Genomic DNA, 115,343 nt, shown 5'->3' with positions numbered 1-115,343 from the left:
AGTAAAAAACTCACCGCCTCGCAAACCGTTGTCCGTGACACCGACGTCGCCCATGCCAAGAACATGCTGGCCCTCGCCACCGTCTTGGCCATGGCCTTCGGCCTGCTGGCCGCCTGGGCGATTACCCGGCAGATCATCATTCCTCTGAACCAGACCCTGCTCGTGGCCCAACGTGTGGCCGGCGGCGACTTGACCCACGACCTGAAGTCCCCGCGCCAGGATGAACTCGGCCAACTGCAACGCGCCATGCAGAGCATGACCCAAGGCCTGCGCGAACTGATCGGCGGCATCAGTGATGGCGTCACGCAAATCGCCAGCGCCGCCGAAGAGCTGTCCGCCGTCACCGAGCAGACCAGCGCCGGGGTCAACAGCCAGAAGGTCGAGACCGATCAGGTGGCGACCGCCATGAACGAAATGACCGCCACGGTGCAGGAAGTCGCGCGCAACGCCGAAGAAGCCTCCGAGGCCGCCGTCGCCGCCGATCAGCAGGCCCGTGAAGGCGACAAGGTGGTGGGCGAAGCGATCGCGCAGATCGAGCGCCTGGCCCTGGAAGTGGGTCACTCCACCGAAGCCATGGGCGAGCTCAAGCGTGAAAGCGACAAAATCGGCAGCGTCCTCGATGTAATCAAATCCGTGGCCCAGCAAACCAACCTGCTGGCGCTCAACGCAGCGATCGAAGCGGCGCGCGCGGGTGAGGCCGGACGGGGTTTTGCCGTGGTCGCCGACGAAGTCCGCAGCCTGGCGCAGCGTACCCAGAAGTCCACCGAAGAGATCGAAGAGCTGATCGTCGGCCTGCAAAACGGCACCCAGCAAGTGTCGACCATCATGGACAACAGCCGCACCCTGACCGACAGCAGCGTCGAACTGACCCGCCGCGCCGGCGGCTCACTGGAAAGCATCACCCGCACCGTGTCGGCGATCCAGGCGATGAACCAGCAGATCGCCGCCGCTGCCGAGCAGCAAAGCGCCGTGGCGGAAGAGATCAACCGTAGCGTGTTGAACGTGCGTGATGTGTCGGATCAGACCTCGGCGGCCAGCGAGGAGACGGCGGCGTCCAGTGTTGAGCTGGCGCGGTTGGGGACACATCTGCAGATGCTGGTGGGGCGGTTCAGGGTTTGAACAGGCTTGCAGTCTGGAAAACATCTGATGCTGCTTGGAACGTGAATGGTCGGCGCCCGTAGCGCCGGCCATTTTTATGGCCCGGATTACATACTTGATACTCTTGGATAACCCTTAAGCATTAATGCATTAAACCAATCACTGCAACTAACAGTTCTGATAGTTACGGCCCAATGTAAAGCAGCTCAAGATTTAGCTTCGTCTTTCCGGAGCCCCCAATCATGAACGACATTCCTCCCCGTGCACCCGCAACTCCAGAAAACACTTCATCCGAACCTGTCAGTACCACCAGCACCAATTACAGCCGCTGGATGACTGATATGTGGGATGAAATCAAGGATCGGCGACTGTCGCAACTGGCCATACCCGGAGCCCACGACTCGGGTGTGGATTTGGCCGGAACCTGGGGCATCGAGGAGCTGTATGGCGCCAACCAAGACAACTCGTTTCCCGAACAATTGGCAGCTGGTGCGCGATATCTTGATTTGCGTCTTGTGGACAGTAGCTATAGGAAAGTCATTGGAAATCATTCCCCGCAATATAAATTCGTCGAAGTGTTTGAATTCAAACATGGAACTGTTAGTGCTGGGCGCCGCCTAGAGCATCTGATCAGAGATGTTAAAAAATTTGTTACCGAGAATCCAAGAGAGATCGTAATTCTGGATTTCAATAGCTACGATCGGGGTAAAAATTTCTCCAATACCAGCCTCGAGCGCTGCATACCTTATTTTACCCCCATTGAAAAATTTTTAATTCCATCATCGTATATTGAGTCAACTCTGCGCGAAATGCGCGATGCATACCCCGACGGAAGCATCATTTTGGCTTTAAATCACAACTATTCAAAACCGCAAGGCGATAGCGGCGAACCGGATAAATGGCAACCCTACTGGATAAAAAGAACTCAAATATGGAGTACGTTTTCGCGCAAATGGAACAGCAGTGACATTAGTGAGCAAGGCACCCTAAAACTTGTGCAACAAACAATGCAATCCCCCCCAGTATATTTTCCATGGGTATTATCGGCGTGCGCCTATAGTTCTACCGGCCCGGTACACTTGCATCGTGCTCATCCGATACGCAATGAAACCTTCAAAGTGGGTTACCAAAATGCCAATATTGTCATGGTTGATTTCATTGAAAGATTCGACACCATGCTTTCCGTGGTAGATCGTTGCATAACGCTCAACAGGCAAAGGTTTTTCGATAAAACCCCCCCTCGGCCCCAAACAATTTATTGGTTAGAGTTATCAACGTACCTGACCCAGATGGGTACACCGTTCAAAACACACTGGAATTCACATGGCAAAGACCCAGCGATGACCTGGGCGTACACAAGTATGAAATTTTTCATGATGAAAAACTTGAATTTACAACCAACACAACAACTCACAGAGAAAAAAATCTCCACCTGCGAAACTACAATTTCAAAGTGCGAGCTTTAGACATCATGGACAACCAATCAAATTTCTCAGAACCCTTTCAACTGGTTCAGGATACGACTCCACCAACCATCCCTGAGAATTTCCGGTTTACTCCCCCAATCGGCTACAGAAACGTAAGAGTCCAATGGGATGAATCTTTCGATCTCGCAGGAGTTGAAGGTTATGAACTACGCCGAAATGGACAACATGAGACCTTCATACCTCAAACCGCTTACACCTTCAGCGGCTTGAGCACAAAGGAAGAACACACACTGGAACTTCGTGCCAAAGATATTAATGGACTGTACTCCGAATACACAAAGATCATACTTCAGCCTCGCCCAAACCTCATAAACCCTAGAGTCACCGTCACCGAATTCAATGAAAGCGGTATCTACAAAGCCCGCCTATCGTGGGAGTTCTCCGTCCCCCCTCAAGCCCCCGTGTATTGCGGCTATGAGTTTGGAGACTTTTACATAACATCCACTCATATTGAAGGGGAACTGCCTGGCGTCGATTTCGAAGCACGAAAAAATGAACAATTTCAATTCAAGTGCCGAATCGGCTTTCTTGGGATTGTAATAGGGGAGCCAGACCTCAGCGAAGAGTCTACTTACGCGCTGACTTTCGACCCCACGCCACCCGCCCCGGTCTCAGACTTGAAGGTTACACTGCGCATAGAATCGAATATTTCCATATCATGGACACGATCATCCAGCCAGAACACTAAGTATCATGCGATCTCGTTAGACGAAGCCCCTCCTACAATTCTGCCTGCCTCCGCGAACAGTTACAATTATTTATTTGTTGAAAATAAGGCTCACGTAATCGACGTCTGGGCAATTAGCGATATTGACGTGCCTTCTATCTCAGAACAACTAGTTATTGAACGTTTCGTCGAACCCCCTCCCGAAAAACCGGGCACGCCAGAAGTCAGCAATATTACCCACTCCTCCGCTATGTTTAGCTGGGTCAAGTCGACCGGGAAAGAAGTCAGGTACAAGATATCTTTAAATGGGTTTGTTATTGCTTATACTAACGTACCATTCTGCGATATTACCCACCTCAAAAATCATGCGGACTATTACGTAGAAATCCGCGCATTTAATTCGGCCGGAATATCCGAGCCCGCTACCACGACATTCAAGACTCTGCCCAGCCCCCCCGCCAACCTGAGGTTCAGCCATCTCAACGGTCGCTGCAGACTGGCCTGGAACCCGGTTTTCGGAAAATCACCCTCCCATGAAATCTCAATCAATGGCAGAGTTTTCAACACTGGGCCAGGACGCTGGGGCTACAACTTCAAACTAGAGGATCTATCACCGGGGCCTGCTCCACACCATTTTACGTTCAAGGTTCGCGCTCAACTTGATGGCGCCAGCTCCGAAGTAAGCCTGCTGGAGAAATCCCTCATCGATGACGCTCCACCCAGTCAACCTGGCGCCCCTATCGTCAGTAACATCACTGATACATCGGCGACAATCACGTGGGCGCCTTCCAGCGATAACGTCGGCGTAGTGGAGTACCTGGTCGTCCTCAATGGATTTTTTGTGTTCACCACGCAAGACCCACGTTACACATTTAGCAAACTCACCAGTGGCGCCCATCACTACGTATACGTACGCGCTAAAGACAAGGACGGAAATCTTTCTGCCCTTAGCAAAAGCGCTGTATTCAAAACCACAGGGCAGGCTCCTTTGCCTCCTCCCTCTGCACCACGCGTAAACATTACTGCCGAGACCGCCACATCACTGACGTTGGAATGGGGAAGTTTAGGGGGCGCATCCGGCGTGAGGATATTGCTTAACGACGAACATTGGCGCGACGTATTCCTGCTACCAAGTATGCTGATGTCTAATCTGGTTCCAAACGTCCAATACACTATTAGCGTGTCAACCTTCGACGTCCTTGGGCAGTTATCTGAACCCACTGTTATTAATCATGAACTGAAGGACACGACACCTCCGAGCCCTCCCCGTAACTTGCGCAAGACAAGAACGACCTCGGACTCAGTCACGCTAACCTGGGACGCCTCAACGGACGATATAGGCGTCTGCGACTACGTCATCTACAACAATCATGAGTACTTTGACAGGACGCCACTCACCCAATACAGCGCCATCGGGCTAATGTCTGGTACTCACAGGTTTGAAGTTCTCGCCCAAGACCTCTCGGGAAACCTCTCCGAGCCAACTTCGCTGGACGTGCAGATAGAAGGTAATGAATCAATATGACGACAACGTAGGAAGCTTGCTTAAAGAGCCAGTCACCACGCTTAAATCACGGCTACGTGAAGAAAGCGTGGTGACTCTTTTACAGAACCCGCCTCAAATCCACCTGAACCCATGGGTCGTTCGATGTATCGAACAATGCCCCCGAAAACGAGAAAAGCCCTGCAAGCGTAAACCTGCAGGGCTTCTGGGTCAGGCTGACCATCTTATTAACCCGCTTTCGCGGTTTTTTTCATCAGGCCAACTGCGGCTGAACGCTCACTGGCTTGAGCGGAAGCAACGGTGCATGAGGGTCGGCCTTCACCGACTTGCGCCATGCGCCCAGCCACTCCTGGTGACCTTCGCTCCAGACCTGCTCATGCAGGCGAGCCAATGCCACCGGATCGCTCAACAGTTGCACACGTTCATTGTTGGTCAGCCCGTCAGGCCCGACCTTCATCGCATGCCGTACCCGCTCGACGCGCAGCCACTCGATCGGTTCCGCCTGACGGTGACGGGAGGTCGCGAGCGAGCACGCCAGGGCGTTCTGCTGCGGGTCGACCACCGAACGGACAAAGCCGTCATTCAGTGCATGCCAGCGGTTTTCGTGGGTGTACTGGTCGGTGGCCAGCAACGCCTGCGGCGGATTGTATTCCTCAGGGATCAGGAACAGGCTCTCGTCACGGGACTTGAGGCCCAGGCCGACACGGCTGGAAATCACCGATACCGGGATGGACAGCATCAACGAACCGACGATCGGCACCAGCCACCAGAGGAAGCTCGGGTTCAGCCAGATCACCAGCAAAGCCCAGAAGAAGCCGAGCAAGGTTTGCGGACCATGGCGTTTTACCGCCTCGCTCCACGGCGTGGAGTCGTCGTCACGTTGCGGCGAGTTCCAGGTCGCGGCCCAGCCGAGGAACGCGGCGAGGACGAATCGGGTGTGGAAAATCATCCGCACCGGTGCCAGCAGCATGGAGAACAGCATCTCCAGCAACATGGACAGGGTCACCTTGAACTTGCCACCGAACTCTTTCGCGCCCTTGGCCCAGATCAGGATGATGCTCAACAGCTTCGGCAGGAACAGCAGCACGATGGTGGTCGAGAACAGCGCAATGGCCTTGTCCGGGTGCCATTGAGGCCACAGCGGATAAAGCTGGCGCGGTTCGAGGAAGTACTGCGGCTCCATCAGCGTGTTGACCGCCAGCAGCGCCGTCGACAGCACGAGGAAGAAGAACCACAACGGCGCCGACAGGTAAGACATCACACCCGTGAGGAACACCGCACGGTGCACCGGGTGCATGCCCTTGACCAGGAACAGTCGGAAGTTCATCAGGTTGCCGTGGCACCAGCGACGGTCACGCTTGAGTTCGTCCAGCAGGTTCGGCGGCAGCTCTTCGTAACTGCCAGGCAAGTCGTAGGCAATCCACACGCCCCATCCGGCACGGCGCATCAACGCGGCTTCGACGAAGTCGTGGGACAGAATCGCACCGGAAAACGCGCCTTTACCGGGCAACGGCGCCAGGGCGCAGTGGTCGATAAACGGCTTCATGCGGATGATTGCGTTGTGGCCCCAGTAGTGGGATTCGCCCAACTGCCAGAAGTGCAGGCCGGCAGTGAACAGCGGACCGTACACGCGGGTGGCGAACTGCTGCATGCGCGCATACAGGGTGTCCATGCCCGATGCACGCGGCGCGGTCTGGATGATCCCGGCGTCCGGCGTGGCTTCCATCAAGCGCACCAGACTGGTCAGGCACTCACCGCTCATCACCGAGTCGGCGTCGAGCACGACCATGTACTTGTAGTCACCGCCCCAACGGCGGCAGAAGTCGTCGAGGTTACCGCTCTTGCGCTTGACGCGACGGCGGCGGCGGCGATAGAAAATCTTGCCGAAGCCCCCTGCCTCGCGGCAGACGTCCAGCCAGGCCTGTTGCTCGGCGACGCAGATATCGGCGTCGTTACTGTCGCTGAGGACGAAGAAGTCGAAGCGGTCCAGATCACCCGTGGCCGCGACCGACTCGAAGGTCGCACGAAGTCCGGCGAATACCCGGGGCACGTCTTCGTTACAGATCGGCATCACCAGTGCGGTGCGCGCGTCTTTCGGAATCGGCTCGTTGCCGGCACTGGCGCCGGAAATGCGGTACTTGTCGTGACCGGTGAGCAACTCCAGGAAGCCCATCAGTGCCGTCCAGAAACCGGCCGATACCCAGCAGAACAGGATGCCGAACAGGATCAGGATGCTGGTCTGCAATGCATACGGCAGCACTTGCGTGGCGGTTTGCAGCAGCGGTTGATGCAACACTTCGTTGAGGTCGACGAACGACCAGCCCTGGTACGGCATGATGCCTTTCATGTACCAGCCGGCGACGATGGTCTGGCCGAGCATCAGCAGCAACAGAATGTAGCGACGGATCGAACCGACGGTGCGCCAGCGCGCAGCCGGCAGGACACGTTCGTCCTTCGGCGGCTTGGGCGGGTTGGTACGACCGGTCAGGCGGCGCCAGCCACGCACCAGGATATTGGTGCGCCACGGTTCCGGCACGACTTTGGTCCGACGGATCGGCGGGGTCGCCTTGAGGCAGACCCGACCGTTGGCGTCGAGCACCAGCATTTCGGCGTCTTGCAGCTCTTCGGCGGTACTCAGGGTCAGGCGCTTGCCGACCGACGCCTGGGCGGCATCAGTCGGGGCGTCGAACGCCTGGGACGACAGACGTTCGTGCAGTTCGCTGAAGGACTGGCAGCCCGCGAGTTCCGCGCGCTGCTGGTCGGTCATCGGCAGGTGCGCCAGGTACTCGGACAGAGTCTCTGGCTGTACGTGTGAATTACTCATCGGCAGGCAACTGATAGCTCCAGGTCTCGGTCAGGACTTCTTCAGTCGATGCCGATTCCGGTGTGGCTGGGGCCGCGTCGGCAGCGACAGGCTGCTTGGCGTCTTTATTGGCCTTGTCCTTGGCATCTGCAACCGGCTTGGCGTCACCCTGAGTAGCCTCGGCCTGCTTGGCTTCCTTGTCCGTTTTCTCCTGTTGCTTGGCGGCGACCTTGTCGGCCTTGGCCACGGAAGAACTGGAGGCCGGAATCGAAGTCTTGGCCAGGTCGGCAGGCGTGACGTTCTGAACCAGCGCCGCACGCATCTCGGTGGACTTGCTCGGGTCCTTGATCTTCATGCGCAGGGTCAGGCGCCAGCCCTTGGTCTCGGGGTTGTAGCGCACGCTGTTTTCCACGAGCTCGGCGTTGTCGCCCACGCTCACCTGGCTGCGAACGTCCGCATTCTCTGGCAGTGCCGCCAGGGATGGGCCTTCGAAGTCCACCAGATAGGCGACGCTACCGTCCGGCTGACGAATCAGGTTGGACTGTTTGACATCGCCGGTGGAACGCAGGGTCTGCTTGACCCAGGCGCTGTCCGGAGCGTGGATCGAGGCTTCATCCATGGTCCAGTGCATACGATAAGCGACATCGAGCGGCTGGCCAGGTTCCGGCAGTTTTTCCGGGCTCCAGAAAGCCACGATATTGTCGTTGGTTTCGTCGGCGGTCGGAATCTCTACCAGATCGACGGAGCCCTTGCCCCAATCGCCTTTCGGTTCGATCCAGGCGCTTGGACGCTTGTCGTAGCGGTCGTCGAGGTCTTCGTAGTGGCTGAAGTCACGACCACGTTGCAGCAAACCGAAACCGCGCGGATTCTCGACGGAGAAGTTGCTCACGGCCAGGTGTTTCGGGTTGTTCAGCGGACGCCAGATCCACTCGCCGTTACCGGCGCGGATCGACAGACCGCTGGAATCATGCAGTTCGCGACGGTAGTTCAGCACTTTCGATGGCTGGTTGGCACCGAACAGGTACATGCTGGTCAGCGGTGCAATGCCGAGCTTGGAAACTTTGTCACGCAGGAACATCTGCGCCTTGACGTCGACAATGGTGTCGCTGCCTGGACGAAGGATCAGGCGATAGGCGCCGGTCGCCCGTGGCGAATCCAGCAACGCGAAGATCACCAGGTGCTTGTCGCCCGGCTTGGGCTGTTGAATCCAGAACTCGCGAAAACGCGGGAATTCCTCACCGGATGGCAAGGCGGTATCGATCGCCATGCCGCGAGCGGACAAACCATAGACGTGGCCTTTGCCAACAACGCGGAAGTAACTCGCGCCGAGCATGGTCATGATTTCGTCTTGCTTGTCAGCCTTGTTGATCGGGTACAGCACCCGGAAACCGGCGTAACCCAGCTGCTCAGTGGCTTTTGGATCGAATTTCAAGTCGCCGAAGTCGAAACGACTTGGGTCGTATTTGATCTCTTCGACGTTGTTCGCCGTGATTTCGTTGATTTTCACCGGCGTATCAAAATGCATGCCCTGGTGATAGAACGACAGCTTGAACGGGGTTTTCTGGTCAGCCCATTCGGCTTTTTCCGTCAGAAAACGAATTTTCTGATAGTCCGCGAATTTCATCTCGCGGAATTCATTTGGCAGGTTACTGCGAGGCGCTTCGTATTTTTGCCCGGCCAGTTCTTTTGCCTTGGCCGATACATCATCCAGATTGAAGGCCCAAAGCTGGCCGGCGCTGAGCAGGGTGAGCAGAGCAGAGCCCGCTACCAGAGCGCTACGTAACCGTTTGGCAGACAATTTTGGTGCGTTACAGGGACTAACAATCACGAGCAACCCTCGCCGAAAACAGATCAAAAAACCAACGGCCAGTTAAAGGGTCTGTACGGTTTCCGATACGAAAAAACCGGCCATACAAACCACTCTTGCCAAGTTGGCGAGCATTGTTCCGACTCCGATGGGGCTAAATGATTCCCCAAACGGTTCAGGACAAGTCTCTACCTAAGTCAAAATGGACCAACGAACGCTGATCCCCGTAGCGCGCGATTATCTAGTAGGCCGCGTTACAACGCATCAGGGGTAACAAAGTATTTATCGGGAAACACCCCTGTTTTCAGTCGAAAACCGCGCAAAAAGGTGTTTCAAGCGCTTTTACGTCTGTAACAGGAAGGTTACCGGGCCATCATTGACCAGGTGCACCTGCATATCCGCGCCGAATCTACCTGATGCCACAGTGCCATGCACCTGTTTCGCTTTGCCTAATAGATAGTCGAAAAGCTCCTCGCCCAGCGCCGGAGGGGCCGCGGTCGAAAAACTCGGGCGCAACCCGCTCTTGGTGTCGGCGGCCAGGGTGAACTGCGAGACCAGCAGCAACCCGCCACCCACGTCCGCCAGGGACAGGTTCATCTTGCCCTCGGCGTCACTGAACACTCGATAGTTAAGCAGCTTATTGAGAAGTTTGTCGGCGCTGGCCCGAGTGTCCTCGGGCTCGACGGCGACCAGCACCAATAAACCCTGGTCGACTGCGCCAACCACCTCGCCCGCTACCTCGACCCGCGCCCCACGCACGCGCTGCAGCAGGCCCTTCATGCTTCTTCAGGTGTCAGGTCGAGCAAGCGCCGGGCCATCTGATCGGCGGCACGCACCAAGGCATCGGTAATCCCCGGCTCAGCGGCGGCATGACCGGCGTCACGGATAATTTGCAGCTCGCTGTTCGGCCAGGCCTGGTGCAGTTCCCAGGCGTTGTCCAGCGGGCAGATCACGTCATAACGACCGTGGACGATCACCCCCGGCAAGTGAGCGATTTTGCCCATGTCGCGAATCAACTGGTTCGGCTCGAGGAAGGCGTTGTTGGTGAAGTAGTGGCACTCGATACGGGCGATCGACAGCGCGCGCTGAGGCTCGGAGAAACGATCGACCACCTGCGGGTTCGGACGCAGGGTCGCGGTCCGGCCTTCCCAGGTGGACCAGGCCTTGGCCGCATGCATCTGGGCGATTTGATCGTTGCCGGTCAGCCGCTTGTGAAAAGCCGTGAGCAAGTCGTCGCGCTCGTCCAGCGGGATCGGCGCGATGTAGTCCTGCCAGTAATCCGGGAACAGACGGCTGGCACCGGCCTGGTAGAACCACTCGATTTCCTGCGGACGGCAGAGAAAAATCCCGCGCAGGATCAGACCATGCACGCGTTCCGGATGGGTTTGCGCGTAGGCCAGCGCCAGGGTCGACCCCCAGGAACCGCCAAACAGCACCCATTTTTCGATGCCCAGGTGTTTGCGGATCCGCTCAAGGTCGGCGACCAGATCCCAGGTGGTGTTGTTTTCCAGGCTGGCGTGGGGCGTGGAACGGCCGCAACCGCGCTGGTCGAAGGTAACAATGCGATACAGATTTGGATCGAAGTAGCAGCGACTCTGGGCGTCGCACCCGGCGCCGGGGCCGCCATGGATGAACACGACCGGCAATCCTTCCGGTGAACCGCTTTCGTCGACGTACAGCGTATGGGTTTCATCGACAGCCAGATCATGCCGGGCGTAGGGTTTGATCTGCGGGTACAAAGTCTGCATTGCGCGCTCCGTAAGGGGTCTGGGTCATCCCTGGGGGGACTTCTATTATTCTGCCGTTGGGCATCATAAACCCGAATTACGCCAATGAGCATGTCCTTGCAGAGTCAGAGTCTGGGCGTCAGATATCCGAACAGCGCTTCATACAGCCTATTCACCTCGGCAACCTGCCCCCGCGCCCGCAAACAACCGTGCACCAATCCTTCGCCGTAATACAACGTCGTCGCTACGCCAGCAGCCATCAGTCGTTCGGCATACCGCACGCCGTCATCGCGCAGCGGATCGAATTGCGCCACGGCGATGAAGGTTGGGGGCAATCGGTGAAAATCCGTGGCGAGCAACGGCATCGCATAAGCTCCCGGGTTTCGGGTGCCGCGCAGATACAGCGCGTGGTAGCAATCCACATCACTGCTGCTCAGCAACGGGGCATCGATGCATTCGCTGCGTGAAGCCAGCCCCTGATCACCACCGAGGCCCGGATAGATCAGCACTTGCGCGGCCGGCACGGGCTCGCCCACGTCACGCAATGCCAGACACAGTGCAGCGGCCAGATTGCCACCGGCGCTGTCGCCGGCCACCAGTGTGCGTTGGGGGTCGAGCTGAAAGGGTCCGGTTCGCAACGCGCGCCAGACGTTCAGGCAATCATCGAATGCCGCTGGAAAGGGGTGCTCCGGTGCCAGCCGGTAGTCGACGGCAATCACCAGCACGCCCAGTGTCGATGCCAACTCGGCACAGATGAAGTCGTGGGAGTCCAGGTCCCCAACGACCCAACCGCCGCCATGCAGATAGAGGATGCAGGGCGCACCGCCGGTCGGCGGCGAAACCGGCGGTTGATAGGACCGCACCGGGACACCGGACAATTCAAAGTCCACCACGTAGAGCCCGGCGGGACGGGCCGGGGTGAACGCCCGGCACATCTCGCTGTAGGCCTGGCGCAAGCCGGCGAGGCTGCTGTCGGTACTGTTGAAACTGATGGTTTTCTCGACGAAAGCCGTCATCTGTTCGGAAAGCGGATAAGGCGCCATGAGTCTGCTGCCCGTTCAGGGGGGGGGGGGGGAATGTATACCCCCTGTAGGAGCGAGCCTGCTCGCGATAATGGCCAACGATAACGCGGTAAGCCTGATACCCCGCGGTGTTCTCGGGTTTATCGCGAGCGAGCTCGTTCCTACAGGTTCTGCTGTCAGTTCTTCAGACTGGCCTGCACCGCTGCCACACCGTCCTTGCCATCAAAACTGCTGACGCCCGCCAGCCAGCGCTGAAGATCTTGCGGGTGTTCACGCAGCCATTTTCTGGCAACGTCCTGCGCCGTCTGGCGCTCCATGATCGGCACCATCAACTGACTTTCCTGGGCGGCGGTGAAGGTCAGGTTCTCCAACAGCCGATTGACGTTCGGGCAGCGCTCGGCGTAATCCGGGGCGGTCACGGTAGAAACGGTCGCCGCCCCTTCGTTCGGCCCGTAGACATCTTCGCTGCCGGTCAGGTAGGCGATCTTCATGTTGATGTTCATCGGGTGCGGGGTCCAGCCGACGAACACCACGAACTCCTTGCGGTTCACTGCCCGTTGCACGGCTGCCAGCATGCCGGCCTCGCCGGATTCGATCAGCTTGAAGTCCTTGAGGCCAAAGTGATTGGTCTCGATCATCGTTTTGATCGTGGTGTTGGCGCCGCTGCCCGGTTCGATGCCATAGATCTTGCCGCCAAGCTGATCCTTGAACCTGGCGATATCGCCAAAGGTTTTCAAACCGGCGGCCGCGACATAGTCAGGCACCGCGAGCGTTGCCTGGGCGTCGGCCAGGCTAGGTTTGTCCAGGACCTTCACTTGATTGGCGGCCAGGAACGGCGCGATGTTCTTGTCCATCGCCGGTTTCCAGTAACCGAGGAAAATGTCCAGGCGCTTGTCGCGAATGCCGGCGAAGATGATTTGCTGCACCGCGCTGGTTTGCTTGCTTTCATAGCCAAGGCCATTGAGCAATACATCGGCCATGCCGCTGGTGGCGATCACGTCGGTCCAGTTGACCACGCCCATGCGCACGGCTTTGCAGGAGGCGTCGTCAGCGGCCAGGACGCTGGTGCTCAGGAGAGCGGTACCGCAGAGGATTGAGAGACAGCGAGCGAACAAACCTTTGGTGCTTGTCATAGAGGGCGTTCTCGAGCGGCAGCGGATTGTTATGGGTTCGGTGTCTTCGTGCACCGTGCCCGGAACATTACGCAGCAGTCGAGCTGTAAAAGCGACCTGTGGCGACCGAGATTTGCACAGCGGCGACTGTTCCTGCCAGGTATCGAAAAGAACGCCAAACCAATGTGGGAGCGAGCCTGCTCGCGATGAGGCCATGACATTCAACATTTCTGTTGCCGGTCAGTCCGCTATCGCGAGCAAGCTCGCTCCCACAAGGTTTGTTTAGGGGTTTAGCGCTTGTAGTGGGTTTCACCCCACGCCAACAACCCTTGCAGCAATTCCTTCAACACCACCTGCGTCGGCTCGGCCAGATCCGCCCGATACCGGAACGGCTCGAACTCTTCCATATACGTGCACTGGCCCAACTCCAGTTGTACGGCATGGATGTTCTCGGCCGGGTTGCCGTAGTGCCGGGTGATGTGGCCGCCCTTGAAGCGACCATTCAGCACATGGCTGTAGTCCGGGTGTCCGGCGCAGATCGCTTCCAGTTGAGTCGCCAGCTGTGGATCGCAACTGGCGCCATTGAAGGTGCCGAGGTTGAAGTCCGGCAGTTTGCCGTCGAACAGGTGCGGGATGATCGAGCGGATCGAGTGCGCATCGAACAGCAGCGCATAGCCGAACTCGGCTTTGAGACGCGCCAGCTCCTGCTGCAAGGTGCTGTGGTACGGCGTCCAGATCTGCTCCAGGTACGTCGCGCGCTCTTCTTTCGAAGGCTCCAGCCCTTCGCGGAACAGCGGCACACCGTCAAACAGCGTCGCCGGGTACAGGCCGGTGGTCGCGCCCACGTACAAAGGTTTGTCGTCGGACGGCCGGTTCAGGTCGATGACGAAGCGCGAATACTCGGCGGCCAGGGTGCTGGCGCCCAGTTCGGCGGCGAAATCGTAGAGCTGCGGGATGTGCCAGTCAGTGTCCGGCAGGCTTTTCGCGGCCGGGATCAACCCGGCCTCGACCACCGGAGTCAGACGCACGCCGGCGTGGGGCATGCTGATCAGCAGCGGCACGCGGCCTTGTTTGAAGTTCAGAACCTTATCCACAACTGCTCTCCTACAGACTTGTTTCGACGCCGTGACGCACGACGCGTTTTTCCAGATCACCGCCCAGCCAGTACGACAGGTCAGCCGGACGATCGATTTGCCAGGCAACGAAATCCGCGACCTTGCCCACCTCCAGCGAACCATGGGTATCGGCCATGCCCAGGGCCGTGGCGGCGTGAATCGTGGCGCCGGCCAAGGCTTCTTCCGGGGTCATGCGGAAACAGGTGCACGCCATGTTCAGCATCAGGCGCAACGACAGTGCCGGCGAGGTGCCGGGGTTGAGATCACTGGCAATGGCGATTTTCACCCCGTGCTTGCGCAGGGCGTCCATCGGCGGCAATTGGGTTTCGCGCAGGAAGTAAAAAGCGCCGGGCAGCAGCACCGCGACCGTACCGGACTTGGCCATGGCGATGGCATCGTCTTCGGTCATGAATTCCAGATGATCGGCGGACAGTGCGTGGTAACGCGCCGCCAGGGTCGAACCGTGCAGGGACGACAATTGCTCGGCATGCAGTTTCACCGGCAACCCCAGTTCCTGGGCGGTGATGAACACCCGCTCGACCTGCGCCGGGGAAAACGCCAGGTACTCGCAGAACGCATCCACCGCATCCACCAGCCCTTCGGCGGCCAAGGCCGGGAGCATCTCGGCGCAGATGTGATCGATGTAGTCGTCGGCGCGATCCACGTACTCAGGCGGTAATGCATGGGCCGCCAGGCAAGTGCTGCGCACGCTGACCGGCAGCTCGGCGCCAAGGCGGCGGGCCACCCGCAGCATCTTGCGTTCGTTGGCCAGGTCGAGGCCGTAACCGGATTTGATTTCGATGCTGGTGACACCATCGCGCATCAGGCTTTTCAGACGCTTGGCGGCGCTGGCGAACAGCTCATCTTCGCTGGCCGCGCGGGTGGCGCGCACGGTGCTGGCGATGCCACCACCGCTGGCGGCGATTTCCGCGTAGCTGACGCCTTGCAGACGCTTCTCGAACTCACCGCTGCGGTTCCCGCCGAACACCGTGTGGGTGTGGCAGTCGATCAAGCCCGGCGTCACCCAGGCCCCGTTCAAATCATTGACCGTCGGGTATTCGCCCGCCGGCAGTTCAGCGCGCGGGCCAACCCACTCAATGTGCGCACCGGACGTCACGATGGCCGCATCCTCGATGATCGAGTAGACGCCTTGCGCCATGGTTGCGACGTGGCAGTGTTGCCAGAGCGTTTTCATCCGTGGCCTCCATTAGGTTATTGATGTGAAAAAGAAGGTTCCTGCTCGACCAGGGCAGGTCGTCCTGCCGCTGGCTTGACCCATGTCAGGTAGGCCAGCACCAGCAAAACAATCCAGACCGCGCCGACGATCAGGGCCGCCTGGGTGTCCGGGAAATAGCCCAGCACGCCAAAGACGAAGAGCATGAAGGCAATCGCCGCCATGGGCGCATAAGGCCAGAACGGTACCGGGAATTTCAGTTGTGCAACCTGATCGCTGCTCATGGAGCGACGCATGGCTACCTGGGTGACCAGGATCATCAGCCACACCCACACCGTGGCAAAGGTTGCGATGGAGGCAATCAACAAAAAGACGTTTTCCGGGATCAGGTAGTTCAGCAACACGCCCAGCAGCAGTGCGCCACTCATCACCACTACTGTCATCCATGGCACGCCATTGCGCGACAACTTCGCGAAGCCCTTGGGGGCATGCCCTTGCTGGGCCAAACCGAACATCATGCGACCCGCGCCGAAGATGTCGCTGTTGATGGCCGAAATCGCGGCCGTGATCACCACAATATTGAGAATGGTCGCCGCCGAGCCGATCCCCAGATTGTCGAAAATCTGCACGAACGGGCTGCCTTGGCTGCCGATCTGCTGCCACGGAAAGATGGACATCAATACGAGCATGGTCAGTACGTAGAACAGCAAAATGCGCAATGGCACGGCATTGATCGCCCGAGGCAGCACATGCTGCGGGTCTTTGGCTTCACCGGCCGTTACGCCGATGATTTCAATACCGCCGAACGCAAACATCACCACCGCGAATGAAGCGATCAGGCCACCCACACCGTTGGGCATGAAGCCACCCTGGCTCCAGAGGTTGCTGATGTCGGTGACTTGGCCGGGCGCCGAGCTGATGCCGAACAACATGATGCCGAAACCGCCAAGGATCATCGCAACGATGGCCGCCACCTTGAGCAGCGACAGCCAGAACTCCATTTCACCGAAGACTTTGACATTGCACAGGTTCAAGCCGCCCACGATGGAAACGACACCCAGTACCCAGATCCAGCGAGCGACTTCCGGAAACCAGAAGCCCATGTAAATGCCGAACGCCGTAACGTCGGCCATCCCGACGATGACCATTTCGAACGCGTAGGTCCAACCCAGGATGAAGCCCGCCATAGGCCCCAAATAGGTGCTGGCGTACTGACCGAAAGAGCCGGCCACCGGATTGTGCACCGCCATCTCACCGAGGGCGCGCATGACCATGAACACCGCCGCGCCACCAATCAGATAGGCGAGCAGTACCGCAGGACCGGCCATCTGGATGGCCGAGGCAGAACCATAAAACAGCCCGGTGCCGATAGCCGACCCCAGCGCCATGAAGCGAATATGTCGGGCAGAGAGCCCGCGTTTCAAACTTTTGCTTTGCGGCTGCATTGCTCGTCCTTAATTATTTTTATTCGACGTAAAAATCGAATCGCGAGCAGGCTCGCTCCCACAGGTGATACACCTTCCATGTGGGAGCGAGCCTGCTCGCGATAAGACCATTACAGGCTCGGCAGCAACTTGGCCGACACCAGCTCGTTCAGGCAACGCGACGCCAGCAATTCAGTGGCTGCATTGATGTCCGGTGCGAAGAAACGGTCTTTCTCATAGAACGGCACTTCTTTACGCAGAATCGCCCGGGCCTGTTCCAGTTTCGGCGAGGTCTTCAGACCGTTGCGCAGGTCCAGGCCCTGCACCGCCGCCAGCCATTCCACGGCGAGAATCCCGCGGGTGTTCTCGGCCATTTCCCACAGACGCTTGCCCGCCGCCGGGGCCATCGAAACGTGGTCTTCCTGGTTGGCGGAAGTCGGCAGGCTGTCCACCGAATGCGGATGGGACAGCGCCTTGTTTTCGCTGGCCAGGGCCGCCGCGGTCACCTGGGCGATCATGAAGCCGGAGTTCACGCCACCGTTGGCCACCAGGAACGGCGGCAGTTGCGACATGTGCTTGTCCATCATCAGCGAGATGCGACGCTCGCTCAAGGAACCGATTTCCGCGATGGCCAGGGCCATGTTGTCGGCAGCCATGGCCACCGGTTCGGCGTGGAAGTTACCGCCGGAGATCACATCGCCTTCAGCGGCGAACACCAGCGGATTGTCCGAGACGGCGTTGGCTTCGATGGCCAGCACTTCGGCCGCCTGGCGGAACTGGGTCAGGCACGCGCCCATGACTTGCGGCTGGCAGCGCAGGGAGTACGGGTCCTGGACCTTTTCGCAGTTCTCGTGGGAGTCGGAGACTTCGCTGCGCTGGCCCAGCAGGTCGCGATAGGCAGCGGCCGCGTCGATCTGGCCTTTCTGGCCACGGGCGGCGTGGATGCGCGCATCGAACGGCGAGCGCGAGCCCAATACCGCTTCAACGGTCAGGCCACCCAGGGCCAGGGCACCGGCGAACAGGTCTTCGCCTTCGAACAGGCCGCGCAGGGCAAACGCGGTGGACACCTGGGTGCCGTTGAGCAGCGCCAGGCCTTCTTTTGCGGCCAGGGTCAGCGGAGTCAGACCGGCGACTTTCAGCGCTTCGGTCGCTTCCATCCACTCGCCTTTGTAACGCGCCTTGCCTTCACCCAGCAGCACCAGCGACATGTGCGCCAAAGGTGCCAGGTCGCCCGATGCGCCGACCGAGCCTTTCAGCGGAATGTGCGGGTAAACCTCGGCGTTGATCAGGGCGATCAGCGCATCGATCACCACCCGGCGAATGCCGGAGAAACCACGGCTCAGGCTGTTGACCTTGAGCACCATGATCAGGCGCACCAGGTCGTCGCTGATCGGCTGGCCGACACCGGCGGCGTGGGACAGCACCAGCGAGCGCTGAAGGTTTTCCAGGTCTTCGCTGGCGATGCGGGTCGAGGCCAGCAGGCCGAAACCGGTGTTGATGCCGTACGCGGTACGGTTCTCGGCGAGGATCTGTTCCACGCAAGCGACACTGGCTTCGATCTGGGCCGAAGCGCTGTGGTCGAGGGTCAGTTTCACCGGCTGCTGATAGACATCACGCAGTTGGGCCAGGCTCAGTTGACCGGGGATCAGGTTTAGCGAAGTCATTTTGTGCTCCTTTTGAGAGTTATTTACTAACTAACCAGACGCTCCGGAGATGTCCGTTGTCCGTCGCGTCTTCCTTTTGGGAAGCCGCGCCTTGGCACGCTGGTTTTATATGGAAATCAGTTCAGGCTCGGCAAAGCCTTGTGCAGCAACCCCGGTTCTTTCAAGACAGCGGCTGCCGCAGCAATGTCCGGCGCCAGCCAGCGGTCCTGGTCATAGGCCGGGACACGTTCGCGCAGCAGGCGCCACGCAGTATCGGTGCCCGCGCCGAAGCGTTGTTCTTTCAGGAATTCGAAGGCCTGGGCCGCCAGCAAGTACTCGATGGCAAGGATCTGCGTGCAGTTCTCCAGGGCGCGGTGCAGCTTCAGCGCGGCGTTGGTGCCCAGGCTCAGGTGGTCTTCCTGCAGGCCCGAGGTGACGTAGTTGTCGAGCACTGCCGGTTGCGCCAATTGGCGGTTTTCCGCGCACAAGGACGCGGCGACGTATTGCACGATCATCATCCCGGAGTTGACGCCCGGGTTGGCCACCAGGAAGGCTGGCAGACCGCTGACATGCGGGTTGATCAAACGGTCCAGGCGACGCTCGGCAATGGAGCCGATTTCCGCCATGGCGATGGCCAGCAGGTCCGCCGCCAGCGCCACGGACTGGCCGTGCGGGTTGGCTTGGGAAACGACGCGATAGTTATCCGCAGTGCCCAGCACCAGCGGGTTATCGGTGGCGCTATTGAGCTCGGTTTCGATTTGTCGGGTCGCGTGCACCAGCTGGTCACGGGCCGCGCCGTGCACCTGCGGGATCGAGCGAATGCTCAGGGCGTCCTGGGTACGGATGCCTTTGCTGCGGGCGATCACTTCGCTGCCGTCGAGCAAGGCCCGCAGGTTGATGCCGACCTGCTGCATGCCCGGATGCGGCTTGAGCGCGATGATCTCGGCGTCGAACGCATCGATCTGCCCACGCTGGGCTTCAAAACTCATCGCACCGATCACGTCGGCCCAGTGCAACAAATGCGCGGCGTCGGCAATCGCCAGGCAGCTCAGGCCTGTCATGCAGGGGGTGCCGTTGACCAGGCACAGACCATCCTTGGCACCCAGTTTGACCGGTTGCAGCCCTTCTTCGGCCAGGGCCTGCTGCGCGGAAACGATCTGCCCGCGATAGCTCACGTTACCGACGCCCAGCAAGGCGATACCGATGTGGGCCATGTGGGTCAGGTAGCCCACCGAGCCTTGGGAAGGCACTTGCGGGGTGATGCCACGGTTGAGCAGCGCCAGCAGCGCTTCGACCACCTGCCGGTGCAGCCCGGATTTGCCATGGCTGTAGTTGACGACCGCGGCGCACATGATGGCGCGGGTCTGTTCGTTGGTCAGCGGTGCGCCTACACCGCAGGCGTGGCTCAGCAGGGTGTTGCGCGACAACTGGCTGAGTTGTTCGTCCTGCAGCGAAACGTTGCACAACGCGCCCAGGCCAGTGTTGATGCCATAGGCGCGCTCGCCGCTGGTGACAATCCGCTGGACAATGGCCTGCGCATTTTCAATCCGGGCCCAGACCGGTGCCGACAGCTCCAGCTGTGCGCCATGACGGGCTACGGCGACCACATCCTGCCAACGCACGGGCGCATCGGCGATAACGATTTTTTCAGCCTGGGACATTTTCAACCTCATACCTGAATATTGATGCAGCATCGCCGACGCTATCGCTGGCAAGCCAGCTCCCACAGTGTTCAGGGTGTGCACACCATCTGTGCAATACAACCTATTGCTGTGGGAGCTGGCTTGCCAGCGAAGAGGCCAGCTCACTCACCGCAGAATCTCTTAAACCACCGCCGCCCGACGCTGCACAAAGCGGTCGACATACTCATCGGCCGGCGAATGCAGGATCTCTTTCGGTGTGCCGACCTGGATCAGGCGGCCGTCCTTGAGGATCGCGATGCGGTTGCCGATGCGCACGGCCTCGTCGAGGTCGTGGGTGATGAAGACGATGGTCTTGTGCAGGGTCTTTTGCAGTTCCAGCAACTGGTCCTGCATCTCGGCGCGAATCAGTGGGTCAAGCGCACTGAAAGCTTCGTCCATCAAGATGATGTCGGTGTCCGCCGCCAAGGCACGGGCCAGGCCCACACGCTGACGCATACCGCCGGAGAGCTGGTGCGGGAATTTGTTTTCGTAGCCCTTGAGGCCCACGGTGTTGATCCAGTGCAGCGCGCGCTCGGCGCACATCTGCTTGCTCTCGCCACGGATTTTCAGGCCGTAGGCGACGTTGTCCAGCACGGTCTTGTGCGGCAACAGGCCGAAGCTCTGGAACACCATGCTGATCTTGCGACGGCGAAATTCGCGCAGGGCTTCCATGTCGTATTGCAGGATGTCCACGCCGTCCACCAGGATCGCGCCGCTGGTCGGGTCGATCAGGCGGTTGAAGTGGCGTACCAGCGTGGATTTGCCGGAACCCGACAGGCCCATGATCACGAAAATCTCGCCGCTGCCGATGCTCAACGACAGGTCGTTCACGCCGACCACGCAGCCGGTTTCCGCCAGCACCTGATCCTTGGTCTTGCCCTGGCCAACCATGGCCAGCGCTTCCCTGGAACGGTTGCCGAAAATCTTGAAGACGTTTTTGACTTCGATCTTGCTCACGGTTGCCTTGTTCATTTGCTCACCTCATGCCGTGCGCGACCGTACGCTTGTGTAATGCGGTCGATCACCACTGCCAGAATCACGATCGCCAGACCGGCTTCCAGGCCACGTCCGACGTTGAGGGTCTGAATCCCCACCAACACGTCTTCACCCAGGCCACGGGCGCCGATCATCGAGGCAATCACCACCATCGACAGGGCCATCATGGTGGTCTGGTTGATCCCGGCCATGATGCTCGGCAGGGCCAGCGGCAGTTGCACGCCGAACAGTTGCTGCCAGCGGTTGGCACCGAAGGCGTTGATCGCTTCCATCACTTCGCCGTCAACCTGGCGAATGCCCAGGTCGGTCAGGCGGATCAGCGGTGGCGCGGCGTAGATCACGGTGGCGAAAATCGCCGGGACCTTGCCCAGGCCGAACAGCATCAGCACCGGAATCAGGTACACGAAGCTCGGCATGGTCTGCATGATGTCGAGCAACGGCATCAGCACCGAACGCAGGCGATTGCTGCGCGCCGAGAGAATGCCCAGCGGAATGCCGATCAACACCGAGATGATGGTCGCCACCATCATCAGCGCCAGGGTTTGCATCAACTTGTCCCAGAGGCCAACCGCACCCACCAGGAACAGCAAGCCGACGATCACGACCGTGGTCACGACTTTACGGGTGGCATGCCAGGCCACGCCCGCCACGATAGCCAGCATCAGCCACCAGGGCGCCGCGCGCAGCAGGCCTTCGAGATTGACGATGGCCCACAACAGGGTGTCGGAGATGTGCCGAAACACGTCGCCATAGTTGGTAACCAGCGAATCGACCCAACCGTTGACCCAGTCGGCGATGGAAAAGGTAAAGCTTTCGGGAAACATAAGAGACTCTCAATCAAGGGGTTGTGATCAAGCATCCGACTGCCGCTGCCGACAGTCGGAAAGGCTCAAACTACAAGGCCGCGTCGATCTTTTTGGCAGCGTCTTCGCTTACCCATGCATGCCAGACTTCAGGATGTTCCTTCAGGAAGATCTTGGCCAGTTTTGGCGACTCGATCCGCTCCTTGGTCATGCGACCCAGGTTCTGGTTCAGCAGGTCGATCGGCACGTTGACCTTTTCCATCACGGTCACCAGTTCCGGGGCTTCGTCGTGGAAAGTCCTGGACAGGCCAACCTTGATGTTCACCGTTTTATCCACGCCTGGCTTCTCTTCGAGTTTCACCACGTCGACCTGGCCCATCAGCGGCGTTGGCGACCAGTAGTAGAACAGGATCGGCTCGCCACGCTTGTAGCTCGACAACACGGCGGCATCCAGCGCCGGGCCGGTGCCTGGGCGGAAGTTGGTGTAGCTGCTTTCCAGGCCATAGCTTTTCAGCATTTCGCTGTTGTCGAGTTCACAGGTCCAGCCGGCCGGGCAGTTGTAGAAACGGCCCTTGGAAGGCTCTTCGGCATCTTTGAACAGCGCCGAGTATTTGCCCAGGTCGGCAATGGCTTTCAGGTCTGGCGCCTTGGCTTCCAGCTTGCGCTTGGCGTCGCCTTCGATCACGTAGCGCGGCACGTACCAGCCTTCGACGGCGCCGACAATCGGAGCGCCGACACCGACGACTTTGCCGGCCTTCTCAGCCTTGTTCCAGACCTCGCTGCGGCCGACCCACTCTTCGGCAAACACCTGGATGTCGTTGCTGCTCAGGGCGTTTTCCATGGTGATGGAGTTGCCTGGCAGGCTGTCGGTCTTGCAGTCGTAGCCTTTTTCCAACACGACTTGCAGCACGTCGGTCAGCAGCATCGCGCTTTCCCAGTTCAGGCCGGCGAATTTCACCGGTTTGCCCGACTCGCACCAACCCGCCGCCTGAGTGGCGCCGGCGCTGGCCAGCAGGCCCATGGAAAGCAAAGTGGTCAGCAGGGTCTTGTTTGATTTCATTGTTGTGACGCTCCTAATCATGAATTGGCTTACGGCAGTCAAGAGGCATCCAGCCCTGGCAACGTCCAATCAGGCCTGCGCCGCAGCGCGACCGGCCCCACTTGTTTTAGGTTGTACAACGTTGTTCTGCTCGACCGGCAGAATCAGGTGATCGGGCACGGTGCCGTGCCATTTTTTCGCACAGACGTAATACAGGGCTGCGGGCAGCGCCAGACCGATGATCCAGGAAATATCCACGTCACCCAGGGCTGCGACCAGCGGACCGGTGTAGAACTTGGTGGAGATGAACGGCAACTGCACCAGCACACCGAAGACATAAACGCTGATTCCGAGGACGTTCCAACGACCGTAGCGACCATTCGGATCGGCCAGCGCCGGCACGTCATAGCGCTCGCGGGTGATGCAGTAGTAGTCCACCAGGTTGATCGCGCTCCATGGCGTAAAGAACGCCAGCAGGAACAGGATGAAGGACTTGAACGCACCGAGGAACGAGTGCTGGCCGAGCAGCGCCATCAGGGTCGCAGCACCGACGATGATCAGCACGAAAACCAGACGCTGCGTGCGCGTGACCTTCAGATCACCACGGAAACCGCTGATGATGGTCGCAATGCACATGAAACTGCCGTAGGAGTTCAGCGTGGAGATGGTGACCTTGCCGAACGCGATGCTGAAGTACAGCAGCGCAGCGGTGGCACCGGTACCGCCCAGACCCACGATGTAGGCCACTTCGTGACCGGCGAATTGCCCGTTGGCCGAGGCGGCGGCGAACACACCGAGGACCATCGCCACCTGTGCGCCAATGACCGAACCTGCGCCGGCGGCAAAAAAGGTTTTGACCGAGGAAATCTTGCTCGGCAAGTAGCGGGAATAGTCAGCCACGTACGGGCCGAAAGCGATCTGCCAGGACGCCGCGAGCGACACCGCCAGCAAGAAGCTGCTCCAGCTGAAGTGGCGGATTTGTAACAGCGCGCCAACGTCAACCTGGCTCATCAGACGGCTGAACAGATAAACAAAGGCAATCACGCCAATGACACTGGCGACACGCCCGATCCAATGGATCACTCGATATCCGAGCACCGTGACCAGCACGATGACACTGGCGAAAAGAAGAATGCCGACACTGTCGCTGACGCCAAACAACTGGCCCAGCGCCTGGCCGGAAAGCACGGTTCCCGTTGCAGTGAAACCGAGGTACATCAAACAGACCAGCACAATCGGGATGGCCGCGCCATAAACGCCGAACTGCACACGGCTGGAGATCATCTGCGGCAGGCCTAGCTTGGGCCCTTGCGCAGCATGCAGCGCCATGACGGCGCCGCCGAGCAGTTGACCGATCAACAGGCCGATCAACGACCAGAACACATCACCGCCCAACACCACGGCCAGGGCCCCGGTGACAATCGCAGTGATTTGCAGGTTGGCACCCATCCACAGGGTGAACTGGCTCAACAGACGACCGTGTCTTTCCGCCTCCGGGATGTAGTCGATCGAACGCTTTTCGATCAACGGTTTGTTACCAGCACGTTCGCTGCTGACAGCCATGGTTCAACCTCTGTGGATTGTTCTAGTAGTTCACTGAGTGTCTGTAAGGCTGCTTTTCTGTGGGAGCGAGCCTGCTCGCTCCCACATAAAGCGGTTTTGCGTTATTGACCGGTGATCATCGGCAGGTTCAGGCCCTGTTCCCTGGCGCAGTCGATGGCGATCTGGTAACCGGCATCGGCGTGACGCATGACACCGGTGGCCGGGTCGTTGTGCAGCACGCGAGCGATACGCTCGGCTGCTTCGTCGGTACCGTCGCAGACAATCACCATGCCCGAGTGCTGGGAGAAGCCCATGCCGACGCCGCCGCCGTGGTGCAGGGACACCCAGGTCGCGCCGCTTGCGGTGTTGAGCAGGGCGTTGAGCAGTGGCCAGTCGGACACGGCGTCGGAGCCGTCCTGCATCGATTCGGTTTCGCGGTTCGGGCTGGCCACCGAACCGGAGTCCAGGTGGTCGCGACCGATGACGATAGGCGCGGACAATTCACCGCTGCGCACCATTTCGTTGAACGCCAGGCCCAACTTGGCGCGCAGGCCCAGGCCGACCCAGCAGATACGGGCCGGCAGACCCTGGAAGCTGATGCGCTCGCGCGCCATGTCCAGCCAGTTGTGCAGGTGGGCGTCGTCCGGGATCAGTTCCTTGACCTTGGCGTCGGTCTTGTAGATGTCTTGCGGGTCGCCCGACAGGGCCGCCCAACGGAATGGGCCGATGCCACGGCAGAACAGCGGACGGATGTAGGCCGGTACGAAGCCTGGGAAGTCGAATGCGTTTTCCACGCCTTCTTCCTGGGCCATCTGACGGATGTTGTTGCCGTAGTCGAAGGTCGGGATGCCTTGCTTCTGGAAGTCGAGCATCGCTTTGACGTGCACGGCCATCGACTGCTTGGCGGCTTTGATCACGGCGGCCGGCTCGGTCTTGGCGCGGGCGCGGTATTGCTCCCAGGTCCAGCCGGCTGGCAGGTAACCGTTCAGTGGATCGTGGGCGCTGGTCTGGTCGGTGACCATGTCCGGGCGCACACCGCGACGGACCAGTTCCGGCAGGATTTCAGCCGCGTTGCCCAGCAGCGCGACGGAGATCGCCTTGCCTTCGGCGGTGTACTTGGCGATACGCGCCAGTGCGTCGTCGAGGTCTTTGGCTTGCTCGTCGACGTAACGGCTTTTCAGGCGGAAATCGATGCTCACCTGCTGGCATTCGATGTTCAGCGAGCAGGCACCGGCCAGGGTGGCGGCCAGAGGCTGGGCGCCGCCCATGCCACCGAGGCCGGCGGTCAGGACCCACTTGCCTTTGAGGTTGTCGTTGTAGTGCTGGCGACCGGCTTCGACGAAGGTTTCGTAGGTGCCCTGGACAATGCCCTGGCTGCCGATGTAGATCCAGCTGCCGGCGGTCATCTGGCCGTACATGGCCAGGCCTTTGGCGTCCAGTTCGTTGAAGTGTTCCCAGTTCGCCCAGTGCGGCACCAGGTTGGAGTTGGCGATCAGCACGCGCGGGGCGTTGGTGTGGGTCTTGAACACGCCGACCGGCTTGCCGGATTGCACCAGCAGGGTCTCGTCGTCGTTCAGGTTGGTCAGGCTTTCGACGATCTTGTCGTAGCACTCCCAGTTACGCGCCGCACGACCGATGCCACCGTAAACCACCAGTTCCTTCGGGTTCTCGGCCACTTCCGGGTCGAGGTTGTTCATCAGCATGCGCAGCGGCGCTTCGGTCAGCCAGCTTTTGGCGGTCAGCTTGTTGCCGCGCGCGGCACGAATTTCTACGTCACGTCTTTTTGTAAAAGAGGCGGTGCTAGGTTTCTGGGTATTGTCAGTCACGAAAAAGACTCCTCAGCGATCAATTCAAACCAACCCTGGTGGGCAGCAGCCTGTGCGCATCGTTGCGCGACAAGCGAATCAGTGGACGCTGCGGGGAGTCTCGATCGACTCATACGCATACGTCTTTACTTGTACATACAAGCATATGCAATCAAGCGGCCAACTTGCCGAACGGGCATTCAAGAAAAACTCTGAAATGGCTGGAAAGCCCCTGAAACAAGGGTTTCTGGCGTTGATGATTTTTTTCGCGGGGATTTTTCGAGTGCGTGCTCGTTGTTACTGCAACGCGGTTTTGCGCCACGTTGGGGCGTTCGGTAACACGTGGTGCCCAATTAAGCGCATTCCAGAAACACCCTACAACCTTATCAGAAGTGTCCGACTCCACCTCCACTGATCTTCGCCGACTCCATAACCAAGCCCCCTGAAGTCACTCCTGCGAGGAACGCGTAATGAAACAATGGAAAGTCAAAACCCACCTCTTGCTGATGGCCGGCATTCTGCTGGGCAGCCTGACCGGCATCGGCGCACTCGGCCTGTACGGCATGGGCGCAACGGTCCAGGGACTGGAAACGGTTTACCTCGACCGGGTCATCCCGCAACAGGACCTGAAGAAAATTTCCGAGCTGTATTCCGTCACCATCGTCGACGCCATCCACAAGGCCCGCGATGGCATTTACAGTGGCGTCGACGCGGCGCAGCAGATACGGCAAGCGATGCTTGAAATCGAGCCGCTCTGGCGCACCTACCTGTCGACCCAACTGGTTGATGAAGAGGTTCGACTGATCAACGAGATCACGCCACTGATGCAGGCGACCGAAGTACCGCTCCAGCGGTTGCAGGCAATCCTGAACCGCAGCAACACCGCCAGCCAGAGCCTGGAGCAGTTCGCCGCACATCAGCTTTACCCCTTGATCGACCCGCTGACCTCACTGTTTTCGCAACTGACCGACGCTCAACTGAAAGAGGCTCGCCATCAGTTCGAACTCAGTCAGGCACTCTACGAGGACAATATATGGCTGATGGCCCTGGTCCTGGGCTTCGCGCTGTTGTCTGGCAGCCTTTACGCCCTGCTGTTCGGCGCCAGGCTGACGCGATACCTGGGCGCCGAGCCGCACGAGCTGGCCAGTATCAGCACACGGATTGCCCAGGGCATGCTCGGCGATCCGGCGATTGGCAACGCGAAGTCCACGGGCGTCATGCAATCGGTCGAGGCCATGCGGCGCAGCCTGGCCAGCATGATCGGCAAGGTGCGCGAGGCCTCGCAGCACATCGAGTCCTCGACCCTGAGCCTGAGTATTTCGTCCGAGCAAGGCCTCAAACAGGCGGCCGAGCAAAATGGCGCGGCCTCTTCCATTGCCGCCGCGGCGGAACAGATGTCAGCCAATATTACGCACATCGCCGAGAACGCCGCGCAGGCGCACGACACCACACAAAAGGCCGAGCAGATCACCGCCCTGGGCATTGCCAGCATGGACCGCTCTATCATCGAGATGCAGCAGATCGCTCAACTGGTGACCCAGACGTCGAGTGAAATCGACCAATTGACCCAGCACTCCAACGCCATCGGGAAAATTGTCGACGTGATCCACAGCATTGCCGAACAAACCAACCTGCTCGCCCTCAATGCCGCCATCGAGGCGGCGCGGGCCGGCGAGCAAGGTCGCGGTTTTGCCGTGGTGGCCGACGAAGTGCGGGAGCTGGCGACCCGCACGACCCGCTCCACCGACGAGATTGTGGTGCTGGTGAGCACCATTCAAAGCGGCATGCGAAAAGCCAGCAGCAGCATGAATTCCGGCCGCGAGCGGGTTCTTCAGGGTCAACAGCTGATCGACAGTGCCGGCGCATCGATGAATGACGTCAAGGCCGTGCTCGACGCGTCACTCAATGCCGTCAGCCAGATCTCCCATGCCTTGCAGGAACAGCGCGAAGCCAGCGAGGACGTGGCGCGCAATGTGGAAACCGTGGCGCAGCGGGTCGAGAAAAATGTCGCGGCGCAACAGGACGTGGTGAAAACCATCCAGGCGTTGAAAGGGATGTCGAGTGAACTGGAGGCGACCGTTCGAGGTTTTACCCTCGAACGGGAGTAACCGGGATCAGCCGCGAGACGTGAGTTCGATCACGCAGCACAGCCCCTTGATGCCGACGTCCAGCAACCCGGCATTCGCCTCCAGCTGCAGGCAATCATGGAGGCCCAATGCCTGGACGCGGTTATCGACGCAGACGTCAGTTTGCTCGCTCACGCTGAACACCAGCAGTGTGCTGGCCTCGCTGAAAAACCGCTGCTCGCCGGCCAGCCACTGCAACCGCGCACGGTAGCGCTGCGGCGCATAGATCAGGTTGAAATCGCGGATCGCTCCACCGAGCAGCGTGCAGGACACTTGGCTTTCGCCACTGAAGGCGAACGGGTCGAGGGGTAACAATGGCCGCGTGCTCTGACCGTCCACCGTCAACGTCATGCCGTCGCCTTGCAACACGGTGATGATCCGCTCATAACCGGCGAAGGTGGAAAAACCGCCCGACTCACCGATGTCGGCAATCGACAGGCGCCAGCCGAAGCCGTCCAGGCCAGTGCCGGCATCGCGGCTGATTTCTTCAGTGCTGCCGCCGCCGTTCTTCCAGGGCATGCGCGGGTAGTCTTTGGCGCGTAAAACTTTCAACTCGTTCATTTATGAAACCGGCCTTCCAGACGATGACGGGAACCAGGGTGGATCAAACGGGCGGCCGTCACCGGCTGACGGCCAGACCAGGTACGGCGGCGAATCAGCAGGCACGGTTCGCCTTTTTCAATCTGCAGCAATTTGCATTCGGATGACTCGGCCAGAATGGCTTCGACCACGTGCTCGCCTTCGGTCAGCGGCGCGACCTGGTTGAGGTAGGCGTAAGGCGTTTGCAGGGTGAAGTCCTGCTTGAGGTAATCCGGCGCCACCAGCGCATTGACGAAACGGTCTTCGATTTGCACCGGAATATCGTTTTCGAAATGCACGATCAACGAGTGGAAGACCTTCTGCCCTTCACGCATGTCGAGGGCCAGGGCGCGTTCCGAGCCGGCGGCCTCTTCTTCAAGGGTGATGACCTTGCAGGTGTGGCGATGACCGCGGGAAGCGATTTCGTCGGCGATGTTGTGCACTTCAAACAACGCGGACTGGCTTTTCGGCTCGGCGACGAAGGTGCCGACGCCTTGCATGCGCACCAGCAAGCCGTCAGCGGTCATCTCGCGCAGGGCGCGGTTGATGGTCATGCGGCTGAAACCCAGCTGATTGACCAGCTCGCTTTCCGACGGAACGCGGTAGTGCGGCGGCCAGTTTCCACTGTCGATTTGCTGGGTGATCATTTGTTTGACGCGAGCATACAAGGGCGCCGGACTGTCGCCCATGTTCGCGGCCAACGGAGAGACTGGAGGCGGAGTCGGCACGGTTAATCCTTGATGGTTTAGTAGAGATTGCTAGCTTGCCGGAGTTTACCGGGCAGGCAAACGTCTGTATATGTATATACAAATAACACACGATGGGGTTCTGAACCATGACCGCCTTCTTTGCCGAACGCGCGCTGCTGCCTAGTGGATGGGCCAACAATGTACGTCTTGAGGTCAGCGCCGATGGCGTATTGACCCATATCCAGGCCGATTCCCATGCAGAAGGCGCCGAACGGCTGAGCGGCCCGCTCTTGCCCGGCATGCCGAACCTGCATTCTCACGCCTTCCAGCGGGCCATGGCCGGACTGGCGGAAGTGGCGGGGAATCCGAATGACAGTTTCTGGACCTGGCGCGATCTGATGTATCGCCTCGTCGGAAAAATCAGCCCCGAACAACTCGGTGTCATCGCTCGTCAGCTGTACATCGAAATGCTCAAGGCCGGTTACACCTCGGTGGCGGAATTCCATTACGTCCACCACGACAACAACGGCCAGCCCTATGCAGACCCGGCCGAACTGGCCCTGCGTATCAGCCAGGCCGCGCGTTCCGCCGGAATTGGCTTGACCCTGCTGCCGGTGCTGTACAGCCATTCCGGCTTCGGCGGCCAGACGCCGAACGAGGGCCAGCGCCGCTTCATCAACAGCACCGAGAACTACCTCAAGCTGCAATCGCGCCTGCAGCCGGTACTGGCGCAGCAACCGGCGCAGTCGCTGGGTCTGTGTTTCCACTCGTTACGCGCGGTGACGCCGCAGCAGATCAGCGAAGTATTGGCCGCCAGCGACAAACAGTGCCCTGTGCATATCCACATTGCCGAACAGCAAAAAGAAGTCGACGACTGCCTGACCTGGAGCGGCCGTCGTCCCTTGCAATGGCTGTACGAAAATACCGAAGTCGATCAGCGCTGGTGCCTGGTCCATGCCACCCACGCGAATCCGGAAGAAGTCACGCTGATGGCCAGGAGCCGCGCCATTGCCGGCCTGTGCCTGACCACCGAAGCCAACCTGGGCGACGGGATTTTCCCGGCGGTGGATTTCCTGGCACAAGGCGGCCGCATGGGCATCGGTTCCGACAGCCATGTGTCATTGAGCGTGGTGGAAGAATTGCGTTGGCTGGAATACGGCCAGCGACTGCGCGATCAACGGCGTAATCGCCTGTATGGCGCGGATCAGCCCATGGTTGGCCGCACGTTGTTCGACGCGGCGCTCGACGGTGGCGCCCAGGCGCTGGGGCAACCGATCGGCGCGCTGGAAGTGGGCAAGCGTGCGGATTGGCTGGTACTGGACGGCAACGACCCGTACCTGGCAACGGCCAGTGGCGACGGAATCCTGAACCGCTGGTTGTTTGCCGGTGGCGACCGTCAGGTGCGGGACGTGCTGGTGAACGGCCAGTGGGTCGTGCGCGACGGGCGTCATGCCGATGAGGAAGACAGCAACCGCGCCTTCACCCAGGTCCTGCGCGAGCTTTTAGGCTGACGCAAAAACCTGTGGGAGCGAGCTTGCTCGCTCCCACAGGGTCATGTGCTATCAGTTCGAGGTCTTGGCCATCTGCGTGTCCGACGCTCGCCAGATCAGCCGCGTCGTGTCATAGCCCTGCTGACGCGCCTTGCTCAGCAGGTCTTCACGCACCACACCGTCAACGGTCGGCGTACGCGACAGCAGCCACAGGTATCGACGGCTCGGGTCGCCGACGATCGCGGTCTTGTAGTCGTCGCTGACGTACAACACCCAGTACTCGCCCTTCGAAACACCCGGAATCAACCTCGAAAACCAGGTATCGAACTCGACCCACAATTTGTCGGTCTTGCCCGGCACCTGTGGATAAGCCGTGCCCTTGACCTCTTCCCATTGCCATTGCGCCGTCAGGCAGCGGTTCAACACCGCCATGTTGCCATCCGGTTTGAGCGTGTAGTGGGCTTCGGATTGCGCACAGTCGCGCTGGAAATACATCGGCATACGCGCCAACTCGTACCAGGTGCCCTGGTAACGCTTGAGGTTGACACTGTCGGCTGTCTTGGGCGCCAACGGATCCTGGCCAGAAGTGGCACAGCCGGCCAATACCAGGCCGGCAAAAAGCATCATCAATAACCGCTTCATTGTTTTTCTCCCGTGGGCGCGTAGCCCCGGTTTATTTCAGGCCTTGACCGGAAAACATCAGCACTTTGTCACCGGCATACTGCACGCTGATAAAGCTGTTCTTGTCACCCCAGGTGCAACTGGACATGCCCAGCGCGCCCGAGCAGTCGGCAGGCTTGCCCAGCAAGGTTTCTACATCGGCCTTGGCCATGCCGGCCGAGAGCTTCGAATAGTTTTCCTGATTGACCTTGCTGCAGGCAGCCAGCAACACGCAGAACGAAAGCAGGGCAATGGATCGCAGCGACATGGTGTAACTCCAGGGGTGAAGGGGATTGGCATGGCTGCCAAACTGAACCTTAGAAGAGAAAACCCCTTTCTGGTTCCCTGGCCAATCGCCTATTTATCGGGCCGCTCGTCCGCCTTTTTACGAAAAAACAGCCACGTTGTTTGCCTGGCAGGTATTTCATCGGTTTTCACAAAAAAGCGCCTAATCTTTGGCGCCGTCCAGTCGACATACATGACAGCGCAAACCCACGTCCGTAGGGATTGCCTCCTTTGTTGATCTGTCTTTCCGCGGTAGCTCATTTAATGACCAGAAACATGAAGTTCAGCCACAAGATTTTGTTGGCTGCCGCCCTCGTGGTGGCCGTTGCATTCGCTTGTTTCATCCTGTTCAACGACTATCGTCAGCGTCAGACGCTGCATAACAACACCGAAGCCTCGATGCAGGAGCTCGGCAGCCTGACCACCAGCAACATCCAGACCTGGCTGGAAAGCCGCATGCAGCTGCTGCAATCGATGGCCCAACAGGTCAGCGCCGATGGCAACGCCCCCGCCAGCCTGAAGCGGATCATTGACCTGCCCGCCTACACCGGCAATTTCCAGCTGAGCTACTTCGGCGGTGCCGACGGCGTCATGTTCTCGGTCCCGGCCGGTAACCGTGCGGCGGACTACGACCCGCGCGCCCGTGGCTGGTACAAGGCGGCTAACAGCGCACAACAGACCATCGTCACCGAACCCTACATCGCCGCCTCGTCGGGAAAACTGGTAATCACCGTCGCGACTCCGGTACAACGCCAGGGCCAGATGATCGGCGTCGCCGGCGCCGACATCGACCTGTCCAGCGTCAGCGCAATCATCAACTCGCTGAACTTCGGTGGTCATGGCCATGCCTTCATTGTCAGTGCCGATGGCAAGATCCTGATCCACCCGGACAGCAAACTGGTGCTCAAGAACCTGACCGATGCCTACCCCAACGGGGCGCCGAAAATCAGCCCGGGCCTGAAAGAAGTCGAGGTCGACGGCAAAAGCCAGTTCATCTCGTTCACCCACGTCAACGGCGTGCCTTCGGCGGATTGGTATGTGGCACTGGTGCTCGACCAGGACACCGCGTTCTCGATGCTCAGTGAATTCCGCACCTCAGCCCTTATCGCCATGGTGATTGCCGTGGTGATCATCATCGCGTTGCTGGGCATGCTGATCCGTTTCCTGATGCAGCCGTTGCTGGCCATGGGTCGCGCCATGCACGACATCGCCGAAGGCGAAGGGGATCTGACCAAGCGCCTGACCATTCACGGTCACGACGAATTCGGCGCACTGGGGCTGTCATTCAACCGTTTCGTGGAGCGCATTCACACCTCGATCATCGAAGTGTCCTCGGCCACCGGCCAGGTCAACGAAGTGGCGCTGCGTGTGGTGGCCGCCTCGAACTCGTCGATGTTCAACTCCGACCAGCAGGCCTCGCGCACCAGCAGCGTCGCCGCAGCGATCAACCAGCTCGGTGCCGCCGCCCAGGAAATCGCCCAGAACGCCGCCCTCGCCTCCCAGCACTCGAGCGACGCCCGTAGCCTGGCCGAAGACGGTCAGCAGGTGGTGGACAAAACCATCAGCGCGATGCACCAGCTCTCGGCGAAAATCAGCGATTCATGCGGCAACATCGAGACGCTCAACAGCAACACCGTCAACATCGGGCAGATTCTGGAAGTGATCACCAGCATCTCCCAGCAGACCAACCTGCTGGCACTGAACGCCGCCATCGAAGCGGCGCGTGCCGGTGAAGCCGGACGCGGGTTTGCGGTGGTGGCCGATGAAGTGCGCAACCTCGCCCACCGCACTCAGGACTCGGCGCAGCAAGTGCAGAAAATGATCGAAGAACTGCAGGTCGGTGCGCGGGAAGCGGTGACCATCATGACCGACAGCCAGCGCCAGAGTGAAAGCAGTGTCGGCATCGCCAACCAGGCCGGTGAGCGCCTGGGCAGCGTGACCCAGCGCATCGGCGAAATCGACGGCATGAACCAGTCGGTCGCCACGGCCACCGAAGAACAGACCGCAGTGGTCGAATCGATCAACGTCGACATCACCGAGATCAACACGCTTAACCAGGAAGGCGTGGAGAACCTGCAGGCGACCTTGCGTGCCTGTGCGGATCTTGAGCAGCAGGCGGCGCGGTTGAAGCATCTGGTGGGTAGTTTCAGGATCTAAGCCGGTCTTACCGGCCTCATCGCTGGCAAGCCAGCTCCCACAGGAATCTTCGGGAACACCTATGCTGTGTCCGACCAGATCACTGTGGGAGCGGGCTTGCCCACGATGAAGGCATCAGCCGCAATGAAGGTTTAAAACCGTGACCCCGGTTTCGACAGAAACCCCAACTCCTCAGCCGTAGACTCCCGCCCCAACACCGCATTGCGATGCGGAAACCGTCCAAACCGTGCAATCACTTTCTGATGCCGCTCGGCGAAATCCAGGTAATCGGTAAACAGTGCGCGGTCGGCTTCCGGTTGCTGCGCCAACAGATCGATGTAGCGCGAAACACCTTCGTTCTGTGCCGCCAGATGCTCGCTGTGTTCGAACACCAGGTAGATAAACACACTCTGGATGGGTCTTAACTGTCGATCGAAATCCGCAGCAATGCCCTGCGCGACCAGCGCCTGAGCCCTGATGTCACCGGAAAAAGCCTTGGGGGAGTAGCGAAAGATCATTCGCGGGAGTTGATCGAGTAGCAGCACCAGCGCCAGCCAACCTTCGGGGCATTGCGCCCAATCGGTCAAACCGCCGGTCAGAGCCTGCTCGACCTGGTCCCCGAAACGCGTGCGCGCTTCGAGGTCCTGGCTGTCACGCTTGCCGAACCATAACTTGCCCTTGTCAGCCGCGACTTCCCTGGAAGATTCGGCTTTACCGAACCACCATTCGAGCAACGGCTGCCAGGGCGCGTTCATGGTTTATTCCTTGTGGTAAGCCGTGACGCGTGCAACTTCTTCTTTCGAGCCGAGGAACACCGCAACACGCTGGTGCAGGCCGTCGGGCTTGATGTCGAGGATGCGCTGGTGGCCGTCGGTGGACGCGCCGCCCGCCTGTTCCACCAGGAACGACATCGGGTTGGCTTCGTACATCAGGCGCAGTTTGCCCGGCTTCGATGGCTCGCGGCTGTCGCGCGGGTACATGAACAGACCGCCACGGGTCAGGATGCGGTGCACGTCCGCCACCATCGCCGCGACCCAGCGCATGTTGTAGTTCTTTTTCAGCGGACCTTCTTCGCCTGCCAGCAACTCGCTGACGTAGCGTTGCACCGGGGCTTCCCAGTGACGCTGGTTGGACATGTTGATGGCGAATTCCTGGGTGGTTTCAGGAATGGTGATGTCTTCGTGGGTCAACACGAAGCTGCCCATTTCGCGGTCCAGGGTGAAGCCTTTGACGCCGTCGCCCAGGGTCAGGACCAGCATGGTCTGCGGACCGTAGATGGCATAACCGGCGGCCACTTGCTGGGTGCCCGGCTGCAGGAAGGCCTTTTCATTCAAGGCTTCGTTCTGGCTCAGGTATTCGCTTGGGCAACGCAGCACCGAGAAGATGGTACCGACCGGCGCGTTGATGTCGATGTTCGACGAACCGTCCAGCGGGTCGAATACCAGCAGGTAGGCGCCTTTCGGGTATTTGCCCGGGATCTGGTAGGCGTTGTCCATTTCTTCGGACGCCATGCCGGCCAGGTGACCGCCCCATTCGTTGGCTTCGAGCAGGATCTCGTTAGACAGAACGTCGAGCTTCTTCTGCACTTCGCCCTGGACGTTTTCGGTGCCCATGCTGCCCAGTACACCACCCAGGGCGCCTTTGGAAACGGCGTGGCTGATCTCCTTGCAGGCACGCGCCACCACTTCGATCAGGAAGCGCAGATCGGCAGGAGTGTTGTTGCTGCGGGTCTGCTCAATCAAATAGCGACTCAAGGTAACGCGGGACATGGAAGGCTCCGGAGGAATGGGGGGCTAAAAACCCGCGCAGTTTAACGCGAGTCGGGGCGCATTTCCTCCTATCAGACGTGATCGACCGAAGAGAGTTCATGCGCGGGGTTCAGCGTAGATGGAAATGGTCCGGGTGTGAGCCGAAAAGTAGCGGTCATCGCAGCCTTTCTGTCGACTGATCGACCGCTATCGCGCTCCGACAAGAACAGCGCTGTACTTGTGGGAGCGAGCCTGCTCGCGATGGGGTGCGAAGCACCCGACTTCAGGGGTTGGCGGGCGGTTTGCGCAGCAGACTGAACGCCATCGCCGCCAGGAATACAACGCTCAGCAACAACACCGCCCACAGGCCAAATTTTTTCCAGTCAGTGTCCGACGTGGCCTGCACGGACGAAGCCACCGGCGCAATGGTCGCCGCGCCATCGACCGAGGCCTTGCCCAGCGTCGCCAGTTTCGCTGCGCTGTAATCCGGAATCAGCGTGGCCAACGGCAGATTCGCTGCCTTCACCGCCGAATTTCCCAGCGCCAGCGTGTAAGGCCCGGGCCCACGGGCCAGGAACACCAATTGCGTGGCGCGCACGGCGAATTTCAAGCCAGGCGCTTGTGCGCCCAAACCTCCGCCGCGCTCATCAACGGTCAGCTTCAATTGCTGCACGATTTGCCCCGGCAGCTGTAATTCGTTTTGCACCACGTCCTGACCATTCTGGGTCAGACGATAAAGCAAACCATTGCTCAACGGCTGCCACGGCAGGCTGCTGTCCCGCCGGCCAGACAAGGTCACCGGCGCCAGACTGTTGGGCTCGCTCAACTCGACCTGTATCCGCTCGACATTGAGCGCCATCGGCAATTGCCAGGTGTATTCGCCAGGCTTGACGCTGCTGCCAGCCAACACTTGCGACCAGACCAACGGCAACGGCAGGCTGCGGGTACTGGCGCTTTCCAGTTGCGCCGAGGTGAGGGTCGGAGCCGAATGCGGGGTATCCCACAACAGGCGCAAGTAGCGCGCAGGCTGTCCCGGCAGGCTGACTTCATGCTGTTCGACCTGCTCGTCCGCAAACGTCAGCCGCGCGACCTGCCCTTCGCCCCAGGACTGCCAATGCTGCAAGTCGTCGCTGGCCTCGATACTGAATCGCTGAAAACCGTCACGCTCGCTGGTCCAGTCGAGGATCAACCGCTGCAACGGCGCCTTGATAGCGCTGGCGTCGAGCAGCCAGCCACGCAATTCTTCTTCGCCGGCCTCCAGCTGACTGGAGGGCTGCACCTGGACCAGCGTGCCATTGGCGCTCGACTGCACCCGCACGCTTGGCGCATGTTCGGTGGCGTCCATCCGGTTATACAGCGGGAACCATTTCACCTCGGTGAGCACGCGGTCTTGCGCGGTTTGTGCGGTTTCCCGAGCCAGCGCGTAGGCCTGCACATCGCCTGCGGCATTGAACACGCGCACATCGCTCAAGTCAGCCTGCCGGGCATTCAGTTGCACAGCCAAGGGCAGCTCAAGGCGATACCACGGACCGTTACCACTGACGGACAACGGCACCTGCGTCGCGAAATCCGCCGGTTTGTCCTGGGCCCCAGCCATCATCGCCACGCCCATCGCCATTGCACCCAACCAACCCAGGTTCAACTTTTGCCTCAAGACGACACTCCTTCGGATTCCGGGACCGGTTTTTCAGGACCCGCCACAGGCTCGGCGCGCTTGGGTGGCAACGGGGCGAAATAGCCCACCACCAGCAGCAAAACGCCAACGCCGATGAACGAGACGATCCGCGCCAGCCCGCCGCGGTTACTCAACTCAACAAAGAACAGCTTGGCCACCACCACACCGATCAGCGCTGCACCGATCAGCCAGACTTCGCGGCGACTGCGCAAATGGCCGCCGATCATCAGGCCCAGGGCCATCAGGGTCCAGACGATCGACAGCCCGGCCTGCACCAACATGGATTCGAGCAATGCATCCAGCTCGAATGGCACGCCGCCCCAATGGTGCGCCGCGCGCATCACCAACGCCGTGAAGAACGCAAACAGCGAAACCCCGACAACCCGTTGCGAAACAAGGGTCGCGTAACCCTGGTGGAGCGCCAGTTGTGCCACCGCGCTGCGCGACCAGACGTAGACGCCGAACAACGCAAACAACAGCCCCAGCTCCAGCGGGTTGATCAGCGGCACATAGGGCAGCGGCTCGGCGCTGCCGTCGCTGATGATATTGGCCAGCCAGAACCAGACCAGCATCAGCCCGGCCAGCGGCGCGGCGGCGTACACGCGGTACTCGCGGGGGTAAGCCGACACTGGCCACGGCCATGGGCGCGGGGACGCCATCAAGACCAGATACAGGCTCGGCAGCATCGCCCAGCCCAGCCAGCGCCAGGCGTTGTACTGCTCGGACATCAGCAGCAGACCGTACCGCAGCTCCAGGGCCAGCACGCCGATCAACAGCCAGCAGCCGAGCACATGGGCGGCACTTGCAGCCTGCGCTGGCAGCAGGGCCGCCAAACGTCGCAGGGAGATGAAATGCACGGCGAACACCCCCGCCCACACCAGCCATCCGAAGTTGGCCGCCGGGTGATAACGCGCGTGCCAGGCGGCGAGCAACACCAGCCACGCCGCCGGAATCAGCAAGGTACAGAGGACCCCGAGCGATGGCCATTTCAAGCGCAGCGCCAGCACCGTCCACAGCGCCACGCTCACGGCCGCGACAGCCAGCAGCAAGGTCGTTTGCAGATTCAGCGGTGCAAAGCGCAGCACTTCACTGGCCCAAGCCAGCGCCCACCAGGCCGCGCCCCACGCCAGCCACGCTGGAGACAATCGCTGCCGGATCAGCCCATCAAGCGCCATGGCAGGATTGCCCACTTGCATGCGCCAGGCCCCGACCAACGCCGCCACCCCCAGCAACAATGGCGCCCAGAATCCACCATGGGCCAGGGGTCGCAGCGTTTCAGCGGTCAACGGCCACGCGGTGAGAAACATCGCACCCGCCAACAATTGCACGGCCAGTGCAGTGAACAGCATTGTCCGCGATGACACATGCAGGCCGACCGACAACGTCAGCAACCCGGCCAGGGCCCAACTGATTACGGTGCCATGGGCAAAGAAAAACAGCGGTGCCAGCAGATAGAGAAACGCCAGCCCAAGGCAGCCCAGCACGGGGATGCCCTGGCGCTCCCAAGCCCTGGTTTGCGCCGGCATGGCTTTGCGCAATTGATTGAAACTGAACAGCAACGCCACGCCCAGCAGCAGTGCGCCCAACGGTGCGCCGTCAAGCAGACTGCGCTCGCCGCCACGCAACTCGCTGAGGAAAGCCAGCGCCGACCCCAGTTGCAGCAACAGGGCAAAGGCCCGGGCCAGCGGCCGTTGCTGACGCAAGCCAAGCCAGAAAATCCCCGCGCCTTCCACGGCCCATGCGGCGGTCGTCCAGCGCGCATCCAGCCCCAGCGGTATCGCCAGACTGGTAAAGATCACCCCCAGGGCCAGGCAGGTTTCTCCCAGCAACATGGCGCGTCCGCCCATCAGCAGACGCGCCAAACCCATGTAGAGGATGCCCAGCGCCAAGGCGCTGTACGCGGCGGCGAACTCCAGATGCTGCACCAGCGCGAACTGCAAACCAAAACCCACCAGCGGCGGGCCGAACAGCAAGGTGCCGTCAACGTAGTCACCCTTGCGCGACGACCACTGCAACAGCGCATCGCGATCGCCATTCTGCGGCGCATCGTTCATTTCCAGCAGTTTGCGTCGGGCGAACAGCAGCCCGATGGCCAGGTACATGAGGAAAAACAGGATCAAGAACGGCTCGGTGCTCCACAGCAGTTCCGGCGTGTAGGAACGCAGGCCCCAGGCGAAACCGGTGCCGAAGGTGCCGACAAAGCCAATGACGTTCAGCAGGCGCCAGGCCTTGAACCAGGCGATGGCGAAAATGCCGGCATTGAGCAAGGCGAAGTAGCTGAACAGCGCGACATGACTACCGGTGCCGGTGGAGGCCAGGATCGGCGCGGCGAACCCACCCAGTGCCGCAACGGCAGCCAGCCCGAGGGCGTCCTGGATGATGGCGAGAATGGCCGAGAACACGGTGATTGCCACCAGAATGCCAAACGCTGCCGAGGGATCGAGCAATGGGTGCAGGCGCATCGCGGCAAACACCGTCAGGTACAACACCGCGACCCCGGCACCCTGCACGATCAAGGCGTAACCGGTGTTGCGCTTTCTCAGCCACCAACCCAGCCCGAGCAGTCCCAGTGCCGCCGCTGCAACGCCGGCGTAGCGCAACTCGATCGGCACCACCACGCCTTCGGTGGCGTAACGCAGCAAAAAGGCCAGGCCAAGGAACAACAACACCACCCCGACCCGCAACACAGTGTTGCCGCCCAACAGCCACGCGCGGGCGCGAGCAATAGCGCTGTCGATAAAGTTCGGGCCACGCGGGGTGACGGGTTGCCGTGGTTCACGGGCAGGCGTTTCGGGCTTCCAGGCATCTACGGGTTGCGCACGGCCGATTTCACCAGCCGCAGCAGGGATCGGTTCGAGTTCAGGCGGGAGTTCCCAGATCAGCTCCGGGGTGGCGGCGGGCCTTTCATCCAGCAGGGTCTCAGGGGCAATAACGGGTTCACTGGCCATCGTCTGGCTGGCTTCGGGCGCTTTGACACCAGACACCTCCAGCACCGCCAACCGTTGTTCGACTGCTTGCAGGGCCGTCCGCGCCTGTTCCAGCAGGCGCTTGTGCTCTTGCGCCTCGGAGCTCAGATGAGCGACGCGAATGGCCTGGCCGATACCCAGTCCGAGTAATGCGCCCAGCAGCGCCTCGCTGAATGACTCATCGAGTAGCCAGCCGAGTACCAGTCCGATCAGCATGAACATCCATTGCATGGTCCATATCCTTGAGCCCGATCCCTGAAAGACTAGCCTACTGGCCAGCCCCAAAAAATCGCAGCCTTCGGCGGCGCCTACAGGACGATGTATTCATCTGCAGGAGCCGCCGAAGGCTGCGATTTTTTCCGAAGCGCCAGTATATCGAGCCGGACGAACAGTTACTCCAGTGCTTTCCAGATATCCGTCGCGTACTCACGGATGGTCCGGTCGGACGAAAACCAGCCCATCCTCGCCGTGTTCAGCACCGCGGAGCGCCACCACTCGTTCGAGTCATGCCAATGGGCTTCGACACGCATTTGCGCATTCCAGTAGGAGTCGAAATCGGCGCAGACCAGGAAGCGGTCGTAATCCACCAGCGAATCGATCAGTCCGGTGTAACGGGACGGATCATCGGGCGAGAACACCCCGCCACGAATGGCTTGCAGCACGTCGCTGAGCCGATGGGAGGCGGCGATGTCCGGCACTGCGCTGAACTCGTGGTTCTGCTTGCGCGCTTCGACCTGCTGGGCACTGAGGCCGAAGATAAACATGTGTTCGGCACCGATGCGTTCGCACATCTCAACGTTGGCGCCGTCCAGCGTACCGATGGTCAATGCGCCATTCAGGCCGAATTTCATGTTACTGGTGCCCGAGGCTTCGAAGCCGGCGGTGGAGATCTGCTCGGACAAATCCGCCGCCGGAATAATGCTCTCCGCCAGGCTGACGTTGTAATTGGGCAGGAATACCACTTTCAGTAACCCGCGCACGGTCGGGTCGTTGTTCACCACCCGGGCGATGTCGTTGGTCAGTTTGATGATCAGCTTGGCCTGGTGATAACTCGCCGCCGCCTTGCCGGCAAAGATTTTCACCCGCGGCACCCAATCGACCTCCGGCTCGGCGCGAATCGCCTGGTAGAGCGCCACGGTGTGCATCAGGTTGAGCAGTTGCCGCTTGTATTCGTGGATACGTTTGACCTGCACGTCGAACATGGCCGCCGGGTTGACCGCCACCCCCAGCCGTTCGTGAATGATGTAGGCCAGGGCTTTTTTGCTGTGCAGGCGTTGCTCGGCAAACGCCTTGCGGAACGCGGTCTTGTCGGCGAACGACTCCAGACCGAGCAAGCGATCTTCAGGGTTGTCCAGCAGCTCCGGGCCAAGGGCATCGACCAGCATCGACGTCAGTTCGGAGTTGGCCTGATAGAGCCAGCGGCGGAAGGTGATGCCGTTGGTCTTGTTGTTGATCCGGTCCGGGTAGAGCTTGTGCAGTTCGGAGAACACGGTTTTGCGCATCAGCTGCGTGTGCAGCCCGGATACGCCATTGACGCTGTGGGAACCGAGGAACGCCAGGTTACCCATGCGCACGCGGCGGCCGTTGTCTTCTTCGATCAGCGATACCGCACGCAACACGTCGAAGTCGTGAATGCCTTTGGCGCGCAACGAATCGATGTGTTGGGCGTTGATCAGGTAAATGATCTGCATGTGCCGCGGCAGCATGCGTTCCATCAAGCCGACCGGCCAGGTTTCCAGCGCTTCGGGCAGCAGTGTGTGGTTGGTGTAGGAAAGCGTGTCGACCGTGACCTGCCAGGCGGCGTCCCACGCCACGTCGTAGACGTCGACCAATTGACGCATCAGCTCGGCCACGGCAATCGACGGGTGGGTGTCATTGAGCTGGATCGCCGCGTGATCGCCCAGGGTCAGCACCGAGGTGTGCATGTTGCGATGGCGGCGCAGCAAATCCTGCAGGGACGCGGCGACGAAGAAGTATTCCTGGCGCAGGCGCAGTTCCTGGCCCGCTTCGGTGCTGTCCGCCGGGTAGAGCACGCGGGAGATACTTTCGGCCCGGGCCACTTCGGCGACTGCACCCAGGTGGTCACCGGCGTTGAAACGTTCCAGGTGCAGATCTTCCATGGCCCGCGCACGCCACAGTCGCAGCGTGTTCACGCTCGCCCCGCGCCAGCCGACCACCGGCGTGTCGTAGGCAATGGCCCGCACGGTTTCCGCCGGGTGCCAGACTTGTCTGGATTTTCCGCTTTCATCGGTGACCGTCTCGACGCTACCGCCGAAGCCTATCGGATACACCACTTCCGGCCGCTCGAACTCCCAGGGGTTGCCGAAATCCAGCCAGTGCTCGGTCTGTTCCTGTTGCCAGCCGTCGACAATGGCCTGACGGAACAAGCCATGTTCGTACCGAATGCCATAGCCATGACCGGCGATGCCCAGGGTCGACATACTTTCCATGAAGCACGCCGCCAAACGTCCGAGGCCGCCATTGCCGAGCGCCGCGTCGGGCTCCAGCAAGCGGATGCGTTCAAGGTCCACGCCCAGCTCGGTCAGCGCTTCACGCGCCACGTCCAGCAAACCGAGGTTGCTCAGGCTGTCGTAGAGCAAGCGGCCGATGAGGAATTCCAGGGACAGGTAGTAAACGCGCTTCTGACCCTTGCGGTAGATCTGGCGCGTATGGTCCATCCAGTGCTCGACCATGTGATCACGCGCCGCCAGCGCAATGGCTTCGAACCAGTCATGGTCGAAAGCGTGATCCGGGTCTTTGCCCACCGCGTAGGTGAGTTTGGTCAAGACGGCGTCGCGGAATGCGGCCACCTCTGCTTCGCGAACAAGTGGTTCTTGAGTCATCGATAAGACCTCGAGCGAGCGTTGGGTTGTCTGAGCCTAGACGGTCTGACAGGCGGTAGAGGCTCTGGTTCGCCAGTTTTTCCTGTTAGTGCTACTTGAGTCGTTAATACGTCGTCGTGTACTGGAATCAATGCAGGGGCCGTGCCGAATTTATGGCCAATCGGCCACCCAACGCAAAAAATCTGGCGAAAGGTTGTTCAAAAATCCACCAGTCCCGGTATGATCGCGCGCCCTGATGCATGCTGGTAACAACCAATGATGAAGCCGAACCTGATCGCCGCCGCGGAGATCGACCGACTCGATACCTGGGCCAAGTACTCTGCTCCGATGTGCGGTTCCTGCATATCCAGCTGCTGCACGCTGCCTGTCGAGGTCAAGATCAAGGATCTGATCCGTATCGGCATCGTCGACGAGTTCGAGCGCGGCGACCCGCCGAAGAACATCGCCAAGCGCCTGCAGAAGGAAGGGATCGTCGAGCGCTACAACCAGAAGTCCGAGATTTTCACCCTTCAGCGCATGAGCAACAACGATTGCCTGTACCTGGATCGTAAGAGCCGTCTGTGCACTATTTATGAAAAGCGCCCGGACACCTGCCGTAATCACCCGAAAATCGGCCCGCGGCCCGGGTATTGCGCGTACAACCCCAAGGAAGTGGAGCGCGAGCGGAATTCGCGGAATATCGAGCGGTTCTGATTGCGCCTGACATTGGCGGTGGCTGATCGGCCGACCTCGCTGGCAAGCCAGCTCCCACAATGATTGTTGTCGGCTTGCCAGCGAAGAGGGCGGCACCAACACTGCACAAGCTCCAGACAAACCGCAGACAAACAAAAACGCCCCCGGCCTTTCGACCGGGGGCGTTTTCGTTGAGCCAGGCTAAATGTTACGCCTTGGCTTTCTTGGCAGCGCGGGTACGCTCGCTTTCGTCCAGGATCTTCTTGCGAAGACGGATGGACTTAGGCGTCACTTCACACAGCTCGTCGTCCTGGATGAATTCCAGAGCCTGTTCCAGGGTGAAGCGAACAGGTGGAACCAGAGCGATGGTTTCGTCTTTACCCGAAGCACGCATGTTGTCGAGCTTCTTGCCCTTGGTAGGGTTAACGCCCAGGTCGTTGTCACGGCTGTTCAGACCAACGATCTGACCGTTGTAGATTTCCTGACCGTGTTCAACGAACAGCTTGCCACGCGCCTGCAGGGTTTCCAGGGAGTAGGTCAGCGCCTTGCCGGTTTCAACCGAAACCAGAACGCCGTTCTGACGGCCGGACATGTCGCCGGACTTCATCACGTCGTAACGGTCGAAGATCGAAGTCAGGATGCCAGCACCGTTGGTCAGGGTCAGGAACTGGTTACGGAAACCGATCAGACCACGAGCAGGGATGTTGTATTCCAGACGTACACGGCCCTTGCCATCCGGCACCATGTTGGTCAGGTCGCCCTTACGCAGGCCCATCTCTTCCATCACCTTGCCTTGGGATTCTTCCGGCAGGTCGATGGTCACGTTTTCATACGGTTCGTGCTTCACGCCGTCAACCAGACGGATGATCACTTCCGGACGACCTACAGCCATTTCGAAGCCTTCGCGACGCATGGTTTCGATCAGTACCGAGAGGTGCAGCTCACCACGGCCGGACACCTTGAACTTGTCAGCCGAGTCGCCTTCTTCAACGCGCAGTGCAACGTTGTACAGCAGCTCTTTGTCCAGACGTTCCTTGATGTTACGGGAAGTCACGAACTTGCCTTCTTTACCGCAGAAAGGCGAGTCGTTTACCTGGAAGGTCATGGAAACGGTTGGCTCGTCAACGGTCAGAGGCTTCATCGCTTCCGGGGTGTCGAGCTGGCACAGTGTGTCGGAGATGAACAACTCGTCCATACCGCTGATGCACACGATGTCGCCGGCAGCTGCTTCTTCAACGTCGACACGGTGCAGACCGTGGTGACCCATCAGCTTCAGGATACGACCGTTACGTTTCTTGCCGTCGGCGCTGATCGCCACGACCGGAGTGTTCGGCTTGACGCGACCACGAGCGATACGGCCAACACCGATAACACCCAGGAAGCTGTTGTAGTCCAGTGCGGAGATTTGCATCTGGAACGGACCGTCACGGTCAACGGCCGGCGCAGGTACGTTGTCGACGATCGACTGGTACAGCGGGGTCATGTCGTCGGCCATTTCGTTGTGGTCCAGACCGGCAATACCGTTCAGGGCCGAGGCGTAGACGACTTTGAAGTCCAGCTGTTCTTCGGTGGCACCCAGGTTGTCGAACAGGTCGAAGATCTGGTCCAGAACCCAGTCCGGACGCGCGCCTGGACGGTCAACCTTGTTGATGCACACGATTGGACGCAGGCCGGCTTCGAAAGCCTTCTTGGTCACGAAACGGGTTTGCGGCATAGGGCCGTCTTGAGCGTCAACCAGCAGCAGAACGGAGTCGACCATCGACATTACGCGTTCAACTTCGCCGCCGAAGTCGGCGTGGCCCGGGGTGTCCACGATGTTGATGTGGTAGCCGTTCCAGTTGATGGCGGTGTTTTTCGCCAGAATGGTAATACCGCGCTCTTTTTCCTGGTCGTTGGAGTCCATCACGCGCTCGTCGTTGAGCTCGTTGCGCTCCAGGGTGCCGGATTGACGCAGGAGTTTGTCTACCAGGGTGGTTTTACCATGGTCAACGTGGGCGATGATGGCGATGTTGCGTAGATTTTCGATCACTTGTGTATCTCGATCAGAGGATTCGGTGTGCTGACAGGTCGTGGCAGCGATTAACAGTAGCGTCCGTGAAAGCCGTTACAGCTTGACGGCGGCGTCGGGGGGCCGGTGACGCAAGCCACAGGCAAACAGCCCCGGGCACTTAGCTCGGTCGATAAACGCGCACATTGGCATGCCCCTCACTGAGCAAATGGTGGGCATGCAGGCGACTCATCACGCCTTTGTCGCAATACAACAGGTACTGGCGAGTAGGGTCCAGTTCCTTGAAACGAGCGTTCAGAGCATAAAACGGCATCGTTTGTACCTCGATACCAGCGAGTTCCAGCGGGTCATCCTCGGCCGCATCCGGGTGGCGGATGTCGATCACGATCTGACCGGCCAGCGCTTCGCTGACTTCTTCAATCTGTATGTCCTGGCCCAATTCATCGATCACGCGATCGATCGGCACCAGCTTGGCGTTCTCGAGCGCACGCTCAAGGACCGCCATGTCGAATTCTTTCTCTTCGTGCTCCACGCGATGACGCTTGGCCGCCGTCTTGGGGTTCACCGAAATGACCCCGCAGTACTCCGGCATGTGCCGGGCGAAGTCGGCGGTGCCGATTTCGTTGGCCAGGTCGATGATGTCCTGCTTGTGGCTGGCGATCAGCGGGCGCAGCACCAGCTTGTCGGTCACGCAGTCGATCACGGACAGGTTCGGCAGTGTCTGGCTCGAAACCTGGGAAATCGCCTCACCGGTGACCAGCGCATCAATGTGCAGGCGATCGGCGATTCGGGACGCAGCGCGCAACATCATACGCTTCAATACTACGCCCATATGACTGTTATCGACTTTGCCGAGAATTTCTCCGAGCACTTCCTCGAACGGCACACTGACAAATAACACGCGTTGGGAGCTGCCGTACTTCTTCCAGATGAAATGCGCGACTTCCATAACGCCCAGTTCATGGGCCCTGCCGCCAAGGTTGAAGAAGCAGAAATGGGCCATCAGGCCACGGCGCATGATCTGGTAGGCAGCGACCGTGGAGTCGAAACCGCCGGACATCAGGACCAGCGTCTGCTCCAGTGCGCCCAGCGGATAACCGCCGATGCCATTGTGCTGGCTGTGGATCACGAACAACCGTTGGTCGCGAACTTCGATGCGGACTTCGATTTCCGGCTTTTTCAGGTCGATCCCGGCGGCACCGCACTGACGGCGCAACTGGCTGCCGACATATTTTTCGATGTCGATCGAGCTGAACGGATGCTTGCCGGCGCGCTTGCAACGCACCGAGAAGATCTTCCCGGCCAGTGCATCTCCGTAGTGCTGCTTGCACTTTTCGACGATGTCGTCGAAATCACCCAGCGGGTACTCGTCAATCTGCAGGAAGTGCGCGATGCCCGGCATGCAGCTCAGGCGCTCGCCCATCTCCTTCAGGACCCTGGGGTCGCTGACACGGGTTTCCAGCTCGAGGTTGTCCCACACACCGTTCACCACCACGGCCGGGTCCAGATCGCGGAGCACGGCACGGATGTTCTTGGCCAATTGGCGGATGAAACGCATCCGTACCGGGCGGCTCTTGATGGTGATCTCGGGAAAGACTTTTACGATTAGTTTCATGAAAACAGCGCGCGCTGGGCCAGCCGAAAAAGGGGGGCGCGGATTATAGCGGAAATTGCTCAAGGTTTAACCAGTTAATGTGCAGAAGGTTTTGCGCGCACCAAAACAGGTCACTTTGCGACTTCGACGCCACATTAAGGGGCGTGAATTCAAGCTTTTATAGGCCCTGCGCCTCTATAAGCGCGAAATTGGGGCAAAAAACCCATGCTGGGGCACTGGCATGCAATTTGCTCCCTTGTGAGGCAGGTTGCCTTGGCAGAGTATTCGCGCCGGCATCACAAACATTTAAGGGCATCCACTACCAGCCCTAAGCCACCCGGAGGACACTATGTCGAAGTCGGTTCAACTCATCAAAGATCATGACGTCAAGTGGATTGATCTGCGGTTCACGGACACCAAAGGCACTCAGCACCACGTGACCATGCCGGCTCGCGACGCGCTGGATGAAGACTTCTTCGAAGTCGGCAAGATGTTCGACGGTTCTTCCATCTCTGGCTGGAAAGGCATCGAAGCCTCCGACATGATCCTGATGCCGGACGATTCCACCGCCGTTCTCGACCCGTTCACCGAAGAGCCGACCCTGATCCTGGTCTGCGACATCATCGAACCTTCGAGCATGCAAGGCTACGATCGCGACCCACGTGCGATCGCCAAGCGCGCCGAAGAGCACCTGAAAGCCACCGGTATCGGTGACACCGTATTCGCCGGTCCGGAGCCAGAGTTCTTCATCTTCGACCAGGTCAAGTTCAAGTCCGACATCTCCGGTTCCATGTTCAAGATCTACTCCGAACAAGGTTCCTGGATGTCCGACCAGGACATCGAAGGCGGCAACAAGGGCCACCGTCCAGGCGTCAAAGGCGGCTACTTCCCGGTTCCACCGTTTGACCACGACCACGAAATCCGTACCTCCATGTGCAACGCACTGGAAGAAATGGGCCTGACCGTCGAAGTTCACCACCACGAAGTGGCAACTGCCGGCCAGAACGAAATCGGCGTCAAGTTCAACACCCTGGTGAAGAAAGCCGACGAAACCCAAACCCTGAAGTACGTCGTGCACAACGTTGCCGATGCCTACGGCCGTACCGCTACCTTCATGCCCAAGCCTCTGTACGGCGACAATGGCTCGGGTATGCACGTACACATGTCCATCTGGAAAGATGGCAAGAACACCTTCGCAGGCGAAGGCTATGCCGGCCTGTCCGATACCGCCCTGTACTTCATCGGCGGCATCATCAAGCACGGTAAGGCCCTGAACGGCTTCACCAACCCGGCCACCAACTCCTACAAGCGTCTGGTGCCAGGTTTCGAAGCTCCAGTAATGCTGGCCTACTCGGCTCGCAACCGTTCCGCTTCGATCCGTATTCCTTACGTGTCGAGCCCGAAAGCCCGCCGTATCGAAGCGCGCTTCCCGGATCCGGCTGCCAACCCGTACCTGGCTTTCGCCGCACTGCTGATGGCTGGCCTGGACGGCATCCAGAACAAGATCCACCCTGGCGATGCAGCTGACAAAAACCTGTACGACCTGCCGCCTGAAGAGGCGAAAGAGATCCCACAAGTTTGCGGCAGCCTGAAAGAAGCCCTGGAAGAGCTGGACAAAGGTCGTGCGTTCCTGACCAAAGGCGGCGTTTTCAGCGACGACTTCATCGACGCTTACATCGCCCTGAAAAGCGAAGAAGAAATCAAGGTTCGTACCTTCGTACACCCACTGGAATACGAGCTGTACTACAGCTGCTAATCCGGTAGCGCCTGCGCAAGCGGCGTGACAAAAAGAGGCCTTCTTCGGAAGGCCTTTTTTGTGGGCAGTTTCCGACAACTGTTTTCTCATTCTCCTCGGACATTCACAGCATCGTCCGGCATCAATCCATTCGAGTTGCTCGTAGCCTGTATCGACTTGCTGAACTCAATGGATGGAAAAATGAAGACCTGCCTGTTCACACCCCTGATCGCCACGTTGACCATAGCGTTGCAGGGCTGCAGCCCCGCATCAACTCCGGCCGGTGTCGAACGTAATATCCTGCTGCAAACCAGCACCTCCTGGGACAACACGCCTTACATTCGCTACCCCGATTCCGCGCCTGAACTGTCATTGCTCAAACTCAAGATACCGGCCAACACCGCACTCGACTGGCATACCCATCCGATCCCCAACGCGGCTTACATTCTCGCAGGCGAATTGACGATCGAGAGCAAGGACAATGGCCAGATCCAGCACTTCAAACAGGGCGACGCGCTGGCTGAAATGGTCAACATCACACATCGTGGAATAACCGGTGACAAGCCGGTAGAACTTATTGTGTTCTATGCTGGCAGCCAAGGTATTCCATTGTCGGAGTAATCCTCGCTGCCCACCGGGAGTCTGAATGCGGCCGTTTTTCATGCTTTTGCTGCTGTCGTTGGCTTTTCCCGTGATGGCTCAGATTTACAGATACGTCGATGCCGATGGCAACACCGGATACAGCAACCAGCCACCTGATGGCATTGAAGCTCATCCGGTCGAGCTGCCACCGCTCAACCGTGCCGAAAGCCAGCTGTCGGGAGAACCACAACCGCCTGCCAAAGCCAGCAGCCCCGAACAACCTCGCACCACTTATGAAGCACTGAAAATCACCGGCCTTCCCACCACCGAAGCCCTGCGCGCCAACGACGGCACCTTCACCGTCAACGTGCTGATCAAGCCACGCCTGCAGGGAGCGCATCAGCTCAGACTATGGCTGGACGATCAACCGTACGGCCAACCAGGCAACGTACCGGTCCTGCAACTGGTGAACATTGATCGCGGCCAGCATCGTATCGCCGTACAAGTGATCGACGGCGATGAGGTCGTGCAGCAAAGCCCGACCGTGACATTCACCGTGCAACGGGTGCACAAGCGTTGAAGGCCTGATGCTGATCGCTTGCCGGCTCACGCTCCCGTTATCGGGTCTTCAGCGGACTAGACGTCACCGAGAAGCGCCCCCTAAAGCTTTTTAACCTCGTTCAGCTTTGCGCACTATATTGGTGCGAATGGTTGCACTCACGTTGAAATCCAACCCATTTTGGTTCGAAAGTACCCGCGAAAGCTGGCAGAACGCCACGCAATCGAGCGTCAAACGCCTGTTTCAGGGGTTCGGCGCTTCTTTTCGGAGCCTTGGTTTGGTTTTTGCAGTTTCCTCGCATCAGCTTTTTATTCATGCGCCAAAAGAGGTCCTGAATGACCATCAGTGACGCACTACACCGCTTGCTACTCGACAACCTGACCACCGCGACCATCCTGCTCGATGCCGAATTGCGCCTTGAGTACATGAACCCGGCCGCGGAAATGCTCCTGGCCATCAGTGGCCAGCGCAGCCATGGGCAGTTCATCAGCGAGCTGTTCACCGAGTCCACCGAGGCCCTGAACTCCTTGCGCCAGGCGGTGCAGCAGGCGCATCCGTTCACCAAGCGCGAAGCGATGCTCACCGCCCTCACCGGCCAGACCCTGACGGTCGATTACGCGGTCACGCCGATCCTGAGCAACGGCGATACCCTGCTGCTGCTCGAAGTCCATCCCCGTGATCGCTTGCTGCGGATCACCAAGGAAGAAGCGCAGCTGTCGAAACAGGAAACCAGCAAAATGCTGGTGCGTGGCCTGGCCCACGAAATCAAGAATCCGCTGGGCGGGATTCGCGGTGCCGCTCAATTGCTGGCTCGCGAGCTGCCGGAAGAAAGCCTGCGCGACTACACCAACGTGATCATTGAAGAAGCCGACCGCCTGCGTAACCTCGTGGACCGCATGCTCGGCTCCAACAAGCTGCCGTCGCTGGCCATGTGCAACGTCCATGAAGTGCTGGAACGTGTCTGCCATCTGGTCGAGGCCGAAAGCCAGGGCTGCATCACTTTGGTGCGCGACTACGACCCAAGCATTCCAGACGTCCTGATCGACCGCGAACAAATGATTCAGGCCGTGCTGAACATCGTGCGCAATGCAATGCAAGCCATCAGCAGCCAGAACGAGCTGCGCCTGGGCCGCATCACCCTGCGCACCCGCGCCATGCGCCAATTCACCATCGGCCATGTGCGCCATCGCCTGGTGACCAAGATCGAAATCATCGACAACGGTCCGGGCATTCCTGCGGAACTACAGGAAACCATTTTCTTTCCCATGGTCAGCGGCCGTCCGGACGGTACCGGGCTGGGCCTGGCCATCACCCAGAACATCATCAGCCAGCACCAGGGCCTGATCGAGTGTGACAGCCACCCAGGCCACACCACTTTCTCGATCTTTCTGCCACTGGAACAAGGAGCCACATCGACATGAGCCGTAGTGAAACCGTGTGGATCGTCGATGACGACCGTTCTATCCGTTGGGTCCTGGAAAAAGCCTTGCAGCAAGAAGGCATGACCACGCAAAGCTTCGACAGCGCCGATGGCGTGATGAGCCGCCTGGCTCGCCAGCAGCCGGATGTGATCATCTCCGACATCCGCATGCCGGGCGCCAGTGGCCTGGACCTTCTGGCACGGATTCGCGAACAGCACCCACGGCTGCCAGTGATCATCATGACGGCGCATTCCGATCTGGACAGCGCTGTCGCGTCTTATCAGGGCGGTGCATTCGAATACCTGCCCAAGCCGTTCGATGTCGACGAGGCGGTGTCCCTGGTCAAGCGCGCCAACCAGCACGCCCAGGAACAGCAAGGTTTCGAAGTCGCCCCGACCCTGACCCGCACCCCGGAAATCATTGGCGAAGCGCCGGCGATGCAGGAAGTGTTTCGCGCCATCGGGCGCTTGAGCCACTCCAACATCACCGTGCTGATCAATGGCGAATCGGGTACCGGTAAAGAACTGGTGGCCCACGCCCTGCATCGGCACAGCCCGCGCGCGGCGTCGCCGTTCATTGCGCTGAACATGGCGGCGATCCCCAAAGACCTGATGGAATCCGAGCTGTTCGGCCACGAGAAAGGCGCCTTCACCGGCGCGGCCAACCTGCGGCGCGGACGCTTCGAGCAAGCGGACGGCGGCACGCTGTTCCTCGACGAGATCGGCGATATGCCGGCGGACACCCAGACCCGTCTCCTGCGGGTACTGGCCGATGGCGAGTTCTATCGCGTCGGTGGCCACGTGCCGGTGAAGGTCGATGTGCGAATCATCGCCGCAACACACCAGAATTTGGAAACCCTGGTGCACGCCGGGAAATTCCGTGAGGACTTGTTCCACCGCCTCAATGTGATCCGCATTCACATTCCACGCCTGTCGGATCGTCGCGAAGACATCCCGACCCTGGCCAAGCATTTCCTCAGCCGTGCAGCACAGGAGCTGGCCGTCGAGCCGAAGCTGCTGAAAAACGAAACCGAGGAATACCTGAAAAACCTGCCATGGCCGGGCAACGTGCGTCAGCTGGAGAACACTTGCCGCTGGATCACCGTCATGGCTTCCGGCCGCGAAGTGCACATCGGCGACTTGCCGCCGGAACTGCTGAGCCTGCCTCAGGATTCGGCACCGGTGACCAATTGGGAGCAGGCGTTGCGCCAATGGGCTGATCAGGCGCTGGCACGTGGCCAGTCGAGCCTGCTTGACAGCGCGGTGCCGGCGTTCGAACGGATCATGATCGAGACCGCCCTCAAGCACACCGCCGGCCGTCGTCGCGATGCCGCCGTTTTGTTGGGCTGGGGTCGCAATACCCTGACTCGCAAGATCAAGGAGCTGGGGATGAAGGTCGATGGCGGGGATGATGATGAGGGGGATGAGGGCTAAACAGCCTTTAGCTCTTCGCTGATCGTCAGATCCAATCGCGGGCAAGCCCGCTCCCGCAGGGTTTGCGCAGATCCTGTCGGAGCGGGCTTGCCCGCGATGCTTTTAGGACGAGTGTGCACCGCCGCAATGCACCGTGACCCGCAATCGCGCACGGCAACTGATCTGAAATCCCGCCTGTTTTCGCAATCGAACCCCTATCGAAAAAACACGAAAGCCCCGAAATACGGGGCTTCTAGCGCTATCCGACGGATATCTGTTTCATTTTGTTAAAACCTGGCACGCCCCCTGCAATAGTCCATTCAGTGATTCAGTTCACTACCCAGTTTTGGGGACCTTGGTACAGGCAGGCCGGGGATTCCCCTCTTTACACCGGGCTCACACCGCACTAGCGACGAGCCGCCGTTTTGGGGTCCTTGGTACAGGCAGGCCGGGGATTCCCTCTTTACACCGGATTCACGTCGCAATGCGCGAATCCTCCCGTTTCGGGAACCTTGGTACAGGCAGGCCGGGGATTCCCTCTTTTATTGCTCTCGGAGATTGATCTCCAGCCGCCAGCGGTCATCAACCTCGCTACCGGCCCAGTCACCCTGCAGGGGCCGGGCCGCCACCAGCGTCAGCACCAACCCCCCATCACTCAAACGCGTTCGCCAGTTCACGTCCTTGCCATTGAGCTTGAGCTGACCCTTTTGCACCTTGCCTTCGGCTTCGAACAACAACGCGATACTGCCATCGACGATCTCGCCATGGGTCTTGGGTTCATTGTTGAACCAGACCACCAGCCCGTTATCCACCACTTCGATCTGCTGCAATTCGCTGGGGTCAGGCGTGGTCAGGCGACCGATCATCATGCCAACCATCACCCCGACAATTGCCAGCGAAGCCATCACACGCGGGAATAGTTTCGAACGAGGGTCGGCTTGCGGCGTAGAATGCCGCTCATCTTTACCTTCGGAGCCGTGCATGTTTCACGTCATCCTCTTCCAACCGGAAATTCCGCCGAATACCGGCAACGTTATCAGGCTGTGCGCCAACAGCGGCTGCCACCTGCATTTGATCGAACCGCTGGGCTTCGAGATGGACGACAAGCGCCTGCGCCGGGCCGGCCTCGACTATCACGAGTATGCCACCCTGCAACGCCACCCTGACCTGGCCAGTTGCCTGGAAAGCCTCGGCCATCCACGGGTGTTCGCGTTCACCACCAAAGGTTCGCGACCATTCCACGATGCCAGTTTCGTCGAGGGCGATGCGTTCCTGTTCGGTCCGGAAAGCCGCGGTTTGCCCGTCGAAGTACTGGACGCCCTGCCCGCCGAACAACGCCTGCGCCTGCCGATGCGCGAAGGCTGTCGTAGCCTGAACCTGTCCAACACCGTGGCCGTGGCCGTGTACGAAGCGTGGCGCCAGAACGGCTTCAAGTAACCTGAGCATCTTTTTCGCCTGACAGAAACAATCGCGGGCAAGCCCGCTCCCACAGGATTGTGCAAAACCTGTGGGAGCGGGCTTGCCCGCGATTTTCAGCAAGGCAACTTATTGAACGGTTGGAGTCTCGCCAGCCGCCTGCATGCGATGCAGTTCTTGTGCGTACAGCGCGTCGAAGTTCACCGGGGCCAGCATCAGCGCCGGGAACGATCCACGGGTCACCAGGCTGTCCAGGGTTTCGCGAGCGTACGGGAACAGGATGTTCGGGCAGAACGCGCCGAGGGTATGGCTCATCGAGGCGTCGTCCAGGTTCTTGATCAGGAAGATCCCGGCCTGTTGCACTTCAGCGATGAACGCCACTTCGTCACCGTTCTTCACGGTGACCGACAGGGTCAGCACGACTTCATGGAAATCGTTTTCCAGAGCCTTTTGACGGGTGTTCAGATCCAGACCGACGCTCGGCTCCCACTGCTGGCGGAAGATTGCCGGGCTTTTCGGGGCTTCGAAGGACAGGTCACGCACATAAATGCGCTGCAAGGAGAATTGCGGTGCAGTTTCTTCTTCGTTCGCAGCAGTGTTCTGTTGGTCAGTCATCGCAGATCCTTCTTGATCCATGGGTCTTTTAGGTTTGCTTGTTTTGAATACGGCAGTCAGGCCTTGAGCATCGCATCGAGCTTGCCGGCGCGCTCCAGGGCGAACAAATCATCACAACCGCCAACGTGGGTGCTACCGATCCAGATCTGCGGCACGGACGTACGTCCGGCTTTCTGAGCCATTGCGGCACGCACCTGCGGCTTGCCATCGACCTTGATCTCTTCGAAGGCCACGCCTTTGTTCTCGAGCAGGTACTTGGCTCGCGAGCAATAAGGGCAGTAATCGCTGGAATAGACGACGACGTTGCTCATATCACTTCACCAGCGGCAGATTGTCAGCTTTCCAGCTGGAAACGCCACCGGACAATTTGGCAGCGGTGAAGCCGGATTTCATCAGCTCGCGAGCGTGAGTGCCGGCGGTCTGGCCCAGGGCATCGACCAGAATGATGGTCTTGGCCTTGTGTTTTTCCAGCTCGCCGATGCGGGCGGCCAGTTTGTCCTGGGGAATGTTCAGCGCGCCAACAATGTGACCCGCAGCGAAATCCTTGCTCGGACGGATGTCGACCACCACGCCGGCGTCTTTGTTGACCAGTGCGGTCAGTTCGCCGGTGCTCAGGCTACGGCCGCCGCCTTGCATTTGATAGGCCAACAGCAGGGCCGCCAGTACGACGAAAATACCGACGAGAATGTAGTGGTTAGTGGCAAATTCAATCAGGTGAGCAACCATCGAAGGAGGTTCCAGGGCGTTAAAATGTCGGCCAGTATACACAGCCACCAAGGTGGGCCAAACCCCGTCCGGCGGTGACGCCGCAGGAACTTCGCTTTAAACTGCCACTCCCTTTTCCATCACCCCTTTTTATCTCAGCCACGAGTGGATTCCATGACTACCACGCCTAAACCTTTGGTCCTGATGATTCTCGACGGCTTCGGTCACAGTGAAAGCCATGAAGGCAATGCCATCTATGCCGCCAGGAAGCCCGTACTCGACCGCCTGTGGGCCACCGTGCCGAACGGCCTGATCTCGGGTAGCGGCATGGACGTCGGCCTGCCGGATGGTCAGATGGGCAACTCCGAAGTTGGCCACATGAACCTCGGCGCCGGCCGCGTGGTGTATCAGGACTTCACTCGCGTGACCAAATCGATCCGCGACGGTGAGTTCTTCGAGAACCCGACCATCTGTGCCGCAGTGGACAAAGCCGTTGCCGCCGGTAAAGCCGTGCACTTCATGGGCCTGCTGTCCGATGGCGGCGTGCACAGCCACCAGGATCACCTGGTTGCCATGGCTGAGCTGGCCGCCAAGCGCGGTGCGGAAAAAATCTACCTGCACGCCTTCCTCGACGGCCGCGATACCCCACCGAAAAGCGCGCAATCGTCTATCGAACTGCTGGACGCTACCTTCCAGGCATTGGGCAAGGGCCGCATCGCCAGCCTCATCGGTCGTTATTTCGCCATGGACCGTGACAATCGCTGGGACCGCGTATCCCAGGCCTACAACCTGATTGTCGATGGCCAGGGCGAATTCAACTCCGCTACTGCCCAGGAAGGCCTGCAAGCCGCCTACGAGCGGGGCGAGAGCGACGAATTCGTCAAAGCCACCTCCATCGGTGAGCCGGTCAAAGTCGAAGACGGCGACGCCGTGGTGTTCATGAACTTCCGCGCCGACCGCGCCCGCGAGCTGACCCGGGTGTTCGTTGAAGACGATTTCAAGGAGTTCGAGCGCGCGCGCCAGCCAAAACTGGCCGGCTTCGTGATGCTGACCCAATACGCCGCCAGCATTCCCGCACCAGCAGCCTTCGCCGCCGGCAGCCTGGAAAACGTGCTGGGCGACTACCTGGCGAAAAACGGCAAGACTCAGCTGCGCATCGCTGAAACCGAGAAGTACGCTCACGTGACTTTCTTCTTCTCCGGCGGTCGCGAAGAACCGTTTCCGGGCGAAGAACGCATCCTGATCCCGTCGCCAAAAGTCGCCACCTACGACTTGCAACCCGAGATGAGCGCGCCGGAAGTGACGGATCGCATCGTCGATGCCATCGAACACCAGCGTTATGACGTGATTGTGGTCAATTACGCCAACGGCGACATGGTTGGCCACAGTGGCGTGTTCGAAGCCGCGGTAAAAGCCGTTGAATGCCTGGACCAGTGCGTCGGCCGTATCGTCGAAGCCCTGGAAAAAGTCGGTGGCGAAGCGCTGATCACCGCCGACCACGGCAATGTAGAACAAATGTCCGATGAATCCACCGGTCAGGCGCACACCGCGCACACCACCGAGCCGGTGCCGTTTATCTACGTTGGCAAGCGTGACCTGAAGGTCCGCGAAGGCGGCGTGCTGGCGGATGTGGCGCCGACCATGCTGAAACTGCTGGGCCTGGAAAAACCGGCGGAAATGACCGGGACTTCGATTCTGGTGTAATCCACCCGTTCAAACCCTGCAAAACCCTGTGGGAGCGAGCCTGCTCGCGATAGCAATTTGACATCCAGCACCCATGTTGAATGTACCGATGCAATCGCGAGCAGGCTCGCTCCCACATTGGTTTGTAGTGTTTTCCGGGCCAGTTATCACACAGCCCCAATTGGGCGTTTTTTTTGCGGCGTGGGGCGGGCATACTAGGCCGTCCCTTTCCCTGGTGTCGCCCGCCTCTATGCTTCGCGTCCTGATAGCCCTCGCTCTGACTTGCCTGCTCCAACCGGCCTTTGCTGACGAGCGCGCGCAAACCCAACAGCAGCTGGACGCCACGCGCCAGGACATTGCCGAGCTGAAAAAAATGCTGGGCAAGCTGCAGGAAGAAAAATCCGGTGTGCAGAAAGACCTCAAGGGCACCGAGACCGAAATGGGCAAGCTCGAGAAGCAGGTTGAAACCCTGCAAAAAGAGCTGAAGAAGAGCGAATCCGAGCTGCAGCGGCTCGATGCAGAGAAAAAAAAACTCCAGAGCGCGCGCACTGAACAGCAACGACTGATCGCCATCCAGGCCCGCGCGGCCTACCAGAATGGCCGTCAGGAATACCTCAAGCTGCTGCTCAACCAGCAGAACCCCGAGAAATTCGCCCGTACCCTCACCTATTACGACTACCTGAGCCAGGCCCGCCTGGAACAGCTGAAGAACTTCAATGAAACCCTGCGCCAGCTGGCCAATGTCGAAAAAGACATTGCCGCCCAGCAAGCGCAATTGCTGGTGCAACAAAGCAGCCTGGAAACCCAGCGCGGCGAACTCGAGAAGGTTCGCCAGGAGCGCCAGCAAGTCCTGGCCAAGCTCAATGACGACGTCAAGGCGCGCGACCAGAAACTGGCCGCCCGCGAGCAGGATCAGGCAGACCTGTCTAAAGTCCTTAAAACCATCGAGGAAACCCTGGCTCGCCAGGCTCGTGAGGCTGAAGAAGCGCGGCAAAAGGCGCTGATAGCCCAGCAGGAAGCCGAAAAAAAGCGTTTACGTGAGGCCCAGGCGCAGGCGGAAGCCACCGATGACGCCCCACGCAAACCCGTTAAATCGACACCCGGCGCGCTGGTTTCAAGCTCAGGCGAGACCTTTGGCGGCCCATTTGCGTCAACCCGAGGCAAACTTCCATGGCCTGTCGACGGTCGACTGTTGGCACGCTTCGGTGAAAGCCGTGGCGACGATGCCCGGACCAAGTGGGACGGCGTGATGATCGGCGCCGCAGCCGGCAGTGCGGTGCATGCAGTGCATGGCGGCCGTGTGGTGTTCGCCGACTGGCTGCGCGGTGCCGGGCTGCTGGTGATTCTCGACCACGGCAACGGTTTTTTGAGTCTTTACGGTCACAACCAGACGCTGCTCAAGTCTGCGGGTGACGTGGTAAAAGCCGGTGAGTCCATCTCCACTGTCGGTAACAGTGGCGGGCAGGACACACCAGCGCTGTATTTTGCTATTCGTCAGCAGGGTCACCCGAGTGATCCGGCGCAATGGTGCCGCGCGCAAGGATAGGCGTTGAGTCACCTACATTAGGAGTTCGTTCGACATGCTGCATTTGTCCCGCCTTACCTCGCTGGCCCTGACGATCGCCCTGGTGATCGGCGCGCCATTGGCGTTCGCCGCTCAACCGGCCCCGGCCGTCGCGCCCGCTGGCACTGCCGCGACCACCAAGGCACCGTTGCCCCTGGAAGAGTTGCGCACCTTTGCCGAGGTCATGGATCGGATCAAAGCCGCCTATGTCGAGCCGGTAGACGACAAGACCCTGTTGGAAAACGCCATCAAGGGCATGCTCAGCAATCTTGACCCGCACTCCGCCTATCTGGGCCCGGAAGACTTCGCTGAACTGCAGGAAAGCACCAGCGGCGAATTCGGTGGCCTGGGCATCGAAGTCGGCGCCGAAGACGGTTTCATCAAGGTGGTATCGCCTATTGATGACACCCCGGCATCCAAGGCTGGCATTCAGGCGGGCGACTTCATCGTCAAGATCAACGGCCAACCGACTCGCGGCCAGAGCATGACCGAAGCCGTGGACAAGATGCGCGGCAAGATCGGTCAGAAAATCACCCTGACCCTGGTCCGTGATGGCGGTACGCCGTTCGACGTGACCCTGGCCCGCGCCATCATTCAAGTGAAGAGCGTGAAGAGCCAGTTGCTGGAGTCCGGCTACGGCTACATCCGCATCACCCAATTTCAGGTCAAGACCGGCGAAGAGGTCTCCAAGGCCCTGGCCAAGCTGCGCAAAGACAACGGCAAGAAGCTCAACGGCATCATTCTCGACCTGCGCAACAACCCTGGCGGCGTACTGCAAGCGGCGGTGGAAGTGGTCGACCACTTCATCACCAAAGGCCTGATCGTCTACACCAAGGGCCGTATCGCCAACTCCGAACTGCGCTTCTCGGCCACTGGCAAAGACGAAAGCGAAGCCGTGCCAATGGTCGTGCTGATCAACGGCGGCAGCGCCTCGGCTTCGGAAATCGTCGCCGGCGCCCTGCAGGATCAAAAACGCGCCGTACTGATGGGCACCACCAGTTTCGGCAAAGGCTCGGTACAGACCGTGTTGCCACTGAATAACGACCGTGCGCTGAAGATCACCACGGCGCTGTATTACACGCCGAACGGCCGCTCGATCCAGGCTCAAGGCATCGTGCCGGACATCGAAGTGCGCAAGGCCAAGATCACCAACGAGCAGGACAGCGACTACTTCAAGGAAGCCGATCTGCAAGGCCACCTGGGCAATGGCAACGGCGGTGCCGACAAACCGACCGGTTCCAGCGGCAAGGCCAAGCCGATGCCGCAGGACGACGACTACCAACTGGCCCAGGCCCTGAGCCTGCTCAAAGGGCTGAGCATTACGTCCGGCCGTTGAGATGCGTCTGCGGTTCATTCTCGGCCTGATGTGTTGTCTGGCGGGCGCTGCCCATGCAGCGCCCGAGACGCCAACGCCGCAAAAGGCCTATCTCAGTCTGATCATCGATGACCTGGGGCAGAACCTGCCCCGGGATCGCCGTGTGCTGGCACTGCCCGGCCCGGTGACCACGGCGATCATGCCCGACACCCCTCACGCCAGCGAATTCGCCCGCGAGGCCCACCGCGCCGGCAAAATCGTCATCTTGCACATGCCCATGGACCCCGCCACCGGCCCGTTCGCCTGGCACCCCGAACTGCCCATCGAAGAGCTTGAGAAACGCCTGGACGCCGCCTTCAAAGCGGTGCCTTACACCGCCGGAATCAACAACCACATGGGCAGCCGCATGACCGCTCAGCAACCGGCGATGACGTGGTTGATGGCGAACTTGCAGGGTCGGCACAAATTCTTCGTCGACAGCCGCACCAGCGCACAGACCGTGGCGGCCGCCGAAGCGCAAAAGATCGGCCTGGCGAGTGTTTCCCGGGATGTGTTCCTGGACGATGAACGCACTGAGGCAGCAATCCTCACGCAGCTCCAGACAGCGATCAGCCTGGCGCACAAACAGGGTTCGGCGGTCATGATCGGGCATCCTTATCCGCAGACGCTGGCGGTGCTTGAGCGTGAGCTGCCCAAGCTCAAGGCGCAGGGCATCGACTGGATCGATATCAAGCAGATGATCAGTGTGCGCAGCAATCGGGCGACGGCTGCGCATGGCAAGGATGGGGTGTACCGCTGATGGACCGCACCCTGTAGCCGGCTCGCTGGCGAATCGGCCTTGAGCCTTGCATTGCCCTTTCGGCCGCCATCGCTGGCAAGCCAGCTCTTACAAGGATGTATTGGCTGTCGCTACAGATACCGCGCCATGATCTCGTCGACCTTGCCTTCCTTGCGCAGCTGATCCAGTGCCGCCTGAAGCTTGGCCACCATTTCGTCCGACACATCCTTGTTCAACGCCAGGTACAACTCGGCGCTGTTGAACCGCAACACGGTCTTGAGCCCGTTCACACCTTCCTGACGCGCCAGGTAGCGCCCGGCGGGATCGCCCGTAGCCCACAGATCGATCTGGCCGTTGACCAGCTTCCTGGCGTTGTCCTGATCGCGCAGCACCACGACGGGGTTGAGCCCCTGCTTGGCCAGTGTCTCGGCGATGGCGTCGCCCTTGTAGGCGCCAATCCTGTACTTGCGGGCGTCATCCAGGGTTTCGAGGGTGATTGGGCTGTCAGCCTTGGCCAGCATGATCCAGTCGTCCGGACCAATAGGGCCAACCCACTTGAAGAGCTTTTCGCGATCGGGCAGCCGCGCCATGACGAACACGCCGTAGCCGGGTTTTTCCAGGGTGAGTTTGTAGATTCGCTCCCAGGGGAAGCGCAGCGTCAGGCTGTAGGTAATTTCGGCGCGCTTGAAGATTTCACGGACGATGTCCGTAGCGATGCCATTGATGTTTTCGTCCTGCGCGAAGTTCTTGCCGTTCTTCGCCATGTTGTACGGTGGGAAGTTTTCCGTCAGCAACACCATGTCGCTGCCGGGATTGTCCGCCGCCTGCACTCCACTGAAGAACAACAGGCTAGCGCTGGCGAGGACAAGAAGAAGGCGTTTAAACATTGTCTGGCTACCGAAATCCATGGCGTACCCAAGAGTGCCTTGAGCCCGCCATGATGTCCACTGGCCTGCATCGGTTTGTTTAGCGCATCACAATTCCGCGATGGGCCATATAAGCCTTGGCTTCCTGCACAGTGTATTCGCCGAAATGGAAGATACTCGCCGCCAACACCGCACTGGCGTGGCCTTCGAGGATTCCGTCGGCCAGGTGTTGCAGATTGCCGACGCCGCCGGAAGCGATCACCGGAATCCCCAGCGCATCGCTGATGGCGCGGGTGACGCCCAGGTCGAAGCCGTTTTTCATGCCATCCTGATCCATGCTGGTCAGCAGGATCTCGCCGGCCCCCAGGCCTTCCATTTTCTTCGCCCATTCAACCGCGTCGAGACCGGTCGGCTTGCGCCCGCCGTGGGTGAAGATTTCCCAGCGCGGGGTTTCGCCCGGACCGGAAACCTTCTTCGCATCGATTGCGACGACGATGCACTGCGAGCCGAAATGCTGCGCCGCTTCACCGACGAATTCCGGGTTGAACACCGCCGCAGTGTTGATCGACACCTTGTCCGCACCGGCATTGAGCAGGTTGCGAATGTCCTGCACGGTGCGCACGCCACCGCCCACGGTCAGCGGGATGAACACCTGGCTGGCCATGCGCTCGACGGTATGCAGCGTGGTGTCGCGACCATCGACGCTGGCGGTGATGTCGAGAAAGGTAATCTCGTCCGCGCCCTGCTCGTCGTAGCGACGGGCGATTTCCACCGGGTCACCGGCGTCGCGGATGTTTTCGAATTTCACACCCTTGACCACCCGGCCGTTGTCCACGTCCAGGCAAGGGATGATGCGTTTGGCCAGCGCCATGGTCAGTCCTCAGCCTTTGTACGAATCGCAGAAAGCTTGCGCTTCAGCGACGTCGAGAGTGCCTTCGTAGATCGCCCGGCCAGTGATGGCACCGATGATGCCTGGCGCCTTGGCGTCGAGCAGCGTCTTGATGTCGCCCAGGTTGTGGATGCCACCGGACGCGATCACCGGGATCCTGGTCGCAGCGGCCAGCGCGGCGGTAAACGGTACGTTGCAGCCCTGCATCATGCCGTCTTTGGCGATGTCGGTATAAACGATGGCGGACACACCGTCGGCTTCAAACTGCTTGGCCAGGTCGATGACCTGAATGGTGCTGATTTCCGCCCAGCCGTCGGTGGCGACGAAACCATCCTTGGCGTCCAGGCCGACGATCACCTTGCCTGGGAACGCACGGCAGGCTTCGGCCACGAACGCCGGATCTTTCACGGCCTTGGTGCCGATGATCACGTAGCTCACGCCCGCTTTCACGTAGTGCTCGATGGTTTCCAGGGAACGGATACCGCCGCCGATCTGGATCGGCAGGTTCGGGTAGCGCTTGGCGATGGCGGTAACCACTTCGCCGTTGACCGGCTGGCCTTCGAAGGCACCGTTCAGGTCGACCAGATGCAGCCGACGGCAACCGCCCTCCACCCACTTGGCAGCCATGCTCACCGGGTCATCGGAGAACACCGTGGAATCTTCCATGCGGCCCTGGCGCAGACGAACACAGGCACCGTCTTTAAGATCGATAGCGGGAATAATCAGCATCTGGCAAACCTTCAGAATTGAATGTTCAGCTTGGCTCGGAAATCAGTTTTTCTCGAGCGCCCACAGGTCGCTTTCGATGCTTTCGAACCTCTCTTTGAGGTGCGTCTGCACATCGAAAATCGCCCTGTTGTAATAGTGCGGAGCAATTTCACGGGTAAACAGCTCAAGAATCTCAGCCGCCTCGAATGTGCCGAGGTCGAGTTCGAAGCGGTCTTCCATGAAACGCTTGATCTTGCTGTTGGCCTCATTCTCCTGCTCGGGGGTGAGCGTGAGGATCGGCGGCCTGGATTTCTTGACGGCCATTTACCAGCGACCGTCCCACGCAGCGAAGTTCTGCAGCAACTGCAGGCCATGGGTATGGCTCTTCTCCGGGTGGAACTGCACGGCGAAACGCGAGCCATCGGCCAGCGCCGCGGCGAAATCGACACCGTAATGACCACCGCCCACCACCTGCCGCGGGTTGGCGGCAGCGATGTAGTAGCTGTGCACGAAGTAGAACCGCGCCAGATCCGGAATGTTGTGCCACAGCGGGTGACTCACCGTCTGCTTCACTTCGTTCCAGCCCATGTGCGGGACTTTCAGGTGTTCGCCGTCTTCATGCAGGTCTTTGCCGAAGAACTTCACCGCGCCCGGGAACAGGCCGATGCAGTCGACGCCGTCGTTCTCTTCGCTGGTGTCGAGCAAGGCTTGCATGCCGACACAGATGCCGAGGAATGGACGGTCCTGGCTGACTTCACGCACCAGCGAGTCGAAGCCCAGGCGACGGATCTCCGCCATGCAATCGCGAATTGCGCCGACGCCGGGGAAAACCACCCGGTCGGCTTCGCGAATCACATTCGCATCGCTGGTGATCAGGACCTTGCCGGCACCGACATGCTCGAGGGCCTTGGCCACCGAGTGCAGGTTGCCCATGCCGTAATCGATAACCGCGACTGTCTGCATTACAGGACGCCCTTGGTCGATGGCATTTGACCGGCCATGCGGTCATCGAGCTCGACGGCCATGCGCAGGGCACGGCCGAAGGCCTTGAACACGGTTTCGATCTGGTGGTGGGTGTTGTGGCCACGCAGGTTGTCGATGTGCAGGGTGACGTTGGCGTGATTGACGAAGCCCTGGAAGAATTCCTGGAACAGGTCAACGTCGAAGCCGCCGACAGTCGCGCGGGTATAGGGAACATGCATCTGCAGGCCAGGACGGCCGGAGAAGTCGATCACCACGCGCGACAGCGCTTCATCGAGCGGCACGTAGGCGTGACCGTAGCGACGGATGCCTTTCTTGTCGCCGATGGCTTTGGTGAATGCCTGACCCAGGGTGATACCGACATCTTCCACGGTGTGGTGATCATCGATATGCAGGTCGCCTTTACTGACGATATCCAGGTCGATCAGCCCGTGACGGGCGATCTGGTCGAGCATGTGCTCAAGAAAAGGGACACCGATCTCAAATCGGGCCTTTCCGGTGCCATCCAGGTTGATCGAGGCTTTGATCTGGGTTTCCAGAGTGTCGCGCTCGACAGACGCCTTACGTTCGGCCATCACCAGCTCCGCAAAATCATTGGGCGAAAAAGGCAACCATTATAGGGGCGCGGGCCGGAAACAGAAACACGGGAGGTGATATCGCTGACGGAGTGAATCCGGGGGTGTCGGCGATGTACATGTCCATACAAGCCATTTTAAGGTCACATAAAACCAATGCGGGAGCGAGCCTGCTCGCGAAGAGGCCCTCACATTCAACATCTCTGTCGACTGTCAGGCCGCATTCGCGAGCAGGCGCGCTCCCACAAGGGAAATACGCTGACTTAGTGGAACAACACTGCCGTCTTCTGCAGGGTCACCCAAACACCCCACGCCAACGGAATCCCCACTACCAACCAAGCGGCAATCGCCAACGGCTTGGAGCCCGCCGCGGCTTTCCACTCCAGCACGGTGCTGCTGTCAGCGCCCTTGTCGTGACCCAGTGCCTGTTCGGCGGCCAGTTCGGCGTCGGTCATGAAGTACTTGTCGGCCACCGGGCGCACCAGCAGGTTGCACAGGAAGCCCAGCACCAGAAGGCCAGCGAGGATGTACAAGGTGATGTCATAGGCCGCCGCACGCTCAACGCCAATGCTCAGCTGATATTCGCGCAGGTAGTTCACCAATACCGGCCCCAACACGCCCGCCGCCGCCCATGCGGTCAACAGGCGACCGTGGATCGCGCCGACCATTTGCGTGCCGAACAGGTCAGCCAGGTAAGCCGGCACCGTTGCGAAACCACCGCCGTACATCGACAGAATGATGCAGAACGCCGCCACGAACAGCGCAACGTTGCCCAAATGACCGAGGTTCGGGATCAGCGCATACAGGGCAAAGCCCAGGGCGAAGAACACGAAGTAGGTGTTTTTACGCCCCAGATAGTCCGAGAACGAAGCCCAGAAGAAGCGGCCCCCGATGTTGAACAGGCTCAGCAGACCGGTGAAGCCAGCAGCGATCGCGGCGATCGAAGCCAATTGCGCAGCGTCCAGCTGACCAAACGTCAGCCCGTTACCCAGCAACTTGCCGGCGAACACTTCCTGCAACAGAGGCGAAGCCATGCCCAGGATGCCGATACCGGCGGAAACGTTCAGGCACAGCACCAGCCACACCAGACGGAATTGCGGGGTCTTCCACGCCACATTCACGTGAACATGACGATGAGTGATCATCGCATTCGAGGCTTTCTTCACCGGAGCGGTCCAGCCTTCAGGCTTCCAGCCGGTTGGCGGCACGCGGTAGGACAAGGCGCCACCGATCATGAACACGAAATAGATCGCGGCCATCACCAGAAAGCTCTGCCACACGCCGACACTGGTAGGCGAGGCGAAATGCCCCATCAGCGCTGCAGCCAGCGGTGCACCGACCATCGCGCCGCCGCCAAAACCCATGATCGCCATGCCGGTGGCCATGCCGCGCTTGTCCGGGAACCATTTGATCAGGGTCGACACCGGCGAGATGTAACCCAGGCCCAGGCCGATACCACCAATCACGCCGGAGCCGATCCACATCAGCCAGATCTGGTGCGTGTACACACCCAGCGCCGAAATCAGCAGACCGCCACACCAGCACAGCGCCGACACAACGCCAGCCTTGCGCGGCCCGGCATGTTCCAGCCAGCCACCCCAGATCGCGGCCGAGCAACCCAGGAAGATGAAGAACAGTGTATAGATCCAGCCGAGCATCGAGATCGGCCAGTCGCATTGCGAAGAAAAGACTTGAGCGATAAAGCTCATGTCCGGCGCGCAAGCCACCGGAGCGGTGATTCCCAAAGCCTTGGACAGTGGCAACCAGAACACCGAGAAGCCGTAGGCCATGCCGATGCACAAGTGGATGGCCAGCGCGGCCGGTGGTACCAGCCAACGGTTGAAACCGGGCTTGGCGATAATGCGTTCCTTGGACAGGAACGCGGATCGATCGGCCGTTACGCCGTCCGCCGTAATGCTCGTGGTCATTGTGTATCCCCCAATTATTAGTATGGTTCCTCAGCCACTCTTCACCCCTCCAGCCTTGAGTGCACACAGGCATGACCGTTTTTTTCGGGTGAAACTCCCTTTCGGTGCGACATCTCGCCGCAGAAGGACCGACGAACGGACGAAGGTTACCATTTGCAAGTGACAGAAATACCAAACTGACATCACGTTTTGTACGTTATCTGATCTCTTGAGCGACAGGCCCCGGCAACGGTCGCTCGATCAGTGCGCGAATCGCTTACAACCCACAGGAATCACTATGCCAATCATTGTCGAGCCGTTGAACGAAGCCACCGGCCAGGATCAGCAAGACCTGCAGAAGATTTATCGCGACGCTCCGGACTGGCTGTTCGCACCGTTCGCCGGGGACTCACCGCTGATCGAAGCCTGCCTGCAGGACGGGTCGCTGATTGCCGGGCGCTTCAATGACCGGCTGCTGGGTGCGGCACGACTGCAACGGCACCCTGACGTCTGGCATTTGTCTCATCTATGCGTGCGAAAAATCACTCGTCGCCGTGGCGTCGCTGAACGTCTGGTGCGCGAAGCACAGAAGATGGCCGCGCAATCCGGTGCCACATTGCGCCTGCTGTCCCCGGCCGGGCACCTGGAATCCCGGGCACTGGCCGCAAAGCTGAATGTGCTACTGGATGTTATGTAGAAATGATCGCTGACCGGTCGTCCGTTACTGAGCGCTATACTCCTCGGCTAAATTTCGAATTCGACTAAATACAAGGACTCGCCCATGAAAGCGTTCGGCAAAATCCTGGGTCTGGTACTTCTCGGGTTGTTGCTGATCATTGTGGCGCTGGGCTTTGCCCTGACCCACTTCTTCGATCCCAACAACTACAAAGACGAGATTCGCCAGATAGCCCGCGACAAGGCCCACATCGAGCTGACGCTCAATGGCGATATCGGCTGGAGCCTGTTCCCATGGCTGGGCCTGGAATTGCACGATGCCGGTGTTGCGACCCTGGCCAAGCCCACCGAACCGTTTGCCGATCTGCAGATGCTCGGCCTGTCGGTCCGCGTGCTGCCGCTGCTGCGTCGTGAAGTGCAAATGAGCGATGTCCGCGTCGAAGGCCTGAACCTGCGCCTGACCCGTGACAAGGATGGCCATGGCAATTGGGAAGACATTGGCAAGGTCCCGGCACCGACCACGACCGGCACGCCTGCCGCCACCTCCGGTGAACCAGCGCCACAAACCACGGCCCAGGTTGAAAAACCGTCCCAGCCGGTGCGCCTCGACATCGACAGCCTAACCGTCAACAACGCCCGCGTTGAATACAACGACGAGAAGACCGGCAAGCAATTCAGCGCCGAAAGCATTCAGCTCAGTACCGGCCCGGTGCATGACTCCACCAACACTCCGATCAAACTCACCGCGTTCCTCGGTACCAACCAACCGGTTCTGCGGGTGCGTACCGAGCTCAACGGTGAGCTGCGTTTCGAGCGCGCATTGCAGCGCTACAAACTCGAAGACATGAGACTGTCCGGCGAAGTTGCCGGCGACCCGCTGCAAGGCAAGACCATGACCTTCGCCGCCCAGGGCCAGTTGTTACTGGACAAGGCGGCCAACGTCGCCGAGTGGACCGGCATCAAGATCTCCGCCAACCAACTGCGTGCGCTGGGCGAGCTGAAGGTCAACGACCTCGACAAGACGCCACAGATCAGCGGTGGACTGTCGATTGCCCAGTTTGATCTGGCGAAGTTCGTCGACAGCATCGGTCAGACGCTCCCGGCCATGGCCGAAGGCAGCCTGAGCAAGGTCGAACTGGTCAGTCGCCTGGCGGGCACGCCGACCAGCCTTGTACTGGACGAAATCAACCTGAAAGTCGACGACAGCACCTTCAGCGGCCGCATCGCCGTCGAAGACTTCGCCAAGCAATCGCTGCGAGCGGTGCTCAAGGCCGACACTTTCAACGTCGACCGTTATTTGCAGCCGAAGTCGGCTGAGGCCAACAGCGCGACGCAAGTGCGTCAGGCCGAAGTCGCCAGCACCGAAGCGGATGCCCTGGCCGGCGCCGGCAGCACACCGCTGCCACAGCCACCGACCAAGGACGCATGGAGCAACGAGCGCCTGTTGCCGGTGGAACGCCTGAGCAAACTCGATGTAGATGCCGACCTGACCTTTGGCCAGCTGACCCTGGAAAAACTGCCGATTCAGAACGCGGCGCTCAAGGCCAACGGCCAGGGCGGACTGCTGACCCTGACAAACCTGCGCGGCGATCTGTATGGCGGCAACTTCGAAGCCTCGGGCACCCTCGACGTACGCCAGCAGGTACCCGCGCTGAACTTGCAGACGAAGATCAACCGGGTGCCGGTGGAGAAAATCCTTGAAAGCCAGGGTAAAAACCCACCGGTCAAAGGCCTGGTGACCCTCAACAGCAACCTGACCGGCAACGGCAACAGCCAGAAAGCGCTGATCGAAACCCTCAACGGCAACGCCGGTTTCGTCATCAACAATGGTGTGCTGCTCAACGCCAACCTTGAACAACAACTGTGCAAGGGCATCGCCACGCTCAACCGCAAAACCCTCAGCGGCGAGCCACGGGGCAAGGACACACCGTTCCAGGAACTCAAGGGCAACCTGACCTTGCGCAACGGCGTAGCCAGCAACCCGGACCTGAAAGTGCGCATCCCGGGCATGACCGTCAAGGGTGACGGTGATGTCGACCTGCGAGTGCTGGGCATGGATTACCGTGTGGGCATCATCGTCGAAGGCGACACCAGCGCCATGCCGGACCCCGCTTGCCAGGTGGGCGACAAGTTTGTCGGTATCGAGTGGCCACTGCGTTGCCGTGGTCCGCTGGAACTGGGTGCCAAGGCATGCCGTCTCGACAACGAGCGCATGGGTCAGGTCGCAAGCAAACTGGCCGGCGACAAGATCAGCGAAAAAATCGACGAGAAGCTGGGCGACAAGGTCAGCCCTGAACTGAAAGATGCACTCAAGGGGCTGTTCAAGCGATGAAAGCCGAACAGTTTTCAACGGCGGTGCTGGATTGGTACGACCGCCATGGCCGGCATGACCTGCCATGGCAACAGGACATCAACCCGTATCGGGTGTGGGTTTCGGAAATCATGTTGCAGCAGACCCAGGTCAGCACCGTGCTCAATTACTTCGATCGCTTCATGGCCTCGCTGCCGACGGTCGAAGCCCTGGCCGCTGCGCCTGAGGACGAAGTGCTGCACCTGTGGACAGGCCTGGGTTACTACACCCGTGCGCGCAATCTGCAGAAGACCGCGAAGATCGTCGTCGACCAGTACGGCGGCGAATTTCCCCGGGACGTGGAAAAGCTCACCGATCTGCCGGGCATCGGCCTGTCTACGGCCGGGGCCATTGCCAGCATCAGCATGGGCCTGCGGGCGCCGATCCTCGACGGCAACGTCAAACGCGTGCTGGCTCGATTTACCGCGCAGGAGGGTTACCCGGGAGAACCAAAGGTCGCCAAACAGCTCTGGGCCAATGCTGAGCGCTTTACACCCCATGATCGGGTCAACGCCTACACCCAGGCGATGATGGATCTGGGCGCCACGCTCTGCACCCGCAGCAAGCCGAGCTGCCTGCTCTGCCCGCTGCAAAAGGGCTGCGAGGCGCACATGCTCGGTCTGGAGACGCGCTACCCGATCCCCAAACCGCGCAAGGCCGTGCCTCAGAAGCGCACGCTGATGCCGTTGCTCGCCAACGGCGACGGCGCGATTCTGCTTTACCGTCGCCCTTCCACGGGCTTGTGGGGCGGTTTGTGGAGCCTGCCGGAACTCGATGACCTCGACGACCTGCAGCACCTGGCTTCGCAGCACTCACTGGCGCTGGGCAACCAACAGGCCCTGCCGAACCTGGTGCATACCTTCAGCCATTTTCAGTTATCCATCGAACCCTGGCTGGTACAGGTCCAGGAGGACGGCCACCACGTGGCCGAGGCCGACTGGCTCTGGTATAACCTCGCCACCCCGCCGCGCCTGGGCCTCGCCGCCCCGGTCAAAACCTTGCTCGAACGCGCGGCCGCCGTATTGAACGCAGGAGAATCGTCATGACCCGCACCATCATGTGCCGCAAGTACAAAGAAGAATTGCCAGCCCTGGAGCGCGCTCCATTCCCGGGCGCCAAGGGCCAGGACATTTTTGACCACGTCTCGGCCAAGGCCTGGGCCGACTGGCAAAAGCACCAGACCCTGCTGATCAACGAAAAACGCCTGAACATGATGAACGCCGAAGACCGTAAATATCTGCAGGGCGAGATGGACAAGTACTTCTCCGGCGAGGATTACGCCAAGGCCGAAGGCTACGTTCCGCCTGCAGAGTAACCCTGCAAAATCGGGGGGCGGATCGTAAGCGACGGAATTAATTTAAGAAATTTTAAAAAAGTCGTTGACGTAAATCCGAAAAACCCTTTTAATGCGCCCCGTTGCCCAGATAGCTCAGTCGGTAGAGCAGGGGATTGAAAATCCCCGTGTCGGCGGTTCGATTCCGTCTCTGGGCACCAAATACCGAAAACCCTGAATCGCAAGATTCAGGGTTTTTTTATGCCCGGGATTTGTCCAATCCTGACGCCGCCGAAATTTCTTACACGAGCGGCGCCCTTTTCCTTTCAGTCGCGCCCTCACTCTCACACACGACTTTGAGATACGTCTCATTGAGCATGCGCCCCTTGCACAGTGAAACTTTTGCAGCAGCAAATCTGCCTGCATTCAACGTTTCAAAGTAAGGAAGCATTTCTTGAATACGCTTTTGAAGTTCCTCGCCCTGTCGACCATCATCGCGACAGCAAGCGGCTGTGTCAGCTACAACACCAGCCAACCTTCTTCGCCGATCGACAGCACCGTCAAAGCAGACCTGAAGGCAGACATCGCCGTCGGTGACGCCATCTCCGGCCAGTCTTCGGTCAACGTCCTGTTCGGCGTCCTGAAGTTTGGTGGCGATTCCCAGTTTGCGGACGGCGTCAGCTACGGCGGTGAGAGTGGTGGCCTGAGCGGTCTTGGCCTGGATCCCGTCAGCGCCGTCAAATCGGCCGCGGCCTACAAAGCGGTAAAATCTTCCGGTGCCGACCTGATCGTCGCCCCTCGCTATGAAGTGAACGAAGAAAACTACTTCATCTTCAAAAAAGTTTCCGTCACGGTAAAAGGCAACAAAGGCAACATCCGCAGCATCCGCTAACACATCCCCCCAGGTGTTTGTTCAGCACTCCATCCATTGCGTTTTGGCAAACCGAAAAGCCTAGTGCAATGCATTCCGTAAGCAGCCATTGAAAGACGGCTGTTTGCGGACTTGAGAAGGGCCCGGGTCGCCCGCTCATCACCGGTCTTGGTTCGCACTTTCGGACTTTCAAAATTTTCCACCCCCATCGTTATTTCTGAGGATCCATTACTGCTGCAGGGCTGATTGCTTGAGTATTCAGGCTGCTGCATGAACAGTCATGTGATCGCCGGCCAATCACTAACAGGGAGGAATGTAATGTCTTGGGATCTCATTGGCATGTTGGCGCTCGTCGCTTTCTGCGCCGGCTTTTTGATCGTGGTCTGCTGCGCCTTGGCCATCAAGCTGCTGAGCGTAGAAACCAATCCCTTGCGCGTTGCGGTGATCCAGTCATTGGCTTGGTTATGAGCATTTCAATCAACCAGATCTCCCAACCAATCACCCACCACACGTACAAAAAACCCTGAGTCGCAAGATTCAGGGTCCTATTTGCCTCGCGGTTTTCTGGCCATTCGCTAACTTTTACTATTCCAGTGAAAGACCAGGTTGCGGGCCGCTCCGTTGCCGATATCCGCCGTATCCCGCCGCTCTTCGCCGTTGCGCGAGGCGACGACAGTGTATTTGCCAGCGGGCAACTGGACGTAAACCAGCGGGCCGGCTTCGCTGAGTGTCAGCACGGTTTGTCCGTGGTCTTTCTGTATGACCACGTTCACATCAGGGATGTACTCGTTTAGCGGGCCAACAGAGAAGATCATGTGCAGGTTGTAGCCCGTGGTCTGCTGGATAGCGTGCGCTTCATCATCGCCAATGCCGCCAGACAGATAGGCAATTCCGTTTTCCTCTTGCCGCTGAATCTGCACGCCCGAACCATCAACAGGCTCCAGGCTGGCGGCAGGCGATATGGCTGGAAACATGAATACGCCGACCGTGGCGATGGGCAACAGCAGTGAATGGAAGATTTTCATGATGTCGACTCCCGGGCTCTTCAGAACCCAATCGTTACCCTTCTTTTGATTTGTGCGCGGAGGCAGGAGTTTTAGATTGATTCAGACTTGGGGTGAGCGCGGAACGACCCCGGACTGCTAAGCATCGACAATGCGCGGTGCCTGAAGAGCGGCTGAAGGAGAAACAACTGTAGCCCCGATGGATTGTTCATCTGCCGCGTGAAGACTATCGTTGGCAACTCTCCGCAAAGGACGGGCACCGATGAACTTGCAGGAAACCCCACCTCTAGCGCCCACTCAGATCGAACTGCCGCTGGCGGGTGACGCCCTTGGCGAACCCTTCAAGGAGGTCGCGGCAGACGGCTTCGCACTGGGAGGTTTCAGCTGGCGGCATGCTGCCAAGGACACTCAGCGCCCGGTCGTCATCATCAACGCCGCCACCTCGGTGCGCTGCCGTCACTACTCACGCTTCGCGGACTACCTGTTTGCCAATGACTTTGACGTGATCACCTACGACTACCGCGGCATCGGTGAATCGCGCCCGACGTCACTGAAAGGATTGAAGGCCTCTTGGTCCGACTGGGGCGCCCTGGATTTCGAAGCGATGCTCAAGCGCGCACAGCGTGAGTTTCCCGATCAGCCGATCGATGTGGTCGGCCACAGCTTTGGAGGCTGTGCAGCGGGCCTGGGAGCGTCGGGACGGCTTATCCGCCGCATGGTGACGGTTGGCGCGCAATTCGCGTACTGGCGCGACTATGCGCCCTCACATCGCTGGCGGATGCTTGGCAAGTGGCATGTGGTGATGCCGTTGCTCACGATGATTTACGGTTACTTTCCCGGCAAGCGCCTTGGCTGGCTGGAAGACACCCCCGCCGGGGTGGTCCGTGACTGGAGTACGCCCACCGCTCGTTACGAGAAGCGCCCCAGCGGCCGGGACCTCCACACAAGACACTTCGCCGCCGTCACCGCAAAAGCCCTGGCCATCAGTATCAGCGACGATCCCTATGGCACGATTCCCGCCATCGAACGCCTGCTCAACTACTTCACCCACAGCAACAACACTCACCTGCGCATTGCGCCCGAAGACATCGGCGAAAAAGAAGTTGGCCATTTCGCCTTTTTTCGCAGCGCATACCAAGCCACACTATGGCCCATCGCATTGTCCTGGCTGCAAAACGGCGAGCTGGCCCCCGGCACACCCGGGCGGACGGTGCCACGCAGCTGAACCAGCCGCCCTTTCAACGAATTACGGAACGACGCCCATGGCCTCCGCCAACAAGCAGCAAAAACGCGCCTCCCGCGCCAAGGCCAAGGCCAAGCAGAACCGCACTCAACGGGCCGCCGCGCCGGTCGAGCTGGACCCGAACGACGACCGCATCGACTTCGAATCGGTGGACCTGACTGAACTGTTCAAGAAAATGATCGACGCACAAAAGATCAGCCAGCAAGCCATGTGCGCGGCCTTCCTCGAAGACCCGCTGCTGGAGCTGGTATACGAGCAGGAAGGCGAGGAAGGCGCGATGGATTTCATCCTCGCGGCGCTGATCGAGTATCGCCAATGGTCCGCCGACACCGACGAAGCCGGTGCCCTGGCATGGATCGAATCCCCGGCCTTCCAGGCTGACTACGTGGCGGCGTCCGACGCCATCGCGGCCCAAACCCAACAGAAACCGAACTGAGTTCCCATGGCCTCCCTGAACAAGCAACAGAAACGCGCCAAACGCGCAAAAGCCAAAGCCAGACAGATCAACATCCACGGCCGAAAACCCGCCGCGCAGGACGCTGACCTGGGCGAAATGGGCGAGCCGATCCCGGAATACACCCTGGCGATGTTCAGCAAGATGCGCGACGCGGAAGCCATCGGTCGCAATGACATGCTGCTGACCCTGCTGACCGACCTCGCCGGGATCATCAACGACCATCCAGAGCTGCTGGACATGGAAAACGCCGACAACGAAGCCATGGCCGCCACCCACCTGGCCGCCGACATGCTGATCGACTATCGGATGTGGGCTGACGGCATGGACCGCGACACCGCCCAGGCCTGGCTGACCGACCCGCAGTTCATCACCGACTTCGGCGATGCACTCGACAGCTATCGCCAGACGCTGGAAGCGCAGGAAGACAAAAGCGAGTAACGATTTCAACGCAAACAAAAACGGCCGCTTGTCATCGCTGACAGCGGCCGTTTTTCATTTCAACAACGTCTGGCGTGAGTCAGGGACTCAGCGCGCAACCGCCCCGATCATCTTCTCGTTACGACGACGGCGAGCAACCAGCAAGCCGGCCGCTACCACCATGATACCGAGCAGACCGGTCGCGAGGATTTCCACACGATGGGCCTCCTGGAACAGCATGATGGTCAGGGCGCCGACGATGAACACGATCACCGCGTAGGTCAGGCCCGGGAACAGCCACATGCTGAAGACGATTTTCTCGCCGCGAGCCATACGCTGTTTGCGCATGCGCAGTTGCGAGACCGCAATCACCAGGTACACGAGCAGTGCAATGGCACCGGAGCTGGCCAGCAGGAATTCGAATACCGCCGCCGGGGCCACGTAGTTGGCGAATGTCGCCAGGAACGCAGCACCTGTGGACAACATCACCGCCCAGTATGGCGTGCCGCTGCTGTTGGTACGGGTGGACATGGCCGGTGCATCACCGCGCTTGCCCAGGGAGAACAACATGCGCGACGAGGTGTAGAGCGCCGAGTTCAGGCAGCTGGTCACGGCGACCAGTACCACGATATCAACAATCATTTTGGCATTCGGAATGCCCATGCGCTCAAGCACGGTCTGGTAGGAACCGAGGCTGGCCAGTACCGGATCGTTCCATGGCACCAGGGCCACAACGATGAAGATCGATACGAGGTAGAACAAGCCGATCCGCCAGATCACCGAGTTGGTGGCCTTGGAGATTTGCTTGCCAGGGTTCTTCGATTCCGCGGCCGCGATGGTCACGATTTCGGTACCCATGAAGGAGAACATGGTGGTCAGGATCGCGCCCAACACCGCGCCCATGCCGTTTGGCAGGAAGCCCTGTGTGTCGAACAGGTGCGAAACGCCGCTGACCTGGCTACCTGGCAGGAAGCCGAAGATCGCCAGCACGCCGAGCACGATGAAACCGATGATCGCCAGGACCTTGACCAGGGCGAACCAGAATTCGAACTCGCCATAGTTCTTCACGCTGAACAGGTTGGTCACCGTCAGCAACATCGTGATCACCAAGGCAAAGGCCCAGATAGCCACGTTAGGGAACCAGGCATGCAGAATGGTCGCGGCGGCGTTGGCCTCCAGCGGGATGACGAGCACCCAGAACCACCAGTACAACCAGCCGATGGTGAAACCGGCCCAGTGACCGATCGCGCGATCGGCGTACGTCGAGAAGGAACCTGTGTCCGGCGAAGCAACGGCCATCTCGCCGAGCATGCGCATGACCAACACCACCAGCATACCGGCGGCGGCGTAAGCCAACAGTACAGCCGGGCCTGCGGCGGCGATTGCGTGACCCGAGCCGACGAACAGGCCGGCACCGATAACCCCGGCAATCGACAGCATGGTCACATGACGCGGTTTGAGCCCCTGTTCGAGGCCATTAGAGCTTTGGGTACTGCTCATTGAAACTACCTTTGTAAGGAGAAGCGAATACGTTCACCCGTCTGGTGTTCCTCTTTGTAAAAAGAAACAAACGGGGGCGTTCCGGAATCTGCACGCAATAATTGCGCCAAAATGTTTCAAAACCGTCTACCCCGGCGATTTCAACCTGACCGGACAGTCATCGCAAGCCATTGATATTAATGGCACTTTGCCAGAACGTTACCCTGCGACTCACTTCAAGTGACGATCCCGCGCACCGGAAACACACCCAAAAATGCCTCGACGCACGATAAAAGTGCAGTTCGGCCACCTTTGGCCTGTTTACGCTTCCAACCCCCCGCCAAAGCTGGCAACATCGCGCCCTTTTTTAGAACGGCCGCCTGGCTTTTTATCCGGAAGCAGGGTTCAAACGACTGTTCGGTTGTTGACGGGACGACAGTCTGCTGCGCCGATGCGACAACCTGCCACATGCCACCCGTTTACTGCCCGTAGCGCTGTTGGCTGCCTTGGAAACGCTATGCTAGCTTGGCCGCCTCGCCAGTAAGGCCGCCAACAGCAGGAGCGCAAAACACAATGAGGAACGCACATGGCTGAGGCCACGCCCGCGCTTGAAATCCGCAACCTGCACAAACGCTACGGCTCGCTGGAGGTGCTCAAAGGCATCTCGCTGACCGCCCGCGACGGCGATGTGATCTCGATCCTGGGTTCTTCCGGCTCCGGCAAGTCCACGTTCCTGCGCTGCATCAACCTGCTGGAAAACCCGCATCAGGGCCAGATCCTGGTCGCCGGCGAGGAGCTCAAGCTCAAAGCCGCCAAGAATGGTGAACTGGTCGCTGCCGACGGCAAGCAGATCAATCGCCTGCGCAGCGAAATTGGTTTTGTATTTCAAAACTTTAATCTGTGGCCGCACATGAGCGTGCTCGACAACATCATCGAAGCACCGCGCCGCGTGCTCGGCCAGAGCAAGGCCGAAGCCATCGAAGTGGCCGAAGCCTTGCTGGCCAAGGTTGGTATCGCCGACAAGCGCCATGCCTACCCCGCACAACTGTCCGGCGGTCAACAACAGCGCGCGGCCATCGCCCGCACCCTGGCCATGCAGCCCAAGGTCATCCTGTTCGACGAGCCCACCTCCGCCCTTGACCCGGAAATGGTCCAGGAAGTACTTAATGTCATCCGCGCACTGGCCGAAGAAGGCCGCACCATGCTGCTGGTGACCCATGAAATGGGCTTCGCCCGTCAGGTTTCCAGCGAAGTGGTGTTCCTGCACCAGGGCCTGGTAGAAGAGCAAGGATCGCCACAGCAGGTGTTTGAAAACCCGCTTTCGGCACGCTGCAAACAATTCATGTCCAGCAACCGCTAACGGAGCTACCCGCATGCAGAACTTCAAAAAAATCTTCCTGGCTGCCGCCGTCACCCTGGCCTTCAGCGCCGGTGCCATGGCCGAAACCCTGAAGATGGGCATCGAAGCGGCCTACCCGCCGTTCAACAATAAAGATGCCAGTGGCAACGTGGTCGGCTTCGACAAGGAAATCGGCGACGCCCTGTGCGCCAAGATGAAAGTCGAATGCACCGTCGTGACTTCCGACTGGGACGGCATCATTCCGGCCCTGAACGCCAAGAAGTTCGACTTCCTGATCTCTTCGATGTCGATCACCAACGAGCGCAAGCAAGCGGTGGACTTCACCGACCCGTACTACTCCAACAAGCTGCAATTCATCGCGCCGAAAGATAAAGAGTTCAAGACCGACAAGGCTTCCCTGCAAGGCAAAGTGATCGGCGCACAACGTGCGACCCTCGCCGGCACCTGGCTGGAAGACAACATGCCGGGCGTTGAAGTCAAACTCTATGACACCCAGGAAAACGCCTACCTCGATCTGACTTCCGGTCGCCTGGACGGCATCCTGGCGGACAAATACGTCAACTACGAGTGGCTCAAAAGCGACGCTGGCCGCGCCTACGAATTCAAGGGCGATCCGGTGGAAGAAAGCGACAAGATCGGTATCGCCGTGCGCAAGAACGATCCGATCCGCGAAAAGCTGAACGCCGCGCTCAAAGAAATCGTTGCTGACGGTACCTACAAGAAAATCAACGACAAGTACTTCCCGTTCAGCATCTATTGATCCTGACCTGCCGGACCGGTGCCGCCTGCTGACGGCGCCGGTCCCCGGCCTTGCCTGCCGCGATTTGAAAAGAAATCCATGATTATCGACCTCTACGGATTCGGCCCGGCGCTCGCCGCTGGCGCGCTGATGACTGTGAAACTGGCGCTCTCGGCCCTGTGCCTGGGACTGGTACTCGGTCTGCTCGGCGCCTTGGCCAAGACTTCCCCGTACAAGCCGTTGCAATGGCTTGGCGGCACCTATTCGACCCTGGTTCGCGGAATTCCGGAACTGCTCTGGGTCCTGCTGATCTACTTCGGCACCGTCAACCTGATGCGCGCCCTGGGCGAGTTCTTCGGCAACCCCGACCTGGAACTCAATGCCTTCGCCGCCGGCGTCATCGCCTTGGGCCTGTGCTTCGGCGCCTACGCCACGGAAGTGTTTCGCGGCGCGATCCTCGCCATCCCAAAAGGCCATCGTGAAGCCGGTGTGGCGCTGGGCCTGTCGAAATGGCGCATCTTCACCAAGTTGATCATGCCGCAGATGTGGCGCATCGCCCTGCCCGGCCTGGGCAACCTGTTCATGATCCTGATGAAGGACACCGCACTGGTGTCGGTGATCGGCCTGGAGGAAATCATGCGTCACGCGCAAATCGGCGTGACCGTGTCCAAGCAACCGTTCACCTTCTATATGGTCGCTGCATTCATGTACCTGAGCCTGACGATCCTGGCCATGACCGGCATGCACTTCCTGGAAAAACGCGCCGCTCGCGGCTTCGCGAGGAGCGCCCAATGAACTGGGAAATCATCATCAAGTGGCTGCCGAAACTGGCCCAGGGCGCGACACTGACCCTGGAGCTGGTGGCCATCGCCGTGATCGCCGGCCTGCTGCTGGCGATTCCCCTGGGCATCGCCCGTTCGTCACGCCTGTGGTGGGTGCGGGCATTTCCCTACGGCTACATCTTCTTTTTCCGTGGCACGCCGTTGCTGGTTCAACTGTTCCTCGTCTACTACGGCCTGGCGCAGTTCGACATCATCCGTAACAGCTCGATGTGGCCGTACCTGCGCGATCCGTTCTGGTGCGCCACCGCGACCATGACCCTGCACACCGCGGCCTACATCGCCGAGATCCTGCGCGGCGCGATTCAGGCGATTCCACCGGGCGAGATCGAAGCGGCGCGAGCCCTGGGCATGTCCAAGGCCAAGGCGCTGATCTACATCATGCTGCCCCGCGCCGCGCGCATCGGCCTGCCGGCCTACAGCAACGAAGTGATCCTGATGCTCAAGGCCAGCGCCCTGGCCAGCACCGTGACCCTGCTGGAGCTGACCGGCATGGCCCGCACCATCATTGCCCGGACCTACCTGCCGGTGGAGATCTTCTTCGCCGCCGGCATGTTCTACCTGGTAATGGCGTATGTGCTGGTGCGCGGCTTCAAGCTGCTGGAGCGCTGGTTGCGCGTCGATGCCTGCCAAGGGCGTTGATGCCCACGTGTTGACGGGCGAGTCCCTGCTCGCCCGCTTCACCGCGCTGGATGCTTTTCTGACACGGCACCAGGCGCTGTGGAAGCCTCGACCGTTCACCCATCTGCAGCTTCCCTGGGAAACGGCCTACCCCGAATTGTCCGCCTGGCTACGTGGCCGATCACTGCAAGACGCAGAAAACGCCCACAACCAACCTGCCCTGCTGGACGCGCCGGAACCTTTTGCTTGCTTGGCGGCGATATCTCTTGAATTGGCGGCCGTGGGTGAATTGCCGGCGCATGTACTGGAGGCTGCGGGGCATCGTCTGAACGTGGATGTGCCGGGTCGCAAGTGGCAGCAGATCGAAGCCTTCGCCAGTCGATTGCAGTTTGCCCATGTGCCGACGCATTGGCTGGACTGGTGCTCGGGCAAGGGGCACTTGGGGCGTCGGTTGCTGCATGCCGGTCAACAACTGACCTGCCTGGAATACGACCCGGCGCTGGTTGCCAGTGGCCAGGCCCTCAGTCAACGCCATGGACAGCATGCGCTGCATGTCGAGCAAGATGTGCTCACGGCGGATACCGCTACGCTGTTAAACGCTGACCACACACCAGTAGCCCTGCACGCCTGTGGCGATCTGCACGTGCAACTGATCCATCTGGCCAGCGCAGCGGGCTGCAAACAACTCGCCATCGCACCTTGCTGCTATAACCGAATCAGTCTTCCCCAGTACTCACCGATATCTTCGGCCGCCAGGAACTCCGATCTACAGCTGTCTATCGACGATCTCGCACTGCCGATGAGCGAAACCGTGACCGCGGGTGCGCGCGTCCGCCGTCAGCGCGACACCTCCATGGCCCGGCGACTGGCCTTCGACCTGCTGCAACGCCAGCTGCGTGGCGTGGATGAGTACCTGCCAACCCCGTCCCTGCCCAGCGCCTGGCTGGACAGCACCTTCGCCGAGTACTGCCAGCATCTGGGCGGACTCAAGGACTTATCCACAATCGGCCCGCAAGATTGGGCGGCACTGGAAGCCAGCGGTTGGCAGCGCCTGGCGCAAGTGCGCAATCTGGAGCTGTTGCGTGGCCTTTTCCGACGCCCACTGGAGCTTTGGCTGGTACTCGATCGGGCGCTTTTCCTGTTCGAACAGGGCTACACCGTTCGCCTCGGCACCTTCTGCGAAACCCCGCTGACGCCACGCAATTTCCTGCTATTGGCAGAACGCCTCTAATGATGCGCAGCCTGTGGATAACTCTGTTGATGAAAATATCGTGGATCCAACATTTACAGCTGTTTCAGGGGTGAAACGATACTGTTCAGATTTCGTACACTTGAATAAAAAACCTGAAAAACAGTGATTTGCGTGCCAGATGAGAACGAGTCCACAAATTCACGCACGATTGCGTGCGCCGACAACCACGTTGTGCATAAGCGTTAAACCAAAAGAACATAAACGACGCTGAAAACCTCAACTATCTTTGCCCAGCGTCAGAATTGTCTGGCGATCAGGAAGCAAGGAGCTGAGAAACCATGAGCACACTGAACAATGCGCAGGAAGCCGTCGATGCCGTTGCCAACCAAGCCATTGAAGCTGCATTGCAGCAAACCTTCGCGGTGGGTGGCGCCCTCATCGACAACGCAACAGGACAAGTGATTGCCGCGCTGCACAACAACGTATTGATGCCGTTCCCCGGCGGTGGCACGACTTACTTTCTGCCCCACGACCCTACCGCCCACGGCGAACGACAACTGGTGGACTGGTATTACGAAAACGCTTCGCCACTGAAGCTGCCACCGCCCAACCAACTGACCGTCGTAACTACGCTGGACCCCTGCGCCATGTGCGCCGGCTCGCTCCTGACCGCAGGATTCAATGTTGCCGTCAGTGCGATCGATGACTATGCGGGCATCAACTACAACAGCCAATTCACCTTTCCGTCGCTACCACCGCAAATTCGCCAGCAAGCGCAGAACACCTGGGGTTACTACGCGATTGCAGCGCCTGTCAGCCGGGCCTATCAGGGGTCAACCAGCCCCGTGTTCGGCGGCCAGTCCGTCGACTCGGCAGCGTATTTCCTCACCAGCTCGATCTTCTCTGCCAGCGTCAACACAGTGCGGGAGGCCAGCAACAACAGTGGATTGCCGCCAGACCAGCTGAAAAATCCGTCCACGCTTCCGGCCAACAGCAAAGTGCGCCAGGCCCTCACTGCACTCAGCCCCTTTGCCCTGACCGTGCAATCAGCGAACCCGCGCGACCCCGGCGCAGAACTCGCCCCTGCGCTGGTCAAAACCGCGCAGCAAAGTCCGGTGTTCAATTCGGTGGCACTCATCGACCCGTTCGGCAATTTGCTGGTGTGCCTGGGAGGCCTCGAGAACCAGTCGCCGATTCGTACAGCGTTCATGGAAACGACCCGCAACTACGCGGTCATGCGCTGGACCCTGATGAATGACCCGGATCCGGCCGTTCGCGCTCAAGCCGAGCAATACCTGACCCATCCGAAGTACGGCACCTTCGTCTTTCTGTATGCCCCCGACCCCACCACCCCACAGGCAGTGATGACCTTCGGTGCCTACGGCTCGACCATGGAAGGCCCCGTGCCGCAGAGCTATCCGTCCAACCTGCAATACGTGGTGTTGCCGGGCAACACCACGGCTCAAGCGTTGTCGACACTGGCCCAGAACCTGCCGCCGTTCTACACCCAAAGCGTGCAAGTAGCGCCCGCTCAAGTGCTGAGCCAAGACCTGATCAACGCCGTCAAGAACAACGTTTGACGCCGCCAGGCAATCCCGCCGCCCGACCCTGTGGAAGAATCCGCAGGGTCGGACTGACACCTGCGCAAAAATAGTCTGAATTCAGGGGTTTACAGAACCAACCCAATCGCTATAATCGTCGCCCTGACACGCCGGTATAGCTCAGATGGTAGAGCAACTGACTTGTAATCAGTAGGTCCCGGGTTCGATTCCTGGTGCCGGCACCACATTAGGCTCCATTGCATTCCACCGAATGCTCTGGAAGCCCCGAAAACCCGCCCTTTGGCGGGTTTTTTCGTTCCAGGACCCTCTGTCGGGATCCAACAAAATCCCCCTTCCCCGAGGGTATGTTAGGGGTACTGCGATTTCCCGGTCAGGAGCGCGTACCCCTATGCCACGTCTAGCGATCCCCCTCAGCGACCTGCAATGCCGCACGGCCAAAACCCGCGAACGCGCCTACAAACTGTTCGACGGCGGCGGCATGTACCTTTTCGTCAAACCCAATGGCGTGAAGACCTGGCGCTTGAAGTACACCAAGCCCAGCGGCAAGGAAGGTACGCTGATCATCGGCAATTACCCCATCGTTACCCTTTCCGTCGCACGACGTAAGCGAGACGAAGCCAAGGCGTTGCTGCTCGACAACCTCGACCCAATGGAAGAAAAGAAGAAGGCCAAGATCGTAGCCCAACGGGCGGCACTGCTTTTCGAAACCGTTGCTCTGGAGTGGCACGCCGACATGTCCCGTCGCTGGACCGAAGGACACGCAAAAACCGTGATGAGCCGACTGCGTACTCACGTCTTCCCGATGATCGGCCAACGACCCATCGCTGAACTCGATACCCATGACCTGCTAGAGATCACCCAGCGCATCAAGGAACGCGGCACCATGGATGTGGCGTTACGGGTACAGAACTACTTATCCACCATCATGCGCAGGGCCAAAAGGGCTCGGCAGATCACCATGAATCCTGCACTGGATCTGGCAGGCTCGCTTCACGCGCCGCGCACAATCCATCGCCCGGCCCTCTCTCTCAACCGCCTACCCGAACTGCTACACCGTATCGACAACTACAACGGCCGCGAGCTGACCCGCCTTGCCGTGCTGCTCACGCTGCATGTATTCGTCCGCTCCAGCGAATTGCGCTTCGCGCGATGGAGTGAGTTCGACCTCCAACGCGCCATGTGGGAAATCCCCGATACACGCGCACCGATTGAAGGGGTACGCAACTCCACACGTGGGACCAAGATGAACGGCGACATTCAAATGGTTCCGCTATCGCCGCAGGTCATCGAAATACTGGAGCGCCTGCGCAGCCTCAGTCGTTTCTCAGAGTTAGTGCTACCGGGAGACCACAAGTACTGGAAGCCCATGTCCGAGAACACGGTGAACACCATGCTCCGCAACGTCGGCTATGACACCAGCAAGGACGTGTGCGGCCACGGCTTCAGGACTATGGCCTGTAGCGCCCTGTGGAGTCCGGGTTATGGACCGACGCAGCCATCGAAAGACAAATGAGCCATAAGGAACGCAACCGCGTGCGCGCCGCGTATATCCACAAGGCTGAATTCCTCGAACAACGCAGGCTAATCATGGCGTGGTGGAGCAACTACATCGACGCCAACCGCCATGGGCATGTGACACCCCACGAATTCGCTCACCCAGTCGGCGACAACATCACGGCCCTACAAAATAGCCGTGGCGCATCCAAACGTGGGTAAGCCCGTGAGATCACCGTTGTCCGCCCTTCCACGCGGGTCCATCCAAGCGGGGCTGCAAAGCCGCCCTGCTTGGATGGACCTCACTTAAAAAATCTAAAGCCCACGCGAATTGTCTGTGGAAAACCATAGATTTCCACCGGTGGATAATTTCATCCACAGCCGCAGAATTCCCGATAATCCGAGCCTTGACCCAAATTATCCACAGGCGTAGAAAAGATCGGGCAAGCGCTGTCGTTGACAGCAACCCAGGTAACCAGGACCTTTAAGGTTACGCCACACCGTGGTGGTTCTCCCAAAGTGCGATTAGCGTCCGGCGGCTCGCACGGTCACTCACCGAGTGATGGATGCCTACTTCAGATCATTGCCATTGCGGCAAATACATCCCCCTCCCCAACTGCCCTGCAGCAACCTATCCGCTTGGCCATTTCATTGCGCCAACCTGCGCCCGTCTCTTTCTCCCGGAAAGAGACGGGCGCTCCAACCGCTGCTGCAGCCCAACTCGTACAAGGCTTTGCGGCATTCCCCCTCGTGACAATCGGCGTGACAAACACCGAAGTCACTAGCAACAGGGATGCCGATGATGGTGCCGCAGCCCAGGAATGGACTGCACCTGACTGACAGTCGGGCATGCCCCGGTCATCGCTTCACTACCTTCACACGACTCAGGATCTCGCGGCGCTGGTCTCGTCAGCCAGCGCAGCCTCCACCCGCCCACTTCTTCGGAAGTGTTCAGGAGGCTACAGATCTTGAGATGCCCAAGCTCCCGGTCGTAAAGAGCCGTCAGTCCCGCGTTAGTGGACAACCCTCACAGGTCGCAGGGGCCTTGATCCCTGATAACACTCAACATTCTTGGCGGGATGACGTGGGGATGGTTTCGAAGGTTTGGCTTCGAGAGGAATATGGTCATGGGATTAGTAGCTAGACGAGATGGGCGCAATTTTGGCTATGGCCGGCAACTGAGCTATGCAGGACCGCAGGCACTGAAAGACCTGTTTGGCGGCGGGCATTACGGCACGGTCAAGGCGCACAGTGATCGGTGGCAAGCGTTTGTACGCTGGTGTCGGTCGGAGGAAGGGCCGGGGTTTAACGATGCACGGCAAATTAATTGGCAGACCTTGCTGGACTACGCCGGACATCTGCGTCAGCACGTTGACCAAGGTGAGCTCGCCATCGCCACCGCGCTAAACCGGTTGTCCAGCGTCAACCGGACCATGGCCGCGCTTCGCGGTGATCAGTATGTGAAAGTACCGAGTCCGAGCAAGGCGCTGGGAACGCGGCGCACCAGCGTTCGTTGCTCGGTGCCACAAGGCCAAGACCGCGAACACGTGAAGCGGATCGTAGAGGTACTTTGCAAACATCAGCAGCCGCGCGCCGCGGCCATCGCTAAGTTAACGCGAGCCACTGGCATGCGTCTGCGCGAAGCGATTCTGGCCGACCTACCGCGACTCAAGCGTGAAGCCGAACACTACGACAAGATCAACATCCAGGACGGCACCAAAGGCGGCCGATCCGGTGCGTCAGCACCTCGCTGGATTACGGTGGACGACCATATTCGAGAAGCTCTGAGGTTTGCCGAACAGGTTTCGCCCGATGGTGGCCGCAACCTGCTGGCACCGAACGAAAGCTACCTCGATTTCTTGCAGGGGATCGTCCGCCCCGCCCGAGATATCCTCCATACGCACAACCTCAAAGGCTTCCACGAACTGCGCGCGGCTTATGCGTGCGAACGCTATGAGCAAATCACCCGCCATCCCGCCCCCATCAACGGAGGCCATTGCTATCAACTCGACCGACGCCTAGATCAGGATGCCCGAGTACAAATCAGCTATGAGCTGGGGCATGGCCGTATCGACGTGGTGTCGGCTTACATTGGTGGTCGAGCATGAGCAAGCCATTCGATATGGAGCTGTTCCTGTCAGGCGTCCTGACCGGGTCGCATACCACCCGCCAACGCCACCTACGTCATGCGAAGGCTATCCAAACAGCAATCGCTGAGCGCTGGCAACGCGACAATCCATGGACTTGGCAAAGAAAACACATGGCGTGGTTTTTGAATCACCACCTAAACCAGCACGCTGAATCGACGCGGTATTACTATTTGCTGACCATGCAATTACTCACTCATCGCTTAGGAAAACCTTGGCAGTTCAACCGCTAAACGAAGGTCAGAAAACGGCCAAAAGCGGTCATCAACATGCTCACCCAGTGGCCGAACTGCTAACGCCAACGAAGCACTGAACATGGACAGACGGCCCTGAAAATTAAGGGGAAACGCTCTAGCTTGGTCGTGCCGCGCGGCGAACATATGTACGATAATGATGCAAGTTTATTGTTACCGACAGTCCATTCTCGCAGCCTAGCCCCGTCCCGACGAGGCTATTGCATCTGGGCATTTATATTAAGGCGCCTATTTAATGGCTTATATGTCTCCCAAGCTCAATAGTAAGTCGCCCGAAGTGTTTCAATTGGAGACTAGCGACACCAGTGGCTACGCCGTGGATTGGCACGCCCACGACTGTCATATGCTGTTGTTACCACGCCAGGGTGGGCTATTTCTAACGACCGAAAGCAGTCAGACCTCTCACGTTTCGCGCCAGTCGTTTTCCTTTGTGCCAGCCGACTTTGCACACGCCACTCAAGCGGCACCGGGGCGGGAGAAACATATGACCTTGTATGTCGACCCCTCTTACGTCAAACGCCAAGGACAGATGTTCGGTTACCAAGGTTTCGCCAAACAGGTAAATCGATCAGGGATCTGGCAAGCAACCGAGGCACTGGAAAGTATCTTGCGCCTGCATGACCAACTTCAGGGCTGCGCATCGGCGGAGGCCTTTCAGCGCCAATTACCCCATCTCAATCATCTGCTCTTCGAGGAATGCACGCGGGTTATCGCTTGTCAGCAGGCACATCCTCAGCCGAGTGAACATCTGCAGCAAGCCACACTGGTGCGCGAAATACAGCGATACATTCGGGAGAATCTGGAAACAGAGTTGGATATTGAGTCGATCGGGCATGAGTTTCACCTGTCACGGCGTCACCTTACGCGTATTTTCAAGGCTGTTACGGACGAAACCCTGTTGGATTTCACTAATCGCACTCGAGTGGAAACTGCTGCCAGGCTTGTCTCTTGCACCTCACTATCGATCCTCGAAATCAGCCTGGCGGTAGGTCTGGAATCCCCCTCTTACCTTGCCCGATTGTTTAAGCGCTACCTGAATCTAACTCCAAGCGAGCTACGCAAAGCCCGTTAATGTTCTGGCCCAAACGGGCGTATGTGCGGCCCGATCAAGCGCTTTCGCCAAATTTATGCCGGCCACAATAGACCTCATTTTCCACATTTAGAGGTCACAATGAGCGATGTGGACACTGTCGAAGTCTTCAAGTCCAGCCAGGGCGGTGGCTACCCGGCACCTATCGCTATCGATGCTGTTGGATTTGGCGCTGAACAGATCATGACGATCGCAGGCACCTTTCCGCGACTCATAGCGACCAATAACGAGCGAGGTAGACTGAGTTATTGGCAGGAGAGGAAAGCAAAAGAAGTCATGATGGAAAACCTTGATTGTGGCATTCAGATTTCGGCCGTAGCAAAGGAGTGTTGCTTGTCACGAAGTCATTTCTCCCGAGCTTTCAAAAATGCTACGGGCCACTCTCCACGTGATTGGTTTCAGCTTGCAAGATTGACCCGAGCCAAAGTACTCCTAGAGCAAACTAATTTTTCTATTTCTCAAGTGAGCTTGGAGTGCGGGTTTGCAGATCAAGCCCACCTCTCCAATATATTTTCCAGGAAATTTGGTATGCCCCCGGGAAAGTGGCGTGCAAAGGAAAAGCCTTAGCAATAGGGTTTAGATTCCCTTGGAAAAATCGATCAGTGCCACCATACCCTGTCCGATTATCAGTCGGAGCTCACTGTGTGCTGGCATTGCTGGCTTGCACATAACCCATGCGTATCGACCGATCGAAGGTTGCCGCTTGTTCGATCAACCGTTGGCGAACGCCTGTTTTGGATCGAATACGGCCTTTCTGCGACAGGTAGCAATCGGCCAAAAGCGGACAGTTACGCAAGGTTAGCAGCCCTTCCTTGAAGCTTGAAGGCGTCTATGAAACTAGGGGCGATTCATCGTTAGGATTCATCTGCCAGCTCCGAGCCCACCTCGGCTGGCCACATAGACCCAAGATCGACCGCTCGTGAGTCGATGGTTGCAATTGCGTCGAGACAGTTAGCCATGGCCTCCTTGGTGAGGTGCTCTTGGTAGATACAAAGACTCTCAGCAAATTGCGGAAGAGAAGAATTTATCAAAACTCTCTCGTTGTAACGGTCGTGGTTGAAGTAGATGACATGTCGGCTGTCCATATCAATGGCAACAACGTCGCCAGATCCATTGTGACCGATAGGAAAATAAGATTCGGGCAAGCCGAAATTTTGTACTCGTGACTCAATTTCGGCCTGTGAGTAGGCATAGAACGAAAGAAACGGCGCGGCATCACGCGGCAGCCCCTGTGCCGCCAGAAGGCTTGAATCTTCTCTTACGAGTCGGTCGGGAAGGGTCTCTGGATCAAACAAAACGAACTCATCAAGATGAAGGTCGAGATCTGCAGGAATCTTTCGCAGAGATGCGACGAATCGATCTTTGAAATTTTTGGATATGTCGTTCATGAGGCCTGACAATTGAGTGGGGGTCGGTTTCGCTGGCGTAAGTGAGCGGTTTGCACATTGTTAGATTCCAGCGGTGGGTTGGCAAGAAGGCTATCTCGCCCGTGCAGCAATGATGGTCGATTCCTCGCTAACATATCAGGTGGTATATATTCAGGCTCCACAGGTGGCCCGGCGAACGCATCGGTGCTCAGAGCACGCGCTATGAAAGGCAGTTTTGCGACCGCGGATCATGAGCGTCCGCTTCTGGCCGTCTGCTGTCTGTCACCACGGCAGTTTTTGGCGGATTCCTGCCTATTCTCTACGGAGGGGATGATCGACAACGTTCGAGTTCAGGAGGCTTACCATTCCGTATGTGGCTCTGAATTACTTGCAGACTGACAACGTGCTGATCTCTAAAAAATCCCGAGTTCGATTCCACCGAACGCCATAACTAGCTGATTTATTTATAGTTACTAGTTGGGGTACGCCGAATTTTCCAGCGAATTCCAGATCCGCAGAAAACCTGGCCTCGCAGCAAGCTACCGTTCGTCTGGTGCCGGCACCATATAAAACAAAGCCCCTGCAGAAATGCAGGGGCTTTGTTGTTTCTACCGCTTGAAAACCCGGCTCTTAGTGACCCGCGCTCTGACCACCATCGACGTGCAGGATTTCGCCGGTGACAAACTTGGCGCCGTCCAGGTACACGACCGCCTGTGCAATGTCATCGATCTCGCCCATGTGCCCGACCGGGTGCAGGGCGCCCAGTGCGGCGTGGGTTTCTTCGCCGTGCATCGGGGTCTTGATGATGCCTGGCGACACTGCGTTCACCCGAATGCCGCGCTTGGCGTACTCGATGGCCAGGGATTTGGTGGCCGCGTTCAGGCCGCCTTTGGTCAGCGAAGCCAGTACCGATGGCACGCCGTCGATGGCGTGGTCCACCAGGCTGGTGGTGATGTTGACGACGTGGCCGCTGCCGTTTTTCTCCATCTCGGCGATGGCCAGCTGGGTGATGTAGAAGAAGCCGTTGAGGTTTACCGACAACACGTTGGCGTAGTCTTCAGCGGTGTACGCGGTGAACGGCTTGGCGATGAAGATCCCGGCGTTGTTGACCAGCGTATCGATACGACCAAAACGTGCGATCGCTTCACGGATGACGCGCTGTGCAGTGGCTGGTTCGCCGATGTCGCCGGCCACGGTGAGAATGTCAGGATCGGTCGATGGCTTGATCGAGCGCGAAGTGGCGACGATCTGGTAACCGAGTTCACGGAAGGCCTTGACCATGCCGTCGCCGAGACCTTGGGATGCGCCAGTGATGACAACGACTTTTTTCGAATTGCTCATGATGAACCTCTACTGATAAATGATGATTTGAAAAAGTAAGTAATCAGGCTTCGGCGGAGGCCGACGCCATTTGTCGCAACATCTGCTCGTAGTACTCGACCGACTGCGAACCGGACACCAGGTGACGGCCGTTCAGCACCATCGCCGGGACTGAATTGATGCCGCGCTGCTGGTAAAACGCTTCAAGTTCACGCACCTCGGCGGCGTACGCGCCAGACGCCAACACCTCGCGTGCCTGTTCCTGGTCCAGCCCGGCTTCTGCCGCCAACCGCGCCAGCGTCTGCTGATCACTCGGGTTCTGGCCTTCGCTGAAGTAAGCGCGAAGCAGGATCTTCTTCAGCGCCACCTGACGCCCTTGCTCCGATGCCCAAAACAGCAAGCGGTGAGCGTCGAAGGTGTTGTAGAAGTGGGTGCGCTTTTCCAGGTCGAACTTGAAGCCGATGGCATTGCCGCGTTCGATCTGCATCGCTTTGCCATTGGCGACGTCCTGGGCGGTGCGGCCGTATTTGCGCATCAGGTGCTCGACGGCTTTCTCGCCTTCGGCCGGCATGTTCGGGTTCAGCTCGAAAGGCTTGTAAGTCAGCTCGACCGAAACCTCGCCCGCCACGTTCTCGATGGCCTGCTCCAGCGCCGTCGCCCCCAGTGCGCACCATGGGCACACCACGTCGGAGACGAAATCGATGGTCACCGACGGCGTCATGACTGCGCCTCTTCCGCCAGTTGCTTGCGGTACTGAGTGGTGGTGATCCCGGCGTAACCCCAGTTATCGGTGTCGACTTCTTCGATCACGATGTGGGTCAGGTCTGGACGCTTGTTGAGGACACGTTCCAGTGTTTCAGTGATTTCCGCGATCACCTGAGCTTTCTGCTCAGTGGTCACGCCATCGCGGGTGATGCGCACGCTTACGAAAGGCATTGAGGAATCTCCAGTGACCTTCCCGTCGGGATGATGGGAGAGGCGTTGGAGCTCAATGTATGGAGTTCGCTGGAGGGGATAAAGGTGGGAACGGGAACATCATTAATTACTTGGTGTAACTATTTTGACGTGAAAAAGCCTCGAATCACTCGGGGCTTTTTGGTTCACGCGCTGTTAACCAACGTAAGGTTTTAATTCGTTGCTGTCGCGGATAAGCAATTGCATCAATTTGGGATGGATAAAAAGCTTCTCCTTACCCACCTGCATCTCCTCGAGCACCCCTATGGAAACCAAGTCCTTGAGGTGACGTGACGCAGCCTGCCGTTGAGCAACTTTCTTGTCGACCACGTTACTGATGCGGCAGTAGGGCTGTTCGAAAATCACGTCGACCAATTCGCGTGAATAGGTCTTCGGTAGCTGATCACGCACGAATTGAGTGGTGTGTTCGGACAACGCGCGAATCGCGGCAATCTTGGCTGTCGTCCAGCGAGCGGTTTCTTCTACGGCGCTCAACATGAACAACAACCATGGCTCCCATGCCTGTTGGGTCGTCACCTCTAGCAGGAGCCGATAGTAATCGGCACGTTGGGCAATGATGTAGCGACTGAGGTAAAGGATTGGCAGATTCAGCAGGCCCTCTTGAATCAAAAACAAGGTATTGATAACCCTTCCGGTACGGCCATTGCCGTCGACAAAAGGGTGAATCGCCTCAAATTGATAATGCCCGACCGCCATGCGCACGAGAGGGTCGAGATCCGTTTCGTTGTGCAGAAAGCCTTCCCAGTTTGCGAGAAGTTCGCGCAGGTGCTCTTCCCCTTCGGGCGGCGTATAGATGATTTCACCCGACCGGTCATTCGCAAGCTGCGTACCAGGTGTGCGGCGGATATCCAGCTTCGCACCCTTCAGCGTTCGGCAGATTTCCACAGCGGTGTTGGTAGAAAGTGGTCGTTCAGTCAGGGACTGGAACCCTTGATTCAGCGCTGTACGGTAGCGCAACGCCTCTTTGGTCGCTGGGTCAGCATGGTTTTCAGCGTCCTGAGCATGCTGGAACAGCAAGTCCGTGGTTGTGACGATGCTTTCTATTTCCGAGCTAGCCTTGGCTTCCAGCAACGGAATGGTATTGATCAGAACTGTCTGGTTAGGAATCAACTCCGCTGCCTGTTTCAATTCGGCCAGGGCGGTCCGTGCCTCAATGCATTTTTTGAGGACTGCGCGTGTTTCCAGCTCGATTCCTGGTGGTAATAGCGGCAATTGGTTGTATGGCCTGTCAGCGTGCCATGACAGCAGAGGTTCGCTCATGAAAGGAATCCTGATCGATTTGTTTGTTTTCTGAGCAGATATCGGCCCACTCATGTCGCGAGTGTAAACATGAGGCCATAACGTGTCGCAATTTTTCACTTTTTGCGACACGTTTTTGGAATATGTCGCCGCCGACGACATGTTCCTAACACATGTTCCCAAAATCGAGTTTCGGCGACATGAGCTCATGAAAAACACAAAAAAGCCCCGAACCAGTCGGGGCTTCTCTTTGCGCTCAGCCTCCAATCAGGCCTCGATACCGCAATCGATCATCAGAAAATGTTGATCGGGTAATCCACGAACACACGCACTTCGTTACCGCTGACGTTGTACTCGCTCGACTTCTGCGAAACACGCAGGACAGAGCTGCGCAGCTTCACGCTCAGGTCTTTGGCCGGGCCGCTTTGGACGACGTACTTGAACTGGTTGAAGATTTCGCGCTCGGTGCCGTCTGTGCTGGTGGAGGTGGTGATGTTGTCACCGCGCACGTAGGCGACGTTGTAGCTCAGGCCGGGAACGCCGAAGGCGCTGAAGTCCAGGCCGTAGCCCAGTTGCCAGCTGCGTTCGTCTTCAGCGTTGAAGTCGGACCAGTAGGAGTTGGCCAGGTAGATGGTATTGCCGCCGTCGCCGACGCGACCCTGGTCTTTCTGATAGCCGCCGTAGGCGTAGCCCAGGTTGCTGTCGCCGGTGCTGCGCTGGTGGGCGATGGTGAAGGAGTGCGGGCCGGTGACGAAGGTGGCGGCCAGGCTCCAGATCTTGTTGTCGTCGCCGGTGATACCGTTTTCACGGACGTAGGCGTCGTCCAGCTTGGTGCGGTAGCCGTTGAAGTCCAGGGTCAGCGCCTGATCCTTGTCGATCGGGAACACGTAGTTGGCGTTCACGTATTGCTTCTTCAGCACGTCTTCGACGTCGGACGCGTACAGCGCGCCTTTGAATTGTTCGGTGAACTGGTAGCTACCGCCCAACACGTTGATCGACTTCAGGCCACCGCTGTCACGGCCTTCAGCGCTTTTACGCGATTCGGCGGTGAAACGACCGGCGTTCAGTTCCAGGCCTTTGATCTCCTTGGAGGTGATCAATGTGCCGGTGTAGCTTTCTGGCAGCAGGCGCGAGTTGTCATAGCTCAACACCGGCAGGGCCGGCATCTGGTCGCCGTAGGTCAGCGTGGTGCTGGACAGGCGGAATTTGACCGCTGCGCCACCCTTGGACAGGTCATCAGCCGGTTGGCCGCTGTCACCCTTTTTGAAAAAGTCGATACCTTGGGCGCCACTACGGCTTTCGCTGCGCTCCAGGTTGAGTGCGTAAAGGCCGAAAGCATCCACACCCACACCCACGGTGCCTTGGGTGAAGCCGGACGAGAACGTGCCGATGGCCGCTTGGCCCCACTCGGATTTATCCGGGTTGCCGTCTTTGTAATCACGATTCATGTAGGCATTGCGCAACAGCACCTTGAGGCTGCTGTCTTCAACAAATCCCTTGGATTCGGCCTGGTCGTTAGCCATGGCCTGTGAAGCGCTCAAAATCCCCAGAGCGATCAGGCTGATTCGCTTGTTCAACATGTTGTTTTCCTTATTACCAGTGGGTACGCGCTGTGTCGAACGGCTGAAATGGCACTCTTGCGCTCTTTTTTTCATCCGGCAAACAAAAAGGCCCGCCCACGATGACTCGCGGCAGGCCTTTTTATTATTTGGGATCGTGGCGGTCAGCCACAGGCGTTGGGCCGAATCGTAGCTGCGGCCTCAACGATGTGTCAATTTCATGAATCGTCGGTCATCAGGCGAAAATTGTCTGAAAAATGGCTTTGCCTGGCAGAAAACATCAAATGGCGCAGCCATCGATTCCGCAGGCTTGCATGGATACGGACGACACTGGTGCGGGAAGCGCCTGACGCAACCAGTTCGCAAAGTCCTGCGGCTTGCCAAGCCATGGGCCGATATCGACGAGGGTGATTCGGCCATCCTGCTCCAGGGCAAACGTCGGAAAGCCCTGCCCGCCCACGGTTGCCAACAGTGCACGACTGTCCTTGATGTGACGCTCCGTGGGCGCCCCAGCGAATGCCATTTCGAAGGATTGGGGATCGAGGCCGATGTCTTGCGCCAGTTCTGACAACACCGCGTGGTCGGCGATCCTTCGCCCTTCCACATAATGAGCGCGCTGCAAACGCGCCAACAACTCCAGGCCGCGCCCGGCCACTTGTTCGGCGGCCAACACCGCGGCGATCGGTGGCGTCGAGTCGAACACGGCGGTGTGATCTCGCAGCAGACCTTCAAAGTACGCCTCACCAAATGGCTGCCCGGTGTACTCGGCGATACGCCGGTCGTGGGGCACGACGTAGTTGCGCAGTTGCGGCGAAACGCTTTGCCGATTGGCGCCGGTCATCATGCCGCCACCATGGGCGATCACCGGCAGCACGCTGCGGGCAGCCTGAACCAGCGGTTCGGCGCCGTAACACCAGCCGCAAAGCGGGTCGTAAATGTAATGAAGAATCATGGGCAAGGCTCCGGCAAACAATCGGGGAATTTCAATGCCGGCAGACTAGCGCCCCACCTGTTTCGGAAAAACGCCGGAATGGCTTTCAGACTGTTTCTTGAATCGGTCGAATCATGTGAGGGACTAGTTTGCGGGCAAGCTTGCTCCCCCAAGCGTCAGCGGCGATGACAAAAACTTCGTCCATAAAAAAACGCTGCCATCCCGGCAGCGTTTTTCGTTTATCAATCCGTTGTTTTTCTTCTTATCCTTCCATCACATCCCACAACGCATCCAGCTCCGCTTCGCTGAACAAGCCAGCGGGGTAGCGCTCGATCATCATCCGGCGCGGATCACTTTCTGCGATCTGACGCGTTCCATTGGACTTGAACCAGTGCGCCAGGATCTGGAGCGATTCGCCGTTTACCGCCAGGGGATGCAACGTGCGCTCGCTCACCACATTCACTTCGGCGTTCATTTCTGCGCTCTCTCCTGGTTTGTGAGCGGCCTGACTTTATCCAAGGTTTATGACAGAACAACTAAGTTCTCCCCCTCCCTGCATTACACCGTCACAGATACAAGAGCTATGCCAAGGTATGCGAACAGTCGACAGGCGGATACAAAAAAGCCCGCAGTCCTGAAGGACTGCGGGCTTGCCGTGAAGTTGGGCACGAAAACGTTTGCCAGAATGAATTCGCAATCAACTCAAGCTGTTACAACTGCACTCACTCTTTGTGCGGCGCTGGCTGTTGTTGGGTAAGGCAGTGGATGTTACCGCCGCCCAGTAACAGTTCACGGCCAGGCACCATCACCACTTCGTGTTGCGGGAACAGGTTCTGCAGGATTTCCTTTGCTGGCGCATCCAACGGGTCGTCGAAGCTTGGGGCAATGATGCCGCCGTTGACGATCAGGAAGTTCACGTAGGAACCGGCCAGACGAACGCTCGGGTTGCGCTCTTGAGTGCCATCCACCGGATCGACACCGGCGCATTCTTCTTCCGTGGCGTACAGCGGCCCCGGAATCGGCATTTTGTGCACCGTGAACGGGCGGCCTTTGGCGTCGGTGCTACTTTGCAGCACTTTCATCGCGGCCTGGCAACGCGGGTAGTTCGGGTCCTGCGGATCATCGGTCCAGGCCAGCAGCACTTCACCCGGACGCACGTAGCAGCAGAAGTTATCCACATGGCCGTCGGTTTCGTCGTTGAACAGACCGTCCGGCAGCCAGATGATTTTATCCACAGCCAGGTGTGCGCTGAGCACCGCTTCGATTTCAGCGCGGTTCATGTGCGGATTTCGATTGCGATTAAGCAGGCATTCTTCGGTGGTGATCAGCGTGCCTTCGCCATCAACGTGGATCGAACCGCCTTCAAGCACGAAGCCTTCAGTGCGATAGCGCGGGCTGCGCTCGATCTCGAGGATCTTGCCGCCCACTTGCGAGTCACGGTTCCACGGCGAATACAGACCGCCGTCGAAACCGCCCCAGGCATTGAAATCCCAGTTCACGCCACGGACTTCGCCATTGTTATTGATGACGAACGTCGGGCCGGTATCCCGAACCCAGGCGTCGTCGCTGGACATCTCCACAACGCGGATATTCGGCACGTCCAGGCGGGCACGGGCGTTCTCGTACTGGCCGGCGGAAACGGCCACTGTGACCGGTTCAAAACGGGCAATGGCCTTGGCCACCGCCACATGCGCGGCTTGCGCCGGTTTGCCGCCCAGGCGCCAGTTGTCCGGACGCTCGGGCCATACCATCCAGGTCTGGGTTTGTGGTGCCCACTCGGCCGGCATGTAAAAGCCGTCGGCGCGAGGGGTGCTATTCAATGTGGTCATGTCGATCAGGACTCCAGGGAACCGTCGAGGGTTTTCAGCGCGCCGTACAGGTTCGGACGACGGTCACGGAACGAGCCCCACGCGCTGCGGATGTGTTCCAGTTGGTCGAGGTCGAAGGTGTGAACCAGAATGCCTTCTTCGGTTTCGTTGAGTTCCTGCACCTTCTCGCCGAACTGGTTGGCGATGAACGACGAACCATAGAAGGTAATGTCGTAGCCGTCTTGTTCTTCGTTGCCGATGCGGTTACTGGCGATCAGCGGCATCAGGTTAGCGCCGGCATGGCCCTGTTGCACGCGTTGCCAGTGATCGCGGGACGAAATGGTCTTGTCGTGGGGCTCGCTGCCGATGGCGGTCGGGTAGAACAGAATTTCCGCGCCTTGCAGCGCCATGCTGCGCGCGGCCTCGGGGAACCACTGGTCCCAGCAGATGCCCACACCGATTTTCGCGTACCGGGTGTTCCAGACTTTGAAGCCGGTATCGCCCGGGTTGAAGTAGTACTTCTCGTGGTAACCAGGACCGTCCGGAATGTGGCTTTTACGATAAATCCCGAGGTTACTGCCGTCGGCATCGATGATCGCGATGCTGTTGAAACGAGCGCGGCCGGCCAATTCGTAGAAGCTGATCGGCAGCACCACTTGCAGTTCCTTGGCGACTTTCTGGAAATGCTTGATGGCGACGTTGTCTTCGACCGTCGTGGCCAGTTGCAGATAATCCGGATTCGGCTTCTGGCAGAAGTACGGCGCCTCGAACAGTTCCTGGATCAGGATGATCTGCGCGCCTTTGGCGGCGGCTTCACGGACCAGCCGTTCAGCGACTTCGATATTGCCTTCAAGGTCCCAGGAACAGGCCATCTGAGTGGCGGCGACGGTAACGTTACGGCTCATGAATCATCTCCGGGCAAGTGCGTGACGGTCGGGCATGGTTCATCCACGCCCTGGCATTGGCGACTTTATAGCCGATAAAAATCGGCTTTAAAAGCGACAAATATGCCTTACGTCTAAAAATAAGCACTTAAACCCGATAACAATCGAATTAACGCCACGACTCCTGTGGGAGCGAGCTTGCTCGCGATAGCGGTCTTTCAGTCAAGACATCCGTGACTGACACGACCTCATCGCGAACAGGCTCGCTCCTACGGGGCGGTGTTTACAGGTCTTCCGAGAGCACCTTCGAGAGCATGTCGACAAAAAAATCCACGCTGCGGCGCGTGGTGACCATTGGCGGTTTGATCTTGAGGACGTTCAGGAAATCGCCCGTCGGTTGCATGAAGATCCCCAATTCGCGCAAGCGATCGCACAGCGCGGTGGTTTCCTCGGTCGCAGGCTCCAGGGTTTCGCGGTTGCGGATCAATTCCACGCCCAGGTAGAACCCGGAACCGTGCACCGCGCCCACCAGCGGATGAATATCGATCAGCGCTTCCAGGCGCTCCTTGAAATATCCGCCAACGACCTGCGCGTTTTCCCAGAGCTTCTCCTCTTCCATCACATCCAGCACCGCCATGCCGACCTGGCAACTCACCGGACTGCCGCCGGCGGACGAGAAGAAATACCCCTCGGCTTCCAGTGCTTCGGCGATTTCCCGGCGGGTGATCACCGCGCCCAGTGGCTGACCGTTGCCCATGCCTTTGGCCATGGTGATGATGTCCGGCACTACACCCTGCTCTTCGAAGCCCCAGAAGAAATGGCCCATGCGCCCGTAGCCGACTTGCACTTCGTCGGCGATGCACACGCCGCCCTGGGCACGCACCATGGCATAGACCTGCTTCAGGTAACCCGGCGGCAGCGAAATACCACCGGCATTGCCGTACACCGACTCGCAGATGAAGCCGGCCAGTTGGCGTTTTTGCTCGGCGATTTTCGCCAGGTTGTGTTCGACGCTGCGCACATAGTCCGGCGCACTGTCCGGGCCACGGAACTCGCCGCGATAGGTGTTCGGTGCCGTCACCGGGTGCACCCAGTCCGGACGACTGCTCAAGGCTTTCGGGTTGTCGGCAATCGAGGTCGAGACCGCATCGGCGCCCACCGTCCAGCCGTGATAGGCCTCCAGCACGCTGAGCATGTCGCGACCGCCGCTGTAGGCCCACGCCAGGCGGATTGCCAGGTCGTTGGCCTCGCTGCCGCTGTTGACCAGGAACACGCGGTCCATGGAGTCCGGGGCCAGCTTCAACAAACGCTCGGAAAACTCGGCAACGGCCGCGTAGTTGAACCGCGAGTTGGTATTGAGCAGCGACCACTGGCGACTGGCGACCGCGGCCATGCGCGGATGGCCGTGCCCCAGCACCGCGACGTTGTTGAGCATGTCGAGGTAGGAACGGCCCTGCATGTCGATCAGGTGGTTGCGCCAGCCGCGTTCGATGCGCGGCGGGTCGACGTAATAGTGTTTTTGCGTGCGCGCGAAACTGGCATCGCGACGGGCCAGCAAGGTGTGTGCGTCAAGCTCTGCTTCAGCATCGCAGGCCAGGCCCAGCAGGGCTGCCGGTGACGGGCACAAGGCTTGCCAGGCGGCTGCACGTGACGGTGTGCAGAACAACGGTGCCGTCAACGAGGCACCACGAGTCAGTTGCACGATCAGCGGCCCGCTGACCGCACCCAGCACCTGACCTTTGACCAGCGCCGCTCCGGTATGCAGCGACGGCGTGACGCCCCAGAGCCGCACGCTCAGTTGCGGGCCGTCGAGTTGCAACACCCCAGGCGACGGCTGATGGATCACGCCGGCAAACGGCGACTCGACCGCCGTGCCGTGGGGCACCCGCAGCTCGACATGCAACGGGCAGGTGTCCGGTTCGATCGCGCTGTCCGGTCGGGTGCGGGACAAACGGTATTGCCCGTAACGACTGGCCGCCAGACCGTGGGCGGCGGCCGCTTCGTTCAACAACCGCTGATCGATGCCCTCCTGCTCCCAGTTACCGGCTTCGAAATGCGGGCTGAGCACGCCCAGATCGATCAAGGCAAACTCGCGACCGACCAGGCTTGGCAGCAGCGGCGCAAAGCCCTCACCGCCAATCTCCGGCAGGCTCTGGCCAACCGACGTCAGGATCGCCGCCTCCATCAAGGCCAGGGGCACCGAGGTGGCCACGCGGAAGATTTCCCACTCGTGGGTGAGGTTGTCGCGACTGTAGTCGTTGCCCGGATCGATGCTGACCTGCTGCTCACCACTGAGCACCAGCACCGCCGCGCGAGCGACGATCAGCGGCCACAATGCCAGCAACTCTTCATGGGTCAGCGGATTGACCGCGTGATAGGCCTGCACCGCCGGCAAAATGCAGAACGGGTCGCCGTCGGCGTGATGCAGCAACGCCGCGCAGGTCACCGACAGGTCAGTGATGCGCCAGGTGCGGATCAAATCACCGAAATCGATCACGCCCTGCAATTGCCAGTGGCGTTGCGCATCGCGCTGCCACACCACGTTATCGTCAGTGATGTCCATGTGGATGGCCTGCACCGGCAGCTTGTCCACCAGCGGCTGCAAATGACGCTCGGCCTGCCCGGCCGCTTCAGCGATCAATGTGCGCTGCGCGTCGTCCTGGATCACCGGCAACAAATGCGCGATCAACGCCTGAGCATGACGAGCGTCCCACTGCAGGGTGCGCTCCAGCCCCGGATGATCGAAATCCGCCAGCGCCAGGTCCATCTCGCCGCACAAGCGACCGAAGCCGGCCACCACCGTACGATTGAAATGATCCAGATGCGTCAGCGACTGGCCTTCGATGTAGTCCAGCAAGCGCACGTGTACCGCCTGGCCTCCGACTTTCAGCGTCAGCAGGTCCGCACCATTCTTCGCGGGGATCACCCGCGGCACGTGCACGTCCGGGTGTTGGCCCAGATGTTTGAGCCCGGCGTGCTGGGCTTGCAGCTCCAGCGCCGAATAATCGCCCCGACAGATTTTCAGGACGAAACGGCCCTGGTCGCTGTCGACGCGGTAGTTCAGATCCTGCTGGCTGCCGAGGGCCTGCAACCTTCCGCCCAGCCCGTAATGCTCTTGCAACAGCTCAAGCGCTTGCTCCGCAGAGACTTGCGGACTGGGCAAACTGGCGCGATGAATCAACGTGGCGAGCGGCATACAACAACCCCTGAAATTTTATTAGGCGCCTATATCGCCACTGCTCGGGGCGATACGCAACCCCCCTGTCATCCGCCAGACGATCGACAGGCCAGGTAAACCAGAAAAGAAAAAATGACGCAGCACTCAACTTGAACAAGACTCTACGCAAGAATGTCGACCATCAAATGTCTAATACCGGAGAAACACCATGAATGTAGCTACCACCGACCTACCCGGCGTTCTGATCATCGAACCCAAGGTTTTTGGTGATGAGCGAGGATTTTTTTACGAAAGCTTCAACGCAAATGCTTTTGCAGCGGCGACGGGAGTAGAAAAGCAATTCGTTCAGGACAACCACTCGCGCTCGCAAAAAGGCGTGCTTCGTGGCCTGCACTACCAACTGGAAAATACCCAGGGCAAGCTGGTTCGCGTCACGGCCGGTGAAGTGCTCGACGTCGCCGTGGACATTCGCCGCAGCTCGCCGCATTTCGGCCAATGGGTCAGTATTCGATTAACCGCCGCCAATAATCGCCAGCTCTGGATTCCTGAAGGCTTTGCCCATGGCTTCGTGGTCTTGAGCGACTATGCCGAGTTCCTCTACAAGACCACCGACTACTACAACCCATCGTCCGAGCGCGCCATTCGTTGGGATGACCCGGACCTGGCCATCGACTGGCAACTGGACGCCGAGCCGCAACTGTCGGCCAAGGATAAGGTCGCGGCCTTCTTCAAGGACGCTCAAGTATTTGCCTGAAGCAGGCACACCCGCCCCAAGGTGCGCAGACTGCGCCCGCAAGCCTAGGCATAATGCGCCTGTACCCACAGGCGCTCGATGCTTATGACCCCGACCCTCCCCCGCAGACCTCGCTGGCGCAGCCTGGCGCTGCTCGCCTTGTGCCTGGCGCCGTTGTTGTGGCCGCTGGAGCATCTGGCCGAGCGCTATTACCGCAGCGAACTGGCCAGCCAGAACCGGCAGACCCTGGACCTCTATGTCGCCAACCTGTTGGGCACCCTGCATCGCTATGAAGTACTGCCGCAGATCCTCGGCGATTTGCCGGCCTTGCGCGCTGTGCTCGGTGCGCCGGACGACGGCGTCACCCAGGGCAATGCCAACCGCCTGCTGAAAAACATCAGCGCCCAGACCGGCGCCGAAGTCATGTATCTGATGGACACCACGGGCAAGACTCTGGCGGCGTCCAACTGGGACAAGCACGACAGTTTCGTTGGCCGTAACTTTGCCTTCCGCCCCTACTTCAGCGAGGCCATGGCCGGGCGGCTCGGGCGCTTTTTCGGGCTGGGCACCACTTCCGCCAAACGCGGCTACTTCTTCGCCGCGGCGGTGCGCGACGGCGAGAAAATCATCGGCGTACTGGTGGTGAAGGTTGACCTCGACCACACCGAAAGCCTGTGGGGCAAAACCCCCGAACAACTGCTGCTGACCGACCATAACGGCGTGGTCATCATCACCTCGCGGCCGGAATGGCGCTTTCGCGCGACCCGTCCGCTGAATGATGAAGAGAGCAAGGCCATCACCGCGATCCAGCCTTACCCGACGCGGGAGCCCCAGCCCTTGAATCTCAATCCCAACGCCTGGCTGACCCAGACCCAGTCGATCGCGGAAACCGGCTGGGACGTCAGCATCCTCGCACCGCGCACCCTGATTGACCGCCCGGTGCGCACGGTGGTTGCCATCGGTGGCGCCACGTTGTTGGTATTGATGCTGCTGCTCGGCCTGATGATGCAGCGCCGCCGCCATTACCTTGAACGAATCGCTTTCGAAGCCAAGGCCCGACGCGAACTGGAAGCCCGGGTTGCCGAACGCACCAGCGATCTGGAAGGCCTCAACCGTCGATTGAAGCAGGAAGTGCTGGAGCGCGAACAGGCCCAGCAAGAACTGGTGCGCGCCCAGGACGATCTGGTGCAGGCCGGCAAACTGTCGGCGCTGGGCACAATGTCGGCGAGCATCAGCCACGAACTCAACCAACCGCTGGCGGCGATTCGCAGCTACGCGGAAAACGCTGAAGTGCTGCTCGATCACCAGCGTACCGACGATGCGCGGGGCAACCTCAAGCTGATCAGCGAACTGACCGGGCGCATGGCCTCGATCATCGCCCATCTGCGCGCCTTTGCCCGCCGTGATCGGCACGCCCCGGAAAGCGTCGCCCTGCAACCGGCGCTGGACGATGCCCTGGCATTGCTGGCCAAGCGTCGGCGCAGCATGGAGGTCGAACTGATCCGCGACCTGCCTGCCGCCACCCTGTGGGTCGAGGCCGGAGAAACCCGCCTGCGTCAGGTGCTCGGCAATCTGCTGGCTAACGCCCTGGATGCCCTGACGGAAAAAGGCCCGCCGCGAAAACTCTGGCTCAGTGCCCAATCCACCGCCGATGGCGTCAACCTGTACATTCGCGACAATGGCCCCGGCTTTTGCATGGAAGCCCTTGGCCGCGCCAGCGAGCCTTTCTACACCACCAAGACCCGCACCCAGGGCCTTGGGCTGGGGCTGGCGATCTGCGAAACCCTGATGCGCGCCTTCGGTGGAGAACTATCGTTCGCCAACCACAAGGAAGGTGGCGCGTTGATTACCCTGAAGCTGCGCGCAGGCGCACCGGGTGTGAGCCTGCAACCGTCCGAGGACCGAAGTGCATGACCATCGACAACCGCATCCAGGTCGTGTTGATCGACGACGATCCCCACCTGCGCCAGGCCCTGAGCCAGACGCTGGATCTGGCCGGCCTGAAAATCCTGCCACTGGCCGAAGCCAAAGGCCTGGCCGCACAACTGGAACGCGACTGGCCGGGCGTGGTGGTGAGCGATATCCGCATGCCAGGCATGGACGGCCTGGAACTGCTGACGGAACTCCACGCCCAGGACCCGGAGTTGCCGGTGCTGCTGATTACCGGTCACGGTGACGTGCCCCTGGCGGTGCAGGCCATGCGCGCCGGGGCCTACGACTTCCTGGAAAAACCTTTCGCCAGCGACGCTCTGCTCGACAGCGTACGTCGCGCCCTGGCCTTGCGCCGACTGGTGCTGGACAACCGCAGCCTGCGTCTGGCCCTGAGCGATCGCAATGAATTGAGCGCCCGCCTGGTCGGGCAATCGCCCTCGATGCTACGGCTGCGCCAACAAATCGGGGCCTTGGCGGCGACCAAGGCCGACGTGCTGATCCTTGGCGAAACCGGGGCCGGCAAAGAAGTGGTCGCGCGGGCGCTGCATGACCTGTCGAACAGACGCAGCGGTCCGTTCGTGGCAATCAATGCCGGCGCACTGGCCGAGTCGGTGGTTGAAAGCGAGCTGTTCGGTCACGAACCGGGCGCCTTCACGGGCGCGCAGAAACGCCGTATCGGCAAGTTCGAATTCGCCAACGGCGGCACGCTGTTCCTCGATGAAATCGAAAGCATGAGCCTGGATGTGCAGGTGAAATTGCTGCGGTTGCTGCAAGAACGGGTGGTCGAACGCTTGGGCGGCAATCAGCTGATTCCGCTGGACATCCGCATCATCGCCGCCACCAAGGAAGACCTGCGCCAGTCCGCCGATCAGGGACGTTTTCGCGCCGACCTGTATTACCGACTGAATGTCGCACCGCTGCGTATTCCACCCCTGCGCGAGCGCGGCGAAGATACCTTGATGCTGTTCCAGCATTTCGCCGATGAGGCCAGCGCCCGCCACGGCTTGCCGCCCAACGAGCTGCAACCGGGGCAACGGGCGCAGCTGCTGCGCCATACCTGGCCGGGCAACGTGCGCGAACTGCAAAACGCCGCCGAACGTTTCGCCCTCGGCCTGGAGCTGGCACTGGACAACACAGAGCTGCAAGACGCTACGGGAGCACCGCTGACAGCGGTCAGCGGTGGCCTGAGCGAGCAAGTGGAAAACTTCGAAAAAACCCTGATCGCCGCCGAACTGGCGCGCTCGCACAGCTCGCTGCGCAGCGTCGCCGAAGCCTTGGGCATTCCACGCAAGACCTTGCACGACAAGCTGCGCAAGCACGGCTTGAGCTTCGCCGACAGTGGCGCCTCCAGCCACACCGACGAGCTCGATTGAGCCACGGTCAAATCATCCATTTAAAACAAGAGGCCTTGCATGAACCGCGACAGTCGTTACCTGGAAACCGTACTCCATCACGACATCCCCCTCACGCGGGACATGGGCCTCAAAGTGCTCGACTGGCACGATCAGCAGCTGCGCCTGTATTTGCCGCTGGACGCCAACGTCAACCACAAGAGCACCATGTTCGGCGGCAGCCTGTATTGCGGCGCGGTGTTGGCCGGCTGGGGCTGGCTGCATTTGCGAATGAAAGAAGAAGGCATTGAAGACGGGCACATCGTGATACAGGAAGGGCAGATCAGCTACCCGCTTCCCGTCACCGGCGATGCGAACGCCATTTGCCAGGCGCCGAGTGCTGCGGTGTGGAAGAAATTCCTGACCATGTACCAGCGTTACGGCCGGGCGCGTTTGACCCTGCATACGCGGGTCGTGAATGCGGGAAGCGAGGAAGACGCCGTGACGTTCACCGGGCAGTACGTACTGCACCGCTGAAGCGCAATGACCATCGTAGGAGCCGGCTTGCTGGCGATTCATGCAACGCGGTGTGTCAGACACACCGCATCGCTGGCAAGCCAGCTACAGGTTAGCCAGCGCCAACAATTTATCCCGCCACGCCGCCTTCGCCGGCAGCGCCAAAAAGAACTCATTCAATAGCGATTCCCGCGCCGGATAGCTGAATGGCGCGCCACTCAACTCCAGCACCTCGCCACCCGCCCCTTCCAGCACGCCTTGCGCGGCCGCCGTGTCCCACTGCGAAGTCGGTGCCAGGCGCGGATAACAATCCGCCGCCCCTTCGGCCAACAGGCAAAACTTCAGTGAGCTGCCGATATTGGCCAGTTCCAGCTTGCCCAGGCTGGCGCTCAACCCGGCCAGCAAACGTTCCTGTTCAGGGCTGGAATGGCGACGGCTGGCGACTACGGTGAACGCCACACCCGCTGGCGGCACTTCGCGAACCTGAATCGGCAGCGGCGCTTCACCCCTGTCGCCACGCCAGGCGCCCAACCCGGCACCGCCCACGTAAAAACGTCCGCTGGTCGGCATCGACACCACACCAAACACCACACGCCCCTGCTCGATCAGGGCGATGTTGACGGTGAACTCTTCACTGCCGGAAATGAATTCCTTGGTCCCGTCCAGCGGATCGACCAGCCACCAGCGCTGCCACCCGGCGCGCACGCTCCGGGGGATGTTGGCGTCCTCTTCGGACAGCACCGGAATGCTCGGATCGAGGGCCGTCAGCCCGGCCAGAATCAGATGATGGGCAGCCAGGTCGGCGGCGGTCACCGGAGAGTCGTCGGCCTTGGCTGTCACCGCCGTGCCTGTGCGCCAGAACGGCAGGATCGCGTCGCCCGCCTGCAAGGCCAGTTCAACCACCGGCGCCATCAATGGATGAGGAAAATTCATGGCAGGAACACTCCGCGCTGAGTCAGCAGGTCGCGGGCCAGGTACAGCGCCGCCAAGGCTCGCCCCTCAGTGAACTGCGGGTTTTGCGCCAGAGCGGACAGCTCGCGCAGGTTGACCTTGCTCTGACCCATCGGCTCCGGCTCGTCGCCCTCCAGACGTTCCTCATAGAGGTCGGTGGCCAGCACCACCTGGATCTTCTGGCTCATGTAGCCGGGCGACAACGACAACTCGGTCAGATGCTCCAATTGCCGCGCACCGAAACCAGCCTCTTCCTTGAGCTCCCGCTCGGCCGCCGCCAGCACGTCTTCACCCGGCTCGATCAAGCCTTTGGGCAGCGACAGTTCGTATGCATCGGTGCCGCCGCAATACTCTTCGACCAGCACCGCATGATCGGCATCGAGCATCGCCACGACCATCACCGCGCCATACCCGGCACCCTTGCCTACCAATCGCTCATAAGTGCGCTCCACGCCATTGGAAAAGCGCAACTTCAGCTCTTCGACACAGAACAAACGGCTGGTGGCGACGATCTCGCGGGCGAGGACGGTGGGTTTCTGGCGCATGAGCGGCTCCTGGGCAATAGCGGGTTACTATACCCGGCCTATCCTGATTGTTGTCTTCGGATACCTTTTTTACGCTGGAGAAGTTTTTATGTCCCCGCTGCCCTGGCACGACATCGACACCGTTCTGCTGGACATGGACGGCACGCTGCTGGACCTGCACTTCGACAACCATTTCTGGCTGGAGCACCTGCCCCAGCGTTATGCCGACTTGCACGGGATAAGCCGGGCCATGGCCGAGCTGGAACTGCAGCCGCTGTTCGAGCGCAACGCCGGTCAATTGCAGTGGTATTGCCTGGATTTCTGGAGTGCCGAACTCAAGCTGCCGGTGCGCGAACTGAAGCTGGAAACCGCGCACCTGATCGCCCTGCGCCCCGATGCGGACACCTTCCTGGCGGCGATCAAACGGGCCGGCAAACGCGTGGTGCTGATCACCAATGCCCACCGTGACTCCCTGTCATTGAAGCTGGAAAAAATCGAACTGGCGCCCTACTTCGAACGCTTGATCAGCTCCCACGACTACGGTTTCCCCAAGGAAAACCCCCAGTTCTGGGAGGCGTTGCAGGCGGACATCGACTTCGATCCGGCGCGCAGCCTGTTTATCGATGACACCCTGCCGATCCTGCGCAGTGCCCGGGAATTTGGCGTGACGCATTTGCTGGCCGTGAAAGAGCCGGACAGCCGAAAAGGGCCGAAGGACACGGCAGAGTTTGCGGCGGTGGAGGATTATCGAGATTTGATTGCCGGGCTTTGAGACCCGACACCGTCATTGTGGCGAGGGAGCTTGCTCCCGCTTGGCTGCGCAGCAGGCACACTTCAGCTGACATGATCTATCAGAAAGAACACATTAGCCGGATTGGGAGTGCTTCGCCCTCCAGCGGGGGCAAGCTCCCTCGTCACGGGTTTTGTCTTTACTCGGGAATTCGCAACGACTGCCCCGGATAGATCTTGTTCACATCCTTGAGCATCGGTTTGTTGGCTTCGAAAATTTTGTTGTACAGGTTGGCATTGCCGTACACACGCAGGGAAATGGCGCTCAGCGTGTCGCCCTTCTCGACCACGACAAACTTCGCCGCCACGACCACAGGCCCGATCACGGTGATCTGGTCTTCAACGCCGCTGACACCCGCCACGTTGCCCAGTGCCAGGAGGATTTTTTCCTTCTCTTCCTGCGTATTCGCTTCGCCGCTGGCAATGACCTTATCGCCCTCGACCTTCACCTGAATCTTCGACGTGTCGATTCCCGTCAGCGCGCTTTGCACATGTCGGGTCAATGCTTCACTGTTGGCTTCGGCCTTGTCCGGCGTCAGTGCATCGAGGATTTTTTCACCGGCTTCTTTTAGAAAACTGAACAGACTCATCGGGCGCTCTCCATGGGAATTAAGTGTTCAGACGCAAAAGCCTAGACCACCCCCGTGACTTGTGGATCCAACCCGACCAATGACGCCGCTTCCCCCGGGAGATAGAATCGGCACCTGCTCAACCCCTGGAGCCGCCCTGGAGCGAAGATGGACATCAAGCAGCTGAAATTCCTCATCGCTCTCGACGAAACCCGTCATTTCGGCCAGGCCGCCGCGCGCTGCCACATCACCCAGCCGACCCTGTCCATGCGCCTGCGCAACCTTGAAGAAGAGCTCGACTTGCCGCTGGTCAATCGCGGTCAGCGCTTCGAAGGCTTCACCGCGCCGGGCGAGCGGGTGCTGGCCTGGGCGCGCACGGTGTTGGCCGCCTACGACGGCTTGTACGCCGAGGCCGCCGCCTGTCGTGGCAACCTGGTCGGTACTTTGCGCCTGGGCGTGGTGCCGTTGTCGAGTTTCGATCCACTGCCGCTGCTGCAACACCTGCACGCGCAACACCCGAACCTGCGCTTCGAACTGTCGGCGTTGAGCTCCGAGCAGATCCTCGAACAACTGGCGAACAACCGGCTGGATATCGGCGTTTCTTATCTGGAGCGCCTGGACGGTGAACGCTTCGAGTCGCTGACGTTCAGCGAAGCGCGCATGGGCCTGCTGTACGATCAGCGTTTCTTCAACTTCGGCGAGTCGCCTCTGACTTGGGAATCGTTGATCGAGCTGCCGCTGGGCATGCTCACCAGTGGCATGCACTTTCGCCAGTCCATTGACCACAACTTCCACATCCGTGGCCTGACGCCGCAACCGTTGCTGCAAACCGACGCGGTGCATCAATTGCTACAAGCGGTGCACGGCGGTCTGTGCTGTGCCGTGATGCCGCTGGACGGCGGTTTTGAACAGCTCACCGACCAACTGCGCCTGCACCCCATCGACAATGCCCAGACCCTGGCCCGGCTGGGGCTGATCATGCGGCGCAGCGCCCCACGCTCAGCGTTGGCGGAAGCCTGTTTTGCGATTTTGCAGCAATCGCTACCGAAGGCTTGATCGACGCCATCTATCGGTGGATCAGTAATAGCAATTAGACGCGACACGTTGTCGCGCCTAGTCTTAAAGCTGATCAAACCGTAGGTGATGCCATGAACGCCAAGCGCCCTGACTGCTCGGCGCCCGCCTCCACAACGCCCGAGCCCGCTGCCAGCCAGACTTACAGCTACAGCAACCTTCAATACACCGAATCAGCCAGCACTGCCCTGGCCGAGGAAGTCGCGTTGGCGATTGCCTATAACGGCATCAGCCAGGCGGTCATGCTGGTGACACCGACCGATCTCGAAGACTTCGTCGTCGGCTTCAGCCTTGGAAGCGGCATCATCCAGGACGCGTCCGAGATTTATGACCTGCAACTCAGTGGCTCGGGTTCGGCGCAGTACGCGCAATTGACCATTGCCAACCGCGCGTTCTGGAACCTCAAGCAACAGCGTCGGCAACTGGCCGGCACCAGCGGTTGCGGGCTCTGCGGCGTGGAAGCGGTCGAACAGGCATTGCCGGACCTTCAAGTGCTGCCCGGCACACCGTTGCCGCCCGCCGAATGGCTCGACGGCCTGCGCCAGCGCATCAGTGAGTTCCAGCCGCTTGGCCGGTATTGCGGTGCGGTACACGCTGCGGTGTTCATGAACGATCAGGGCCAATTGTTGCTGGGTCGTGAAGACATCGGCCGGCACAACGCCCTCGACAAACTGATTGGTGGGCTGATCCGTCGCAACATATCGACCACCGGCGGGCTGGCGATTGTCACCAGTCGCTGCAGCCTCGAATTGATCCAGAAAGTGCTGCGCGCCGGCATCCAGACCCTGGTCAGCCTGTCCTCGCCCACCGGCCTTGCCGTGCAATGGGCCCGTCGTCACAACCTCAATCTCATCCATCTGCCACAAAAGAATGCGCCACGGGTTTACAGCCCGGCTTTGGAGAATCAAGCGTGAGTCAACACCGTCAAGCCGACCAGACACCCGTTCCTCGCTACAAACCCTACAAAGGTCCGGCCGGTGGTTGGGGCGCACTGATCAGCGTCGCCCAGGCCTGGTTGACCAGCGACAACGCGCTGAAAAACCTGCGCATGATGCTCAAGACCAACAAGAACGGCGGTTTCGACTGCCCTGGTTGCGCCTGGGGCGACTCGCTGGAAGGCGGCATGGTGGCGTTCTGCGAGAACGGCGCCAAAGCGGTGAACTGGGAAGCGACCAAACGGCGTGTCGATGGCAAATTCTTCGCCAGACATAGTGTCACTTCGTTGCTGGAGCAGAGCGACTACTGGCTTGAATACCAGGGCCGCCTGACCGAGCCATTGCGCTATAACGCCGAGACCGATCGCTACCAACCTATCAGCTGGGACGATGCCTTTGCCCTGATCGCCAAGCATCTGCGCGGTTTGTCGAGCCCGGATCAAGCCGAGTTCTACACCTCTGGGCGTGCCAGCAATGAAGCGGCTTTTCTCTATCAATTGTTCGTGCGCGCCTATGGCACCAACAACTTCCCCGACTGCTCGAACATGTGCCATGAAGCCAGTGGTGTCGCGTTGGCGCAAAGCGTTGGCGTCGGCAAAGGCACCCTGACTTTCGATGACTTTGAACACGCCGATGCCATTTTCGTCTGGGGCCAGAACCCCGGCACCAACCACCCGCGGATGCTTGAGCCGCTGCGCGAAGCGGTGAAACGCGGCGCACAAGTGGTGTGCATCAACCCGCTCAAGGAACGGGGCCTGGAACGCTTCCAGCACCCGCAACACCCGATCGAAATGCTCACCAACCGCGACAAGCCGACCAACACCGCATACTTCCGCCCGGCACTGGGCGGCGACATGGCGATCATGCGCGGCATGGCCAAGTTCCTGTTGCAGTGGGAGCGCGACGCGCAGAAGGCGGGGGAACCTGCCGTGTTCGATCACGAGTTCCTCAATGAGCACTGCGTCAACGTGCTGGATTACCTCGCGGTCATCGACGACACCCCGTGGGAGCAGATCGTCGAGCAATCCGGCCTGCCTCTGGTGGAAATCGAGCAGGCGGCGCGCATGTACGCCAAGGGCAAGAACGTCATCATGTGCTGGGCGATGGGCATCACCCAGCATCGTCACTCGGTGGCGACCATCCAGGAAATTGCCAACCTGATGCTGCTGCGCGGCAACATCGGGCGGCCGGGCGCGGGCCTGTGCCCGGTGCGTGGCCACAGTAACGTGCAGGGCGATCGGACCATGGGCATCAACGAGCGCCCGCCGGTGGCGTTCCTCGATGCGCTGGAGCGTCGTTTCCAGTTCAGAGTGCCGCGCGAAAACGGCCACAACGTGGTTGAAGCGATTCACGCCATGGCCGAGGGTCGGGCAAAAGTGTTCATTGCCCTGGGCGGTAACTTCGCCCAAGCCACTCCCGACAGCCCACGGACCTTCCAGGCCCTGAGCAATTGCGACCTGACCGTGCAGATCAGCACCAAGCTCAACCGTAGCCATCTGGCCCACGGTAAGGACGCATTGATTCTGCCGTGCCTGGGTCGCACCGACATCGACCGACAAACCGAAGGCCCCCAAGCGGTCACCGTCGAGGACTCGTTCAGCATGGTCCACGCCTCCAATGGCCAATTGGAACCGCTGTCGAACCAGATGCGTTCGGAGCCGGCGATTCTGGCCGGCATCGCGGCAGCCACGCTGGGCAGCCACCCGGTGGACTGGAACTGGTTGGTAGCGGACTACAGGCGCATCCGCGACCTGATTGCCGACACCATCCCTGGCTTCAAGGACTTCAACGAGAAAATCAAGAATCCGGGTGGCTTCTACCTCGGCAACAGCGCCGGTGCGCGCAAGTGGAACACCGCGTCAGGCCGAGCCAATTTCCGCCCGAATGCGCTGCCGGAGAACCTGGTGCATGAGCGCACCCGCGCCACCGGCGTACTGCCGGACCTGATCCTGCAATCGATGCGCTCCCACGATCAGTACAACACCACGATCTATGGGCTCAATGACCGCTATCGCGGGGTGAAAGGCCAGCGTGACGTGTTGTTCGTCAACGAAGCCGACATCATTCGCCTGGGCTTCAAGCCGGGGCAGAAGGCTGACATCGTATCAATCTGGGATGATGGCCTGGAGCGTCGGGTGAAAGGCTTTACGCTGCTGGCGTCTGATATCCCGGCCGGGCAAGCGGCAGCCTACTATCCGGAAGTGAACCCCTTGGTGCCGCTGGAAAGCACTGGGGATGGCAGCCATACGCCCACCTCGAAGTTCGTCGCCATCCGCCTGGAAGCGGCGAGCGAGACCGGATTGATCATGGCCAGGTCGGCTTAAGCGGCGACTGATCCAGCACTATCGCGAGCAAGCTCGCCCCCACCGATTTTTGTGTCAACACAGATCCATTGTGGGAGCGAGCTTGCTCGCGATGGCGCCATCACAGACAACAAATATTGCGGGGCAATCACTTTCCCATCGCCCACAAAAAAGGCCGTTTTTTCTCAAAAACGGCCTTTGCCAAGTAGCTACAGACCGGCCTGAAACCGTTAAGTTCCGCCCCAAAAACAGTAACTTATCGAAATGTGCGCAAGTCGTGTTACTCGTCGGATTTCGATTGTCACACTCCTGACACAGCCTCAGGATCGCGCCGTCATCCCCTTGAGGTTCCTTTATGAAGTTCTCCTCGATTCTCTTGTTGTCCCTTGGCCTGGTCAGTGGCTTCGCCTCCGCTGGCGGCACCACCGAAGCAGGTGTGGGCGGCGCATTGGGCGGGGTTCTGGGCTCAGTCGTCGGTCAGTCGTTAGGCGGCAATACAGGTTCCACCATTGGCGCGGCCCTGGGCGGCGCGGGTGGTAGCGCAGTCGGCGCAAACAAACACAGCCGTGGCGAAGCAGCCATTGGTGGTGCGCTGGGCGCAGCAGGCGGTAACGTGGTCGGCCGCAGCATGGGCGGCACCTCCGGCAGCCTGATCGGCTCCGCGGCAGGCGGCGGCCTGGGTGGCGCGCTGGGTAACCACATGGGTAACCTGAGTAACGACGATGACGACAATCGTCGTTCCTATCGTGGCCATGATGATCGTCGTTACTACCGTGACGATCACCCGGGGCGCGGCCATGCCTATGGGCATCGCAAACACCACAGGTACTATCACGACCGCGACTGAGGCCTCGATCGCCTCGTCAGCCGGTACTTCATAAAATCGCAGCCCAAGGGCTGCGATTTTTTTTGCCTGTCTAAACCACCAGGCGCTCCAGCGCTGCGCGCAACTGCCCGGGAATTGCCACCGGCTGATTGGACGCACGATCCACAAACACATGCACAAAGCGCCCCGCCGCGCAGGCTTCGTCTTCCCCGGCCTTGAACACTGCCAGCTCATACTGCACCGAACTGTTGCCCAACTTGCCCACCCGCAAGCCGATTTCGATCCGGTCCGGGAAGGCGATGGAAGCGAAGTAGTCACAGGCCGAACTCACCACGAAGCCCACCACCTGGCCTTCGTGGATATCCAGCCCCCCGACCTCGATCAAATAAGTATTCACCGCCGTATCGAAGAAGCTGTAGTAGGTCACGTTGTTCACGTGACCATAGGCATCGTTGTCGTGCCAGCGCGTGGTGATGGCTTGGAAATGCGGGTAGTCGGAGCGTTGAGGCATCGGTGCGGGTTCCTGAAGTCGGGCAGCCAGTCTACGTCGAAAAACGTGTCACGAAGCATCGCCAGGGGACACCGTGCTTGCCAGATGCTGTTCAGTCCACTCACGTACCTCGGCGTACGGATAATCCTCAAGCACTGCAAACCCCGAGATCGCCCGCGCCTTGAGTTTGGTGAACAGCGGCACGCTGATTCCGCAGAGAAACCGCGTCACCCGCTCGGCCGATGGCACACCGCCTGTGTACTGTTTGTGCCTGTGGATAAAATCCCCGCACAAGCGCTCAAAGTTTTTATCCACAAGCGCCGGCAATGGCGGTGGCTCCGGCAATCGCGCCACCTGCCCGTGACACACCGAGCAATGTCCGCATCGCGTTGGGGCATTGGCGTCGCCGA

At 59.6% G+C, this 115,343-nt stretch carries 101 protein-coding genes, 2 tRNA genes and 3 pseudogenes (2 of these 106 cut by a window edge); 50 read left to right on the top strand and 56 right to left on the bottom strand.

Going from position 1 to position 115,343, the window contains the following annotated elements; translation table 11 throughout:
* From ACGJAX_RS07790 to ACGJAX_RS07775, 4 genes and pseudogenes are all read left to right on the top strand, one after another.
* Positions 1–216 (top strand): annotated as a pseudogene (locus tag ACGJAX_RS07790) (methyl-accepting chemotaxis protein) (its annotated part extends 822 nt beyond the left edge of the window); the annotation flags it as partial.
* A gap of 30 nt (positions 217–246) precedes the next feature.
* Positions 247–1,119: a methyl-accepting chemotaxis protein gene (locus tag ACGJAX_RS07785; protein WP_390959816.1), complete on the top strand. Its 873-nt coding sequence runs from the start codon at positions 247–249 to the stop codon at positions 1,117–1,119.
* Between the two features lie 221 nt (positions 1,120–1,340).
* A complete protein-coding gene (locus tag ACGJAX_RS07780) occupies positions 1,341–2,564 on the top strand; it encodes a hypothetical protein (protein ID WP_390958229.1) in 1,224 nt (407 codons plus the stop codon).
* 5 nt (positions 2,565–2,569) lie between these two features.
* Positions 2,570–4,777: a fibronectin type III domain-containing protein gene (locus ACGJAX_RS07775; protein WP_390958227.1), complete on the top strand. Its 2,208-nt coding sequence runs from the start codon at positions 2,570–2,572 to the stop codon at positions 4,775–4,777.
* 232 nt (positions 4,778–5,009) lie between these two features.
* Here ACGJAX_RS07775 and mdoH read toward each other — a convergent pair whose 3' ends face one another.
* The 16 genes from mdoH to hutU form a co-directional block, all read right to left on the bottom strand.
* Complete coding sequence (mdoH, locus tag ACGJAX_RS07770; protein WP_248915251.1) at positions 5,010–7,580, bottom strand: glucans biosynthesis glucosyltransferase MdoH; 2,571 nt, start codon at positions 7,578–7,580, stop codon at positions 5,010–5,012.
* Positions 7,573–9,387 carry a glucan biosynthesis protein gene (locus ACGJAX_RS07765; protein WP_390958225.1) on the bottom strand — a complete coding sequence of 605 codons (1,815 nt, stop codon included), beginning with the start codon at positions 9,385–9,387 and terminating at the stop codon, positions 7,573–7,575. Before ACGJAX_RS07765 ends, mdoH begins: the two co-directional genes overlap by 8 nt.
* 321 nt (positions 9,388–9,708) lie before the next feature.
* Positions 9,709–10,146 (bottom strand): D-aminoacyl-tRNA deacylase, encoded by a 438-nt coding sequence (dtd, locus tag ACGJAX_RS07760; RefSeq protein WP_034148582.1) that lies wholly within the window; start codon positions 10,144–10,146, stop codon positions 9,709–9,711.
* On the bottom strand, positions 10,143–11,114 hold the full coding sequence (pip, locus tag ACGJAX_RS07755; protein ID WP_090328150.1) for a prolyl aminopeptidase: 972 nt from the start codon (positions 11,112–11,114) through the stop codon (positions 10,143–10,145). Before pip ends, dtd begins: the two co-directional genes overlap by 4 nt.
* A 104-nt stretch (positions 11,115–11,218) precedes the next feature.
* Positions 11,219–12,136 (bottom strand): alpha/beta hydrolase fold domain-containing protein, encoded by a 918-nt coding sequence (locus ACGJAX_RS07750; protein WP_390958223.1) that lies wholly within the window; start codon positions 12,134–12,136, stop codon positions 11,219–11,221.
* A 155-nt stretch (positions 12,137–12,291) separates the two neighbouring features.
* Positions 12,292–13,248, bottom strand: coding sequence for a choline ABC transporter substrate-binding protein (locus ACGJAX_RS07745; protein ID WP_390958221.1), 957 nt, complete (start codon positions 13,246–13,248; stop codon positions 12,292–12,294).
* A gap of 269 nt (positions 13,249–13,517) precedes the next feature.
* Positions 13,518–14,321 carry an N-formylglutamate deformylase gene (gene hutG / locus ACGJAX_RS07740; RefSeq protein ID WP_390958219.1) on the bottom strand — a complete coding sequence of 268 codons (804 nt, stop codon included), beginning with the start codon at positions 14,319–14,321 and terminating at the stop codon, positions 13,518–13,520.
* A gap of 10 nt (positions 14,322–14,331) precedes the next feature.
* Positions 14,332–15,537 (bottom strand): imidazolonepropionase, encoded by a 1,206-nt coding sequence (hutI, locus tag ACGJAX_RS07735; protein WP_390958217.1) that lies wholly within the window; start codon positions 15,535–15,537, stop codon positions 14,332–14,334.
* A gap of 17 nt (positions 15,538–15,554) precedes the next feature.
* On the bottom strand, positions 15,555–16,961 hold the full coding sequence (locus ACGJAX_RS07730) for an amino acid permease (RefSeq protein ID WP_247258283.1): 1,407 nt from the start codon (positions 16,959–16,961) through the stop codon (positions 15,555–15,557).
* A gap of 110 nt (positions 16,962–17,071) precedes the next feature.
* Positions 17,072–18,604, bottom strand: a complete 1,533-nt coding sequence (hutH, locus tag ACGJAX_RS07725; protein WP_247258282.1) for a histidine ammonia-lyase — start codon at positions 18,602–18,604, stop codon at positions 17,072–17,074.
* Between the two features lie 116 nt (positions 18,605–18,720).
* Complete coding sequence (gene hutH, locus ACGJAX_RS07720) at positions 18,721–20,244, bottom strand: histidine ammonia-lyase (RefSeq protein WP_390958215.1); 1,524 nt, start codon at positions 20,242–20,244, stop codon at positions 18,721–18,723.
* 162 nt (positions 20,245–20,406) lie between these two features.
* Entirely contained in the window at positions 20,407–21,237 is an 831-nt protein-coding gene (locus ACGJAX_RS07715) for a glycine betaine/L-proline ABC transporter ATP-binding protein (protein ID WP_090328122.1), read from the bottom strand.
* A complete protein-coding gene (locus ACGJAX_RS07710; RefSeq protein WP_090328119.1) occupies positions 21,234–22,085 on the bottom strand; it encodes a proline/glycine betaine ABC transporter permease in 852 nt (283 codons plus the stop codon). Before ACGJAX_RS07710 ends, ACGJAX_RS07715 begins: the two co-directional genes overlap by 4 nt.
* 70 nt (positions 22,086–22,155) lie before the next feature.
* Entirely contained in the window at positions 22,156–23,124 is a 969-nt protein-coding gene (locus ACGJAX_RS07705; RefSeq protein WP_390958213.1) for a glycine betaine ABC transporter substrate-binding protein, read from the bottom strand.
* A gap of 69 nt (positions 23,125–23,193) precedes the next feature.
* The gene (locus ACGJAX_RS07700; protein ID WP_390958211.1) at positions 23,194–24,666 is read right to left on the bottom strand and encodes a cytosine permease; all 1,473 of its coding nucleotides are present in this window, start codon (positions 24,664–24,666) and stop codon (positions 23,194–23,196) included.
* Between the two features lie 101 nt (positions 24,667–24,767).
* A complete protein-coding gene (hutU, locus tag ACGJAX_RS07695; RefSeq protein ID WP_390958209.1) occupies positions 24,768–26,471 on the bottom strand; it encodes a urocanate hydratase in 1,704 nt (567 codons plus the stop codon).
* Positions 26,472–26,920: 449 nt separating this feature from the next.
* Between hutU and ACGJAX_RS07690 the strand changes: the two genes are divergently transcribed.
* A complete protein-coding gene (locus tag ACGJAX_RS07690) occupies positions 26,921–28,558 on the top strand; it encodes a methyl-accepting chemotaxis protein (RefSeq protein ID WP_390958207.1) in 1,638 nt (545 codons plus the stop codon).
* Positions 28,559–28,564: 6 nt separating this feature from the next.
* On the opposite strand, the gene ACGJAX_RS07685 is transcribed toward ACGJAX_RS07690, so the two are convergent.
* Together ACGJAX_RS07685 and hutC are read right to left on the bottom strand one after the other, a co-directional pair.
* Positions 28,565–29,137, bottom strand: a complete 573-nt coding sequence (locus tag ACGJAX_RS07685) for a HutD family protein (RefSeq protein ID WP_390958205.1) — start codon at positions 29,135–29,137, stop codon at positions 28,565–28,567.
* Entirely contained in the window at positions 29,134–29,844 is a 711-nt protein-coding gene (hutC, locus tag ACGJAX_RS07680; RefSeq protein ID WP_162493950.1) for a histidine utilization repressor, read from the bottom strand. The genes ACGJAX_RS07685 and hutC overlap by 4 nt, the downstream gene beginning before the upstream one ends.
* 146 nt (positions 29,845–29,990) lie before the next feature.
* On the opposite strand from hutC, the gene ACGJAX_RS07675 reads away from it, so the two are divergent.
* Positions 29,991–31,355, top strand: a complete 1,365-nt coding sequence (locus tag ACGJAX_RS07675; protein ID WP_248916182.1) for a formimidoylglutamate deiminase — start codon at positions 29,991–29,993, stop codon at positions 31,353–31,355.
* A gap of 51 nt (positions 31,356–31,406) precedes the next feature.
* Here ACGJAX_RS07675 and ACGJAX_RS07670 read toward each other — a convergent pair whose 3' ends face one another.
* Both ACGJAX_RS07670 and ACGJAX_RS07665 read right to left on the bottom strand, forming a co-directional pair.
* Positions 31,407–31,976 (bottom strand): lipocalin family protein, encoded by a 570-nt coding sequence (locus ACGJAX_RS07670; RefSeq protein ID WP_090328098.1) that lies wholly within the window; start codon positions 31,974–31,976, stop codon positions 31,407–31,409.
* 31 nt (positions 31,977–32,007) lie between these two features.
* A complete protein-coding gene (locus ACGJAX_RS07665) occupies positions 32,008–32,262 on the bottom strand; it encodes a hypothetical protein (protein ID WP_090328096.1) in 255 nt (84 codons plus the stop codon).
* Positions 32,263–32,543: 281 nt separating this feature from the next.
* Here ACGJAX_RS07665 and ACGJAX_RS07660 point away from each other — a divergent pair.
* Together ACGJAX_RS07660 and ACGJAX_RS07655 are read left to right on the top strand one after the other, a co-directional pair.
* Positions 32,544–33,530, top strand: a pseudogene (locus ACGJAX_RS07660) (cache domain-containing protein); the annotation flags it as partial.
* A gap of 141 nt (positions 33,531–33,671) precedes the next feature.
* Positions 33,672–34,436 (top strand): methyl-accepting chemotaxis protein, encoded by a 765-nt coding sequence (locus ACGJAX_RS07655; RefSeq protein WP_390959813.1) that lies wholly within the window; start codon positions 33,672–33,674, stop codon positions 34,434–34,436.
* A 131-nt stretch (positions 34,437–34,567) separates the two neighbouring features.
* Here the strand turns inward: ACGJAX_RS07655 and ACGJAX_RS07650 are convergent, their stop codons facing one another.
* The 5 genes from ACGJAX_RS07650 to ACGJAX_RS07630 form a co-directional block, all read right to left on the bottom strand.
* Positions 34,568–35,170 (bottom strand): DUF924 family protein, encoded by a 603-nt coding sequence (locus ACGJAX_RS07650; RefSeq protein WP_390958203.1) that lies wholly within the window; start codon positions 35,168–35,170, stop codon positions 34,568–34,570.
* Between the two features lie 3 nt (positions 35,171–35,173).
* Entirely contained in the window at positions 35,174–36,184 is a 1,011-nt protein-coding gene (locus tag ACGJAX_RS07645; RefSeq protein WP_090328087.1) for a class 1 fructose-bisphosphatase, read from the bottom strand.
* Positions 36,185–36,446: 262 nt separating this feature from the next.
* Complete coding sequence (locus tag ACGJAX_RS07640; protein ID WP_390958201.1) at positions 36,447–37,817, bottom strand: DUF3999 family protein; 1,371 nt, start codon at positions 37,815–37,817, stop codon at positions 36,447–36,449.
* Positions 37,814–41,035 (bottom strand): DUF2339 domain-containing protein, encoded by a 3,222-nt coding sequence (locus ACGJAX_RS07635; protein WP_390958199.1) that lies wholly within the window; start codon positions 41,033–41,035, stop codon positions 37,814–37,816. The genes ACGJAX_RS07640 and ACGJAX_RS07635 overlap by 4 nt, the downstream gene beginning before the upstream one ends.
* 161 nt (positions 41,036–41,196) lie before the next feature.
* The gene (locus ACGJAX_RS07630) at positions 41,197–43,647 is read right to left on the bottom strand and encodes a glycogen/starch/alpha-glucan phosphorylase (protein WP_090328079.1); all 2,451 of its coding nucleotides are present in this window, start codon (positions 43,645–43,647) and stop codon (positions 41,197–41,199) included.
* A 255-nt stretch (positions 43,648–43,902) separates the two neighbouring features.
* Here ACGJAX_RS07630 and ACGJAX_RS07625 point away from each other — a divergent pair, with 255 nt between their 5' ends.
* Entirely contained in the window at positions 43,903–44,340 is a 438-nt protein-coding gene (locus ACGJAX_RS07625) for a YkgJ family cysteine cluster protein (protein ID WP_390958197.1), read from the top strand.
* Positions 44,341–44,527: 187 nt separating this feature from the next.
* Here the strand turns inward: ACGJAX_RS07625 and typA are convergent, their stop codons facing one another.
* Together typA and thiI are read right to left on the bottom strand one after the other, a co-directional pair.
* Positions 44,528–46,348, bottom strand: coding sequence for a translational GTPase TypA (gene typA / locus ACGJAX_RS07620; protein WP_040063516.1), 1,821 nt, complete (start codon positions 46,346–46,348; stop codon positions 44,528–44,530).
* A 139-nt stretch (positions 46,349–46,487) separates the two neighbouring features.
* Complete coding sequence (thiI, locus tag ACGJAX_RS07615) at positions 46,488–47,942, bottom strand: tRNA uracil 4-sulfurtransferase ThiI (protein ID WP_090328072.1); 1,455 nt, start codon at positions 47,940–47,942, stop codon at positions 46,488–46,490.
* Positions 47,943–48,270: 328 nt separating this feature from the next.
* On the opposite strand from thiI, the gene glnA reads away from it, so the two are divergent.
* The 5 genes from glnA (at position 48,271) to ntrC (ending at position 53,651) form a co-directional block, all read left to right on the top strand.
* The gene (gene glnA / locus ACGJAX_RS07610) at positions 48,271–49,677 is read left to right on the top strand and encodes a type I glutamate--ammonia ligase (RefSeq protein WP_056852215.1); all 1,407 of its coding nucleotides are present in this window, start codon (positions 48,271–48,273) and stop codon (positions 49,675–49,677) included.
* 180 nt (positions 49,678–49,857) lie between these two features.
* On the top strand, positions 49,858–50,277 hold the full coding sequence (locus ACGJAX_RS07605; protein WP_390958194.1) for a cupin domain-containing protein: 420 nt from the start codon (positions 49,858–49,860) through the stop codon (positions 50,275–50,277).
* Between the two features lie 25 nt (positions 50,278–50,302).
* On the top strand, positions 50,303–50,818 hold the full coding sequence (locus ACGJAX_RS07600; RefSeq protein ID WP_390958192.1) for a DUF4124 domain-containing protein: 516 nt from the start codon (positions 50,303–50,305) through the stop codon (positions 50,816–50,818).
* 314 nt (positions 50,819–51,132) lie between these two features.
* The gene (glnL, locus tag ACGJAX_RS07595) at positions 51,133–52,218 is read left to right on the top strand and encodes a nitrogen regulation protein NR(II) (protein WP_090328065.1); all 1,086 of its coding nucleotides are present in this window, start codon (positions 51,133–51,135) and stop codon (positions 52,216–52,218) included.
* Positions 52,215–53,651 carry a nitrogen regulation protein NR(I) gene (gene ntrC / locus ACGJAX_RS07590; RefSeq protein ID WP_090328062.1) on the top strand — a complete coding sequence of 479 codons (1,437 nt, stop codon included), beginning with the start codon at positions 52,215–52,217 and terminating at the stop codon, positions 53,649–53,651. Before glnL ends, ntrC begins: the two co-directional genes overlap by 4 nt.
* Before the next feature lie 521 nt (positions 53,652–54,172).
* On the opposite strand, the gene ACGJAX_RS07585 is transcribed toward ntrC, so the two are convergent.
* Positions 54,173–54,613, bottom strand: coding sequence for a hypothetical protein (locus ACGJAX_RS07585; RefSeq protein ID WP_390958190.1), 441 nt, complete (start codon positions 54,611–54,613; stop codon positions 54,173–54,175).
* Between ACGJAX_RS07585 and ACGJAX_RS07580 the strand changes: the two genes are divergently transcribed.
* The gene (locus tag ACGJAX_RS07580; RefSeq protein ID WP_390958188.1) at positions 54,612–55,067 is read left to right on the top strand and encodes a TrmH family RNA methyltransferase; all 456 of its coding nucleotides are present in this window, start codon (positions 54,612–54,614) and stop codon (positions 55,065–55,067) included. The two genes, ACGJAX_RS07585 and ACGJAX_RS07580, sit on opposite strands and share 2 nt — an antisense overlap.
* 108 nt (positions 55,068–55,175) lie before the next feature.
* Here ACGJAX_RS07580 and secB read toward each other — a convergent pair whose 3' ends face one another.
* The 3 genes from secB to ACGJAX_RS07565 are packed head-to-tail and all read right to left on the bottom strand — an operon-like array spanning position 55,176 to position 56,387.
* The gene (gene secB, locus ACGJAX_RS07575; protein ID WP_090328053.1) at positions 55,176–55,661 is read right to left on the bottom strand and encodes a protein-export chaperone SecB; all 486 of its coding nucleotides are present in this window, start codon (positions 55,659–55,661) and stop codon (positions 55,176–55,178) included.
* A gap of 56 nt (positions 55,662–55,717) precedes the next feature.
* The gene (gene grxC, locus ACGJAX_RS07570; RefSeq protein WP_008149430.1) at positions 55,718–55,972 is read right to left on the bottom strand and encodes a glutaredoxin 3; all 255 of its coding nucleotides are present in this window, start codon (positions 55,970–55,972) and stop codon (positions 55,718–55,720) included.
* Between the two features lies 1 nt (position 55,973).
* On the bottom strand, positions 55,974–56,387 hold the full coding sequence (locus ACGJAX_RS07565; RefSeq protein ID WP_247256657.1) for a rhodanese-like domain-containing protein: 414 nt from the start codon (positions 56,385–56,387) through the stop codon (positions 55,974–55,976).
* A gap of 153 nt (positions 56,388–56,540) precedes the next feature.
* Between ACGJAX_RS07565 and gpmI the strand changes: the two genes are divergently transcribed.
* The 4 genes from gpmI to ACGJAX_RS07545 all read left to right on the top strand — a co-directional run bounded on the left by gpmI (position 56,541) and on the right by ACGJAX_RS07545 (position 61,727).
* A complete protein-coding gene (gene gpmI, locus ACGJAX_RS07560) occupies positions 56,541–58,070 on the top strand; it encodes a 2,3-bisphosphoglycerate-independent phosphoglycerate mutase (RefSeq protein WP_247256658.1) in 1,530 nt (509 codons plus the stop codon).
* A gap of 229 nt (positions 58,071–58,299) precedes the next feature.
* On the top strand, positions 58,300–59,595 hold the full coding sequence (locus ACGJAX_RS07555; RefSeq protein WP_090328046.1) for a murein hydrolase activator EnvC: 1,296 nt from the start codon (positions 58,300–58,302) through the stop codon (positions 59,593–59,595).
* A 34-nt stretch (positions 59,596–59,629) separates the two neighbouring features.
* Positions 59,630–60,949, top strand: a complete 1,320-nt coding sequence (locus ACGJAX_RS07550; protein ID WP_090328043.1) for a S41 family peptidase — start codon at positions 59,630–59,632, stop codon at positions 60,947–60,949.
* Between the two features lies 1 nt (position 60,950).
* Entirely contained in the window at positions 60,951–61,727 is a 777-nt protein-coding gene (locus tag ACGJAX_RS07545; protein WP_390958185.1) for a divergent polysaccharide deacetylase family protein, read from the top strand.
* 110 nt (positions 61,728–61,837) lie between these two features.
* Here ACGJAX_RS07545 and ACGJAX_RS07540 read toward each other — a convergent pair whose 3' ends face one another.
* The 7 genes from ACGJAX_RS07540 to ACGJAX_RS07510 all read right to left on the bottom strand — a co-directional run bounded on the left by ACGJAX_RS07540 (position 61,838) and on the right by ACGJAX_RS07510 (position 67,653).
* Positions 61,838–62,593 (bottom strand): transporter substrate-binding domain-containing protein, encoded by a 756-nt coding sequence (locus tag ACGJAX_RS07540; protein ID WP_390958183.1) that lies wholly within the window; start codon positions 62,591–62,593, stop codon positions 61,838–61,840.
* A 79-nt stretch (positions 62,594–62,672) separates the two neighbouring features.
* Positions 62,673–63,443 carry an imidazole glycerol phosphate synthase subunit HisF gene (gene hisF / locus ACGJAX_RS07535; RefSeq protein ID WP_007897430.1) on the bottom strand — a complete coding sequence of 257 codons (771 nt, stop codon included), beginning with the start codon at positions 63,441–63,443 and terminating at the stop codon, positions 62,673–62,675.
* 9 nt (positions 63,444–63,452) lie between these two features.
* The gene (hisA, locus tag ACGJAX_RS07530) at positions 63,453–64,190 is read right to left on the bottom strand and encodes a 1-(5-phosphoribosyl)-5-[(5-phosphoribosylamino)methylideneamino]imidazole-4-carboxamide isomerase (RefSeq protein WP_090328037.1); all 738 of its coding nucleotides are present in this window, start codon (positions 64,188–64,190) and stop codon (positions 63,453–63,455) included.
* A gap of 42 nt (positions 64,191–64,232) precedes the next feature.
* Positions 64,233–64,493, bottom strand: a complete 261-nt coding sequence (locus ACGJAX_RS07525) for a DUF2164 domain-containing protein (RefSeq protein WP_090328034.1) — start codon at positions 64,491–64,493, stop codon at positions 64,233–64,235.
* Positions 64,494–65,132 (bottom strand): imidazole glycerol phosphate synthase subunit HisH, encoded by a 639-nt coding sequence (gene hisH, locus ACGJAX_RS07520; RefSeq protein ID WP_090328031.1) that lies wholly within the window; start codon positions 65,130–65,132, stop codon positions 64,494–64,496.
* Complete coding sequence (gene hisB, locus ACGJAX_RS07515; protein ID WP_047536319.1) at positions 65,132–65,725, bottom strand: imidazoleglycerol-phosphate dehydratase HisB; 594 nt, start codon at positions 65,723–65,725, stop codon at positions 65,132–65,134. The genes hisH and hisB overlap by 1 nt, the downstream gene beginning before the upstream one ends.
* A gap of 263 nt (positions 65,726–65,988) precedes the next feature.
* Positions 65,989–67,653, bottom strand: coding sequence for an OFA family MFS transporter (locus tag ACGJAX_RS07510; RefSeq protein ID WP_247256662.1), 1,665 nt, complete (start codon positions 67,651–67,653; stop codon positions 65,989–65,991).
* Positions 67,654–67,930: 277 nt separating this feature from the next.
* Here ACGJAX_RS07510 and ACGJAX_RS07505 point away from each other — a divergent pair, with 277 nt between their 5' ends.
* From ACGJAX_RS07505 to ACGJAX_RS07475, 7 genes are all read left to right on the top strand, one after another.
* Positions 67,931–68,329: an acetyl-CoA sensor PanZ family protein gene (locus tag ACGJAX_RS07505; RefSeq protein WP_090328027.1), complete on the top strand. Its 399-nt coding sequence runs from the start codon at positions 67,931–67,933 to the stop codon at positions 68,327–68,329.
* A gap of 84 nt (positions 68,330–68,413) precedes the next feature.
* Positions 68,414–70,639: an AsmA family protein gene (locus ACGJAX_RS07500; protein ID WP_390958179.1), complete on the top strand. Its 2,226-nt coding sequence runs from the start codon at positions 68,414–68,416 to the stop codon at positions 70,637–70,639.
* A complete protein-coding gene (mutY, locus tag ACGJAX_RS07495; protein WP_248916170.1) occupies positions 70,636–71,703 on the top strand; it encodes an A/G-specific adenine glycosylase in 1,068 nt (355 codons plus the stop codon). Before ACGJAX_RS07500 ends, mutY begins: the two co-directional genes overlap by 4 nt.
* Positions 71,700–71,972, top strand: a complete 273-nt coding sequence (locus tag ACGJAX_RS07490; RefSeq protein WP_003220737.1) for an oxidative damage protection protein — start codon at positions 71,700–71,702, stop codon at positions 71,970–71,972. Before mutY ends, ACGJAX_RS07490 begins: the two co-directional genes overlap by 4 nt.
* A 103-nt stretch (positions 71,973–72,075) precedes the next feature.
* A tRNA-Phe gene (locus ACGJAX_RS07485) sits at positions 72,076–72,151 on the top strand.
* A gap of 233 nt (positions 72,152–72,384) precedes the next feature.
* Positions 72,385–72,822: a hypothetical protein gene (locus ACGJAX_RS07480; protein WP_090327981.1), complete on the top strand. Its 438-nt coding sequence runs from the start codon at positions 72,385–72,387 to the stop codon at positions 72,820–72,822.
* Between the two features lie 297 nt (positions 72,823–73,119).
* Positions 73,120–73,269 carry a hypothetical protein gene (locus tag ACGJAX_RS07475; protein ID WP_247256761.1) on the top strand — a complete coding sequence of 50 codons (150 nt, stop codon included), beginning with the start codon at positions 73,120–73,122 and terminating at the stop codon, positions 73,267–73,269.
* 107 nt (positions 73,270–73,376) lie between these two features.
* Here ACGJAX_RS07475 and ACGJAX_RS07470 read toward each other — a convergent pair whose 3' ends face one another.
* Entirely contained in the window at positions 73,377–73,826 is a 450-nt protein-coding gene (locus ACGJAX_RS07470) for a carboxypeptidase regulatory-like domain-containing protein (RefSeq protein ID WP_390958176.1), read from the bottom strand.
* A 241-nt stretch (positions 73,827–74,067) separates the two neighbouring features.
* Between ACGJAX_RS07470 and ACGJAX_RS07465 the strand changes: the two genes are divergently transcribed.
* From ACGJAX_RS07465 to ACGJAX_RS07455, 3 genes are read left to right on the top strand one after another with little or no spacing between them, the layout of a single operon-like run.
* Entirely contained in the window at positions 74,068–75,030 is a 963-nt protein-coding gene (locus tag ACGJAX_RS07465) for an alpha/beta fold hydrolase (RefSeq protein ID WP_247256667.1), read from the top strand.
* A 37-nt stretch (positions 75,031–75,067) separates the two neighbouring features.
* Positions 75,068–75,484: a hypothetical protein gene (locus ACGJAX_RS07460; RefSeq protein WP_090327975.1), complete on the top strand. Its 417-nt coding sequence runs from the start codon at positions 75,068–75,070 to the stop codon at positions 75,482–75,484.
* Positions 75,485–75,490: 6 nt separating this feature from the next.
* Complete coding sequence (locus tag ACGJAX_RS07455; RefSeq protein WP_390958173.1) at positions 75,491–75,943, top strand: hypothetical protein; 453 nt, start codon at positions 75,491–75,493, stop codon at positions 75,941–75,943.
* 87 nt (positions 75,944–76,030) lie between these two features.
* Here the strand turns inward: ACGJAX_RS07455 and gabP are convergent, their stop codons facing one another.
* Positions 76,031–77,422, bottom strand: a complete 1,392-nt coding sequence (gabP, locus tag ACGJAX_RS07450; RefSeq protein WP_090327969.1) for a GABA permease — start codon at positions 77,420–77,422, stop codon at positions 76,031–76,033.
* Positions 77,423–77,987: 565 nt separating this feature from the next.
* On the opposite strand from gabP, the gene ACGJAX_RS07445 reads away from it, so the two are divergent.
* From ACGJAX_RS07445 to ACGJAX_RS07390, 12 genes and pseudogenes are all read left to right on the top strand, one after another.
* Positions 77,988–78,761, top strand: a complete 774-nt coding sequence (locus ACGJAX_RS07445) for an ABC transporter ATP-binding protein (protein ID WP_007972784.1) — start codon at positions 77,988–77,990, stop codon at positions 78,759–78,761.
* A 13-nt stretch (positions 78,762–78,774) separates the two neighbouring features.
* Positions 78,775–79,521, top strand: coding sequence for an ABC transporter substrate-binding protein (locus ACGJAX_RS07440; protein WP_090327967.1), 747 nt, complete (start codon positions 78,775–78,777; stop codon positions 79,519–79,521).
* Between the two features lie 78 nt (positions 79,522–79,599).
* Positions 79,600–80,295 carry an ABC transporter permease gene (locus ACGJAX_RS07435; RefSeq protein ID WP_047536288.1) on the top strand — a complete coding sequence of 232 codons (696 nt, stop codon included), beginning with the start codon at positions 79,600–79,602 and terminating at the stop codon, positions 80,293–80,295.
* On the top strand, positions 80,292–80,981 hold the full coding sequence (locus ACGJAX_RS07430) for an ABC transporter permease subunit (protein WP_390958171.1): 690 nt from the start codon (positions 80,292–80,294) through the stop codon (positions 80,979–80,981). Before ACGJAX_RS07435 ends, ACGJAX_RS07430 begins: the two co-directional genes overlap by 4 nt.
* Complete coding sequence (locus ACGJAX_RS07425; protein ID WP_390958168.1) at positions 80,962–82,191, top strand: methyltransferase; 1,230 nt, start codon at positions 80,962–80,964, stop codon at positions 82,189–82,191. Before ACGJAX_RS07430 ends, ACGJAX_RS07425 begins: the two co-directional genes overlap by 20 nt.
* A 299-nt stretch (positions 82,192–82,490) precedes the next feature.
* Positions 82,491–83,732: a nucleoside deaminase gene (locus tag ACGJAX_RS07420; RefSeq protein WP_390958166.1), complete on the top strand. Its 1,242-nt coding sequence runs from the start codon at positions 82,491–82,493 to the stop codon at positions 83,730–83,732.
* Between the two features lie 130 nt (positions 83,733–83,862).
* Positions 83,863–83,938, top strand: a tRNA-Thr gene (locus tag ACGJAX_RS07415).
* A gap of 164 nt (positions 83,939–84,102) precedes the next feature.
* Positions 84,103–85,430 (top strand): annotated as a pseudogene (locus ACGJAX_RS07410) (tyrosine-type recombinase/integrase).
* 905 nt (positions 85,431–86,335) lie between these two features.
* Positions 86,336–87,316, top strand: a complete 981-nt coding sequence (locus ACGJAX_RS07405; RefSeq protein WP_390958164.1) for an integrase domain-containing protein — start codon at positions 86,336–86,338, stop codon at positions 87,314–87,316.
* The gene (locus ACGJAX_RS07400; RefSeq protein ID WP_321849987.1) at positions 87,313–87,588 is read left to right on the top strand and encodes a hypothetical protein; all 276 of its coding nucleotides are present in this window, start codon (positions 87,313–87,315) and stop codon (positions 87,586–87,588) included. Before ACGJAX_RS07405 ends, ACGJAX_RS07400 begins: the two co-directional genes overlap by 4 nt.
* 256 nt (positions 87,589–87,844) lie before the next feature.
* Complete coding sequence (locus ACGJAX_RS07395; RefSeq protein WP_390958162.1) at positions 87,845–88,681, top strand: AraC family transcriptional regulator; 837 nt, start codon at positions 87,845–87,847, stop codon at positions 88,679–88,681.
* 99 nt (positions 88,682–88,780) lie between these two features.
* The gene (locus ACGJAX_RS07390) at positions 88,781–89,266 is read left to right on the top strand and encodes a helix-turn-helix domain-containing protein (protein ID WP_390958160.1); all 486 of its coding nucleotides are present in this window, start codon (positions 88,781–88,783) and stop codon (positions 89,264–89,266) included.
* Between the two features lie 287 nt (positions 89,267–89,553).
* Here ACGJAX_RS07390 and ACGJAX_RS07385 read toward each other — a convergent pair whose 3' ends face one another.
* From ACGJAX_RS07385 to ACGJAX_RS07335, 11 genes are all read right to left on the bottom strand, one after another.
* On the bottom strand, positions 89,554–90,087 hold the full coding sequence (locus ACGJAX_RS07385) for an SUKH-4 family immunity protein (protein ID WP_092484806.1): 534 nt from the start codon (positions 90,085–90,087) through the stop codon (positions 89,554–89,556).
* A gap of 609 nt (positions 90,088–90,696) precedes the next feature.
* Positions 90,697–91,407: an SDR family NAD(P)-dependent oxidoreductase gene (locus ACGJAX_RS07380; protein WP_090327953.1), complete on the bottom strand. Its 711-nt coding sequence runs from the start codon at positions 91,405–91,407 to the stop codon at positions 90,697–90,699.
* A gap of 43 nt (positions 91,408–91,450) precedes the next feature.
* Positions 91,451–92,107, bottom strand: a complete 657-nt coding sequence (locus ACGJAX_RS07375) for a DsbA family oxidoreductase (RefSeq protein WP_090327950.1) — start codon at positions 92,105–92,107, stop codon at positions 91,451–91,453.
* Positions 92,104–92,322 carry a 4-oxalocrotonate tautomerase family protein gene (locus ACGJAX_RS07370; protein ID WP_247256674.1) on the bottom strand — a complete coding sequence of 73 codons (219 nt, stop codon included), beginning with the start codon at positions 92,320–92,322 and terminating at the stop codon, positions 92,104–92,106. Before ACGJAX_RS07370 ends, ACGJAX_RS07375 begins: the two co-directional genes overlap by 4 nt.
* A 174-nt stretch (positions 92,323–92,496) precedes the next feature.
* Complete coding sequence (fic, locus tag ACGJAX_RS07365) at positions 92,497–93,621, bottom strand: protein adenylyltransferase Fic (protein WP_390958157.1); 1,125 nt, start codon at positions 93,619–93,621, stop codon at positions 92,497–92,499.
* A 272-nt stretch (positions 93,622–93,893) separates the two neighbouring features.
* Positions 93,894–95,180 (bottom strand): OprD family porin, encoded by a 1,287-nt coding sequence (locus ACGJAX_RS07360; protein WP_390958155.1) that lies wholly within the window; start codon positions 95,178–95,180, stop codon positions 93,894–93,896.
* Between the two features lie 259 nt (positions 95,181–95,439).
* Entirely contained in the window at positions 95,440–96,111 is a 672-nt protein-coding gene (locus ACGJAX_RS07355) for a DsbA family protein (protein WP_390958154.1), read from the bottom strand.
* 241 nt (positions 96,112–96,352) lie between these two features.
* The gene (locus tag ACGJAX_RS07350; RefSeq protein WP_090327941.1) at positions 96,353–96,565 is read right to left on the bottom strand and encodes a hypothetical protein; all 213 of its coding nucleotides are present in this window, start codon (positions 96,563–96,565) and stop codon (positions 96,353–96,355) included.
* Between the two features lie 247 nt (positions 96,566–96,812).
* Positions 96,813–97,919: an agmatine deiminase gene (gene aguA, locus ACGJAX_RS07345; RefSeq protein WP_090327937.1), complete on the bottom strand. Its 1,107-nt coding sequence runs from the start codon at positions 97,917–97,919 to the stop codon at positions 96,813–96,815.
* 5 nt (positions 97,920–97,924) lie between these two features.
* Entirely contained in the window at positions 97,925–98,803 is an 879-nt protein-coding gene (aguB, locus tag ACGJAX_RS07340; RefSeq protein WP_090327934.1) for an N-carbamoylputrescine amidase, read from the bottom strand.
* A 262-nt stretch (positions 98,804–99,065) separates the two neighbouring features.
* Positions 99,066–101,978 (bottom strand): aminotransferase, encoded by a 2,913-nt coding sequence (locus ACGJAX_RS07335; RefSeq protein ID WP_390958151.1) that lies wholly within the window; start codon positions 101,976–101,978, stop codon positions 99,066–99,068.
* A gap of 190 nt (positions 101,979–102,168) precedes the next feature.
* On the opposite strand from ACGJAX_RS07335, the gene rfbC reads away from it, so the two are divergent.
* From rfbC to ACGJAX_RS07315, 4 genes are all read left to right on the top strand, one after another.
* On the top strand, positions 102,169–102,714 hold the full coding sequence (rfbC, locus tag ACGJAX_RS07330) for a dTDP-4-dehydrorhamnose 3,5-epimerase (protein ID WP_390958149.1): 546 nt from the start codon (positions 102,169–102,171) through the stop codon (positions 102,712–102,714).
* Between the two features lie 84 nt (positions 102,715–102,798).
* Positions 102,799–104,607, top strand: coding sequence for an ATP-binding protein (locus tag ACGJAX_RS07325; RefSeq protein WP_090327924.1), 1,809 nt, complete (start codon positions 102,799–102,801; stop codon positions 104,605–104,607).
* On the top strand, positions 104,604–105,998 hold the full coding sequence (locus ACGJAX_RS07320) for a sigma 54-interacting transcriptional regulator (protein WP_390958147.1): 1,395 nt from the start codon (positions 104,604–104,606) through the stop codon (positions 105,996–105,998). Before ACGJAX_RS07325 ends, ACGJAX_RS07320 begins: the two co-directional genes overlap by 4 nt.
* A 39-nt stretch (positions 105,999–106,037) precedes the next feature.
* Positions 106,038–106,493 (top strand): YiiD C-terminal domain-containing protein, encoded by a 456-nt coding sequence (locus tag ACGJAX_RS07315; protein WP_247256680.1) that lies wholly within the window; start codon positions 106,038–106,040, stop codon positions 106,491–106,493.
* An 84-nt stretch (positions 106,494–106,577) separates the two neighbouring features.
* Here ACGJAX_RS07315 and cysQ read toward each other — a convergent pair whose 3' ends face one another.
* Positions 106,578–107,405 carry a 3'(2'),5'-bisphosphate nucleotidase CysQ gene (gene cysQ / locus ACGJAX_RS07310; RefSeq protein WP_390958145.1) on the bottom strand — a complete coding sequence of 276 codons (828 nt, stop codon included), beginning with the start codon at positions 107,403–107,405 and terminating at the stop codon, positions 106,578–106,580.
* The gene (gene nudE / locus ACGJAX_RS07305; RefSeq protein ID WP_090327911.1) at positions 107,402–107,968 is read right to left on the bottom strand and encodes an ADP compounds hydrolase NudE; all 567 of its coding nucleotides are present in this window, start codon (positions 107,966–107,968) and stop codon (positions 107,402–107,404) included. Before nudE ends, cysQ begins: the two co-directional genes overlap by 4 nt.
* Before the next feature lie 88 nt (positions 107,969–108,056).
* On the opposite strand from nudE, the gene yrfG reads away from it, so the two are divergent.
* Entirely contained in the window at positions 108,057–108,719 is a 663-nt protein-coding gene (gene yrfG, locus ACGJAX_RS07300; RefSeq protein ID WP_390958143.1) for a GMP/IMP nucleotidase, read from the top strand.
* A 157-nt stretch (positions 108,720–108,876) separates the two neighbouring features.
* On the opposite strand, the gene lysM is transcribed toward yrfG, so the two are convergent.
* On the bottom strand, positions 108,877–109,326 hold the full coding sequence (lysM, locus tag ACGJAX_RS07295; protein ID WP_090327905.1) for a peptidoglycan-binding protein LysM: 450 nt from the start codon (positions 109,324–109,326) through the stop codon (positions 108,877–108,879).
* Positions 109,327–109,473: 147 nt separating this feature from the next.
* Here lysM and ACGJAX_RS07290 point away from each other — a divergent pair, with 147 nt between their 5' ends.
* The 4 genes from ACGJAX_RS07290 (at position 109,474) to ACGJAX_RS07275 (ending at position 114,464) form a co-directional block, all read left to right on the top strand.
* Positions 109,474–110,361, top strand: coding sequence for a LysR family transcriptional regulator (locus tag ACGJAX_RS07290; protein WP_090327903.1), 888 nt, complete (start codon positions 109,474–109,476; stop codon positions 110,359–110,361).
* 92 nt (positions 110,362–110,453) lie between these two features.
* Positions 110,454–111,293, top strand: coding sequence for a formate dehydrogenase accessory sulfurtransferase FdhD (gene fdhD, locus ACGJAX_RS07285; RefSeq protein ID WP_390958141.1), 840 nt, complete (start codon positions 110,454–110,456; stop codon positions 111,291–111,293).
* The gene (locus tag ACGJAX_RS07280; protein WP_390958139.1) at positions 111,290–113,638 is read left to right on the top strand and encodes an FdhF/YdeP family oxidoreductase; all 2,349 of its coding nucleotides are present in this window, start codon (positions 111,290–111,292) and stop codon (positions 113,636–113,638) included. The genes fdhD and ACGJAX_RS07280 overlap by 4 nt, the downstream gene beginning before the upstream one ends.
* A gap of 334 nt (positions 113,639–113,972) precedes the next feature.
* Entirely contained in the window at positions 113,973–114,464 is a 492-nt protein-coding gene (locus ACGJAX_RS07275; protein ID WP_390958137.1) for a glycine zipper domain-containing protein, read from the top strand.
* 70 nt (positions 114,465–114,534) lie between these two features.
* On the opposite strand, the gene ACGJAX_RS07270 is transcribed toward ACGJAX_RS07275, so the two are convergent.
* Both ACGJAX_RS07270 and ACGJAX_RS07265 read right to left on the bottom strand, forming a co-directional pair.
* Positions 114,535–114,954, bottom strand: coding sequence for a thioesterase family protein (locus tag ACGJAX_RS07270; RefSeq protein ID WP_248916155.1), 420 nt, complete (start codon positions 114,952–114,954; stop codon positions 114,535–114,537).
* 48 nt (positions 114,955–115,002) lie between these two features.
* Positions 115,003–115,343, bottom strand: partial view of a RecQ family ATP-dependent DNA helicase gene (locus tag ACGJAX_RS07265; RefSeq protein ID WP_390958135.1) — the end only. It continues 1,618 nt past the right edge of the window; 341 of the gene's 1,959 nt are visible here — the last part of the coding sequence; the start codon falls outside the window, past its right edge; the stop codon is at positions 115,003–115,005.

Origin of the sequence: Pseudomonas moorei, from assembly GCF_042846945.1 — a bacterium.
Lineage (GTDB): Bacteria > Pseudomonadota > Gammaproteobacteria > Pseudomonadales > Pseudomonadaceae > Aquipseudomonas > Aquipseudomonas moorei.
This window is presented reverse-complemented; position numbering and strand designations above follow the sequence as displayed.

What these genes read in the sequence shown, in the direction of transcription:
- ACGJAX_RS07685 (WP_390958205.1), bottom strand. Translation starts at nt 29,137, where the DNA reads ATGAACGAGTTGAAAGTTTTACGCGCCAAAGACTACCCGCGCATGCCC.
- ACGJAX_RS07665 (WP_090328096.1), bottom strand. Translation starts at nt 32,262, where the DNA reads ATGTCGCTGCGATCCATTGCCCTGCTTTCGTTCTGCGTGTTGCTGGCT.
- ACGJAX_RS07580 (WP_390958188.1), top strand. Translation starts at nt 54,612, where the DNA reads ATGTTTCACGTCATCCTCTTCCAACCGGAAATTCCGCCGAATACCGGC.
- ACGJAX_RS07370 (WP_247256674.1), bottom strand. Translation starts at nt 92,322, where the DNA reads ATGCCTTTCGTAAGCGTGCGCATCACCCGCGATGGCGTGACCACTGAG.
- glnA (WP_056852215.1), top strand. Translation starts at nt 48,271, where the DNA reads ATGTCGAAGTCGGTTCAACTCATCAAAGATCATGACGTCAAGTGGATT.
- ACGJAX_RS07290 (WP_090327903.1), top strand. Translation starts at nt 109,474, where the DNA reads ATGGACATCAAGCAGCTGAAATTCCTCATCGCTCTCGACGAAACCCGT.
- ACGJAX_RS07705 (WP_390958213.1), bottom strand. Translation starts at nt 23,124, where the DNA reads ATGAAATCAAACAAGACCCTGCTGACCACTTTGCTTTCCATGGGCCTG.
- ACGJAX_RS07395 (WP_390958162.1), top strand. Translation starts at nt 87,845, where the DNA reads ATGGCTTATATGTCTCCCAAGCTCAATAGTAAGTCGCCCGAAGTGTTT.
- ACGJAX_RS07470 (WP_390958176.1), bottom strand. Translation starts at nt 73,826, where the DNA reads ATGAAAATCTTCCATTCACTGCTGTTGCCCATCGCCACGGTCGGCGTA.
- ACGJAX_RS07635 (WP_390958199.1), bottom strand. Translation starts at nt 41,035, where the DNA reads ATGCAATGGATGTTCATGCTGATCGGACTGGTACTCGGCTGGCTACTC.
- ACGJAX_RS07475 (WP_247256761.1), top strand. Translation starts at nt 73,120, where the DNA reads ATGTCTTGGGATCTCATTGGCATGTTGGCGCTCGTCGCTTTCTGCGCC.
- fdhD (WP_390958141.1), top strand. Translation starts at nt 110,454, where the DNA reads ATGAACGCCAAGCGCCCTGACTGCTCGGCGCCCGCCTCCACAACGCCC.
- ACGJAX_RS07645 (WP_090328087.1), bottom strand. Translation starts at nt 36,184, where the DNA reads ATGTCCCGCGTTACCTTGAGTCGCTATTTGATTGAGCAGACCCGCAGC.
- ACGJAX_RS07690 (WP_390958207.1), top strand. Translation starts at nt 26,921, where the DNA reads ATGAAACAATGGAAAGTCAAAACCCACCTCTTGCTGATGGCCGGCATT.
- hisF (WP_007897430.1), bottom strand. Translation starts at nt 63,443, where the DNA reads ATGGCGCTGGCCAAACGCATCATCCCTTGCCTGGACGTGGACAACGGC.
- ACGJAX_RS07350 (WP_090327941.1), bottom strand. Translation starts at nt 96,565, where the DNA reads ATGAACGCCGAAGTGAATGTGGTGAGCGAGCGCACGTTGCATCCCCTG.
- thiI (WP_090328072.1), bottom strand. Translation starts at nt 47,942, where the DNA reads ATGAAACTAATCGTAAAAGTCTTTCCCGAGATCACCATCAAGAGCCGC.
- ACGJAX_RS07730 (WP_247258283.1), bottom strand. Translation starts at nt 16,961, where the DNA reads ATGCAGCCGCAAAGCAAAAGTTTGAAACGCGGGCTCTCTGCCCGACAT.
- ACGJAX_RS07550 (WP_090328043.1), top strand. Translation starts at nt 59,630, where the DNA reads ATGCTGCATTTGTCCCGCCTTACCTCGCTGGCCCTGACGATCGCCCTG.
- yrfG (WP_390958143.1), top strand. Translation starts at nt 108,057, where the DNA reads ATGTCCCCGCTGCCCTGGCACGACATCGACACCGTTCTGCTGGACATG.
- rfbC (WP_390958149.1), top strand. Translation starts at nt 102,169, where the DNA reads ATGAATGTAGCTACCACCGACCTACCCGGCGTTCTGATCATCGAACCC.
- ACGJAX_RS07315 (WP_247256680.1), top strand. Translation starts at nt 106,038, where the DNA reads ATGAACCGCGACAGTCGTTACCTGGAAACCGTACTCCATCACGACATC.
- ACGJAX_RS07710 (WP_090328119.1), bottom strand. Translation starts at nt 22,085, where the DNA reads ATGTTTCCCGAAAGCTTTACCTTTTCCATCGCCGACTGGGTCAACGGT.
- aguA (WP_090327937.1), bottom strand. Translation starts at nt 97,919, where the DNA reads ATGACCACATTGAATAGCACCCCTCGCGCCGACGGCTTTTACATGCCG.
- dtd (WP_034148582.1), bottom strand. Translation starts at nt 10,146, where the DNA reads ATGAAGGGCCTGCTGCAGCGCGTGCGTGGGGCGCGGGTCGAGGTAGCG.
- ACGJAX_RS07715 (WP_090328122.1), bottom strand. Translation starts at nt 21,237, where the DNA reads ATGAACAAGGCAACCGTGAGCAAGATCGAAGTCAAAAACGTCTTCAAG.
- ACGJAX_RS07385 (WP_092484806.1), bottom strand. Translation starts at nt 90,087, where the DNA reads ATGAACGACATATCCAAAAATTTCAAAGATCGATTCGTCGCATCTCTG.
- cysQ (WP_390958145.1), bottom strand. Translation starts at nt 107,405, where the DNA reads ATGAATTTTCCTCATCCATTGATGGCGCCGGTGGTTGAACTGGCCTTG.
- ACGJAX_RS07390 (WP_390958160.1), top strand. Translation starts at nt 88,781, where the DNA reads ATGAGCGATGTGGACACTGTCGAAGTCTTCAAGTCCAGCCAGGGCGGT.
- aguB (WP_090327934.1), bottom strand. Translation starts at nt 98,803, where the DNA reads ATGAGCCGTAACGTTACCGTCGCCGCCACTCAGATGGCCTGTTCCTGG.
- ACGJAX_RS07545 (WP_390958185.1), top strand. Translation starts at nt 60,951, where the DNA reads ATGCGTCTGCGGTTCATTCTCGGCCTGATGTGTTGTCTGGCGGGCGCT.
- pip (WP_090328150.1), bottom strand. Translation starts at nt 11,114, where the DNA reads ATGCAGACTTTGTACCCGCAGATCAAACCCTACGCCCGGCATGATCTG.
- ntrC (WP_090328062.1), top strand. Translation starts at nt 52,215, where the DNA reads ATGAGCCGTAGTGAAACCGTGTGGATCGTCGATGACGACCGTTCTATC.
- ACGJAX_RS07775 (WP_390958227.1), top strand. Translation starts at nt 2,570, where the DNA reads ATGGACAACCAATCAAATTTCTCAGAACCCTTTCAACTGGTTCAGGAT.
- ACGJAX_RS07650 (WP_390958203.1), bottom strand. Translation starts at nt 35,170, where the DNA reads ATGAACGCGCCCTGGCAGCCGTTGCTCGAATGGTGGTTCGGTAAAGCC.
- ACGJAX_RS07355 (WP_390958154.1), bottom strand. Translation starts at nt 96,111, where the DNA reads ATGATTCTTCATTACATTTACGACCCGCTTTGCGGCTGGTGTTACGGC.
- ACGJAX_RS07500 (WP_390958179.1), top strand. Translation starts at nt 68,414, where the DNA reads ATGAAAGCGTTCGGCAAAATCCTGGGTCTGGTACTTCTCGGGTTGTTG.
- ACGJAX_RS07780 (WP_390958229.1), top strand. Translation starts at nt 1,341, where the DNA reads ATGAACGACATTCCTCCCCGTGCACCCGCAACTCCAGAAAACACTTCA.
- ACGJAX_RS07555 (WP_090328046.1), top strand. Translation starts at nt 58,300, where the DNA reads ATGCTTCGCGTCCTGATAGCCCTCGCTCTGACTTGCCTGCTCCAACCG.
- hutI (WP_390958217.1), bottom strand. Translation starts at nt 15,537, where the DNA reads ATGAAAACGCTCTGGCAACACTGCCACGTCGCAACCATGGCGCAAGGC.
- gpmI (WP_247256658.1), top strand. Translation starts at nt 56,541, where the DNA reads ATGACTACCACGCCTAAACCTTTGGTCCTGATGATTCTCGACGGCTTC.
- ACGJAX_RS07465 (WP_247256667.1), top strand. Translation starts at nt 74,068, where the DNA reads ATGAACTTGCAGGAAACCCCACCTCTAGCGCCCACTCAGATCGAACTG.
- nudE (WP_090327911.1), bottom strand. Translation starts at nt 107,968, where the DNA reads ATGCGCCAGAAACCCACCGTCCTCGCCCGCGAGATCGTCGCCACCAGC.
- ACGJAX_RS07600 (WP_390958192.1), top strand. Translation starts at nt 50,303, where the DNA reads ATGCGGCCGTTTTTCATGCTTTTGCTGCTGTCGTTGGCTTTTCCCGTG.
- hutH (WP_390958215.1), bottom strand. Translation starts at nt 20,244, where the DNA reads ATGTCCCAGGCTGAAAAAATCGTTATCGCCGATGCGCCCGTGCGTTGG.
- ACGJAX_RS07375 (WP_090327950.1), bottom strand. Translation starts at nt 92,107, where the DNA reads ATGACGCCGTCGGTGACCATCGATTTCGTCTCCGACGTGGTGTGCCCA.
- gabP (WP_090327969.1), bottom strand. Translation starts at nt 77,422, where the DNA reads ATGAGCAGTACCCAAAGCTCTAATGGCCTCGAACAGGGGCTCAAACCG.
- ACGJAX_RS07460 (WP_090327975.1), top strand. Translation starts at nt 75,068, where the DNA reads ATGGCCTCCGCCAACAAGCAGCAAAAACGCGCCTCCCGCGCCAAGGCC.
- ACGJAX_RS07270 (WP_248916155.1), bottom strand. Translation starts at nt 114,954, where the DNA reads ATGCCTCAACGCTCCGACTACCCGCATTTCCAAGCCATCACCACGCGC.
- hutH (WP_247258282.1), bottom strand. Translation starts at nt 18,604, where the DNA reads ATGACTTCGCTAAACCTGATCCCCGGTCAACTGAGCCTGGCCCAACTG.
- grxC (WP_008149430.1), bottom strand. Translation starts at nt 55,972, where the DNA reads ATGAGCAACGTCGTCGTCTATTCCAGCGATTACTGCCCTTATTGCTCG.
- ACGJAX_RS07425 (WP_390958168.1), top strand. Translation starts at nt 80,962, where the DNA reads ATGCCTGCCAAGGGCGTTGATGCCCACGTGTTGACGGGCGAGTCCCTG.
- ACGJAX_RS07655 (WP_390959813.1), top strand. Translation starts at nt 33,672, where the DNA reads ATGTTCAACTCCGACCAGCAGGCCTCGCGCACCAGCAGCGTCGCCGCA.
- hisH (WP_090328031.1), bottom strand. Translation starts at nt 65,132, where the DNA reads ATGCAGACAGTCGCGGTTATCGATTACGGCATGGGCAACCTGCACTCG.
- ACGJAX_RS07505 (WP_090328027.1), top strand. Translation starts at nt 67,931, where the DNA reads ATGCCAATCATTGTCGAGCCGTTGAACGAAGCCACCGGCCAGGATCAG.
- ACGJAX_RS07525 (WP_090328034.1), bottom strand. Translation starts at nt 64,493, where the DNA reads ATGGCCGTCAAGAAATCCAGGCCGCCGATCCTCACGCTCACCCCCGAG.
- secB (WP_090328053.1), bottom strand. Translation starts at nt 55,661, where the DNA reads ATGACTGACCAACAGAACACTGCTGCGAACGAAGAAGAAACTGCACCG.
- ACGJAX_RS07275 (WP_390958137.1), top strand. Translation starts at nt 113,973, where the DNA reads ATGAAGTTCTCCTCGATTCTCTTGTTGTCCCTTGGCCTGGTCAGTGGC.
- hisA (WP_090328037.1), bottom strand. Translation starts at nt 64,190, where the DNA reads ATGCTGATTATTCCCGCTATCGATCTTAAAGACGGTGCCTGTGTTCGT.
- hisB (WP_047536319.1), bottom strand. Translation starts at nt 65,725, where the DNA reads ATGGCCGAACGTAAGGCGTCTGTCGAGCGCGACACTCTGGAAACCCAG.
- ACGJAX_RS07670 (WP_090328098.1), bottom strand. Translation starts at nt 31,976, where the DNA reads ATGAAGCGGTTATTGATGATGCTTTTTGCCGGCCTGGTATTGGCCGGC.
- ACGJAX_RS07430 (WP_390958171.1), top strand. Translation starts at nt 80,292, where the DNA reads ATGAACTGGGAAATCATCATCAAGTGGCTGCCGAAACTGGCCCAGGGC.
- ACGJAX_RS07585 (WP_390958190.1), bottom strand. Translation starts at nt 54,613, where the DNA reads ATGCACGGCTCCGAAGGTAAAGATGAGCGGCATTCTACGCCGCAAGCC.
- mutY (WP_248916170.1), top strand. Translation starts at nt 70,636, where the DNA reads ATGAAAGCCGAACAGTTTTCAACGGCGGTGCTGGATTGGTACGACCGC.
- ACGJAX_RS07445 (WP_007972784.1), top strand. Translation starts at nt 77,988, where the DNA reads ATGGCTGAGGCCACGCCCGCGCTTGAAATCCGCAACCTGCACAAACGC.
- ACGJAX_RS07625 (WP_390958197.1), top strand. Translation starts at nt 43,903, where the DNA reads ATGATGAAGCCGAACCTGATCGCCGCCGCGGAGATCGACCGACTCGAT.
- ACGJAX_RS07750 (WP_390958223.1), bottom strand. Translation starts at nt 12,136, where the DNA reads ATGGCGCCTTATCCGCTTTCCGAACAGATGACGGCTTTCGTCGAGAAA.
- mdoH (WP_248915251.1), bottom strand. Translation starts at nt 7,580, where the DNA reads ATGAGTAATTCACACGTACAGCCAGAGACTCTGTCCGAGTACCTGGCG.
- glnL (WP_090328065.1), top strand. Translation starts at nt 51,133, where the DNA reads ATGACCATCAGTGACGCACTACACCGCTTGCTACTCGACAACCTGACC.
- ACGJAX_RS07440 (WP_090327967.1), top strand. Translation starts at nt 78,775, where the DNA reads ATGCAGAACTTCAAAAAAATCTTCCTGGCTGCCGCCGTCACCCTGGCC.
- ACGJAX_RS07380 (WP_090327953.1), bottom strand. Translation starts at nt 91,407, where the DNA reads ATGAGCAATTCGAAAAAAGTCGTTGTCATCACTGGCGCATCCCAAGGT.
- ACGJAX_RS07435 (WP_047536288.1), top strand. Translation starts at nt 79,600, where the DNA reads ATGATTATCGACCTCTACGGATTCGGCCCGGCGCTCGCCGCTGGCGCG.
- ACGJAX_RS07605 (WP_390958194.1), top strand. Translation starts at nt 49,858, where the DNA reads ATGAAGACCTGCCTGTTCACACCCCTGATCGCCACGTTGACCATAGCG.
- ACGJAX_RS07700 (WP_390958211.1), bottom strand. Translation starts at nt 24,666, where the DNA reads ATGGCTGTCAGCAGCGAACGTGCTGGTAACAAACCGTTGATCGAAAAG.
- ACGJAX_RS07400 (WP_321849987.1), top strand. Translation starts at nt 87,313, where the DNA reads ATGAGCAAGCCATTCGATATGGAGCTGTTCCTGTCAGGCGTCCTGACC.
- ACGJAX_RS07630 (WP_090328079.1), bottom strand. Translation starts at nt 43,647, where the DNA reads ATGACTCAAGAACCACTTGTTCGCGAAGCAGAGGTGGCCGCATTCCGC.
- ACGJAX_RS07455 (WP_390958173.1), top strand. Translation starts at nt 75,491, where the DNA reads ATGGCCTCCCTGAACAAGCAACAGAAACGCGCCAAACGCGCAAAAGCC.
- ACGJAX_RS07320 (WP_390958147.1), top strand. Translation starts at nt 104,604, where the DNA reads ATGACCATCGACAACCGCATCCAGGTCGTGTTGATCGACGACGATCCC.
- ACGJAX_RS07510 (WP_247256662.1), bottom strand. Translation starts at nt 67,653, where the DNA reads ATGACCACGAGCATTACGGCGGACGGCGTAACGGCCGATCGATCCGCG.
- ACGJAX_RS07490 (WP_003220737.1), top strand. Translation starts at nt 71,700, where the DNA reads ATGACCCGCACCATCATGTGCCGCAAGTACAAAGAAGAATTGCCAGCC.
- ACGJAX_RS07745 (WP_390958221.1), bottom strand. Translation starts at nt 13,248, where the DNA reads ATGACAAGCACCAAAGGTTTGTTCGCTCGCTGTCTCTCAATCCTCTGC.
- ACGJAX_RS07565 (WP_247256657.1), bottom strand. Translation starts at nt 56,387, where the DNA reads ATGGTTGCTCACCTGATTGAATTTGCCACTAACCACTACATTCTCGTC.
- fic (WP_390958157.1), bottom strand. Translation starts at nt 93,621, where the DNA reads ATGAGCGAACCTCTGCTGTCATGGCACGCTGACAGGCCATACAACCAA.
- ACGJAX_RS07335 (WP_390958151.1), bottom strand. Translation starts at nt 101,978, where the DNA reads ATGCCGCTCGCCACGTTGATTCATCGCGCCAGTTTGCCCAGTCCGCAA.
- lysM (WP_090327905.1), bottom strand. Translation starts at nt 109,326, where the DNA reads ATGAGTCTGTTCAGTTTTCTAAAAGAAGCCGGTGAAAAAATCCTCGAT.
- ACGJAX_RS07785 (WP_390959816.1), top strand. Translation starts at nt 247, where the DNA reads ATGCAGAGCATGACCCAAGGCCTGCGCGAACTGATCGGCGGCATCAGT.
- hutC (WP_162493950.1), bottom strand. Translation starts at nt 29,844, where the DNA reads ATGGGCGACAGTCCGGCGCCCTTGTATGCTCGCGTCAAACAAATGATC.
- ACGJAX_RS07540 (WP_390958183.1), bottom strand. Translation starts at nt 62,593, where the DNA reads ATGTTTAAACGCCTTCTTCTTGTCCTCGCCAGCGCTAGCCTGTTGTTC.
- ACGJAX_RS07675 (WP_248916182.1), top strand. Translation starts at nt 29,991, where the DNA reads ATGACCGCCTTCTTTGCCGAACGCGCGCTGCTGCCTAGTGGATGGGCC.
- ACGJAX_RS07360 (WP_390958155.1), bottom strand. Translation starts at nt 95,180, where the DNA reads ATGTTGAACAAGCGAATCAGCCTGATCGCTCTGGGGATTTTGAGCGCT.
- ACGJAX_RS07325 (WP_090327924.1), top strand. Translation starts at nt 102,799, where the DNA reads ATGACCCCGACCCTCCCCCGCAGACCTCGCTGGCGCAGCCTGGCGCTG.
- ACGJAX_RS07405 (WP_390958164.1), top strand. Translation starts at nt 86,336, where the DNA reads ATGGGATTAGTAGCTAGACGAGATGGGCGCAATTTTGGCTATGGCCGG.
- ACGJAX_RS07420 (WP_390958166.1), top strand. Translation starts at nt 82,491, where the DNA reads ATGAGCACACTGAACAATGCGCAGGAAGCCGTCGATGCCGTTGCCAAC.